This is a genomic window from Pantoea sp. RG18 (assembly GCF_025910075.1).
Taxonomy (GTDB): domain Bacteria; phylum Pseudomonadota; class Gammaproteobacteria; order Enterobacterales; family Enterobacteriaceae; genus Pantoea; species Pantoea agglomerans.
In genome coordinates this window covers 1-115,343 of the sequence record NZ_JAPCIL010000006.1, presented here as the reverse complement: position 1 = coordinate 115,343, position 115,343 = coordinate 1, and the positions used below count along the sequence as shown (strand labels likewise).

Genomic DNA, 115,343 nt, shown 5'->3' with positions numbered 1-115,343 from the left:
CTGACTGGTATCGGCTTGAGGCGGAGAAGGGCAAAGCTACCCTGGGCATCGACGCGGTGCGGCAGGTAACGGAAAAAATGTACCACTTTGGTCAGCAGGGCGGCGCGAAAGTGGTCTGGCTGCCGGATGCCGCGCAGCTTTCGGAAGCGGCGGCCAACGCCTTGCTGAAAACGCTGGAAGAGCCGCCAGCCAACAGCTGGTTCTTCCTCAGCAGCCGCGATCCCTCGCGCCTGCTGGCCACGCTGCGCAGCCGCTGCATGGCGCTGCATCTGACGCCGCCGGACGAAGGACAAAGCCTGCTCTGGCTGAAGAAGCACGCTGCGCACGACGAACAGATGCTGCTGGCGGCTCTGCGTCTGAGCGCAGGTGCACCTGGTGCGGCGCTGAGCCTGCTGGAGAACGGACCGTGGCAGGCCCGGCAGAAGCTCTGCGATGCGCTGTCCGCTGCGTTGCAGCAGGACATCCTGCAACTGCTGCCTGCGCTGAACGCCGACGACGCGGCAGCGCGTATCGGCTGGCTGCTCTCTTTGCTGCTGGATGCAATGAAGTGGCAGCAACATGCAGGTCAGTGGCTGAGTAATATCGATCGTCAGGATGTGGTGCAGTTGCTGGCCGGATACTTTTCAGCCAGCGCGCTCAACAGCAGCCTCCAGGAGTGGATGCGCTGTCGCGAGCAGCTACTGCATGTGGCATCGGTAAATCGCGAATTATTGCTGACCGATCAGCTTCTGAGCTGGGCGGACAAACAGAAGCCCGCGCAGGTGTGCTAAACCTATCTGAGAGTAATTATGTTTATTGTGGATTCCCATTGCCATCTTGATGGCCTGGACTATGAAAAAAACCATCGTGACCTGGATGATGTGATCGCCAAAGCGGCGGCGCGTGATGTGAAATTTATGCTGGCAATCGCCACTACGCTGCCGGGTTTTCATACCCTTAAAAGTCTGGTCGGCGAACGGAAAAATATAGCGCTCTCCTGCGGTGTGCATCCGCTGAATCAGGAAGAGGCCTATGATGTTGAGGAGTTTCGTCGGCTCTCTGCCGATCCTCAGGTGGTGGCCCTGGGTGAAACCGGGCTGGATTATCACTATCAGCCAGAAACGAAAGATCAGCAGCAGCGTTCGTTCCGGGAACATATCCGTACCGGTATTGCGCTGAACAAACCGATCATTGTTCACACCCGTGATGCCCGCGAAGATACACTGGCGATTCTGCGTGAAGAGCAGGTTGAACGTTGCGGCGGCGTGCTGCACTGCTTCACTGAGGATCAGCCCACCGCAGCAAAACTGCTGGATATGGGCTTCTACATCTCTTTTTCCGGCATCGTCACATTCCGCAATGCCGAGCAGTTACGTGAAGCCGCACGCTATGTGCCGCTGGATCGGATGCTGGTGGAAACGGATTCGCCTTATCTGGCCCCGGTGCCTTTCCGTGGTAAAGAGAATCAGCCCGCTTATACGCGCGATGTTGCCGAATATCTGGCTGTACTAAAAGGGGTGGATTTAGAAACGCTGGCAGCCACAACAACCCAAAACTTCTCAACGCTGTTTCATATCCCGGTGAGCCAGCTGGGCGCCTGATCAGCTATTATTTCAGTCTCTGTAATTAATCTGTAACCTGCGTATATGACCCTGTTTTTTCAGACAGGGTCAGCTTTTTATCGCCGATTACTGGTGCGGATCAGTAAGAAATTTCGTAAAGTGCGCCCTTGTGATTGTCGAAACGTGATACCCGTCAAAGTAACAAATCGGGAATTATTTTACCCTTCGTAATAAATCAAAAGGCGGTCACCGCCAGCCCGGCAAAGAATCCTCCCTCTTTGCCACGCGCACTGCGCAAATATGCACTCTTACTCAGGAGCTTCACGCTATGTTCAAAAATGCTTTTGCCAACCTTCAAAAGGTCGGTAAATCGCTGATGCTACCGGTATCGGTTCTGCCGATTGCCGGTATTTTGTTAGGGGTCGGTTCAGCCAATTTCAGCTGGTTACCTGCAGTGGTTTCGCATGTGATGGCAGAAGCGGGTGGATCGGTGTTCGCCAACATGCCGCTGATTTTCGCTATTGGTGTGGCGCTGGGCTTTACCAATAATGACGGCGTTTCGGCGCTGGCAGCGGTTGTTGCCTATGGCATCATGGTGAAAACCATGGCGGTGGTTGCCCCGCTGGTGCTGCATCTGCCTGCGGCGGAGATCGAGGCTAAACACCTCGCCGACACCGGGGTACTGGGCGGTATTATCGCCGGCTCTATTGCCGCGTACATGTTTAATCGCTTCTACCGCATCAAGCTGCCAGAATATCTGGGCTTCTTTGCCGGTAAGCGTTTTGTGCCGATTATTTCCGGTCTGGCAGCTATCATTCTCGGCGTACTGCTCTCCTTTATCTGGCCACCGATAGGTTCCGCGATTCAGGAGTTCTCACAGTGGGCTGCCTATCAAAACCCGGTTGTCGCCTTTGGTATTTATGGCGTAATTGAACGTGCGTTGGTGCCCTTTGGTCTGCATCACATCTGGAACGTTCCTTTCCAGATGCAGATCGGTGAATACACCAATGCGGCAGGTCAGGTGTTCCACGGTGATATCCCGCGCTATATGGCGGGTGACCCGACCGCAGGTAAACTCTCTGGCGGCTTCCTGTTCAAAATGTACGGTCTGCCAGCGGCAGCGATTGCTATCTGGCATTCAGCGAAGCCTGAAAATCGCGCCAAAGTGGGCGGTATCATGATCTCCGCCGCGCTGACCGCATTCCTGACCGGTATCACTGAACCGATTGAATTCTCATTCATGTTCGTGGCACCAATCCTGTATGTGATCCATGCGCTGCTGGCGGGTCTGGCATTCCCAATCTGTATCCTGCTTGGGATGCGTGATGGCACCAGCTTCTCTCACGGTCTGATCGACTTTATCGTGCTGAGCGGCAACAGCAGTAAAATCTGGCTGTTCCCGATTGTTGGTATCATCTATGGTCTGGTTTACTACACCATATTCCGTGTACTGATCGCGAAGCTGGATCTGAAAACACCTGGCCGTGAAGAGAGCAGCAGCAGCGAGCAATCTACCGCGACCGGTACCGAGATGGCGGGCAAACTGGTGGCGGCGTTTGGTGGTAAAGAGAACATCACCAACCTGGATGCCTGTATCACCCGTTTACGTGTCAGCGTCGCCGATGTGGCGAAAGTGGATCAGACTGAACTGAAAAACCTCGGCGCCCGTGGCGTGGTGGTTGCCGGTTCCGGTGTGCAGGCGATTTTCGGGACTAAATCCGATAACCTGAAAACCGATATGGATGATTACATCCGCAGCATGTAATGATTTACAGCGATGAAAAAGCCCCGCTAAGCGGGGCTTTTTTTTGGCCGGGATTCAGAGGTAAACGCGCAGATACTCTGTCAGGCAGAGCAGGGCCATCGCCTGGCCGTAGGGCATCGAGGTCAGAGGAACCGTGCGGTAGTAATCCAGATCCTTGCCCATTGCGGTTCCAAAGGAGACCTGTTTTAACTCGCCATCGTCATCAATATTGGCAATCACGCCGCGCAACGCTTTTTCTGCCACCTCGCGATACTCCGCGGGCAGATAACGCTTGCGAACCCCTTTCAGAATGCCATAGGCAAACCCGGCGGTGGCGGAGGCTTCCGGGTAGCTGTGCGGATCATCAAGCAGGGTGTGCCACAATCCGCTGCTGTGCTGACACTCCCTGAGTGCTTTAACCTGGGTCTCCAGCACCTGCTGCAGAAAACGGCGGGTAGCGTGATGCTCAGGCCAGTTCATCATCTCCAGGAAGTCGGGAATGACAATCGTCACCCAGCTGTTACCGCGCGCCCAGCGTGCATCAGCAAAGTTATGGCGACCGTCAAAGTTCCAGCCGTGGAACCATAAGCCGGTTTTGCGATCCATCAGAAACTGGGTGTGCAGCAGGAACTGATAACTCGCTTCTTCAATCCACTCATCGCGCTTCAGCAACTGGCCAATTTTCGCCAGCGCCATTACGCTCATCATCAGCGTATCGTCCCAGAGCTGCTGCGGGTTTTCGTTGTTATAGACAATGTGCTGCAGGCCGCCCTGTTCGGTACGCGGCATCTCATACATGACCCATTCTGCCCAGCGCTCCAGCACCGGCACCCAGGCCGGGTTCCCGGTCTCTTCGTAACGGTAGGCCAGCGTCAGAAAAGGACAAACGGTATTCACATTTTTGGTCGGCGTGCCTTCCGCCAGACGCTGCGTAAACCACTCATCAATAATGGCCAGCGTCTGCTGGTCACCGGTCTGCTGATAGTAGTGCAGCATGCCATACAGACCGATGCCGTGTGTCCATTCCCAACCCGCCCAGCCTTTGGTATCAATCACCCGGCCATCGTCCAGCCGTAATAAAAATTCGCCTGTCTCATCGGTGATGTTAACCAGATTCTGTGTCAGCTTTTGAATCAGCTGTACCAGTTCGCTGCGTGGCAACAGATGCTCGGGCTGGCACAATAATTTGCTGTGTTTAACGGGAAATACAGTCATGGTTTATTCCTGTCGTTTTAAGGTCGGGTTTAAAGAAGGGTTTAAAGTGGGATGTGCGGACAATTTTTCCGGCGCTGGCTTATTACGATTAAGGAAGCCAATGTTGTTGTTGCCCCAAAGATTTTCGTAAGGCATGCCAGCCAGCGTTTCTACAATTCCGCGTGCCTCCGGCGTGATGCTTTCCGGCACGATGCGGCCCGCGTCGCGCATCTTCAGCGTCTCCTGGCGCAGCACAGTGTGGGTCTGCAGATTAAGCTTAAAGCGCAGTGACACGATAAAGCCGCAGGCCAGCACGGCCACAGTGCCTATGCTGAGAATCGCCAGGATAGTGTGGCTGACGCCGGGTACCTGGGTCGCCTGTCCAGAGACAAAGCCGGAGAGCTGCAGCACGATACCGACCAGCATGACTGCGCCAGCCTGCGACGCTTTACGCGTCAGGGTCATGATGCCGGCAAAAATTCCTTCACGGCGCTGTCCGGTGATCACCTCATCCACATCGGCGATATAGGTATAGGTGTTCCACGGCACATAGTTGATGCCGCCACGTCCCAGGCCTGCCAGGGCAGAGATCACCAACAGCAGCGACATGTTGTCGTTCATTCCGGCATACCACAATCCAGCGTAGGAGAGCGCCGCCAGGCCAAACAGCACAGCCACCAGACGGTAGGCGGGCGCGGGTCCCATGCGGATGCAGAGCGGAATCATCGCCATCACGGCAATAAACTGCAGCACCGCCATGGTGCCCATCAGGCTGGAGGCGACCTGAGCGCTCTGCATCAGCACAAATACCACATACCAGGTAAAGACGGCGTTAAACACATCCTGGGCGATATAGCCGCCGAGGTACATGCCAAGGTGCTGGCGGAAGATGCGTATGCGTAAGGTTGAAGCCAGCTCGACATAGAGCCGCTTGAGATTCTGCATCAGCGTCAGCTGCTGCTTTTCCTGTTCTGCACGGCGTGACTCGGCGGAAAAGTCATTGGGGTGACGCTCCCAGGTAAAGCACCACACCAGCGTCAGCACCAGCGCGCAGATTACCGAAAACACCAGGCTGGCGTAGAAGAAGGAGAGAGGATTATCTTTGCCCAGCATACCCAGCAAAATACCGGGTAAAAAGGCAGCCAGAATGGCCGACAGCTGTGCCAGGCCGATGCGGGCACCGGAGAAGCGGGTTTTCTGTTTGAAATCGTCGGTCATTTCCGGCACCAGCGTTTCATACGGCACCAGGATCATGGTGTAGACGATATCAAACAGCAGATACGTGCAGAGATACCACCAGAAACTCATGTCGCTGAGCCACATCAGGCTATAACTGAATACAGAGGGTATGCCGAGCAGGATAAAAAATTTGCGGCGGCCAAAGCGTTTGCCCAGCCAGGTCGAACCGAAGTTATCGGTCAGAAAGCCCATCAGCGGACTGACTATCGCATCCAGCACGCGGGCAGCGGCAAAGATCAGCGTGGCCTGAATCGGGGTTAACCCACAAAAGGTGGTGTAAAAATAGAGCAACCAGGCGGCGGTCAGCGCCGTGGTGCCTGCTCCAAGAAAATCTCCGGAACCGTAGGCCAGATAGTGGCCAAGACCAATTTTACGTGAGCGCATGTCTGATGCTCCTTGATGTTTATGGCGGTTTATCCCTGGTGACGCCGGTCATCTCACCCGGACTGGTTAGCAAAGTAGAACTGACGGGTCGGCTAAACCTTCGCAATTTGGCAAGTGCTGGCGCTGAAGTGGCAGTCATACAAAGAAAAGGGTGGCGAAATTCTAATTTATAAAACAGCGTTTCATTTTCTGGTGTGGCAGGGGCGTTGTTAGCATTCTGAACAGCGTGCGGGTCACGGAGAGAGGGTGCTGCTGCAAAGGCAGGCGAACAATGCAAGAAAAGTGGTCCTGAGGTTGAAAGAAAACAAATTTCTCCCGCATACTGATTGATTAAGACTCAGGCTAAAGGAATTGCACCATGGCAGAAGAAACCATTTTTAGTAAAATTATCCGCCGCGAAATCCCCGCTGATGTGGTTTATCAGGATGAGCTGGTCACTGCCTTCCGCGACATTTCGCCCAAAGCGCCAACCCATATTTTAATCGTGCCAAATGTGCTGATCCCAACGGTCAACGAGGCGGAAGCGGCGCATGAGCATGCGCTGGGACGTATGTTTACTACCGCGGCGAAAATCGCCCGTCAGGAAGGTATCGATCAAAATGGTTATCGTCTGATTGTGAACTGCAATCAACATGGTGGTCAGGAGGTTTATCACATTCATATGCATCTGCTGGGCGGTGAACCGCTGGGACCGATGCTCTCTAACTGACCTGATAACGGAAGCGTGCTATGCGATCCTGGCTGACTGGCCTGCCGATCCTGCTCTGCCTGACGGCCTGCAGCAGTGAAAAACCGATGATCAATACGTCACAGTCGCTGGTGATGGAGTCCTCTGTGCTGTCGGCAGGGATCATTACCGATGAACCGACGCTGGATGAGAACGATGGACTGAAGCGTGCCACCAGCGTGCTCTATAATCAGCGCGAAACACCGGTTGTTGTGCACTATCGTTACTACTGGTATGACGACAAAGGGCTGGAAATCACCCCGCAGGAACCGGCGCAGACCGTTACCGTTCCGGCGCAGGGCAGCATTATCGCCACTTCGCAACTGGGTAACCTGACGGCCAGCAAGGTTCGTCTTTATCTCTATCTTTAAGGATTTTCTACGTGATACGCAGTGTTAATCGTACCGGAGCGCTCCTGATGGCGCTCATTCTGACCGGCTGTGTGGTGAAACAGCAGCAGCCTGCACCGGTTGAACCGACTCAGCCTGTGGAGCCGGTGCAGCCCGTTCCACAACCTGAACCGGTGCCGCAACCGCAGCCTGTGCCGCAGCCACCGAAACTGGTCACTATCAACTGGGATGCCAGCGTTCAGCCGCTGGTGGCGCAGATGTTACAGGCTGCCAGCGCCGAGCCGGGCAGCGTGTTGCTGGTGGATCGCGTTAAAAACAGCACCAACGGTGCGCTGCAAAGCGAGAAAGCGACGGCAGCTATCCAGAATGCGCTGAATAACAACGGCAAATTCACCCTGGTTTCTGCTGACCAACTGGCGCAGGCCAAGCAGACGCTGGGATTATCGCCGGATGACAGCCTGAACTCGCGCAGTAAAGCGATTGGCCTGGCGCGTAACGTTAACGCTCAGTATGTGCTCTACAGCAACGCGCGTGGCGATGTCAAAGCGCCGACGCTGCAAATGCAACTGATGCTGGTCCAGACAGGCGAGATCATCTGGTCCGGCAACGGCATTGCACAGAATTAATCCCGCTTTCCAGCGGATGATTCAGCAGGTCACCGGCGAACCAGAAAAGACATCCTTTATCCCGCTTGCCGGTCTGACCGGGCATAGCCAGAAGATTGTCAGCCCGCGCGGAACTTTTATCGCGCGGGCGGCACCGCAACCGGTTATTCCGTTTGTGGATCGGCAGCGCGAATTCCGTCTGTTACGCAAACTGCAAGCCAGCGGAGTGGCACCGCAGCCCGTGGCGGGCCATCGTCAGGGGATTATCCTGACCTGGTGCGCAGGCGAAGCGCTGGATGAACACCGTTTCAGCCAGCAGCGTCCACAGATCGTGGCACTGCTACAGCAGCTGCATCAGCAGCCGCTGACCGGCTATCGTCTGCAGTTGTTGCCGCTGTTATGGCGCTACTGGCAGCTCACTCCACAGCGGCATCACCGCTGGTTGCGGGCGCTCAGACGTCTGACGCAGCAGGGTGAACCTCACCCGCTGCGGCTGGCTCCGCTGCACATGGATCTGCATGCCGGAAATGTCATACAAGGTCCCGAAGGTCTGCGTCTGATCGACTGGGAGTATGCCGCCGATGGCGACGTGGCGCTGGAGCTGGCGGCTGTCTGTGCCAGCGATCCGCAGCACCAGGCCGACTGGCTGGCTGAGTATGCCGCGGCGATGCAGTTGCCGCTTACCGCGCTGGTGCAGCAGGTCAGACGCTGGCAGCCCTGGCTGCAGTTGCTGATGGCCAGCTGGTATCAGCTCCGTGCCAGTCAGCGTGATGACGACACATTACAACAGCTGGCTCGACAGAGCTGGGAACAGATTTAATCGCGTTACGCAGGTGCGTTTCGCTACAGGATTCATGATATGAGATCAGATTTACCCGGCCCCCTGATGCTTGACGTCGAGGGTTATGAACTGGATGGCGAAGAGCGCGACATCCTGCAGCATCCGCTGGTGGGCGGTTTAATTTTATTTGCCCGAAATTATCATGATCCCGCACAGCTGGCTGAGCTGGTGCGGCAGATCCGCGCCGCCTCTCACACCCGGCTGGTAGTGGCGGTGGATCAGGAGGGCGGTCGCGTGCAGCGTTTCCGTGACGGCTTCACCCAACTGCCTGCCATGCAATCTTTTGCTGCGTTGCACGACCTGGATACCGCCGGTGAACTGGCGCAACAGGCGGGATGGCAAATGGCGGCCGAGATGATCGCCATGGATATCGATATCAGCTTTGCGCCGGTACTCGATATTGGTCATATCAGCGCCGCGATTGGTGACCGTTCTTTCCATGCCGATCCGGCCATCGCCCTTGACGTCGCCCGCCGCTTTATTGCCGGGATGCACGAGGCGGGCATGAAGACTACGGGTAAACATTTTCCGGGTCACGGTGCGGTGAGTGCGGATTCGCATAAAGAGACCCCACGCGATCCGCGGGACGAAAAGACGCTGCGTGAGCATGACATGGCAATCTTCAGCAAGCTGATTACCGAAGAGGCACTGGACGCCATCATGCCGGCACACGTCATCTACTCCGAAGTTGATCCGCTGCCCGCCAGTGGTTCGCCATACTGGCTTAAAACCGTGCTGCGTGAGCAACTGGGCTTTGACGGTATTATTTTCTCAGACGATCTGTCGATGGAGGGCGCAGCGGTGATGGGCAGCTATCCTGAGCGGGCGCAGCAGTCCCTTTCCGCGGGCTGTGACATGATTCTGGTCTGCAATCAGCGTCAGGGTGCCATCAGTGTACTGGATAACCTGATCCCGGTCGGGTCAGAGCGGGTTACACAGCTGTATCATCAGGGCAGGTTTACCCGCGATGAACTGCGGGGAACGCATCGCTGGAAAAATAATGCTCAGCAACTGAGTGCGCTTCAGGAACGCTGGCTGGCTCATAAGGCGTCGTGGTAAGCAGTGACTGCCCGGCGCTATCACTACCTTGAGGATTATCATGATCATCTATCTGCACGGTTTTGATTCCAACAGTCCGGGCAATCACGAAAAAGTGCTGCAACTGCAATTTATCGATCCTGACGTCAGGTTGATCAGTTACAGCACCCGCCATCCCAAACATGACATGCAGTTTCTGCTAAAAGAGACCGATAAGATGCTGACGCTTTCTGACGACGACCGGCCGCTGATTTGCGGCGTCGGACTGGGCGGCTTCTGGTCAGAGCGCATTGGATTTCTGTGCGGCATCCGGCAGGTGATTTTTAATCCCAACCTCTCGCCGCAGGCGAACATGGAAGGGAAGATCGACCGGCCGGAGGAGTATCAGGATATCGCAACGAAGTGCGTCAGCGATTTTCGCGAGCATAATCGTGACCGCTGTCTGGCCATTCTCTCCCGTCACGATGAGGCGCTCGACAGCCAGCACATTGCTGACCAGCTGCATCCGTTTTATGAAATTGTCTGGGATGAGACGGAAGGGCACAAATTCAAAAATATATCCCCACATCTTAAGCGGATAAAAGCTTTTAAAACATTAGGTTAAGCAGCAAAGGCACCGCAAGGTGCCTGTTTTTATTACGTAATTATCTGAGTTTTATTTTCCCGCTTTGATGTATATCAATATTCTTATGTTCTCCTCTTCCCGCCATGCTATTCTCCCAGCAGATTGCGATTTTAACTTCGCCAACCCTATGTTTCTTAAGGTTTAATTTAACCTTTGGTTAACTTTTGGTTCACAATTTGAGGGGGTCTTTGTTGACTACGTCTGTTAAGAAAATTGTTATTGTCGGAGGGGGAGCGGGCGGCCTGGAAATGGCCACACAGCTGGGCCATAAACTGGGTCGTAAAAAGAAGGCCGAGATTATCCTGGTTGATCGTAACCACAGTCACTTGTGGAAGCCGCTGCTGCACGAAGTGGCGACCGGCTCAATGGACGAAGGCATTGATGCATTGAGCTATCTGGCTCATGCCCGCAATCACGGTTTTGAGTTCCAGCTGGGTTCACTCACCGATATCGATCGCACCCGAAAAGTGATCCGCCTGGCCGAAGTGCTGAATGCGCAGGGCGAAGTGCTGGTGCCACAGCGTGAAGTGGCCTACGACCAGCTGGTGATGGCGCTGGGCAGCACCTCGAATGATTTCGGTACGCCGGGCGTCAAAGATCACTGCATCTTCCTGGATAATCCGCATCAGGCGCGTCGTTTCCATAACGAAATGCTCAACCTGTTCCTGAAATTCTCCGCCAGCGAAGGCCGGGTCGAGAAAGTTAACATCGCCATCGTGGGCGGCGGGGCAACAGGCGTTGAGCTGTCAGCTGAATTGCATAACGCGGTGAAACAGCTGCACAGCTACGGCTTCAAAGGCCTGGGACGCGAAGCGCTGAATGTGACGCTGGTGGAAGCGGGTGAACGTATCCTGCCTGCACTGCCACCGCGCATCTCTGCTGCGGCACATCAGGAGCTGACCAAGCTGGGCGTGCGCGTGCTGACGCAGACCATGGTCACCAGCGCCGAGCGTAATGGCCTGAATACCAAAGGCGGTGAGTTTATCGAAGCCGATCTGATGGTCTGGGCGGCTGGGATTAAAGCACCTGACTTCCTGAAAGAGATTGGCGGACTGGAAACCAACCGCATCAATCAGCTGGTGGTCAAAGAGACGCTGCAAACCACGCTGGACGATGACATCTACGCGATTGGCGACTGCGCCTCCTGCGCCTTGCCGGGCGGCGGTTTTGTACCACCGCGCGCCCAGTCAGCGCATCAGATGGCCTCACGCGCCATGGACAACATTCTGGCGCAGCGTGACGGTAAACCGCTAAAAGCCTATGTCTATAAAGATCATGGCTCGCTGGTATCGCTCTCCCGCTTCAGTACGGTCGGCAGCCTGATGGGCAACCTGATGCGCGGCTCAATGATGGTGGAAGGGCGCATCGCGCGCTTTGTCTATATCTCGCTTTACCGTATGCACCAGATTGCGCTACACGGCTACTTCAAAACCGGCCTGATGATGCTGGTCGGCAGTATTAACCGGGTTATTCGTCCCCGGCTGAAGCTGCACTAAGCAACAGCAATAACGCTGGCTAATTAATGTTAAGCCTCCTCCTTTATGAGGGGGCTTTTTTTATGTCCTGGAGAAGCCCCTGAAACAGACGCTGGCGCAGGAGAGTGCGATATCGACTAAAGCAAAATGCATTCATAATTTTGACTAAAGTAAAATTTTATGAGCATGGCAGGGTAGTATGTTGGTGATGCCTGAAATGCGTACCATTAATAACAAGAGAGTAACCGTAAGAATATTTGCTATAGCCAGAAAACTTTTCAGGTAACGAGTTCGGCTACTTCAGTTCCGTCGTTAGCCCGGCTACAAAGCTGGTCTCTGAAGCGCTGAACGAATGGCTAATTCCTTGTTATTCATTGGCTAAAAATATCCGTCTCTGCGCCTTTAGCTAATCCCGGCGATTCGCCGGACTCAGCAATCCCTGAGTTACGGGTAATTACTGGTACTTTTTTAAATGGCCTGTCTCACTAACTTTTGTAAGTTTAGTGTAAGTTTTTCTATAATTTTTCTTGTGGTTTTTGATTCCAGCGGCATAATGTGCGCAGGAAAGCAGTAATATACATTTTGTTACAACTTAACCACACGGATCGGTTATGCAGCCCCAAAAAAATGGAGTTTTAACAACGCTGGCACCTCTGCTTTGCGCGCTGCTGATTAACACCCTGCCAGTTTGCACTGTGCAGGCGGCACCGGGTGATGAGCAATTACAGCATCAGCAGGAGCAACAAAAAGCGCGTCAGCAGCGGCTGATGCCACAGGTGCCTGATGTGCGTCTCTCAGAAACGGTTCCGGCACCTTCCCACCTGACGTTCCCGCAGGAAACACCCTGTTTTGTTATTCAGCAGGTCAGTCTGTCCGGACAGGAGGCGCTGCCGCACTGGGTGCCTCTGCAGCGTCTGGCCAGTCAGGCCAATGGTCGTTGTCTCGGCGTAAAAGGCATCAGCCAGTTAATGAGCACGCTGCAAAACCGGCTGATCAATCATGGCTGGGTCACTACGCGCGTGCTGGCTCCGCAGCAGGATCTGCGCCAGGGCGTGCTGCAACTTCTGATAGTGCCTGGCAAAATCCGCAGTGTGGAACTGTCACCCTCATCATCCCGCTATGTCAGCCTGTGGCCGACATTACCCGCCCATGCAGGCAATCTGCTGGATTTACGGGATATTGAACAGGGGCTGGAAAACCTGCAGCGTCTGCCGACAGTAGAGGCGCATATGGCGCTCCGTCCTGGCCTCAATCCGGGTGAAAGTGACATCGTGATTGAACGCACGCAGCGCCGTTTCTGGCGACTCGGCGCATGGCTGGATGATTCCGGCACCGAAAGTACCGGGCGCTATCAGAGCGGGATGATGCTGGCGCTGGATAACCCGACCTCCCTCAGCGATCTCTTCTACCTGACCGCCAGTCGCGACCTGGGATTTGCTGGCAGAAAAAGCAGCAAAAGCCTGTCGGGACATTACTCGGTGCCTGTCGGCTACTGGCTGTTTGGCCTTACCGCCAGCGACTACGACTACCATCAGACAGTCGCCGGTTACAGCCGCGATTTTCTCTACGCCGGAAAGAGTCGCTCGCTGGATGTGCAGGCCAGCCGGGTGATCTACCGCAATGCCGCCGCCAAAACCACCGTCAGCGCCGATGTGCTGGTTAAAGAGTCGCACAACTTCATCAACGACACCGAAATCAGCAGCCAGCAGCGCCGTACGAGTGCATGGCGACTCGGCCTGTCGCACCGGCACTACATCGGTCCGGCGACGCTGGACGCCGGTGTCAGCTATCAGCGTGGTACACGCTGGTTCGGTGCGCTGCCCGCCTGGGAGGAGTCATATCAGGACTCTACCTATGCCACCGCGCTCTCTAAAATCCTGACCTGGCAGGCGGGACTCACCACGCCGTTCGCGCTGGGGAATCAGCGCTTAAGTTACAACATCCAATATCGTCGCCAGATGAGCAACACCCCGCTGACACCGCAGGATGAGTTCGCGATTGGCAACCGCTGGACGGTGCGCGGTTTTGATGGTGAACGCACCCTCAGTGCCAGTCGCGGCTGGACCGTTCAGAACACGCTGGCCTGGCAGACGCCGCTGCCCACTCAGGAACTTTATCTGGGTGCCGACTATGGCGAGGTGGGCGGCAACAGCGCCTCCCAGGGTGGACCTCTGGGACGACATCTGGCGGGCGGCGTCATCGGATTGCGCGGCGCGATCACGCCCGCCAGTCTGAGCTACGACTTTTTTGCCGGGATTCCTCTGTCGAAACCGGACGGCTTCAAAACCGATCCTGTCACCTATGGTTTCAGCGTGAACTGGAACTACTAAACCTTTTATCGATATTGCTGACAATGGACTGTGCGCATTATGAATAAACTCTGCTATCGCCTTATCTTCAACCGGGTTCGCGGCATGTTAATGGTGGTGTCTGACATCACCCGTAGCGGCTATTCACGTGTTGCCCGAAGCCCGAAGCGCACCTCATATGCAGAGGCGAGGGTGCGGATCTCACCGCTCAGCTTTGCACTCTGGCTGGCAGCGGGCGTGGTCAGTCTGCCGGTGCAGGCCAACATTGTGGCAGACAACAGCGCGCCGGGCAGCCAGCAGCCTACCGTCATGGCCACCGCAAATGGTCTGCCGCAAATCAACATTCAGACGCCCAATAGCCAGGGTGTTTCCCGCAATCAGTACAGCCAGCTCGACGTTGACGCGCGCGGCGCAATCCTGAACAACAGCCATCAGAACACGGCTACTCAACTGGGTGGCATGGTGGCGGCTAACCCGTGGCTGTCAAAGCAGGAAGCCACGGTTATCCTCAACGAAGTCAACAGCCTTAATCCCAGCCAGCTTAACGGGTTTATCGAAGTAGCCGGTAAGCGGGCTGCGGTAGTTATTGCTAACCCGTCAGGCATTACCTGTAACGGTTGCGGATTTATCAACGCCAGCCGCAATACGCTGACTACCGGACAGGCGCTGATTGAAAATGGCCAGCTCAAAGGCTTCGATGTTAATGGCGGCCGAATCAATATCGAAGGTCAGGGACTGAATGACAGTGATGCTGACTACACCCAGATCATTGCGCAGTCGGTAGCGGTGAACGCTAAAGTTCATGCCCGCGAACTCAATGTGGTCACAGGCAGGAACCAGGTTGCGACCAAAGGTAACGTCACTACGGTGAAAGCGGATAATGGGACGACACGGCCTGAGTTTGCGCTCGACGTCGCAGCTATTGGCGGCATGTATGCCCATAAAATCACCCTGACCGGCACTGAAAAGGGCGTTGGCGTGCGTAATGCCGGTGAACTGGGTGCCAGCGCCGGTGAGCTGCATCTGACAGTGGATGGCAGACTGGAGAACAGCGGCACGCTGCAAAGTCAGGCCTCGCTGCAGATCGCCAGCACTGGCGACCAGGAGAATCGCGGCAACATCGTGTCACAGCAGGATGTCACGCTGGCCTCCAGCGGCACGCTGCGCAACAGCGGGCTGGTGAGCGCAGGCCGTAACGCGACACTCTCCGCCAGCACCATTGAGAGCACCGCTGAAAGTACGCTGGCGGCAGGCGTTGGCGGCAATGAGACGCTGAGCCAGCCCGGTAATTTGCTGCTGACCAGCCAGGGTGAGCTTAAGGCGCGGGGTAAAAACCTGGCGCACGACCAGATTCAGGCGCGGGGCAGCCGGGTCGATCTCGCCGGGAGCCAGACCTCAGCAGATGCCATCGCGCTGACCTCTACGCAGGCGGATATCAGCACCCAGGGCGCCACGGTGGCGGGCCGTACACTCGGGATTCAGGCTGCGACGGCACTTAACAATGATGACGGCAAACTGTCGGCGGGCAGCCTCGCTGTCGCGGCACAAAACATCAGTAACAATCGTGGCCTGCTGCGCCAGCAAAACCGCGAAGCCCTGACGATCTCCACGGGGTCGTTGCTCAACAATCAGGGCACGCTGAGCAATGAAGGCGATACCCGGCTGCAGGCGCAGCATATTGAAAACCGCAGCGGGCTCATCGCAGGTAACGGTGACTTACTGCAGCTGGATACGCCATGGCTGGATAATCAGGGCGGCACCGTGCAGCTGGCGGGTAATAACAGCGCGCTGAACCTTAATGCGACCCGGCTGGAGGGCAATCAGGGCAATCTGCTGTCAGCGGGTGCGTTAACGCTCAGCGGCGACAGGCTCGATCTCTCACAGGCACACACCCAGGCAGAGGCGCTGACGCTGACGGCGGGCACGCTGGATCACCGTCAGGGTCTGCTGTCGCAGCGTGGCGCTGGCGAGATGGCGATCGCGGTTTCGGGTGACACAGACAACCGCGATGGGCGGATTGAGAGCGGCGGTAATCTGCATTTTGCCTCAGGTAGCCTGGATAACAGCGGTGGCACGCTGCTGGCTGCGGGCAGCGGCGATCTGCAACTGGATGTTCAGGAGACCCTGACGAACGCGCAGGGTGCGCTGCAGGCCAGTCGCAATCTGCAACTCACCAGCGCAAGCCTGAATAATCAGCAGGGCCTGATTGCTTCAACTGGCGGTGACGCTACGCTGAAGACCCGCGAGGCTATTGATAACACCCAGGGTCGCATCGAAGCGGGTCAGCAGGTCACTTTGCGCAGTCAGGCGCTGGATAATCAGCGTGGAACCCTGCTTGGCCACGGCGTGACCATCGACACGCAGCAGGGTGAACTGAACAATACTGGAGGCAACCTGGTCGCCCGTACCGATCTCAGCATTTCCAGCGGGACAACGGACAATCACAGCGGTCTGATCCAGTCAGGTGGCGATCTGACACTTGATACCCACGGACAGGCGCTGATTAACCGTGACAGCGGTAAAGCAGGGATAATCAGCGGTGGCGCACTTGCCCTTAACAGTGGCGACCTGGATAACCAGAACGGCGTCATCGCCGCTGCCTCGGCGGCCAGCATCAGCAGCGGCCTGCTGACCAACATCGACGGCACACTGATGTCTGATGGGGCGCTGACGCTGAAGACCGGCGCGCTCGACAATCAGCGAGGCTTATTACAATCGGGTCAGGCGCTCTCACTGGATACGCACGGCGCGCAGCTGAACAACAGCGCCAGCGGCGATCGCGGCGGCATTGTGGCGCGCGGCGATCTGCAACTCTCAACCGGAAAGTTAGCGGGCGATCACGGCGTCATTCAGGGACAAAACCTGGTGATCGATACGCAGGGCCAGGCCGCTGATTTCAGGTCTGCTCTGCTCAGCGCCAGCGGCGAACTATTGCTGAGCAGTGGCGCGCTGGATAACAGCGGCGGGCGACTGCAGTCCGGCGGTGATATGCAGCTTAATACACACGGAGAGGCGCTGAATAATGCGGCATCAGGCGGCGTTATTGCGGGGGCTAATCTGCATATCAGCAGTGGTGATCTTGATAACAGCACGGGCTCGCTGGTCTCGGCGGGCGCTATGCGGCTCACCAGCGGTGGACTGAACAACGTCGATGGGATTATTAATGCCGATCATGGATTAACGCTGGAAAGCAGCAGCGTGGATAACCAGCGCGGCCTGCTTCAGTCGGGTGAGGCGCTGTCCGTCAACACCCGGGGCGGCGAACTGAATAACCGCGACAGTGGCGAACGCGGTGGCATTGTTGCAGGCGGCGATCTGCTGCTCTCCAGCGGCCAGATTGATGGCCGTAGCGGGGTGATGCTGGGACAGAATATTCGCATCGATACTCATCAGCAGACCTTCGACCACCAACAGGGTCAACTGGGTGCTAAAGGCATCCTGCAACTGGATAGCGGACTCCTCAACAACCGGGCAGGCAGGATTGAGTCGGGTGGCGATCTGCAACTGGACACCCACGGCAACAGCCTGATCAACCGTGACAGCGGAGCCGCAGGCGGCCTGTTCAGTGCGGGCATGCTGAAGCTCTACAGCGGCGCATTGGATAATCTGCGCGGCTTCATCACCGGTTATAGCGGCGCGCAGGTTGTGACGGGCGATATCAACAACCAGTCCGGCACGCTGACGGGTGGCAAAGGGCGGCTCGATCTCACCAGCGGGGAGCTGCAAAACCAGGGTGGCCTGTTACAGGCTGGCAGCGACATGACGCTGGACACCCAGGGGCACGCCCTGATCAATCGCGACAGTGGTGACCAGCGCGGTATCGTTGCCCTCAACAGTCTGGATCTGCGCAGCGGGGCAATTGATAACCAGACGGGTTTCATTGCCGCCGGACAGCAGGCATCACTCAGCGCCAGTGAACTGAACAACAGCCAGGGGCAGGTCGCAGGCAATGGCGGGCTGACTTTCAACGGTCAGGCGCTGAACAACAGTGACGGTAAACTGCAGTCGGCGGGGGGTATCACCCTCACCACGGCAGGTCAGACGCTGACTAACCAGCGCGGACTTATTGCCGGTGCCGGTAACCTCAATATTGAAAGTGGCGCGCTGGATAACCAGCAGGGACAGATCCAGGGTGGCACCGATCTGACGCTCAATGCGGGACAAAATGCGCTGCTTAATCAGGCGGGCAAACTCCTTTCGGCAGGCACGCTATCGCTGACGGCGGGTCAGTTGGTCAACAATGACGGCCTGGTGCAAAGCGTCGGCAACGGCACCCTGTCGCTGAGCCAGCAGCTGGATAACCGTAGCGGGATGATTCAGGGCGGCCAGCAGATGACGATCACCACGCCATCGCTGATCAACCGCGATACACGACAGAGCGGTAAAGGCATTGAAGCGGGCAGTTTAACCATCGAAACCGGCACGCTGGACAACAGCCAGGGCGCTCTGCGCGCAAAACAGAGGCTGGCGCTTACCGTGCAACAGGCACTGGATAACGTCAGCGGGCTGATCTCGTCAGCGGATACGCTGACTATTCAGGACTCAGCCCAGGGGCAGGCGCTCGCCATCAACAATCAGCAGGGCACGCTGATTGCTGATAAAGAGGCGCAGATCAACGCAGCTTCCCTGAGTGGCGACGGACAGGTGTTGTCGCAGGGGAATCTTGGCATCACGCTGGCAGGTGATTTCCATAACCTCTCAGAGGTCAAAGCTAACGGCACGCTGCGCCTGACGGCGGGCGGAAACGTGACCAACGATGGCACCCTCGCTGCTCAGCAGGCGCTATTCCTTACCGCGCAAAATATCAGTAATCAGGCAAATGGCGAGATCAGCGGCGGGCAGACCGAAATTACTGCAGCCGACACCCTGAACAATCGCGGTCTGATTGACGGCGGACTGACACACCTGGTTGCGGGCGTCCTGAATAACAACGGCACCGGCCGTATCTATGGCGATCACATTGCCATTGCGGCTACGCTGCTCAACAACCTCAGTGAAGCGGGCAAAGCAGCGGTGATTGCGGCGCGGCAGCGACTGGATATTGCGGCTGGCACGCTGAACAACCGCGACCATGCGCTGATCTACAGTGATGGCGATCTGCACATTGGCGGCCAGCTGGATGCGAATAATCAGGCCACCGGACAGGGGCAGCAGCTCAACAATGACGGGGCAACAATTGAGGCCGGGCAGGATGCCACGATCAGCATGGCGGAAATCAACAATACCAACCGCCACCTGACCACGCAGGTCGTTACGACCGAAGATAGCCAGCATCACGACGCGGTGCTAAAAGGCCACACCGATCGTTTTGACTGGGCCGACGTGGATACCAGCAAAAAAAACAAATATGGCGTGCACACGGCAAAAATGCCGGATGGCACCAGCGGCAGCGAGTTTTATGAGTATGACTACCGGCGGATAGTGAAAGAAACCCAGATTCAGGAGAGCGATCCGGGCAAGATTCTGTCGGGCGGTAACATGACCTTTAGCGCCGGCCGTCTTAACAACCACGACAGCCAGATTGTCGCGGGGGCTGTGCTGGGCGGTCAGATAGGCGAGCTGAATAATCAGGCGACAAAAGGAACACGCGTTACCACGGACGACGGGAAATCGGTTCGCTGGTACGCGAAAAAGAAGAAAAAGAAACTGGGTGGAACCAAAACGTCGCAGGGCAAAGATAAGAAAAACTACCGCCCGGCGCCCGTGACGGAAACCATCGATCTGCAGACGCTGAGCTGGCAGGCGAATGCAGCGCCGCAGGGAAATGGCTATCAGACCGGCAACCGCCAGCAGCAGGGCGTCACAGCGCAGGCTGACCGCATCGGCACACCTGCTCTCCAGCAGGCGGTTGCGGCGGTTGTGCTGAGTGCCACGGATAGCGGCAGTGCGTTACTGCCAGCCGGATTACGCTATGACAGTGCGCTGACGCTGGACAAGCTCGGCAGCCTCAAAGACCGGCCACTGCTGTTACCTGCGGGGCAACAATTCTCGCTGACACTGCCAGCAACGGTCGTCGATGGACAGACGATTACGCCGCTGATCCGCGCCGTCTCACCTGATATCCGGCTGCCGGATAACAGCCTGTACCAGCTGCAACCTGGCAGTGACAGCCATTACCTGGTCGAGACCGATCCGCGCTTTGTTAATCAGAAGCAGTGGCTCAGCAGCGACTATATGCAGAACGCGCTGACCACCGACAGCAGCCGGATCCTGAAGCGGCTGGGCGATGGTTATTACGAGCAGCGTCTGGTGCGCGATCAGATTATTCAGCTGACCGGCAACCGCTATATCAGCGGGTATGGCAGTGATGAAGATCAGTATCGCGGACTGATGAATAATGGGGTAGCCTTCGGCAAAGCCTACGACCTGGAACTCGGTGTGGCGCTGACCCCGGCGCAGATGGCGCTGCTCACCAGCGATATCGTCTGGCTGGTGAATCAGACCGTGACGCTGCCGGATGGCACACAGCAGACCGTGCTGGTACCGCAGGTTTATGCGAAGGTGAAAGAGGGTGACTTAACCGGCGACGGCGCGTTGATCGGGGGCGGTAGCGTGGCGTTGAATGCCCGCAACGACATCACTAATAGCGGGACCATTAAGGGCCGCGACGTGACGCAGCTGACGGCGCAGTCGCTGACCAACAGCGGCTACATCAGCGGCAACACGATCAATCTCACCGCCCGTCAGGATATCACTAACCTGGGCGGCGTCATCAGCGGTGATAAGCAGGTGTCGCTGCTGGCCGGACGGGATATTACCAGCCAGTCAACGCTGCGCGGCGACGGTACCGACCGCTGGATAGATCGTCCGGCCGGTATCTACGTGCAGGGCACCGACGGTGCGCTGACGCTGAGCGCGCTGAACAACATCACCATGGCCGCCAGCGATATCGGCAACGCCGGAGAGAAGAGCACCACGAAGATTCAGGCGGGCAATGACCTGACGCTCGGCACCCTCAGCACGCAGCACACTGAAAATGACAGCTGGAACAGCAGCAACTACCGTCGCCTGTCACAGCAGAGCGATGCCGGGTCACGCATCACCGCCGGCGGCGCGCTGCAGCTGAGTGCCGGACAGGATATCCGCGCTACGGCAGCGGACGTCACGGCGGGCGGGGCACTGACCGCCAGTGCCGGACGCGACATCGTGCTCAGCGCGGGCAACAGCCGCACCGATCTCACCGAACACAGCAGGCAGTCAAGCAAAGGGCTGCTGTCGGGCAGCAGTCTGGAGACCCACGACGAACTGCACAGCAGCGAGGCGCTCAGTACCACGCTGAGCGGCGACAGCGTCCGGCTTCAGGCGGGCCGCGACATTGCCGTGACCGGCAGCAACGTCGCCGGTACGCAGGATGTGGCGCTGACCGCGGGCCGCGATCTCAGCATCACGACCGCCACAGAAACGCGTGATGAAGTGCATCAGCGTGAGGAGAAAAAATCGGGCCTGATGGGCACTGGCGGCATCGGTTTCACCGTGGGTCAGGCGATGCAGAAGAGCAGCACCGACGCCAGCGGCGCACTCAGCCGCGGCAGCACGGTGGGGAGCAGCGACGGAAGCGTCACCCTCAGTGCCGGTAACCAGCTTAACGTGCACGGCAGCGACGTGATCGCCGGTAAAGATCTCTCCCTGAGCGGCAGCGACGTGACCCTCAGTGCGGCCGAAAACAGCCACACCGCACTGACGAAAACCGAGCAGAAGCAGAGCGGGCTGACGCTGGCGCTGTCCGGCACCGTGGGTGCGGCGCTGAACACGGCAGTGCAGACCGCCCGCACCGCCGATGAGAGCGGCGATGACCGGCTGAAGGCGTTGCAGGGCACCAAAGCGGCGCTGACGGCGGCCCAGGCCGCGCAGGCTTACCAGATGGACGGCGCGCAGACCGACGCGGCGAACGCCAGAAACACCGCCGCAGGCCTGAAGCCGGGCGACAAAGGTTATGAAGAAGGCTCCACCAACTCGATCGGCATCAGTCTTTCTTACGGCAGCCAGTCGTCGAAAAGCGAGACCCGCACCGAAAGCCGTGAAGCGCAGGGCAGTACGCTGGGTGCGGGCGGTAACCTGGCCATCACCGCCACCGGCGCACAGCCGGGCAGCGCGGGCGACATCCTCGTGCAGGGCAGCCAGCTTCAGGCGGGCGGCGACCTCGGGCTGACGGCGAAAAACGACATCAGCCTGCTTTCAGCGCAGAACAGCGAGCGCACCGACAGCACTAACAGCAGCAAGGGCGGCAGCCTGGGTATCGGCCTGACCGCCGGGTCGGGCGGCTACGGCATCAGCGTTTCAGCCAGCGTCAACGCGGGCAAAGGCCGCGAGAACGGCAACGGGCTGACCCATACCGAGACTACGCTCACGGCGGGCAACGGGCTAAGCCTGAACGCCGGGCGCGACACCACGCTGACCGGCGCACAGGTGCGCGGGGACAGCGTGAAGGTCGATACCGGCCGCAACCTGACGCTGACCTCAGAGCAGGACAGCGACCGCTACGACAGCAGGCAGCAGAACGCCAGCGCGGGCGGCAGCTTCACCTTCGGCTCGATGACCGGCTCCGCAAGCGTCAACCTCAGCCAGGACAAGATGCACAGCAACTGGCAGAGCGTGGCCGAGCAGACCGGCATCTTTGCCGGGAACGGCGGCTTTGACGTGACGGCGGGTGAGCACACCCAGCTGAACGGCGCGGTCATCAGTTCCACCGCGACCGCCGATAAGAACCGTCTTGACACCGGCACGCTGGGCTTCAGCAACATAGAGAACCACGCGGACTATAAAACCGAGCATCAGAGCGTGGGCATGAGCACCGGCGGCAGCATCGGCAGCCAGTTCGAAGGCAACATGGCGAACGGTCTGCTGGCGGGGCTGAACGGCAGCGGCAGCGCCTCGTCGGTGACGAAGGCGGCGGTGAGCGACGGCACCCTCATTATCCGGGATAAGGCGAAGCAGACGCAGGACGTGGCGGACCTGAGCCGCGACGCGGCGGGTGCGAATCCGGGGCTGGATAAAATCTTCGATAAGGAGAAAGAGCAGCGGCGGATGGAGACGGCGCAGCTGCTGGCGGAAATCGGCAGCCAGGCGGGCGACATTGCGCGGACGCAGGGCGAGATTGCGGCGACCAGAGCGGCCACGGAAAAGATGGAGAACATCTCGCCGGACCAGAAGAGGGACGCCGAAGCGCAGTGGCGCAAAGCGAACCCGGGTCAGGAGCCGACCGCGGCCGACATCACCGGACAGGTCTATCAGACGCTGTACAACCGGGAGATGCTGGCCGGCGGAATGGGAACCGGCGGTTCGGTGCAGCAGGGTATCAGCGCGGCGACGGCGGCGCTACAGGGCCTGGCGGGGGGCAACATTGCCCAGGCGGTGAGCGGGGCGGCCGCACCTTATCTGGCGGAGCAGATACACAAGCTGACGACCACGAAAGGCCCGGAGGGCAAAGAGGTGGTGAACGTTCAGGCAAACCTGATTGCGCACGCGGTGGTGGGCGCGGTGACGTCATACGCGTCGGGTAATCCTGCACTTGCGGGTGCTTCTGGCGCGGCGATGGGCGAGTACATCGCGCAGCAGATGTATCCGGGGGTCAAGCGCGAAGACCTGAGTGAGGAGCAGCGGCAGACCATCAGCGCGCTGGGGACGCTGGCGGCGGGCCTTGCGGGCGGCGTGGCCGGAGACAGCACGGGCGGTGCGGTGGCGGGCGCGCAGGCGGGTAAAAATGCGGTTGAGAATAATGCGCTGCATGCACCAGATGAAAAGAAGCGTCAGGATGCGAAGTGGTCGTTACCGTATCTGGAAGGAGAAAAGAAACAGCAGGCAGAACAGTTAATCAGTGACCTGGATGCGAAAGATAAGGCATTCGATGTAGCGTTAGACTCAGCCTGTAAAGGACTGTCTTCAGCAGCCTGCCAGGGTATGAGGCAGGAACTGGCGGCAATGGGTAAAAGTTATAGCGAACAGCTTGATGGTCAGTACATCGGCAATATGGGAAGTGTCTATAAGGAAGGTAAAGGCCAGGTCGATGCGCTGATATGGCAGTATGCTACGGCGGATGCGAAAGCAGAGCGTGACGCTAACGTCAACCGCATTGCTGAAAACTGGGGTGTGAGTAAAGAAACCGCGGACGGCCTTTATACCACAATGGCTGGTGTTCATACTGCTGCAGCGATTGGTGGTGCTCTGTGGGGATTGAAAGGTCCAGGCACCGTAACTGTTTATCGTGTAGAGGGAACACCAAATACACGTGTTATGATAGGAGACAACGGACAGGTTAGTATTACTGGCAATACAACGCTATATTTGAATTTTGGTGACAAAGCCAGGGCACTAGAGTTTTTCGAAAAACGTGGCTCTCAGAATATGGATGGTGCAGCGATAAAAACGTTTGAGGTACCCCACTCTGTTCTGGATGATTTAAGAAACACTGCTGTGAAAGAAAGCGTGGCTCGATTGCCAGAAAATAAAGGGAAGCCTGTTATTGCAGATCCAACTAAAGCTAAGGATCAATATGGTATAAGGCCAGAAAAGCTGGAAGAATTAAAAGACAAGATTATTCAGGGGACAGGAAGAAATGCAAGTAAGTGATGAAAGGTTGCGTCAAATATTACTGGAGAGAAATAGGTTGCAAAACCCACCTCAGTCTACAGAAAAAGCTACTGGAGTTGGAATCGCCCGTTTCATCGTGTCATGCAATGATGTGTCTAAAGTATTAGGTTTAGCAAAAAATGTAATGATTATTATAAATAATTATTCCTCGCAAAACTGGCCTTCTCTTGAAGAATGGTCAGGTCTTCTTCCATCCCAGTTTGTTGATGGCTTTCTGCCAGATCAGACTGAAGAAGAAAAAGAAAAGTGGAATGAAAGCTGGAGAAGGTTATCTTATGGGCAAAAGTTGATTGAAGCTTCCACCGATAATGAATGGACATTAGCATCATGGTTATCCTGGCTTGAGCCTGATGGGCGAGAGTGGTTTTGGTGGAATGCAGTGTTGTTTGACGCACCTTTAAGTAATAGCCACTTCATAATTGAGGTGACAACGCTTGACTTCTCTTTTATGTCTGGCGCTTTGAAGTGGTTATTTAAGGCCTGTGGAGCTTTAGATGTTATTTCAGAAGATGATTTATAACTTTTAATTTATGTCAAGATTGCGTTTTTTCATAAATAGTTTCTCATGATATACATTTACCTGTAATTTATTGATATTATTTAATCTCGTTGATGCAATAGATGAGAGTTTTTTAGAATTCCTCCGGGTGGCAAAGGTGCTCCCTGTTGCTGCCTTACAAAGACTTGTTACTTAGTTAACAGCGACTGCTACAACAGGAAGCCGCAGAACGCCAGCGCGGGCGGCAACTTCACCTTCGGCTTGATGACCGGGTCGGCGAACGTGAGCCTCAGTCAGGATAAAATGCACAGCAACTGGCAGAAAGTGGTCCAGCAGACCAGCATTTTTGCCAGAAAGGGCGACTTTGACGTAACGGCGGGCGGGGACACCCAACTCAACGGCGCGGTCATCAGTTCCACCGCCACCGCCGATAAAAACCGTTTCGACACCGGCACGCTGGGCTTCAGCAACATTGAGAATCACGCGGACTACAAACCGAGCACCAGAGCGTGGGCATGAGCACCGGCAGCAGCATTGGCAGTCAGATTGAGGGGGCACTCCTTTTGGGAAAATACAGGTGTTATCTTTCCAAATATTTTCATTGTATTCAGGAGAGGTTAAATAGAACTGTAACTTAGTCTTTTAATGGGTTGTGGATATACAGGTCAGTTAATAATCTGCGTTAATGGATTGTATAACGCAGTGTGGTTTTCTGGATGTATGTGCCGAAATGGTTTTCAGGGATTTTTGCTTTTTTATGGCAACTCGGTCTTGATACCTATAATTCTTTTTGGTCTAATAGTGCCATTAAGAATTGATTGATAACTAACCGCCAGGATGAATCCTGTGGTTAAATTCTTTACTTAACCTAAATTAAATGGCCGAAGTGCCATTTAATAAGGCTGGCGTTTAAGTTTCACATTGACTCAGGCCAGCCTGTTTTAAAAAATCCGGGTATGAATAGATGCTCTTCGACCGATCTGAACATCAGGCGCGGAGCGCTACATGAAATTCCTGTCCGATACAGACGGATTGATAAAAACTCTATCCTGTCCGTCGGGTATTGGTGATTCAGGGAGCGAAGTCCTGCATTAAGCGCAGGGAAATAATGTTAAATTATGAAAAGGAATTAATTACATGACCTCTAAAATGACAATGCTGGCATTACTGTGTGGCGGTCTGCTCGTGGGCAGCAATGCGCTGGCTGATAATCACACCGTCTCGGTTGGATATGCACAAAGCAAAGTTGAAGACTTTAAAAATATTCGTGGCGTCAACGTTCAGTATCGTTATGAATGGGAGTCTCCTCTCAGTGTGATTGGCTCATTCAGCTACATGAAAGGCGATGAAAGTTTTTCTGAGCGAGAAGATATTTATAGCGATGTTAGCGGATATGATGGAAAAACCAAAGTGAAATATTACTCACTGATGGCAGGTCCTGCATATCGCATCAATGACTACATCAGCTTCTATGGATTAATTGGTGTTGCCCATACCAAAGTGGATGAGAACGTGACTTTTCCCGGAGTCTACTCCGAAGAATATAGCGAAAATAAAACCTCTTTTGCCTATGGCGCTGGCGTTGTCGTGAATCCTATCAGCAATCTCTCTGTGAGTGTTGGCTATGAAGGTACTCGCGTAAAATATAACGAAGATGTTGCCATCAATGGTTTTAACATCGGCATCGGATACCGTTTCTGATTCAACGCTAAAAACCGCAACCCTGGTCATCTGGTCAGGGTTGTTTTTTTGCACTCTGGAAAGGACCGTTTTTTATAAAGGTCGAATCAGGCAGTTCTTCGATACATTTAAAATAGTACCTGATCCTGTCTGACCAAAGACGTCGATGTTCTGAATTAACCGGTTTGAATTTTGTTAAAACAAAGAAAAACAATTACAGCTTCAGGGGGCGAGAATGTTATGCATTAAATGTCAGGAAGCAGAAGAGAATAAAGAATCAGGATTTTGTGATAATTGTGAAAAAAAAGAAGAGGGCAGGATTAATGGCTTATTATATCTGCCAGCTTTAGGCTTGATTATTGGTTTTTTTACGGTGCTGTATAATGATTTTTGTATTGTTTCGTTGATTGCCAACACTTATCAGAAACAAGGTGTGGTTAATAGTTTTAGTATTTTATTATTAGCGCTGTCCATTATTAATGCTCCCGTAACAGTGCTGGCTTGCTGGTTCTTCTTTAGGAAGAAAGTAAAAACCAGATACGTGATGATAACGTACTATTTATACGGTCTTATCTTTGCGAGTTTTTGCACGCTTTATCCTGCTTTGGTTTTTCACGTAAACATTACGCAGCCTGCTATCAATATGCTGGCTCGGGCCTTAATCAGTTGTCTGATATGGGTACCATATTTTATTTTTTCCAGCAGGATTAATAAAGTCTTTGTGCATTAATACGGTCAATATTTTTTGTCACAAAATAAACGATGGGTAACGCAACACCCGCCTCGTTATAGTACCAATAAAATAACCAGTTCCAGTCTGTGTCAGTTAAATTAAGGATAATAAAGAATGGCTGCAAAAATTTTAATCACCGGATTGATAGCACTATTATTGAGCGGTTGCACGGCAGGTTTCAGACCTTCACTGGATGATTATAAAGGGCAGGATGCGGCCCGAATCCGGGTGGGTTCAGAGGGCAATACGGCACTTCAGTTCTATGAAAAACAGAGTTCAGGTTGCTATAAAAAAATGCTGGAACGCCGTATCACTTCTGGTTTCGCCATTCTGGGCATCCCCGTTACAGGTAATAAACGGATAGGTATGCCAGCGTCGTCTGAAAACAAGGGTGCTTTCATCAATGAATTTACCCTGAAGCCAGGACAAATGATTCGTGTCATTCACTACTGGACACAGGCTGGATACCATCAGAACACTCAAAAATCGGCCACTGTTGAATTTATTCCTCAGGCTAACCATGACTACGATATTGTAGTCAGAGGGTCCGAATATTCAGGCGATAGCGTTTCCATCAAAGACCTTACCCCCAATGGCACCATTGTGGGCTGGGGCGAGATAAAGGTATGCCCATCCGAGAGCATTTTTGATTAGTTTCCTTTTTCTTCATTCCTGAAGCCTGAGTGCTTCAGGAATGAATGTTCCCGATAACGGTACATAAAGACGATACTTTTGGGTGACGATGGAAAGGCCGTTGCCATAACGGGCAGTCAGGCTTTGCTTAAAGCATATAAAATTATATGCCTTTGATTTAATTGGTTTAATTTCCTTAGCGAAAAAGCATCATTAATAACGTTCCCCACCTCAGAACTCTCCTAAAAACTGGTCCTGATAGCAAAGTGACCAATTTCCTCCATTTATCTGATGTTGCATTTTCGGTCCATCTGTAAAACTTCATCTCAACAAACACGGCGCGTCGCGCACGCCGGTTATACCTCAGTTAACGAGGATGCTTTAGCAGCAGGATTGCGCGGTAACACTTTTCAGGAGGAACTTCCTGTGAATAAATCAATGTTAGCGGGTATCGGTATTGGTGTGGCAGCAGCACTGGGTGTCGCAGCCGTAGCAGGCATGAACGTGTTTGATCGCGGTCCTCAATATGCTCAGGTACTGTCTGCAACGCCAATCAAAGAGAGCATTAAACAGCCTCGTCAGGAGTGCCGTAATGTCACTCTGACTCACCGTCGGGCCGTGCAGGATGAAAACCGTCTTGCCGGGTCTGTATTAGGTGCAGTGGCAGGTGGAGTGCTGGGTCACCAGTTTGGTGGCGGTCGCGGCAGAGATGTGGCGACAGTAGCAGGTGCGGTAGCGGGGGGTTATGCCGGTAATCAGGTCCAGGGCGGACTGCAGGATCGGGATACCTACACCACAACCGAACAGCGCTGCAAAACAGTTTACGACAAACAAGAGAAAAAACTGGGATATGACGTGACCTATAAAATAGGCGATCAGCAGGGTAAAATCCGTATGGAAAATGACCCCGGCACGCGTATTCCACTGGATCGCAATGGTCAGCTGGTTCTCAACGGCGATCAGGCGTAATTGGGCAAAGCTTTGCCGCTCACGCGGCCACACAGCACAACGTAATACAGCAGTAATGAAAAAGGCGCATCTCAGGATGCGCCTTTTTTTGCGGCAAACTAACCGGCGCTTTACCGGTTAGCTCAGCAACGCACGGGCAGGGTTTTACGCCTGCCGTTGAGCCAGTTGCGAAACGAATCCCTGCACCCACTCAAGCCGCACCTTTCTTTCCGACAGCTCACGGGTAAACCGCAGTCGTGTCGGCCCGTCCAGCTTCCACTGCTGAGGCTCTTTCTGCAGCAGGCCTATCAGCCATGCCGGATCCACGTTGTTCTTCGGCGCAAAATCGAAATAACCACCTTTGTCGCTGGCTTCGATCTTACGCAGACCGACAGCGCGGGCTTTCAGCCGGATAATCGCCACATCCAGCAGGTTACGCGCCGGATCGGGCAGCAGGCCAAAGCGATCGATCATCTCAACCTTCAGCTCCTGCAACTCCTCTTCAGCCTCCGCGCTGGCGATGCGCTTATAGAGTGAAAGACGGGTACTGACATCCGGGATAAAGGTCTCGGGCAGCAGGGCGGGCATCCGCAGCTCCACCTCGGTCTGGTTGCTGGTGAGATCTTCCAGTGACGGCTCGCGACCCGCTTTCAGCGCCTCGACCGCATTCTCCAGCAGCTCCATATAAAGCGTGAAGCCCAGCGTCTCCATCTGTCCGCTCTGCTCATCACCCAGCAGTTCGCCGGCACCGCGAATCTCCAGGTCATGCGTTGCCAGGGCAAAACCGGCTCCCAGATCTTCCAGTGAAGCGATCGCCTCCAGCCGCTTATGCGCATCGGCGGTCATCGACTTCGGATGCGGCGTTAACAGCCAGGCATAAGCCTGATGATGCGAACGCCCGACGCGACCACGCAGCTGATGCAACTGCGCCAGGCCAAAGTGATCGGCTCGCTCAATGATGATGGTATTGGCGGTCGGAATGTCGATACCGGTTTCGATAATGGTGGTACAGACCAGTACGTTGAAACGCTGATGGTGGAAATCGTTCATCACCCGTTCCAGATCACGCTCACGCATCTGACCATGGCCAATCGCGACACGCGCTTCCGGCACCAGTTCGCTGAGACGCTGCGCCGCTTTCTCGATATTTTCAACGTCATTGTAGAGATAGTAGACCTGTCCGCCACGCAGAACCTCACGCAGGATTGCTTCGCGGATAACCAGATCGTCAAATTCACGGACAAAAGTTTTCACCGCTAAACGGCGGGCAGGCGGCGTGGCGATGATCGAGAGATCGCGCATGCCGCTCATGGCCATATTCAGGGTGCGAGGGATTGGCGTTGCGGTCAGAGTCAGAATGTCCACATCGGCGCGCATCGCCTTGATGCGCTCTTTGTGACGCACCCCGAAACGGTGCTCTTCATCGACAATCAGCAGACCGAGATCGTGCCATTTGAGATCGCTCATCAGCAGCTTATGGGTGCCGATTAAGATGTCGATCTTGCCATCGCTGGCCTGTTCCAGCACCTGCGTCTGCTCTTTGGCAGTACGGAAACGGGAAAGCATCTCAATGCGAACCGGCCAGTTGGCGAAGCGATCGCGGAAGTTGTCGTAATGCTGCTGTGCCAGCAGGGTGGTCGGCACCAGCACGGCCACCTGTTTATGGTTCTCAATCGCCAGAAACGCCGCGCGCATGGCTACTTCGGTTTTACCGAAACCAACGTCGCCGCACACCAGACGGTCCATCGCCAGCGGCTCGCACATATCACTCAGCACCGCGTTGATCGCCTGCGCCTGGTCCGGGGTGGTTTCAAACGGGAAGCTTTCGCAGAACAGCTGATACTGCTCGCGATTATGCTTAAAGGCAAAGCCGGTTTTGGCGGCGCGCTGAGCATAGATATCCAGCAGTTCAGCTGCCACATCACGCACTTTCTCAGCCGCTTTCTGCCGTGCACGTGACCAGGCATCGCTGCCCAGTTTGTGCAGTGGTGCATTATCGTCGGCACCGCCTGCGTAGCGGCTGATCAGGTGCAGCGATGAAACCGGCACATAAAGTTTGGCGTCGTTGGCGTAAGAGAGCATCAGATATTCCGCCTCAATGCCGCCGGCTTCCAGCGTGGTGAGGCCAATATAACGACCCACACCGTGTTCCAGATGCACCACCGGCTGGCCGGGATGCAGCTCCGCCAGGTTACGGATCAGAATGTCCGGATTGATAGTGCGACGGGTATCCTGACGGCGACGGCTGACGCGTTCGCCCAGCAAATCGCTTTCGCAAATCAGCGCCCGGTTGCCCTGGGTATCAATAAAACCGCGCTCGCTGGCGCCGATCATCAGTCGGAAACGCTCTTCGCCGGTCTCATCGAAGCGGTGCACCGGCTGAGGACGCAGTTTAATCCGGGCCAGCAGATCCTGCAGGCTCTCACGGCGGCCTTCACTTTCGACCGAGAAGACCACGGTGCCGCTGAAGGTTTCAATAAACTGACGCAGATGATCCAGCGGCGCTTTTGCCTGCGCCTGAACGGTCAGATCAGGCAGCGGAGTATAACCGAGGTTGGTATTCGCGGCTTTGGCGGGCAGCACCTCATTGGTCATCTGGATGCGCGGCCAGGCTTTCAGCTCTCCCATTAATGCATCCGGACGCAGCCACAGGGTGACCGGCTCCAGCAGTGGACGCATCGGATCAACGCGGCGATTTTCATAGCGCGCCTCGGCATCCTGCCAGAAGCGGCTGGCGCTGCCTTCAAGATCGCCGCAGTTCACAATCAGGGTATTGTCGGGCAGATAGCTGAACAGGCTGGGTAACGGCTGCTCAAAAAACAGCGGCTGCCAGTATTCGATGCCCGCTGGCAACGTGCCTTTGCTGACCTGCTGATAGACATGCTCCGACTCACGGCGCACATCAAACGTTTCACGCCAGCGGCTGCGGAACAGCTCAATGGCGGCTTTGTCGCTGGGAAACTCATGCGCAGGCAACAGGTTAATTTCGGGGACCGCTTCCAGCGTGCGCTGACTGTCGACGTCGAACAGGCGCAGGCTGTCGATCTCATCATCGAAAAAGTCGATGCGGTAGGGCTGATCGCTGCCCATCGGGAACAGATCGAGCAGGGCGCCGCGCGTGGCGTATTCACCGTGCTCCATCACCTGATCGACATGGCGATAACCGGCCTGCTCAAGCTGGTCGCGCAGCCGGTCGCGAGACAGTTTTTGTCCCTGCTTCATCACCAGCGCATGGCCGTGCAGGAAACTGTGCGGGCAGACGCGCTGCATCAGGGTGTTGACCGGCATGATCAGCATACCGCGCTGCATCACCGGCAGCTGGTAGAGGGTCGACAGGCGGGCGGAGATAATATCCTGATGCGGCGAAAAGCTGTCGTAGGGCAGCGTTTCCCAGTCGGCAAGGTGCGCCACCGGCAGATCGGTAAACTGGCGGATTTCATCCAGCAGACGCAGAGCGGTTTGGGTGTCGGGTGTAATCATTAACACCGGACCAGCATGTCGTTCGGTAATGCTGGCACACTCCACCGCGTGCGCCGCGCCTATGAGCTGGCCGAGCTGACGGTGATCGCCGGATTTAACGGGCAGGGTATAACGAGTCTGTTCGGGCATGGGATCTCGGGGTTGCTCCATTTTTCCAGGACGTAATCATTCCATATTATGTCAGGGGGATCACCTCTGCGGCACAATTTTCCTGCCGCGCCGCGCTGAACCAGGGGATCGGTCAGCCATTACCGGGCGTCAGCGGTAATCGTGCGGATAAAGAGAGGATAGACGGAGTCTGGCAAGGGATCAGAAAAAACCGCCGTCGCCATGCAGCGACGGGGTTAAGCGGGCATTTTATTTTATGGATTGCTGTGTGTAATGCATGCGTGGGCGGTCGATATTCGCCCAGGATAACTCCTGCTCAGGATGATAGCTGAGGTTACCGTCGTCCCACTTAACGTAGTAGCCGGCTGGTGCGTTTCCCTGCTCAAAGACGTTGATGATTTCGCCTCTGATCTCCCCGGATTTATGTTTAACGATGCTGCCTTTGGGAAATTTCAACATGGTCGCTACCTCATACTGCCCGGCAATAAATCACCCGTGATCATGGTACTGATTGTAGTCTACCCCCCTGGGCGCTGAATAATCAGCCAATAAGCGGCGGCTTTATCGGCTATTCCGCTGCTTTGGCGCGCAAAGTGACGCATCCGGATGCAACTTTGCTGCCGACTCAGAGGGTTAGAGGTTTCATAAAGCCAGCCGCTCCTTTATCATCCCACTACCTATTTTCAGGCAACGGCTTACTGGATTCCATGTATCAACCTGTCGCGCTATTTATCGGTCTGCGTTATATGCGCGGACGAGCATCGGATCGCTTCGGTCGCTTTGTCTCCTGGCTCTCAACGATTGGCATTACGCTCGGCGTGCTGGCGATGGTCACCGTGTTATCGGTGATGAACGGTTTTGAGCGTGAACTCGAAGGCAATATTCTTGGCCTGATGCCTCAGGCGCTGATCACCAGCGACAAAGGCAGTCTCAATCCACAACAGCAACCCGCCACTTCGCTGAATCTGCAGGGTGTCAGCCGTATTGCGCCGCTGACCACCGCCAATGTGGTGCTGCAAAGCCCGCACAGCGTCTCCGTTGGCGTGATGCTGGGCATTGAGCCGGCTGAAAAAGATCCGCTTACCCCTTTCCTGGTCAATACCCGGCAGAGCGTGCTGCAGGCCGGGCAGTATAATGTCATCCTTGGCGAACAGCTGGCATCCCAGCTTGGCGTAAAACGTGGCGATCAACTGCGTCTGATGGTGCCGTCGGTCAGCCAGTTCACCCCGATGGGACGCGTGCCAAGTCAGCGTCTGTTTACCGTAGCGGGCACCTATGCCGCTAACAGCGAAGTCGATGGTTATCAGATTCTGGTCAATCTTCAGGATGCGTCGCGCGTGATGCGCTATCCGGCCGGTAATATTACCGGCTGGCGACTGTGGCTGGATAAACCGCTGTCGGTCGACAGTCTGAGTCAGCAGACACTGCCTGCGGGCCTGGTCTGGAAAGACTGGCGTGAGCGCAAAGGCGATCTCTTCCAGGCGGTGCGTATGGAGAAGAACATGATGGGCCTGCTGCTGAGCCTGATCATCGCCGTGGCTGCCTTTAACATCATCACTTCGTTAGGCCTGCTGATCATGGAGAAGCAGGGCGAAGTTGCGATCCTGCAAACCCAGGGCCTGACGCGCCGGCAAATAGTGGCGGTGTTTATGGTGCAGGGTGCCAGCGCCGGTATTATCGGCACGCTGCTCGGCACGCTGCTCGGTGTCTTGCTGGCCAGCCAGCTCAACAACTTAATGCCGGTGATTGGCCTGTTCCTTGATGGTGCCGCATTGCCGGTTGATATTAATGTGTGGCAGGTGGTCACCATCGCCCTCAGCGCCATGATTGTGGCGCTGTTGTCTACGCTCTATCCTTCGTGGCGCGCTGCCGCCGTTCAACCTGCTGAGGCTTTACGTTATGAGTAACACTCCTTTGTTGCAGTGCCGCGACCTGTGCAAACGCTATCAGGAAGGCAGCGTGCAGACCGATGTGCTGCGCAATGTGGCTTTCAGCCTCCAGCCCGGTGAACTGACAGCGATTGTCGGCAGCTCCGGTTCCGGTAAAAGTACGCTGCTGCATCTGCTCGGCGGCCTGGATGCACCGACATCGGGCGACGTGGTGTTTGATGGCCAGTCACTGAATGCCATGTCCTCGTCGGCCAAAGCAGAGCTGCGTAACCGCGAGCTGGGCTTTATCTATCAGTTCCACCATCTGCTGCCGGACTTCAGCGCGCTGGAGAACGTGGCGATGCCGCTGCTGATTGGCAAAACGGCTAAAACGGAAGCACAGGATCGCGCCCGTGAGATGCTGGCCGCGGTCGGGCTGGACCATCGCGCCGCGCACCGGCCTTCAGAACTGTCAGGCGGCGAACGCCAGCGCGTGGCGATTGCCCGGGCGCTGGTTAACCGCCCACGGCTGGTGATGGCGGATGAGCCAACCGGTAACCTCGATGCACGCAACGCCGACGCCATTTTTGAATTACTGGGCGAACTGAACGTGCGTCAGGGCACCGCGTTTCTGGTGGTGACTCACGATCTGATGCTGGCAAAACGCATGACGCGTCAGATGGAGATGCGTGATGGTCAGTTAAGCGATCAGCTCACCATGGCAGGAGCGGTGTAATGGGTTCGTCGTTATCCCTGTTGCTGGGCCTGCGCTTTAGCCGTGGCCGCCGTCGTGGCGGCATGGTGTCGCTGATTTCGGTGATCTCCACCATCGGTATTGCGCTGGGCGTGGCGGTGCTGATTATCGGTCTGAGCGCCATGAATGGTTTTGAGCGTGAGCTGAACAACCGCATTCTGGCGGTGGTGCCGCACGGCGAGATCGAGGCGGTCAATCAGCCGTTCCAGCACTGGCAGTCGATGATTGCCCCGATTGAAAAGGTGCCCGGCATTGCGGCGGCGGCGCCTTATGTGAACTTCACCGGCCTGATTGAGAGCGGCGCCCGGCTGGAAGCGCTGCAGGTAAAGGGCGTTGATCCGGCACAGGAGCCGCGCCTCAGCTCCCTGCCACAGTTTGTGGCAGATAACGGCTGGTCCTCTTTTGCCGCCGGTAAGCAGCAGATCATTCTGGGCGGCGGCATTGCTAAATCGCTGAACGTGAAGCAGGGCGACTGGATCACCATCATGATCCCCAACAACGATGGTGATAACAAACTGCTTCAGCCTAAACGTATCCGGCTTCAGGTCAGCGGTATTCTGCAACTGAGCGGCATGCTCGATCACAGCCTGGCGCTGGTGCCTCTCGCCGATGCGCAGCACTATCTGGAGATGGGTGACAGCGTGTCCGGCATCGCCCTGAAGATGACCGACCCGTTCCAGGCGGTCAAACTGGTGCGGGATGCCGGTGAAGCGACCCGTTCCTACGTCTACATCAAGAGCTGGATTGGCACCTACGGCTATATGTACCGCGACATTCAGATGATCCGCGCCATCATGTATCTGGCGATGGTGCTGGTGATTGGCGTCGCCTGCTTTAACATTGTCTCAACGCTGGTGATGGCGGTGAAGGATAAGAGCAGTGACATTGCGGTGCTCCGTACCCTCGGTGCTAAAGACCGGCTGATCCGCGCCATCTTCATCTGGTACGGTTTGCTGGCAGGCCTGCTGGGCAGCGTCAGCGGCGTGATCGCGGGCGTGCTGGTGGCGCTGAATCTGACCTCACTGGTGCGCGGGCTGGAGTCGGTTACCGGTCATCATCTGCTGGCGGGTGATATCTACTTCATTGATTTCCTGCCGTCGGAACTGCACTGGATTGATGTGTTCTCAGTATTGATTACCGCGATTCTGCTGAGCCTGCTGGCGAGCTGGTATCCCGCCAGACGCGCCAGCCGCATTGACCCGGCTCGGGTATTAAGCGGTCAGTGAAAAAATGCGGCGCGAATCCTTTCGCGCCGCATCTGTTTAAGACCTTTGCTGTTGGGCGCGGCCCTCAGCAACCGTTACTATCGGGTGATGTTAACCCGGAATCTGTTTAGAGCGGCTCGCCGCAGCTGCTACGCCAGGAGATTTTATGCGTACACCACGTCGCCGCATACGACTTGCCCGCCTGAAGAAAACCCGGAGAAAAGTGCATCAGCGCTTTCGCCAGCGCATATTTGAGCGCGATCGTCAGGCCGAACTGGCCGCCCATCCTCAGCCGCATGTTGTCGTGCTGACCGGCGCAGGCATCTCAGCGGAGTCCGGCATCCGGACCTTCCGCGCCGCTGACGGCCTGTGGGAAGAGCACCACGTTGAAGATGTTGCGACGCCCGAAGGATTTCAGCGCGATCCCGCGCTGGTGCAGCGCTTCTACAATGCGCGCCGCCAGCAATTGCAGGAGGCAGAGATTCAGCCTAATGCGGCCCATCTGGCACTGGCGGAGCTGGAACAGGTATTAGGCGATAACTTTTTGCTGGTCACACAAAACATCGACAATCTGCATGAGCGTGCCGGAAACAGCCGGGTGCTGCATATGCACGGTGAACTGCTAAAAGTGCGCTGTGTCACCAGCGGTCAGGTCATTGAGTGGACCGGTGATATTACCCCGGACGATCGCTGCACCTGCTGCCAGTTCCCCTCGGCGCTGCGGCCGCACGTAGTGTGGTTTGGTGAGATGCCGCTGGGCATGGAGCAGATTTATCAGGCGCTGGAACAGGCCGATTACTTTATCGCTATCGGCACCTCAGGCCATGTCTATCCGGCCGCGGGTTTTGTCCATGAGGCCAAACTGCAGGGCGCGCATACTGTTGAGCTGAACCTGGAGCCAAGCCAGGTGGGCAACGAATTTGCCGAGCGACATTACGGCCTGGCGAGCGAAGTGGTGCCGGAGTTTGTGCATAAGCTGCTGCGCGCGCTTTATAAGTAAGCAGGGGCGGCTATGGCCGCCTCGCCGTTTCTTGCCCGTCATGCTGATTCCAGCCGCCCGGTATTTATCAGCATTGCGAGGTTTGCCGCAACAATCTCGTAATCAGCCGTTTTTTTCGGGCTTATTGCTTTCCCAAAGGTTATCGACAGCGCTAACCTGTCTGCGAATGATTTTACGCAACGTTGTAACCGGCTGGTCTGTTAATAATACCGGATGGCACTTTTAAAGGATGGGATATGGAACAGTTACTTGAGCGCTTTTTAAGTTATGTGGCCGTTGAGACCCAGGCTAAGCCGCAGGCGCGCCAGGTGCCCAGCAGTGAAGGGCAGTGGACGCTGGCGCGTCAGCTGCAGGAGGAGTTGCTGGCACTGGGTTTTGTCGATGTCTCCTTAAGCGATCACTGTTGCGTCATGGGCACGCTGCCCGCCAATGTTGACTGGCCGACGCCAGTCATCGGTTTCATCTCTCACATGGATACCTCGCCAGACTTTACGGCGAAACATGTTAATCCGCAGATCATTGAAAATTATCGCGGTGGGGACATTGCGCTGGGTAACGGCAACGAAATTCTCTCGCCGGTGATGTTCCCGGTGCTGCACAAGCTGATTGGGCATACGCTGATTACTACCGATGGCAAAACCCTGCTGGGCGCGGATGATAAAGCGGGTATCGCTGAGATCATGACGGCGATGGCGCAACTGGCTGCGAGCGATACGCCGCACGGTGCGATCCGCGTTGCCTTTACGCCCGATGAAGAGATTGGTCGCGGCACTTCTCACTTTGATGTGGAAGGCTTTGCCGCTGACTGGGCCTACACCATTGATGGCAGTGATCTGGGTGAGTTCGAATATGAGAACTTCAACGCTGCTTCGGCCACCGTCAAAATCATCGGTAACAACGTGCACCCTGGCTCCGCCAAAGGGGTGATGGTCAATGCGCTGGATCTGGCAAACCAGTTTCATGCCGCGGTCCCGGCCAGCGAAAAACCGCAGTATACTGACGGCTATCAGGGCTTCTATCATCTGCATCAGATCAAAGGCAGCGTTGAACACGCCGAGATGCTCTATATCATTCGTGACTTCGAAACGGAGAGTTTTGAACAGCGTAAACAGACGCTGCTGCAGATTGCCGCAGAGATCAACAAAACCCTGCACCCGGACTGTTCGGTCACCGTCGAGATCACCAACAGCTATCGCAACATGCGTGAAAAGGTTGAGCCGTTCCCGCACATCATCGAACTGGCTTTACAGGCGATGCGTGACTGCGGCATTGAGCCGGTAGTGAAACCGATTCGCGGCGGTACGGATGGATCGGCGCTGTCCTGGAAAGGGCTGCCTTGCCCGAACATCTTTACCGGTGGCTATAACTATCACGGCAAGCATGAGTTTGCTTCGCTGAATATCATGGCGAAATCGGTGGAAGTGATTGTGCGGCTGTCAGAGCTGGCGGCGCAGAAGAAGAATTAGACCCGCAGGCACAAAAAAGGCTCTCTGCCACGGCGGCAAGAGAGCCTGATTCAGTATCAGCTCAGATTATTCGTCGCCGAAGTACCAGTATCCGGCATTGACCAGGTCGGCGATCTGCGCCAGTACCGACGGGTCATCCAGCGCATCGCCCAGATCGTCCAGTGTGATGCGATAGTGGCGCGCCAATACCGCCATCACCTCGGGATGTGAACACTCAACCCGCTCACCGTTGACATAGACCGCATCGCCAATCGTCAGGACACGCAGGCCACCTAACCGGCTCAGGGTATCGCCCTGTTGCAGCGCATCATAAATTTCATCAGGCTGGTAAGGCGGTTCCGGTGGCGCGACATCGAGTTCGTGACGTGACTGGGAAATGAATTCGCCAAACCACTGAGCGAACTGCTCCGGCTGATTGACCACATCCAGCATCAACTGACGTACGCCTTCGATCTCCTGCGGCAGAATCTGCGACGGGCAATCACGTGCAGGCACATCCGGATCGCTGAAGCGCAGGCTGCCCAGCTCATTAGCCAGCGCGTAATCCGCAAAGCCGCTGATTAGCTCGCGTCCGCTGGGGGCACGGAAACCCACGGAGTAGTTCAGGGCGTTTTCCAGCGAGTAACCTTCATGCGGGAACCCCGGCGGAATATAGAGAATATCACCCGGCTCCATCTCTTCATCGATGATGGCGTCGAATGGCTCAACCTGCAGCAGATCCGGATGCGGGCAGTGCTGCTTCAGCGGCACCTTTTCACCGACGCGCCAGCGACGGCGACCGGCCCCCTGAATAATAAAGACATCATACTGATCAAAATGGGGACCGACGCCGCCGCCAGGGACGGCAAACGACACCATCAGGTCATCAACACGCCAGTCAGGCAGGAAACGGAAAGGGCGCATCAGTGCGGCAGAGGCTTCATGCCAGTGATTGACCGCCTGTACCAGCAGCGACCAGTTGTTTTCACCCAGATGATCATAGCTCTCGAACGGGCCGTGGCTGACCTGCCATTTGCCATCCTGATGGCTGACCAGGCGGCTATCCACCTCGTTTTCCATCGCCAGACCGGCCAGTTCATCCGGTGAAAGAGGATCGACAAAGTTTTTAAAACCACGCTTCAGCACTACCGGGCGTTTCTGCCAGTAACGCTGAATAAAATCGGGCCAGTTAATATCGAGCTGATAGTCCATAAAAGGGTTCCGCTTAGGGCTGTAAATGCCAGCAAGTATAACAGCCCTGAGGGTTTTCTACTCGCGGCGATGTTCGACTTCCTGGCGCTGAAAGACCACTTCCATGCGTGTTCCGCCGAGTGCGCTACTGGAGGCGATGACGTTGCCCTCATATTGCTCAAGAATATCACGCACCACCGCCAGACCCAGTCCCTGACCGGGACGCAGGGTATCGGCGCGCTGACCCCGGACAAACACTAAATCGCGCTTGCTCTCGGGAATGCCCGGACCATCATCGTCAATATAGAGATGGAGTGCATTTTCGCTCTGAAATGCGCTGATTTCGATAAATTCCAGGCAATACTTGCAGGCGTTATCGAGCACGTTGCCGAGTACTTCCATAAAGTCATTCTGGTCGCCAACAAAGGTCAGCTCCGGTGAGATATCCAGCGAAATCGCCACACCTTTACGCTGATAGACTTTATTCAGGGCCGAGCAGAGCTTGTCGAGCAGACCGGAAACGGAATGCAGATCGCGCTGCAGCGGATTGTGATCGGCCTGCATACTGGCGCGATGAAGATAATAACCGACCTGCTGCGAGATACGACTAATCTGCTCCAGCATCACCGGCTCAGCCTGTTCCACCGTCAGTTCCTTGCCGTTGCGCAGCGAGCGCAGGGTGCTCTGCAACACGGCCAGCGGCGTTTTCAGGCTGTGGGTCAGGTCTGAAAGCGTGGTGCGATAGCGGGTATAGCGTTGCCGCTCATTGGTCAGCAGCAGATTGAGGTTACGCACCAGACTGCGCAGTTCCTGCGGCGGATTATCCGCCAGATTTTCGCGCTGACTGGTCTCCAGTTCGCGCACCTGCTGCGTCAGCGCGCCAATCGGCCGCAGACTCCAGTGCGCCGCCAGCCACAGCAACGGAATGATCAGTATCAGGTTGGCCGCCAGCACATAGCTGAACCACGACCAGACCACATCAGAATGCTGCAACTCCTGCGGGATAGAGTCGACCACCACAATGGTGAGCGCGGGCAGATTCGTGGTGGCATCGTAACGGTTAACGGCGACCGAATGGGTAAAGGTATCGTTGCTGTCATTGTCCCAGTCGTTGAGTCGTTGCTGAGCATTCAGGTTATTGCCCATCGCCACCATGCTGGTACGGTTACTGGTATCAATCTCGTAGAAGTCAGGCTTCAGCAGCCATTCACGGCGGATCTTCTTGCGGATCTCCGGCACGTCGCGTTGCTGCCACAACAGCTTGCCGTGCTCATCGTAAATAAACACCAGCGTCGGGAAGTTGAGCGTCATCCGTTCCGGCTGGGCGATGGTGAGTTTGTTGTCATGCCATTGCGCCAGCGTAAAGAACAGGTTGCTCTCGCCGCGCATCACGCGGTAGGTGTTTTTATCGAAACTGACCACATAGCCAATCACCGCCACCATGCCATAGGAGAGTGAGAGGAAGAGGACGATCGCTGCGGAGGCCAGCAGAAAGCGGGCGCGCAGCGAAATAGGGCGATAACGATTAAACCAGGACATGGTCAGAGATCAAAGCGGTAGCCCTGGCCACGCACGGTGGCGATCACGTCAGTAGGATGCAACGCCAGAATTTTTTTGCGCAGACGGCCCATAAGAACGTCGATGGTGTGGCTTTCACGCAGTTCAGCGTCAGGATAGAGCTGCAGCATCAGCGAGTCTTTGCTCACCACTTTGCCCGCGTTACGGATCAGTGTTTCAACAATGGTGTATTCAAAGGCCGTAAGCTTCACCGGCTGTTCATTGACCGTCAGTTCACGGCGGGAGAGATCAACCTGAAACGGGGCCATATCGATGATTTGCGAGGCATGTCCGCTGTTACGACGCATCAGCGCCTGCAGGCGTGCCGCGACTTCTTCAATGTGAAACGGTTTGGTGACGTAGTCATCCGCGCCGGCTTCCAGCGCCTCAACTTTGGCCTGCCAGCCTTCACGGGCGGTCAGCACCAGAATCGGCTGGCGCACAGCATCGCTGCGCCAGCGGCGAATCAGAGACATACCATCTTCATCCGGCAGGCCGAGATCCACCAGCGCGATATCTGGCAGATGTTCCCGAAGAAAATAGTCAGCTTCTTTGGCGTCTTCGGCGGCATCGACCTGATGGCCCATGTCACGTAACTGGACGGCGAGATGATGGCGCAGCAGGGCATTGTCTTCAACAACCAGAACACGCATAGAAATTCCTTACACTCTGTTTGAGTCAACCTGCAGAAAGTATACGCGAAATGTATTAAACAAGATGTTAACGCAGACCGGACTGGGCCGGTCTGCGGCGGGCATTATTTCAGATCGTCAACCATCTGGATAGCGCGGCCAATATAGTTTGCAGGCGTCATCTGCTTCAGACGGACTTTTTCCTCTTCCGGCAGTGCCAGGCTGTCGATAAAGGCCTGCATGCCGGCGGCATCGACGCGTTTACCGCGCGTCAGCTCCTTCAGCTTCTCATAAGGCTTCTCAATGCCGTAACGGCGCATTACCGTCTGGATCGGTTCTGCCAGCACTTCCCAGTTGTGATCCAGTTCATCCAGCAGACGATCGCGGTTCACTTCCAGTTTCGAGATGCCTTTCAGCGTCGCCTGATAGGCGATCAGCGCATAACCGACGCCCACACCGAGGTTACGCAGCACGGTGGAGTCGGTCAGATCGCGCTGCCAGCGTGAGACCGGCAGTTTGCTGGCCAGATGCTGCATTACCGCGTTCGCCAGGCCCAGATTGCCTTCGGAGTTTTCGAAGTCAATTGGGTTCACTTTGTGCGGCATGGTCGACGAGCCAATCTCGCCCGCAATGGTCTTCTGTTTGAAATGGTTCAGCGCCACATAACCCCAGATATCGCGATCGAAATCGATCAGGATGGTGTTAAAGCGGGCGATGCAGTCGAACATTTCGGCAATATAGTCGTGCGGCTCAATCTGGGTGGTGTAAGGGTTCCAGGTGATCCCCAGCGAGGTGACGAAGTTCTCGCTCAGCGCATGCCAGTCCACTTCGGGATAGGCGGCAATGTGGGCGTTGTAATTCCCTACAGCGCCGTTGATTTTGCCCAGCACCTCAATCTGTTTCAGCTGACGTAACTGACGCTCCAGACGGTAAGCGACGTTCGCCATCTCTTTACCCATCGTCGACGGTGTAGCCGGCTGGCCGTGGGTGCGGGAGAGCAGCGGAATGTCACGATATTCGCTGGCAAGATCCTTCACAGCAGTAATCAGCTGCTGCCAGTAAGGCAGGATCACGTCACGACGGGCTGTTTCCAGCATCAGGGCGTGCGACAGGTTGTTGATATCTTCAGAAGTACAGGCGAAGTGGATAAATTCAGAAACAGCATGCAGGGCAGGGACGTCGGCAACTTTCTCTTTCAGGAAATACTCAACCGCTTTGACGTCGTGGTTGGTGGTGCGCTCAATGGTTTTGATGCGCGCGGCATCTTCTTCGGAAAAACCAGCGACAATCGCATCAAGGAAAGCGTTTGCGTCGGCATCAAATGCAGGAACTTCCTTGATCTCTGCGGTCGCGGCCAGTTTTTGTAACCAGCGAACTTCAACCTCAACGCGGAATTTCAGCAAACCGAATTCGCTGAAAATCGCACGCAGCGGGCTGACTTTATCGCCGTAACGACCATCGACAGGTGAGACGGCGGTCAGAGAGGATAATTCCATCAGTGCAACTCCTGAATCATTTAGCAGTGTTTTGCCGCACCGACTTAGTAAGTCAGTGGCAGCCGGGATAAGAGGGTTTTCGCTTCACGCAGCAAACGCTGACGCGAGAACATCAGTTGCAGTCGGCCACCACCGACCTGCTGCCACAATACGGCAGCACGGATACCGGCTAACAGGGTGGCGCGCACTTTACTCTGTACCTGCGTATTTTGCAGTACCGCAGGCGAACCGGTGACCTGAATACGCGGGCCAAGCGGGCTGATCACATCCACATAGATGGCAGCCATCGCGCTGAGAATGGTGTCTGACTCCAGTTCATAATGCGCCAGCTGGCGATCCAGCTGAGTGATGCGCTGGGCCAGCGTCGCCATGGCTGTTTTACTGGCGCTGAGCTTGCGCTCCAGCACCATCATGCTCAGGGTGTAACGCGTCAGCTCTGCACCTGCACCCTGACGACTGCTGCTGTTCAGCACCGCCATCAGGGTTTCAAGTCCGAGGCGCAGGTTGGCTTCATTGTTGCCAAACACCGCCAGCGTTGAGCCAGGATTGAGGTCCAGTACGCTGCGCAGCGATACGGTCAGCGCCTCCGGCTGGCAGTGACCCTGCTGAGCCAGCTGCTGCACCAGATGGGCCGACTGACAGATGCCCGCCAGCGCCAGCGTAATTTCCTGATAATTTTTCGCCACGGTTACTCCTGTTTACGCGTCATCAATGCGGGCTGAGCCCGCTTACTCCGCCACTAACGGCAGACGCTGTTCGATAATACCGCCACCGAGGCAGACCTCGCCAAGGTAAAACACCGCAGACTGACCCGGCGTCACCGCTGCAACCGGCTCGTCGAAACGCACCTCAATCCGATCGTCGCCGTGTGGGATAATCTCACAGGGAATATCGGTCTGACGATAGCGGGTTTTCACGGTGCAGCGAAGCGGGGCGGTAATCGGCTGGCGATCAACCCAGTGCAGCTGCTGCGCAATCAGGCCGACGGACATCAGACGCGGATGATCGCCGCCCTGGGCGACAATCAGGCGGTTACGCGCCACATCTTTGTCGACCACATACCAGGGATCATCTTTGCTCTCTTTCAGGCCGCCAATACCCAGGCCTTTACGCTGTCCCAGAGTATGGTACATCAGCCCCTGATGTTCACCGACGATCTGGCCTTCGGTGGTTTCTATTTCGCCAGGCTGAGCCGGGAGATAGCGCGCCAGGAAGTCGCGGAATTTGCGCTCACCGATAAAGCAGATGCCGGTCGAGTCTTTCTTCTTCGCGGTGATAAGGTCGAGCTGTTCGGCAATGCGGCGCACTTCCGGTTTTTCCAGCTCGCCAACCGGGAACAGACTTTGGGCGATCTGCTGGTGGCTCAGGGTATAGAGGAAGTAGCTCTGATCTTTGTTGCCATCCAGACCGCGTAGCAGCTGGCTCTGGCCAGCCACGTCCTGACGACGCACGTAGTGACCGGTGGCGATAAAATCTGCGCCGAGATCCTCAGCCGCGAACTCCAGGAACGCTTTGAATTTGATCTCTTTGTTGCAGAGGATATCGGGGTTGGGCGTGCGGCCCGCTTTGTACTCTTCGAGGAAATGCTCAAAGACGTTATCCCAATATTCAGCGGCAAAGTTAACTTTGTGCAGCTTCATACCCAGCTTGTCGCACACCGCTTGCGCATCCGCCAGATCGTCCGCGGCGGTACAATACTCCTCGCCATCGTCCTCCTCCCAGTTCTTCATGAACAGGCCTTCAACCTGGTAACCCTGCTGTTGCAGTAACCAGGCGGAAACGGAAGAATCGACGCCGCCGGACATACCGACGATCACTTTTTTCTGGCTGTTGTCAGACATGACACGCTCGCATTACGATAAAAAAACAGGCGGCGCATTCTATCATGCAGAAGGCAGGCGCGCACCCTCGTGAAACGGCCACCGGAACGGGCTGACCAGATGTAGCGGGTAGCGCGTGCCCTGTTGCCACAGGCGTACGCTTTCCGCGACCAGCGGCGAACGCAGGTTAGAGGCAGTGAGAATCTGCGCTGGCGGCAACCACCAGCAGCAATCGATGTCGCTGTCCTGCGGCTGGGTTGGCGCTTTTTCCGCCAGATCCACGCCAAACAGAAAACGCACAAAAGGCGTACTGTCGGGTGCGATCCACTGGTTTATCGCGATGAAATAGTGCATCGGCGTGGCGATGCCGGTCTCTTCATAGAGTTCGCGCTCTGCGGCTTCCAGCAGAGTTTCATCCGCTTCAAGATGCCCGGCGGGCTGGTTCCAGGTGGGGCGACCGTTGATCGTCTCTTCCACCACCAGTAATTCACCTTCTGCCTGAACCAGACAGGCGACAGTAACATGAGGTTTAAACATCACTTCTCCGCAATTGTTAACCTGAGGTTATAAAAACCCGGTTTTCAGAGAGCACTTTCGCTGAGTTCACGCCACGCGCCCGGAGCCAGATCGTCGAGCGAATAACTCCCCATCGCGTACCGAATCAATCGCAATGTGGGAAAGCCAATGTGGGCGGTCATCCGGCGAACCTGTCGATTTCGGCCTTCATACAGCGTGATTTTCAGCCACTGCGTCGGGATGTTTTTACGTTCGCGTATAGGTGGCTGACGTGGCCAGAGCCACTCAGGTTCAGCCACTGTTTCTACCCCCGCGGGCAGCGTCAACCCATCTTTCAGATTAACCCCATCCCGCAAAGGCTGCAGATCCGTCTCCTGTGGCTCGCCTTCCACCTGCACATAATAGATCTTACCTGTGCGTTTGCCGGGCTGAGTCAGCGCAGCCTGCAGCGCGCCGTCGTTGGTCAGCACCATCAATCCTTCGCTGTCGCGATCGAGGCGACCTGCGGCATAAACCTCTGCGACGCTGACAAAATCCTTCAGGGTACGTCGGCCCGCTTCATCGGTGAACTGCGGTAACACGTCGAACGGTTTGTTAAACAGAATCACGCGGCGCGGAGCCGCAGGGCGGGCAGGGGAACGCCGCGCATCACGCGTCGGGCGGCTGAATCGTTTATCCTGGTGAATTCGTTGAGAAGTTTTTCGCATGGGCTTTGCAGTCAGAAACATTCGGCGCATTATAACGTGAAATTGCGGTGATTGGCGTGGCGGAAATATTCAAGTAGTATTGACGCGCATCTTACAAATCATTAACAAACGCCCAGGAGAGGTTAATGGAAAGCAAAGTAGTTGTTCCGGCGGAAGGTCAGAAAATCACCCTGAATCAGGGCAAGCTCACAGTGCCAAACAATCCGGTCATTCCTTACATTGAGGGTGACGGTATCGGTGTTGATGTTTCCCCGGTCATGCTGAAAGTCGTCGATGCGGCGGTGAAGAAAGCCTACAACGGCGAGCGTAAGATCTCCTGGATGGAGATTTACACCGGTGAGAAGTCAGTTGAACTCTACGGCCAGGATGTCTGGCTGCCACAGGAAACTCTCGACTTAATCAAAGAATATCGCGTGGCTATTAAAGGCCCACTGACCACCCCGGTCGGCGGCGGTATTCGTTCACTGAACGTGGCCCTGCGTCAGGAGCTTGACCTCTACGTCTGCCTGCGTCCGGTACGTTACTACAAAGGCACGCCAAGCCCGGTTAAACGTCCTGAAGAGACCGACATGGTGATCTTCCGTGAAAACTCCGAAGATATCTATGCCGGTATCGAGTGGAAAGCGGGCTCTGCCGAAGCGGACAAAGTGATCAAGTTCCTGCGCGAAGAGATGGGCGTGAAGAAAATTCGCTTCCCTGAGCAGTGCGGTATCGGCGTTAAGCCATGTTCAGAAGCGGGCACCAAACGTCTGGTGCGCGCGGCAGTGGAATACACCATCACTAACGATCGTGATTCACTGACCCTGGTCCACAAAGGCAACATCATGAAGTTCACCGAAGGCTCTTTCAAAGACTGGGGATACCAGTTAGTGAAAGAAGAGTTCGGCGGCGAACTGATCGACGGCGGCCCGTGGATGAAGTTCAAAAACCCGAACACCGGCAAAGAGATCATCGTTAAAGATGTGATTGCTGATGCGTTCCTGCAACAGATCCTGCTGCGTCCGGCTGAGTATGACGTTATCGCCTGTATGAACCTGAACGGTGACTACATCTCTGACGCTCTGGCAGCGCAGGTTGGCGGTATTGGTATCGCACCAGGCGCCAACATCGGTGACGAGTGTGCGCTGTTCGAAGCGACCCACGGTACAGCACCTAAGTATGCAGGTCAGGATAAAGTGAACCCAGGTTCAATTATTCTGTCCGCAGAAATGATGCTGCGTCACATGGAGTGGTTCGAAGCGGCTGACCTGATTGTTAAAGGTGTTGAAGGCGCTATCGCTAACAAGACCGTGACTTACGATTTCGAACGCCTGATGGATGGCGCTAAACTGCTGAAATGTTCAGAGTTTGGTGACGCGATCATCGAAAATATGTAATCCGCATTACATAACATATAGCCAACACGGATGTAAAAATCGTGTTGGCTTTTTACTTCCCGCTTTCTTTCCCCAAAACTCTTCATAAAATCACCTTCACGCAGCAACCACAATCCAGGCTTTGCCGCGATCATCGTTATAGCGATTACTCATCTAAGCGCTTATTGCTCTCGCACCGTACTGTTTAAGACATTTTCTCAGTGAGAGTGCTGCTAAATCATTTCCCGCTGCATGGCATTTTACTCTCTCTGCAAATTGAATTGTCTGATGCCACGGTAAAAGAGTGAGTGAACGCATATCTGTCATCAACCCTGTCACACCTGATTTGTTAAACGACCCTCTGTTAATCTCTTTCAGTATCAGTTAAGCGCCCGGCATTAAATGTGTCGGGCCACGTTATTTGATCCTTACAGCTGATTCATTTTTGTAACCTGTACCACAAAAAAATAGAGTTACGCATGATCCGGTTGCCCCAGACGTGTACGCTTCTGCCGATACAGAGGGAGAGCATTATGGATGATGAAGCGGTAAGTGATGCTATTGCGGCATGTCGCCTGCTATTTGGACAGGCGGTGATGGAAATCGTGGCTGAAAATAAGCCTGTGACTGGTGAAGCCATTTCTGAAAAAATTCATCAAATGTTTACCGGAATCAACCCGGAACCCGTGATGACGCTGGCTATCAGCCTGCTGACAACCCGCGCCGACTGACCGATCCCGGTCATCAAGCCAAAGACCTCAGGCCGCCATGGGCGGCCTTTTCCTTTCTATACGCTGGCCCGGCAGGGCCGACGCCGTAAAATAATAATCCGGTTAATAATTCAGGCCTGTCTCTGGCCTGTCGTGCTGGCCTCATATTTTAACAATATCCAACTATGGAACCAATCTGACACTGCGCTGACTAATTTGCTGACTATACCGTTACGTTACCGTTTTCAGAACGTTAACCGGGCGAGTCTTACTTTTATTCAGCCAGAACGGCGTAGCCTTTGCGCAGAGGATGTCAGACATGCGGGTTTTAATTATTTGTCGGGATAATATTGGCGACACCTTACTGACCACGCCGCTGATCAGTGCGCTGGCGCAGTCGGGGCAGCATCAGGTCGACGTGCTGACTAACAATTACGCTGCGCCAGTGTTGCAGCATAATCCCGATATCCGGCAGCTCTTCTATTACACTAAACTGCATCACCGTGAGGCAGGGCAGGGACGACTGGCCTGTCTCTTACAGCGACTGAAGCTGATGCTGACGCTGAAAAAACAGCGTTACGATGTGGTGATTCTGGCAAAAAGCCGCTGGGATCAGCATGGCCTGAAGTGGGTTAAAACAGTGCGTCCCGCCAGAGTGATTGCCCTGGGCCATCCCCATCCGCTGATTACCGATCTGCTGCCGCCACCCAGCCAGTCGCCGTGTCATATCAGTGAAACCCTGTTTAGCCTGGGGCGACCTTTCAATCTCAGCGCCACAGCGCCAGGCAAACTGACGCTGCTGCCGGATGCGGCAATCGCGGCCAGCCTGCGTGACAGCTGTGCGATTGATCCCGCTGTTCCGGTCTATGCATTGCAAATCAGCGCCCGCAAGCCGAGCCAGCAGTGGGAAGCCGCGCGGTTTGCCGGGCTGGCTGAAAAAATCGCGGCGCGTCATCCCTGCCAGATAATGCTGCTCTGGTCACCCGGCAGCCGTGATAATCCGCGTCATCCGGGAGATGATGAAAAAGCGCGTGAAATTATGGCGCTCTGCCCGCATCTGCCGATCAAGGCGGTGGCAACCACCAGCCTGCCGCAGTTAATTGCAGCAATGTCGTTGTGTCAGGGGCTGGTGAGCAGTGATGGCGGGGCAATGCACATTGGCGCGGCGCTGGGATTGCCGGTCGTCGCGCTGTTTGGCGACAGCGATCCGGCATGCTGGCACCCATGGCAGGTTAACTATCAGGTGCTGCAACCGGCGTCACGTGAGGTCAATGCGCTGAGCAGCAGCGAGGTCTATGACGCGTTCGCCCATACCATTACTCAGTAATCCTCTTCAGGCCAGCGTCCCAGTCTGGCCGCTTCACACAGCATGGCGACCGTCAGTGGACGGTAAGGCTGTGCTGTGCCCGCAGTAAACCAGTTTGCCACTGCAAAGCGCCGTCGGCGCGGCTCCGGAAAATAGCGGGCGTCATCATACTGTTCTGAACAGACGCCGAAAGTGATAAAAAAATCACTCATCAGAATGGCAAAATCCACCTCACTCAGCGGTAACTGCTGGATATGAAACCCCGTCCGATCCACTTTCCGGAACCAGCCCAGTGCGGTTGGCTGATTGTGGTGCTCAATCAGCGCAATGATGGATTGAGAAAGGTCGTTCATTACCCCACCAGCTTCGCCACGGCCTGCCCGACCTCATCGGCCTTGATCGTTGCCATCGGATGCTGTGAGGCGGTTTTATCCGGACGGTGGATAATGATGTGGCGATCGCTGTCCTGGCAGGGACCGGTATAGCGCGGATTGGCGGTGGAGAACAGGCTGACCGTTGGCGTCTGTGCGGCCACGGCGATGTGCAGTGGACCGGTGTCCCCGGTAACCAGCACATCCAGCGTGCGAATCAGGCTAATCAGGCCGCTGAGATTCGTTTTACCCGCCATCGGGGTCACACGCTGACGGTAGTGCAGGGGCAGGCTTTCAATAAATTCCTGCTCAAGAGGCTGCTCAGCGGCGGTGCCGGTAACGATAATTTCCGTGTCAGGCCAGCGTTCAAGCAAGGCTGTCGCCAGCTGGCTGAAGGAGGCCAGTGGCCAGCGGCGAATATCTTTTGATGCCCCTAACTGAAAACCGATACGGCGATGGTCAGCCTTTGCAGTCGGACTGTTGTTCAGTGCCGGAAGGTGCATCCGGGTCTGCTCTGTCTCTGCGCCCAGGACTTCAATCAGTTTCAGCTTACGCTTGATGGTATGGTCATCGAAATAGCCTGAATAGTGATCGAGATATTTATTTAGCAGAGGCGATTCGCGGCCGTAATGATCGCGCACAATCACCTTACTGCCGGTCAGTACCGAGCTCATAATATCGTAGGGGAAATGGGCGTGTAATATTACTGACAGGTCAGGTTTCTGGCGGCGCAGTTTGAAAAAAAGTGGCAGGAAATTCGCCAGTTTGTTATCCCAGATATAGATCTGATCAAACCAGTTATAACGGCTGACGAGATCCTTATTTTTCTTGCTGGAAACCAGAATAAATTTGCTGGTGGGAAAGCGATTTTTCAGGCTCCAGATAGCCGGCGTATTCATCAGAAAATCGCCCAGTGCCGTGGTGGAGTATATCACCACTGTTTGTGGGGCCAGGTCGTGCAAGGCCTGTGGTTTTGTTCTGCTGGAAAATCGAGAATAGAGCGTTAAAAGTCGGTCTATCAGATAAATCTTTTTTTTCTTCACGTCTGAATTCTCTTGAATTTACCAATGTTATTAACAGGGAAATATTATGGAGTGTTAGAGATTAACGCTACAGAGAAAGTTCATTATGACAGGATGTTTTTTTCAGTCATTGAGTTTTTGTTTGAGATACGCTCGCTTTGTGGTTTAAATAAAAATGAACTTTAATTTTTTGTTATTTGGAAGGTGTTTTATGTGCACTTTTATTAATGAATGATTGCGGCTTGTAATTCTATGGAAAACTAATAGCAGGTTAATTATTAGCGGAATTATTCTATGACTTCTATCTATTAAAAAACATGCGATAAAACAAACCCCGGCACGTGTGCCGGGGCAGGGTATTACGACTGTGGCTGACCCACCGGGCCTGAACCCAGCGTACCGCCCGGTGACGACTGACCGCTTGGTGCATGAGGGCGGCCATCATCTTTAATTGCGTCGCTCTTCTGCGAGCAGCCCGCCAGAGAGGTTAAGGTCGCTGCAACCAGCAGCAGGGCAGGAATTGTTTTCATAAGGTCACCTTGATGTTGTCAGAAAGAGACGAAACCAGACTAAGCATAGATACTTACCGCATTCTGGCCTGAAAAGGCTTATCTTTCAGATGTTTCTCAGCCGGCGGAGAGAGTCCAGGCAAAAAAAACGGAAGCCAGTGGCTCCCGTTCTGTTGACGTTCAGCGCGATTACTTGCGGCCCAGCAGGAAGCCGATAAATACGCCAACGCCTGCAGCAACGGCCAGACCTGCAACAGGATTGGATTGAACCTGATCCTTGATACAGTCAGCAGCATCGCGGGCAGCATAGCTTGCCTGATTGGTGTAACGGCGTGCTGCGCCTTTAGCCTGATGCTCAGATGAACCGGTTGCTGCACCCCATTGTTCCTGAACTGCGCCAGCGGCTTCTTTTACTTTATCTTCGATTTTTCCTGACATTTATTGCTCCTTGGTTTTGAGTGAGACCCTCAAAGCGTAGCAAAGATAGTGAATTCTGCTCCTCCAGCGGAGGAAATGGGCTAAAAAATCATTTCTGGCTGTTAATGGCGCTGCGTTTGCGGGTAAGGGATTTACTGTCTAGCCTTTGGAAAGAGAGGCGCACTCAGGCGCTGCCACAGCCATAGCCAAAGCTACAGCCGGAGGATAAGCAATGAAACGTGATGCACTGAATGATGACGACTATGATGAAGTCTGCCGGGTCATTGGCGATGCGGTCATTGTGCTGTCGGAGCGCGGCCATGACACCCGCCGTGGCGAAATCTACGACCTGCTTAAACGTATACGTCAGCAGCGCGCGCACAGTGAACGGGATGAGCAGCGGATGCTGGATCATGCTATCCGGCTGATTAAGCCAGAGGTTTAGCATAGTGCGGAAACGCTGCGCTACTGCAGCAGCACGCCCTGAATCAGACTGGCCTCAACAATCGTAACCTCATTAATTTTCAGCGCCTGCATATAACCTTCAACCAGTAAGAGATTGCTGACATCAGTGGCCCGGTAGTCGCCCGGGAGTTCACTGTCGCCTTTCCAGACCTGCTGCTGCGACAGCTGACTTAATGTCGTCAGGCTGTAACGATGGGGTTTGCCCGGTAACTGATTGCGGATTGAAAAACCATGGACGCCGCCGATGCCAATGACCCGACGGCTCGCCAGATCCTGTTTAATCTGCGGACTGACCTCATTAGCGGCATAAAATTGCACAAAGCGCAGCACCGACTGCCGCCAGGAGCCAATCGGATTAGGGGAGTTGGCCTCCGGGCTGTTCTTCAGCACCGTCAGAATAAAGTTTTTCAGCGTCACCGAGGCCAGTTTGCCCTGATAGATATCTGCAACCGGCTGACCCGCCTGCTGTCGCCAGGCAGTCATCTGCATCGATCCCCCACCAATATCCCAGACCAGCAGCTGCTCATCACGGATCGCCGGATCGTTAAGCGCGGCTTTAGCGGAGAGGAAACCGAGTTTCGCTTCCTGCTGCTGCGAGATGATGCTGATTTGCGCACCGGTCTGGCGCTGCAACTGATCGATGACCGCCTGACCGTTGCTGGCGTTGCGGAACACCGCCGTGGCAACGCCGCTGATCCGCTGTGGATGAAAGCGCTGTGCCTGCGTTAAAAGCTGCTGCAGGGCAGCGGCACCTTCATGAGTCATCGCCGGGCCGAGCTGATTATCTGTTGAATGCGCTAAGGCCTCGTTCCAGGCCACGGCGCGCTGATCCTGATACAGCATCTTTTCGATGCGCAGCTGGCAGACATTGACACGGGCTACCGCAATTTTGGTGGTGCCGGAACCGATATCCAGACCGGCGCGAATTTGCTGGCAACGATCGGCCTGGACAGCAGCGGCAAAAAACAGTGAGCAGAACAGCGTGACAGCAGACAGCGCAGCAGAACGCATAGCGACTCCGGGTGCAATGAGGATCAGAGTGAACGGGCGGCGACGCAGGCCGGATAGACGCTCACCAGGAAGTGACGCAGATGATCAAAACACCATTCGGCGTCATCCGCCTGCGGGCAATAGAACTGAATAGTGATCTTTTCATAATCGCGCTGACGCTGGCGCAGCGGCGACCAGCTCCAGTCGAGTACCGAGCGGGCATAATTGACCAGCGTCTCGGCGGGCATCTGATGTTGCTGCTCCTGCCCGGTCAGGTAGCGATAAAAGTTCGCTTCCAGCTGCAGCGCCTCCTCAAAGCCGTGTTGCGGCAGGTCGGGACGAAAAGCCACATCGATAAAGCCACAGACCGCATCTGCCTGCTGCTGCCAGTCGCAGGCCAGGGTCATAAACAGCCCCTCCTGCAGATTGATCTCCTCGACCAGCCGCCGCAGATTCACTGAATGGTTCAGCACCGCGATCTCCTCAAGGCGACCGGTTTCCAGCGTCAGATCAAAGCCACAGGGATTCACGGAGCCATCCGCATTGCGGGTGGCGGGGAAGGGGAAGTCGATATAACCGTTGTTATCCAGACGCTTTTCCATCGGGGAGACCTGCTGCTTGACGTTTCCTGACAATAAACCATCTGGCAGCAGGATTCATCCCTTATGGACAGGTCCAGGTGATTTGGGTGTCCTGGTAAGGGTTGATCAGGCGGAACTGCTTATCTGACAGGCGCTGCGCGTAATAGCCCTCAGGCGTGACGGCGGAGGGAACATATTTAAAGCGATCCAGCGACTGCAGCGGGCCACTCTTAACGCTGACCTTATCCCGGGTCACGGTGAAGCTATTAACCAGATCAAAAATCACGCCCTGGGTATGCCCCATCGACTGACCATAAATTGTCGAGACCTCACCCGGACATTCCACCCCTTTCGGGCCAGATGAACATCCAGTCACCATCGCGATGAGGATAAAAATGCTGAGACGCATCATGATTTTCTACCTGCTTCAATCCCTGGGAGTTTCGTGGCGCAGAGTCTATCCTGCTGCGTCACTGATTACTTAATCATAGCAGTTTACGCTGCGCTTCCTGTTTGTGATTTGTTTAATCGTTAAGCAACAGGAATGTAAAAGGGTGACTTTGCTTATCAATAAACGTTATTCTTGGCTCCTTTGCGCACCACTTAGGCAAACTCAGGGATAAATGATGAACGAAGAAGAAGCAAGTCTAATGATTATTCGCCATGCGATTGACCAGTTAGAAGCCGATAAGAAGCAACAGGTGATCGCTTGTTCAGCGGATATACGTGCAGCAATGCAGGCTTATGATAGCGAGAATGCCGGGCTGGCACTGATGTTAGTGGCCGCCGAGGTAGCAGCCGAATAATCATATCCGGTCAGTGTGGCAGCCTGTTACGCTGGCCGGATTACTTTATTTTTTCTCAACTTTCAGATTTCTTCGCACGCCGATTCTATCTTTCAATGGTCTTGCTGCGGGTTGCCCCGCGTCCCTTCTCCGTCCTGTGATGTGTTAAGCTAAAAAACCTCAATAAAATCAGCGGAGAAACAGCATGAAGGCAGCATTAATTGCCCTGGGCCTGCTGGCCTGTCACATCGCACCCGCCTGGAGCGAGACGGAATTTCAGCTTAACTGTCCCGGCCGGACAACCATGACCGTTTCGCGTGCCGAATATGGGTTAACCACGTTAATGTGGCCGCCGGGGCATTTCCAGATTGCTGCCGGTCAGCAGCGTACCCGTTTAGAGGCGGGTGATAAGGTGGCGATTACCCGCTTTCGCAATGGCGATCAGCTGATTGTGAACCAGCGCAGCCAGGCGACCTTTTTTGTCTACCGCGACAGCGATAAACTGCTGCCCTGCAGCCGCAGCGAAAAACGCGATGTTGATGCGTTGAGCCTGGAGCGCTACGACGATCGTCAGCACTCCGACACTTAACCCACGGAGCCACTATGCAACCCGAGATTACCGACAAGGTCACGACGCAGGATCTGGATGAAGTCAGGCTGGGTCTGACTGCGTTCAACAGCAAATATATTAATATTGATGAGATCAGATCGATCGGCGTGTTTATTCGTGATGACCAGGGCAGAAAGCTGGCCGGACTGACCGGATCAACCGCCGGAAACTGGCTGCGGATTGATATGCTGTGGGTGAGTGAGGCGCTACGCGGGCAGGGGGCGGGCAGTAAGCTGATGCAGGCGGCAGAGCAGGAGGCGCGGGATCGCGGCTGCCGCTTTGCCCAGGTGGATACCGCCAGTTTTCAGGCGCGACCATTTTATGAAAAGCTCGGCTATACGCTGCGCTTTAGCCTGGATAACTATCCGCGGCATCATCAGCGCCACTATCTGACGAAAGCCCTGTAATCAGAATAATGGTTGCTGACGCAAATCCAGCGGATGCTGTTCTGCTTCATCAATCGCGGCCAGCCAGCTCTGCAGCGTAACTTTTTTCCAGGAGAGATGCCCGCGCGTGGTACTCATCAGCACCACGTCGGGACGCAGGGAGCGGTAAAATTCCAGCGTCTGGCTCAGCTCAGCCGGATTACTGTCCGGCACCAGCACCGTGATCCAGCGGTCATGCGAACGTGTCACGGTATCGCCAACAAACAGATAGGTCAGCCCCAGCGGCGAGGTGTAGAGATAGCTGCAACTGCCCGGTGTGTGTCCTGGCGTTGGCAGCAGATGGAAATCCCCGAAGTGCGTCTCCTGCTGCGAAAAGGTGTCATCAGGCTCAGCAAAACGGCTGATGGGGCCCAGCGATCGGCTATGGCAGTAAAGTGCGCTGCTGAAGCGCTGCTGGATCAGTGCCGCACCGGGCGCGGATTCATGCCAGTGGGTGAGGTAGTGGCGGATCACGCCGCCGGTATCGGCCATGACTTCATGATCGAGCGGATTTTCTACGCGGCCAATCAACAGATTGCCGCGCGGGTGACGCAGCATAAAGCCATGCATCATCAGGTCATTAACGGCATCTTCCACCGGAAATTCCGGGGTTGAGATCCACAAATCGTCATACAACGGCTTCAATGTCGATCTCCTGAAACAAACGCTATTCCCGCAGGACGGGATGCCCGGTCGCCTGCAAACGGGCGTGGCCCTGGCTGACCGCTAATCGTGCGCTGGCACCCAAAGGCAGTGTTACGGTGTCAGCGGCATGACCAAAATCTAATCCACAAATCAGCGGCAGGCCGGTGGTGTCACGCAGTCGCTGCCAGACGGTGCTGAAGTCAAACCCGTTGTCATATTCCGTCAGGGCTGTACTGGTGAAGCTGCCGGTAACGATCGCCCGCTGTCGCGCCAGAATACCGCTCTGCTGCAGCTGAATCAGCATGCGTTCAATGCGGAACGGATGCTCATTCACATCCTCAATCACCAGAATGCCGTTCTCAAACTGCGGCATCCACGGCGTGCCAATCAGTGAGCAGATCATCGCCAGATTCCCGCCCCACAGCGTACCCTGCCACTCGCCCTCATCAGGCGTTTCGCTTTGCCATGTCACCTCTACTGTAGGTGAAGTCAGTGCCTGCCAGAAGTGGTGAAGGGTAAATTCAGATAAGGTCGCGGCGCCGAAGTTACCGGCCAGCATCGGTGCGCTGAAGGTAATCAGGCCGACCTGCGCCAGCAGTGCCAGCTGAATCGCGGTGAAGTCGCTGTGGCCGCACAGCGCGAGCGGCTGATTCAGCAGACGGCGTTGCAGGCCGATGTAGTCGATGGACTCCAGTAACCGGCTGGCACCATAACCGCCACGCACCGCCAGCACCACATCGGGCAGCGTGCTGAGACTGGCAAGCTGGTTGATATCCGCCAGGCGCTCCGCGTCCGTACCGGCGAAGCGCTGAAAACGGCGGGTGATCACCTGCTCGTTCTCTACCTGATGGCCGGCCGCACGCAGTCGTGCAATGCCCTGCAGCGCCGCAGGCTGATTGTGACAGTAACCGGAGGGGGAGATAAGACGAACTGAACGTGAAATCATCATACTTTCCTGCTGTTAGCGCCTGACTGACGGCGATGATGGCGAAAAGCGCCGCTGAAGTCACGGTACGCGCCGCATTTTCATGCATTTAGGATAAACGGTAATTTTGCTCTCAGGCTGCCTGGGTATGATAGCATTCGCCACAACAGCTACGAGATGAAAAATTGCTGAAAATCCGACACCTTATACTCTCAGCGTTACTCCTGACCGGCTGTGCCAGCGAGCCACCGCACCATGCCGTTAAGCAGCGCAACACGCCATTAACTCAGGCACCGCCGTCCAGCGTCAATGGCACCTGGGCGATGTTTACCGAAGATGCCGCCAGTCATTATGGCGTTGATGAGAAGTTGATCAGCGCCATTATCAGTGTCGAGTCGGGTGGAAATCCGGGGGTGGTGAGCCGTTCAAATGCGGTGGGGCTGATGCAGATTAAAGCTTCGACCGCCGGGCGCGAAGTCTATCGCACGCTGGGCCGTCGTGGTCAGCCGTCGAATGCCGAGTTGCGCGATCCGGCCAAAAATATTGATATCGGCACCGCCTATATCCGCATTCTGCAGAACTCCGCGCTGTCGGGCATCCGCGATCCGCTGACCCTGCGCTATGCCACCATCGTCTCTTATGCCAACGGTGCAGGGGCGTTACTGCGGACTTTCTCCAGCGATCGCGATCGGGCCATTGCGATGATCAATGCCATGTCACCGGATGAGTTCTATCAGCATGTGCAGAACAAGCATCCGGCGGCGCAGGCCCCGCGCTATCTGTGGAAAGTCACCACGGCTTACCGCACTATCTGACCGGTTGTGATGAATCCTGCGGCGTGAGCAGCAGCCGCGCCGTGGGATAGTCGATGATCAGCACCTTGATGTAGCCGCCCAGCAGCGCACCGCGAATCGCCTGCGCTTTTTCTCTTCCGCCTGCCAGCCCGACCACCTGTGGACACTGTTTCACCTGCGCCAGCTCCATACCAATCACCGGATCTTCTTCTGCTTTCAGCACCGGCTGTCCGCAGGCGTCGAAATAGTGCAGACAGATATCGCCTACCGCGCCGCGCGCCGCCAGCGTTTGCAGCATCCTGCCATCGTAGTAGTTGCCCGAATTACGTAACAGCGCCGACGGCTCCAGATCGCCAATGCCGACAATCGCCAGGTCGACCTGCTCAAATTTACTCAGCACCTCGGCGACCTCTGCGTTGGCAGAGAGCCGCTGGCGATCGCTGACCGAATGCTCAATCGACTGCGACGGCAGCAGCCAGGCGGGGCAGTTCAGCAGCGCCGCCAGATTTTGCGTCAGAATCGTCGCCTGCACATTGCCGTTAGCCCCGACGCCACCCAGCAGCTGGATCACCCCTTTGCAGGCGCTGTTGAGCGGATGCAGCGCATCCACCATCGCCCGGATCGTGCCGCTCCATGACGAAATACCAATCAGCTCATCGTTTCGCAGTCGGGTCTCCAGATAGTGAGCGGCCGCCGATCCAATCGCCTGCTTAATCTGCAGCGGCGATGCCTGGTCCGGCACATCCACCACAATCGCCTGCGGCAGGTTATAGGTCTGCTCAATGGCCTTTTCCAGCTCAGGGTAGACGTTGGCTGGTGGCACCACGCTGATCTTGACCACACCTTCTTTCACGCTGCGATTAAGAATGCGTGAGACAAACGACTGCGATAAGGTCAGCGACTGCGCAATCTCTGACTGCTTCAACCCTTCGACATAGTAAAGGGTGGCAATTTTCACCATCAATCGCTGTTCATCCTGTTTTGCCATCGGTTTTTCCCTCTCTGATTCTGCCCGGTATTGTTAACCAGGATGATCAAAATCACAACGCAGGCTAATTTGTGATCGTTTTCGCTTTTTGACGATCGCGCATTGGACGGCACGTCAGCGCGGGCGCATAGTCATTATGCATATAAAATCGCGTGTGAATATATATTCAAACGGAGAAAAATAATGACTCGTCCTCTGATCAAACTGACCCTGCTCGCATCGATGCTCGCCTTTTCAGCGACCGCGCTGGCGGCAGAGCAAGGCCTGCTGGCGATTATCACCCCATCCCATGACAACCCGTTCTTTAAAGCCGAGGCGGAAGGGGCCTTAGCGAAAGCCAAAGAGCTGGGTTACGCCACGCTGGTGGCGTCGCACGATGATGACGTAAACAAGCAAAACCAGCTGATTGAGACCGCGATTGCGCGCAAAGCCAAAGCGATCATTCTTGATAACGCTGGTGCCGACGCCACCGTCGGACCGGTGCAGAAAGCCAAAGATGCCGGGATCCCGACCTTTCTGATTGACCGGGAGATCAACAAAACCGGCATCGCGGTGGCGCAGATCGTCTCTAACAACTATCAGGGGGCGCAGCTGGGCGCGGAGAAATTTGCGAAATTGCTGGGCGGCAAAGGGGACTATGTTGAACTGCTGGGCAAAGAGTCTGACACCAACGCGGGCGTGCGGTCGCAGGGCTATCACGATGTGCTGGATGACTACAGCGACATGAAAATGGTGGCTCAGCAGAGCGCCAACTGGAGCCAGACCGAAGCCTTCAGCCGCATGGAAACCCTGCTGCAGAAACACCCCAACATCGTGGGCGTCATCTCCGGTAACGACACCATGGCGCTGGGTGCCGAAGCCGCGCTGAAAGCCGCCGGGAAAACATCGGTGATCGTGGTGGGCTTTGATGGCAGCGACTACACCCGCGATTCGATCCTCAACAAAGGCAATATTAAAGCGACGGTACTGCAGCCGGGCTGGGATCAGGCGCAGATGGCGGTCACGCAGGCGGATTACTACCTGAAGAACGGCAAAGCGCAGAAACAGGAGAAGCAGCTGATGGACTGCGTGCTGATTGACGACAGCAACGCCGCTAAGTTGAAAAACTTCAACCTGGCGAAATAACCATGAAACGGATGCTGGCGGTATTGACCGGTATGGCGCTACTCAGCGCCTGCACCGTGGTGGATCTGGATGCGGACGGTAAGCCGATCCTGCCGAAGGATCCGCACGCGAAACCCAGCTATACCACCCAGACACCGCAGCAGATTGCGGAAGAGACCTGGCAGCCGCGCGTGATGACCACCGCGAACAGCCATGCGCTGAGCTGGGCCGACATGGAGGCGAAAAGTCAGACGGTCAAACCCGGCGGGCGCGAAAGCGTCTTCGTGCGAGCCGGGGGGACAGCCAGCGCCTTTGATGAGAGTAACCCGCGTGAACGCACGCTGACGCTGATGATTAACGGCAAGCCGGTGGCGGTCAGTGTCGGGCCGGTACTGCGCAGTAACGCTATCCGGGATGCCGCCGGATTCCGTTTCGAAGAGTTTACTAATCAGGTGCAGTACGCCCAGCTGACCCGGGCGCTGAACCGTCACGCGGTGAAGCAACTGCCACCGCTGGATGCCAGCTGGGTCAACCAGCCGGTGCAGGCGCTGCTGGCCGTAACCATCGGGCAGAACAGCGTTGAAGATGTGGTAGCGGTTGAGCTGAAGCGGGGGACGCCCTGATGGACGATGAGATCATTCTGCGGGCCGAACAGATATCGATGCTGTTTCCCGGCACGCTGGCGCTGGATCGCGTCGATTATCGGGTCTGGCGCGGCAAAGTTAACGTCATCATCGGTGAGAATGGGGCGGGAAAATCGACCCTGATGAAAATTCTGGCCGGGGTACAGCAACCCACGGCCGGTTCGCTGTTCCTGAATGGCGAGCCGCTGACGCTGAGCAGCACCCGCGACGCCGCCCGGCACGGCATCGGCATGGTGCACCAGGAGCTGAATCTGTTTGAGAACCTTACGGTGGCTGAAAACCTGTTTCTGGGCCGGGAGATCCAGCGCGGCCTGGCCCCGATCAACGAGGCGGAGCAGGCTCGCCGCACCGCCGCGCTGATGGCGCGCCTGGATCAGCCGATTTCACCCCATGAGCGGGTCGGTAATCTCAAGGTGGGTCAGCAGCAGCTGGTCGAGATTGCCAAAGCGCTGGCGGAAGATGCGGACATCCTGATCCTCGACGAGCCGACCTCGGCGCTGAGCAAAACCGAAGTGGAGATCCTGTTCCGGGTGATTCGCGACCTGACGCAGCAGGGCGTTACCGTGATTTACATCTCCCACCGGCTGGAAGAGCTGATGGCAATTGGCGACGTGATCACCATTCTGCGCGACGGGCGCTTTCAGGCCGAAGCGCCGGTCAGCAGCATCGATGTGCCGTGGATCGTGCGTGAGATGCTGGGCAGTGAACCGGTCACCACCTTCCTGCCGGAAGCGCGTGAGTTTGGCGCGCCGGTGCTGGAGGCGCAGCACATTACCTGCGTCAGCCCCAATGGCAATACCCTGGTGGATGACGTCAGTTTTCAGGTGCGGGCCGGGGAAATTGTCGGGATTTACGGGCTGATGGGCGCAGGCCGCACCGAGCTGTTTGAGTGTCTGCTTGGCAGTCAGCGCCACTATCTGGGCAAGCTGTGGCTCGACAGCAAACCGCTGCCGACCCGTCTGCCCACCGCTGACCGTATCCGCATGGGCATGAGTCTGGTGCCGGAAGATCGCAAACGCGCCGGGATTTTCCCGGTGTCATCGGTCGCCAGTAATCTCACCATCGCCAGCCTGTGGCGGCGTCTGTCGCATCGCTTTGCCATTGCCCATCAGGCGGAGCAGCAGGCGGTAAGCCAGACGGTGGGCAACCTGGCGATCAAAATCTCCTCGCCGGACGTGGCCATTAGCGCGCTGAGTGGTGGCAACCAGCAGAAAGTGGTGATTGGCCGCGCGCTGCTGACCAATCCGCGTCTGCTGCTGCTGGATGAGCCGAGTCGCGGCATTGATGTCGGTGCAAAAGCAGAGGTATTTCGCATGATGGTGGCGCTGTCGCAGCAGGGCATTGCAGTACTGTTCTCCACCTCGGACCTGAAAGAGATTATGGCGGTAGCCGATCGCATCCTGGTGATGTCGGGCGGCAAACTTACGGCTGATCTTCCCCGCGACCAGGCGGAAGAGGCAGCGCTGGTGAAAGCAAGTGCGCAGGGGTTCTGAGCATGAAAAGCAATGACAGCGTCGCGCTGACCACACTTCCGGCTAAGGCGTTCAGTTCACGTGAAAGCATTCTGCTGCTGCTTCTGAAGCTGCGCACTTTTATTGCGCTGATTCTGATCGTCGGCTTCTTCGCCATCACCGTGCCGGACTTTCTCGCCACCGGCAGCCTGGTGATCATGGTGAAACATATCGCCATCAACGCCTTTCTGGCGCTGGGCATCACCTTTGTCATTATCACGGCGGGAATTGACCTGTCGATTGGGGCGACGCTGGGACTGTGCGGCATGATCGCCGGCTGGCTGATTACCAAAGGCATTGTGCTGCCGATGTTTGGCATCGCTATTTTTCCCAGCGTCTGGGTGATTGTGCCGGTGGTGCTGCTGATCGGCGCGCTGATTGGCGCGGGCAACGGCTGGATCATTACCCGCTACAACGTGGCCCCCTTTATCTGCACCCTCGGCACCATGTACATCCTGCGCGGCGCGGCGATGCTTACCTCCGGTGGCGAGACCTTTCCCGGTCTGCAGGGGAATCCGCTACTGGGCAATACCGGTTTCGATCGGATTGGTGCCGGAACCTTTCTCGGGCTGCCTTACGCCATCTGGATGATGGTGGTGCTGGCGCTGGTGATCGCCTACATCGCCCGTCGCCTGCCGTTTGGCCGTCAGGTCTATGCCATCGGAGACAATGAACGTGCCGCTGAACTGTCGGGTGTGAAAACCCGGCAGGTAAAAATTCTGGTCTACACCCTGTCAGGATTCTGCGCGGCGATTGCTGGCATCGTGGTCTCATCGCAACTGGTCGCCAGCCATCCGGCTAACGGCACCGCGTTTGAGATGAATGCCATTGCCGCCGTGGTGCTGGGTGGCACGTCGCTGGCGGGCGGACGCGGCACCATCCTCGGCACGCTGATTGGTGCGTTCGTCATCGGCTTTCTGGCGGATGGCCTGATCATGATGGGTGTCAGTGAATTCTGGCAGATGGTGATCAAAGGCATCGTGATTATCATCGCGGTGATCATCGACCAGACCCAGAGCCGGATGCAGCAGAAGGCGGCCGTGGTGGCTCAGAAAGCGTTAATCGAGGAGGGGACACCGGCAAAACCCTGACGGGGAAGTGCGTGAAACCTGACAGGAGGTGCCGCTGAGTGATTCATGGCAGCGGACGGCCTGCCCGGTTTAATGGGCAGAGTAGTGAACAAAGGGCAGTTTAGTTTATTAGCCCCTTTTTTCAGGCACAAAATTTTTTAACCGACGTGAATATATATTCATAACCGATTTAAAATTCAGAGGTAGTGTATGAATCCTTTCAATCTTCCGGTCGATGACCTTGAGCGCCGGGCGCGGGCAATCCGCCGCCGCATCATCCAGCTTAACGCGGGCAGCCCGGCAGGCGGTCATACCGGCGCTGACCTGTCACAGGTAGAGATCCTCACCGCGCTCTACTTCCGCATTCTGAACTGCGCCCCGGATCGTACAGACGACGATCAGCGTGACATCTATATCCAGTCCAAAGGGCATGCGGTGGGGGGCTATTACTGCGTGCTGGCGGAAGCGGGCTACTTCCCGACCGACTGGCTGGCAACCTATCAGCATGCCGACTCGCATCTGCCCGGCCATCCGGTACGGCAGAAAACGCCGGGCGTTGAGCTGAACACCGGCGCGCTGGGTCACGGCCTGCCGGTGGCGGTGGGCATCGCTATCGCGGCGAAAAAAGATAACAGCCCGCGCCGCATCTTTGTGGTGACCGGCGATGGTGAGCTAGCTGAAGGCAGCAACTGGGAGGCGGCGCTGGTGGCGGCGCATTACGGCCTCGACAACCTGATCATCATCAATGACAAAAACAAGCTGCAACTGGCGGGCGCGACCCGCGACATCATGAACACCGATCCGCTGCCGGAAAAATGGCGCGCCTTCGGGCTGGAGGTCACCGAATGCAACGGCAATGATATGGCGGCGGTGGTCGACACCATTGAAAACCTGCCGAAGAACGGCAAACCGCAGGTGATTGTGGCGCATACCGAGAAGGGATTTGGCGTCTCCTTTATCCAGAGCAAGGCGGAATGGCATCACCGGGTGCCGAAAGGCGAAGAGATCGCACTGGCACTGGAGGAACTGAAAGATGAGTAATGCACAACATTTAGCAAGCGTCATGGTCACGGCCTTTATCGACGCAGTGAATCGCGGTGTGGATCTGGTGCCGGTAGTAGCCGACTCCACGTCGACGGCCAAAATCGCCCCCTTTATCAAGGCGTTTCCCGACCGGCTGATTAACGTCGGCATCGCTGAGCAGACGCTGGTGGGCACGGCGGCCGGTCTGGCGCTGGGCGGCAAGGTCGCAGTGACCTGTAATGCTGCGCCGTTTCTGGTGTCACGCGCCAATGAGCAGGTAAAAGTCGACGTCTGCTACAACAACACCAACGTCAAACTGTTCGGGCTGAATGCCGGGACCAGCTATGGCCCGTTAGCCAGTACCCATCACAGCATTGATGACATTGCGGTGATGCGCGGTTTCGGCAACATCGAGATCTATGCGCCTTCCTGTCCGCTGGAGTGCCGTCAGATCATCGATTACGCCCTTGAGCATGTCGGGCCGGTCTATATCCGTCTGGATGGCAAAGATCTGCCGCAGCTGCACGCGGAAAGCTACCAGTTCAGGCCGGGCGCGATCGACCTGCTGCGTGAAGGCAGCGACATCGCACTGGTGGCGATGGGCTCAACGGTTCACGAGGTGGTTCACGCTGCTGAGCAACTGGCTGAGCAGGGCATTTCAGCCGGTGTGATCGCGGTTCCATCGATTCGACCTTGTGATACCCAACAGCTGCGCAACCTGTTAAATCACTACCCAGCGGTGATTACCGTAGAAGAGCATAACGTTAATGGCGGTGTCGGCAGCCTGGTGGCCGAAGTGCTGGCGGAAGGCGGCTGCGGCATCCCGCTGTTGCGGCTCGGCATTGCTGATGGGGAATATGCAATTGCCGGCGATCGCGCCTCTACCCGCGCCCATCATGGCATTGATGCCAGTAGCGTGGTGAACAGTGCAGCGCGCATCTGCGCAGGAGCATAAACATGGTGGGACCCCTGATTCTGGCGATCGACGAAGGCACTACCAATGCTAAAGCGATTGCGGTTGATCGCGATGGCCGCGTGGTGGCACGCGGCAGCCAGAGCTTAACCCTGCAACACCCGCAGCCGGGACTGGCTGAGCAGGACCCTGTGGCGATCTGGCAGGCGGTAAAAGAGGCCATTACCCATTGCCTGGCAGCCTGTGGTGGCGCGCCTGTCGCGGCAGTGGCGATCAGTAATCAGCGCGAGTCGGTACTGATCTGGCAGCGGCGTGACGGCAAGCCGCTGACGCCGCTGGTGAGCTGGCAGGATCGACGATCCGAGTCACTCTGTCGCGACCTGCGTCAGGCGGGCAAAGCACCTCGCATCACCGGTTTGACCGGCCTGGCCGTTGACCCGATGTTTCCGGCCGCCAAGCTGACCGGGATGCTGGCCGCCATTCCCGACGGCGCGGCGCGGGCGGCGGCGGGTGAGCTCTGTATCGGCACGGTCGACAGCTGGCTAAGCTGGCAGCTCAGCGCGGGCGAGGTATTTATTACCGATCATGCTAACGCCTCCCGTACTCAACTCTACAGCCTGCATCTTAATGACTGGGACGACGAGCTGCTGACGTTGTTTCAGCTGCCGCGCGCCGCGCTGCCGCGCATCACCGCCTCAGCCAGTGAACAGGGCGTGGTCGCGGTGAGTGATATTCCCGGCTTAGCGCCAGGCACGCCGATTCTGGCGCGCATCGGCGACTCTCATGCCGCCTTACAGGCGCAGCGGCGCGGCGAGTCTGAAGTGGTGAAAGCCACCTACGGCACCGGATCTTCACTGATGATGTCCATGGCGACGCCGCTGCTGACGGAAAATGGCCTCAGCACCACCGTAGCCTGGCACGACGGCACGCTGCGTTATGCCTTTGAAGGCAACATTACCCACACCGGTTCCGGTGCCGCCTGGCTGGGCAGAATGCTCGGCGTGCAGGAGCCGCGCGAGCTCACCGCGATGGCGCAGCGCTGCGACGATAATCAGGGCATCTATTTTGTCCCGGCGCTCTCTGGCCTGGGCGCGCCCTGGTGGGATCTGCAGGCGCGCGGCATGGTGTGCGGATTGACGGATGCCGCCACACCCGCCGTGCTGGCGCGGGTGGCGCTGGAGTCGATCGTCTGGCAAATCGCCGACGTCTTTTTTGCCATGGAGCAGGCCAGCGGCCAGCAGCTTCCGGCGCTCTGTGTGGATGGCAGCGCCACCGAAAATAGCTGGCTGATGCAGTTACAGGCGGATGTGTTACAGCGGCCGTTGCAGCGGGTGCCTACCGCCGAGGTCTCCGCGCTGGGCGCGGCACTGCTGGCAGGCAAAGTGCTGGGATGGTGGCAGCAGGGCAGTGATATGCAGGCGCTGCAGGGCGGCAGCGTCATCATGCCGCGTGAAGAGCACGCGCAGCGTATGCAGGAAAACTATAAAGGCTGGATTGACGCCGTTGCACGCTGTCGTTATCAGCCACATTAATCCTTATCCGGAGCAGAGCCATGTCAACACTTCCTCAGCAGTTAACCTTCGGCGTCATTATTGGCAACCGGGGTTTTTTTCCCAGCTATCTGGTGGGCGAGGCGCGCCAGCAGGCGGTCGCGCTGTTTGAAAAGATGAACATTAATACGGTGATGCTGGATGAGAACCAGACCAACCTGGGCGGCGTCGAGACGCGTCAGGAGGCGAAAACCTGTGCCGCGCTGTTTCGTCAGCACCGCGAAGCGATTCACGGCATTGTGGTGCTGCTGCCTAACTTTGGTGATGAAAAAGCCATCGCGGAAGCGCTGCGTCTCGCCGGGCTGAATGTGCCGGTGCTGGTGCAGGCCGAAGAGGACAATCTGGATAAAATGGGACTGGCGACCCGCCGCGACAGCTTCTGCGGCAAAATTTCACTCTGCAACAACCTGCGGCAATATGGCATCCCGTTTACGCTGACCCGTCAGCACGTCTGCGCCCTGAGCGGCGACGTGTTTATGCAGGATCTGCAGCGGTTCAGCCAGCTCTGTCGGGTGGTGAATGCTATGCGGCGGGTACGCGTCGGGGCGATTGGTGCCCGGCCCGCCGGATTCAACACCGTGCGCTACAGCGAAAAGCTGCTGGAGAAGATGGGCATCGCGGTGGAGACCCTGGATTTATCGGAGATCTTTACCCGCACCAACCGGCTGCGCGATGACGATATCCGCGTGGCAGAGAAGCGTGAAATCCTGGAGGCCAACGCTGATGCGCGCGGTATTCCGGGTGAAAAACTGGTGACTATGGCCAAACTGTTTGTGGTGATCAGCGAGTGGATCAGCGACAACGATATCGATACCACCGCCATTCAGTGCTGGACGTCGTTGCAGGAGAATCTGGGCATTAACGTCTGCTCAATCATGAGTGTGATGTCGGGCCAGCTGATGCCCAGCGCCTGCGAAGTGGATGTGATGGGGGCGCTGTCGATGTATGCGCTCGCCAGTTGCTCGCTGAACCCCGCCTCGCTGGCAGACTGGAACAACAACTTTGGCGACGAGCGGGACAAATGTGTGCTGTTTCACTGCGGTAATTTCGCCAGCGCCAGCCTGGAGTCAGCGACCATGGGCACGGCGGATATCATCGGCACCACCGTGGGCAAAGAGAACACCTGTGGCGCAGTGCATGGCCGCATGAAGCAGGGCGATCTGACCTATTTCCGCCTCTCTACCGACGACTTCAGCGGCGAAATCAAAGCCTATGTGGGAGAGGGAATGTCGGTCACCGATCCGCTGGACACGGTAGGTTGCCGTGCGGTGATCCAGGTGCCGCAGCTGGAGACACTGCTGGCGTGGATCTGCCGTAACGGCTTTGAGCATCATGTGGCGATGAACCATTCTGCCACGGCTGGTGTGCTGCAGGAAGCGTTCAGTGAGTATCTCGGCGTGAGCTGCTACCGGCATCAGTAAGCGGTAAGGCGGAACGGCTGAATGCAAGGGATGAAGCAGCCGGTGCGGTCACGATTCCGCCCGCACCGGCTTGTATGCGCGCCACGCCTGAAAAGAAAGGCGGGCACTGGTTTAGCGCGCCATTCTGCGCACCTCGTCATCATCATTCTGTACCGCAACCAGATCCACCGGTGGCAGATTGCCGCCGCTGAACTCCACCTGACGAATCGGGAAGGCGAAGCGGATATTTCGCTCTTCCAGTGCTGCCATCAGTTGCAGGTTAATCTCCTGCTGTATATCCATGTACTTATTGTAATCCGCATCCAGCACAAAATAGACCACTTCGAAGGTCAGTTTTGAATCCTCAAAGGCCAGGAAGTGGGCGCGGTCAAAACGGGTGGTCTCAACGCCCTGGATAATCTCTTTCACCAGCGGGCTGATCTCCCGGACCTGCTCTGACGGCGTGGCATAGCTGATACCAAACTTAAAGACGATGCGGCGCTGCTGCATGCGCTTATAGTTGTGGATCGTCTGCTGCAACAGAATGGTATTTGAGCAGACAATCTGCTCGCCACTCAGGCTGCGCAGTCGGGTGGTTTTCAGGCCGATATGCTCAATGGAACCGGCAATGTCACCAAAGACAATAAAATCGCCATGCTCAAACGGCTTATCAAAGCCTATTGCCAGCGAAGCAAACACATCGCTCAGTACGGTCTGAATCGCCAGCGCAATCGCAATACCTCCGACTCCCAGGCTGGCGACCAGTGCGGTAATGTTGATGCCCATGTTCGACAGAATGGCCAGGAACATCATGATCCAGACCACCACCCGCAGCAGAATCCCGAGGATCACCGTAGTGACCGGGTTGCGCACGTGCAGCGGGTCACGCAGCAGACTTTTCAGCCATAGCCGGATGCCACAGTCGAGCCACAGAGCGAGCTGCACAATCAGCGCCAGGAACCAGCCGTGCGCGATGGTTACACTCCACGACGCGGGCAGATCGACAAACTTCAGGGCAATCAGCAGCGAAAAGATCAGCAGCAGGGTCTGGCTGGTACTGCGCAATATCTCCACCAGAATCGCAGTGGCGCGAACATGACGATGTTCGCTGTAAAGGGCAATCCGGTTGGAGATAAAGCGAATCAGAGTACGTAATATCCAGTAAATCACCAGCGTGGACACCACCACGATGGCGCTGTTTAGCCAGAGTTCCTGATTAAAAAAGAGGGAGTGAAAACGACGTGAAGAGAGCCAGTTTTCCATTGGGGAGGGTCTCCTTGCTGGGTTCCGGTTTAAAAGAAAACAAGCAAGAAGCATAGCCTGGATGCGGCCCACCTGTGTGGCGCATCCGTAAAGCGGTTACTGGAATCGGGTCGATTTATCGCGCGCCAGGCGCTCAAGGGCAAAAATAATCTGCTGAAGCTGCCGCTCCTGCGCCGGGTTCAGCGTGGCAAAACGAAAGCTCAGTCGCGGTGTGATGCGGGTTTCATTTTTGCCGGTCACCACGCTGCGCTCGCCAATGCTCAGCAGCTTTACCGGCACGTCAAAATGGCCATACTCGCCCAGCTCGACCCGGAACGGGTTGAAACTGTCACCGTCCTGCAACCCGTCCGGCAGCGCTTCATCGACCAGCACGCCGATACCGCCCAGCGACAGATCCTGCAGACGCAGGCGCGTTTTCCTGCCATCGGGCCACACGGTATAGCACCAGAACTGCGGCTCCAGCGGAGCGCAGACCCGGAAAAACTCACGTCGCTGGATCTGCCACAGCAGGTCTGGCAGCGGCGCGCTGAAAGCGGGTAACCCTTCAAACTCCACGATTTCCAGCGCGGCGAGGCTGAATTCCACCTTAGCGCCGTAGGTTTCCGCAGTGATACTGAGATCGTCGCTGGTCAGGGCATAATCGTTATCCAGATTATTACTGCCGAGGTCAAACAGCATGCGATCTTCATCGGCAGCCAGCATCCGGCTGATAAACTGCCCACGCGGAAAGCGCACCAGTAATGGCGTCTGCAATCGCAGCAGATCTTTCATAACGCCAAGAACCGCCAGCGTGCCACGTTTTAGATATTGTTCCTGGTCGGCTTCTTTCACGTCCTGCTCCACAAGGGGGGTTACTTTATTGATGCGGTTTTTTTGCCTCGTCTCGGTTATCGGCGCGGCAAAAAAAAGCTTTAGCATGCTATTCATCAATAATAACTGTGAGCAGGCAGGCATTTTTTGAAAAGCTGGTTATACTTATCGCGGTAAACCGCTTGATTAATCAGGCGTTCACGATTTAATCAAAAAAGGAAGGAGCAACAGATGGGTATTATTTCCTGGGTCGTCTTTGGCTTAATCGCGGGTATTCTGGCGAAGTGGATTATGCCGGGTAAAGACGGTGGCGGTTTCATTCTGACTATCGTTCTGGGTATTATCGGTGCAGTAGTGGGTGGCTGGATCAGTACGCTGTTTGGCTTCGGCCGCGTCGATGGGTTTAACTTCGGAAGTTTCGTGGTCGCTGTTATCGGTGCCATCGTGGTGCTGTTCATCTACCGCAAAGTACGCAGTTGACCGTAAAGGTTTAAACGAAAAAGGGGACGAAGCGATTCGTCCCCTTTTTTTATCTCTTATTTTGCTATCAGAAGTCGTAACCGACTGTCGCCATCACGCTGCGTTCTGCGCCCCAGTAGCAGAAGCCCGTACCGTAACAGCCCGCTACATAGGTGCGGTCGGTCAGATTATTGGCGTTGACCTGCACCCAGGCACCTTTCAGGCTGCTGTTCCAGACGCCGAGATCGGCCCGCACTGACGCATCAAACAGCGTCACCGACGGCACACGGGTGGTGTTTTCATTGTCCGCCCACTGTTTGCCGATGTAACGCACGCCCGCACCCGCACTCAGACCGTAATCAAACTGATAGTGACCCCAGAGTGCAGCCATGCTGTTGGGTGTGACATATGGCGTATGTCCGTCGTTGCCATCCACCGACTCTTTAAAGCGCAGATGATTCAGCGTATAGCTCGCCACGGTGCTCAGACGCGGGGTTAACTGATTACGCGCTTCCAGCTCAATGCCCTGTGAATGCACTTTGCCCGAAGGGGTAAAGAACGGCGTCGGTGCTTCCCGGTTCGCCACATCTTTCTGCGTCAGGTCATAGACCGCAACGCTATAGAGATCGCGGGTGCCGACCGGCTGATATTTCACCCCGGCTTCATACTGCTCCGCGGTGGTGGGCTTCAGCAGGTTATTGTTGGAATCGGTGAGCGCGGTCGGGGTAATTGCCTGGCTCCAGCTCACATAAGGCGAGATGCCGTTGTCGAAGGCATAGAGCAGCGCAGCGCGGCCGCTGATGTGATCATCCTGACGACGCTCATTGCCGCTGTTATTGGCGACGATGCGGTCATAACGACCGGAGAGATCCAGATGCCAGCGATCCAGCTTCATCTCATCCTGCAGATAGAGGCCGGTCTGATAGTAGCGACGGGTTTTATCTGCCCAGGTGTAATCCGGCATGTCGCCTACCTGCTCGCCGGTCAGGGCATTGAGCTGACTGGCTGAACCGCCCGCCGCGTTGATCTCATTTTTGTAACGATGATACTCGGCACCCAGGGTGACGCGGTGCTCCAGTTCACCGGTGTCGAACTCCGCCTGTAAGCGGTTATCGGTGGACCAGGCAGAGAGCGACGAGCGCTCACCGGAGTAAGAACGGTTCAGCAGGTCGGGATTATTTTCATCCCAGCCAACCTGATAGACCTGATCGAGATCGACATTCGAGTGGCTGTAGCTGCCGGTCGAGTAAAATGACCAGACGTCGTTGAAGCGATGGGCGAAATCGAAGCTGTAGATCTGCTCGCGACGCTTGAACTGATCGAGATCGCTGTTGCCCTCATAAAAGCCGTTGCTCAGCTTGTAGCCGTTGTGTTCGGTGAGGCTGCCGTCACCCGGTACCGAACCGTGATAACCGCCCGACGGATCCTTCTGCAGATAGGCTTTCAGGATTAGATGTGTATCTTCGTCCGGCTGCCACATCAGCTGCGGCATCAGTGCATATTTCTCTTCGCGGGTGTGATCGTACTGGGTATCGCTGTTGCGGGTCACGCCGGTCAGGCGAAACGCCCACTGATCGTTGATGGCATTGGTATAGTCAAACATCGTGCCGGTGGTGGCGTTGCTGCCCGCCTGCAACTGGATGTGACCCTCTTCGCTGAACTGAGGACGCTTGGTGACCATGTTCACCAGTCCGCCCGGCACCGTCTGACCATAGAGCGCAGAAGAGGGGCCTTTGATCACGTCGATGCGCTCAAGGAAGGCGTTATCGACCTGCAATACATTGTAACTGCCACCGTCGCTCATCAGTCGCATGCCGTCGAGGAAGGTATTATCGGTATCGCCGCCATGGAAGCCGCGTAGCGAAATAGTGTCGTAACGCGTCGCGGCACCCCCAAAGTTGGTGAAGACGCCGGAACTATAGCCCAGCGCCTGATTCAGGGTCAGCGCGCCCTGATCCTGCATCTGCTGACGGGTGACCACGGAAATCGATTGCGGCGTGGTGATGAGCGGACGATCGCTTTTGGTTGCGCCCTGGCTGGTCGTCGCCAGATAGCCCTGGGTCGGCGAGGTCGAATCTTCCTGCGGTTGCGCGGTTACCACCATATCGGCAGCATAACTCAGAGCAGGCGCGGTCAGCGCCAGGGTGCATAGGGGAACATAACCTTTCAGCGACAATGACAGTTTCATCAAAATTCCTTTCTTGGCAAAGGTTCAGGCAGGTGAATAAAAGCTTTGATAGGCAATCTCATTATCATAATGAGAATTATTACCTTTTGTAAATTGGCTGCAATTTTGCCTGTTGATGAAAGAAGGTCAAGTAAAATTCGCGGAAATGAAGTGGGGATACCCCCGGCAAGGCCAGAGGTATCCAGAGTGGATTAAGGTTGTGAGGCAGACGCCTGCGGAATATCGTGGGCGCTGTTACAGGTTTTATCTTTCGGGCAGTACTTATCCAGCAGTTTCAGCGTGACGCCGTTGGTCCAGCCGAAGCCATCCTGCAGCGGATATTCACCGCCACCGCCGCCGCCGAGATTTTTGCCATCAACGACATATTTCTCCACCAGCTTATGCTCACGGTCATAGGTGTTCTGAACGTTTTGCAGGAAGCGTAATCCCACCTCTTTCGCCAGTTTTGGCTGGTTGTAGTGCTCCAGACCTTCCACAGCAACCCACTGCAGCGGTGCCCAGCCATTGGGTGCATCCCACTGCTGACCGTTGTTCACGGTGGTGGTCACCAGACCACCAGGTTTCAGCAGCTGTTTTTCTACCGCGCTGGCGGTGCTTTCAGCCTGCTTATCGCTGGCGACCTGCAGATAGAGCGGGAACAGCGCGGCAGCAGTCAGCTGAGGATGGACCTGCTTTTTCTGCCAGTCATAATCGGCGTACCAGTTCTGTTTGCTGTCCCACAGATAGCGGTTGATCGCCGCCTGGCGCTTCTCCGCGCGATCGGCAAACTGCTTCGCCAGATCGCTCTGCTTGTTCATCTGATAGCCTTTCGACAGGGTCTGCTCCAGATGGAACAGCAGGCTGTTGAGGTCAACCGGGGCCAGCTGCGTGGTACGAATTGTCGACAGGTTATGCGCGTCGGTAAACCAGCGCGAACTGAAATCCCAGCCCGACGCCGCACCGGAACGCAGCTCACGGTAGAGTTCGGCTTTATTCCTCTGCGGCGCTTTCTGGGCGGTGGCAATGTCATCCATCCAGGATTCTGTACGTGGCACGTCGCGCGCATCCCAGTAGCGGTTGAGCAGGCTGCCGTCCGCCAGCTTAATCACGCGCTTGCTGGCTGCGCCCGCCGCGACTTTATCGCTGTCTGCCATCCAGTAGTCATACTCTTTCTGCAGCTGCGGCAGATAACGGGTATAGGCTTTGCCGTTATCGTGCGTCGCCAGCAGATCGACCATCAGGCTGAAGAACGGCGGCTGTGACCGGCTCAGATAGTAGCTGCGGTTGCCGTTGGGAATGTGGCCATAGCGGTCGAGCAGCGAGGCGAAGTTATCCACCATATCCTGCACTTTATCCCAGTGCCCGCTCTCGGCCAGCCCCAGCATGGTGAAGTAGCTGTCCCAGTAATAGACTTCGCGGAAGCGCCCGCCTGGCACCACATAGGGTTTGGGCAACGGCAGCAGCGAGTCATACTGACCGGCGCTGCTGGTGGTGCGCGTCAGCACCGGCCACAGGCCATCAATGTGGTCACGCAGGTTTTGTCCGGCTGGCGGCACATATTTGTCACCGGCCGCGGGCAGGGTAAAGTTGGCATCCACAAAACGCTTAAGATCGAAATTGCGCTGTTTCTTCTGCATCTGCCAGTCGGCAAGAATTGAGGCGGGATCGAATTTCGGCACCGCATCCGCAAAGGTCTTTTGATCGGGATAGAACTTCGCCTGTTGCACGGCATTAAACAGCGGTCCTAAACGAACGTCAGGCGGCTGCGGCTGATTATTCAGCATGCGACTGTTGTCGTCGGCCTGGGCAGTGAAGGCGGGTACGCTCAGCAGCAACGTGAGCAGAAAGGGCGCATAACGCTGACGCCGTGGAGCGGCGTTTACCTCAATTTTTGTCATCGGTTTTTCTCCTTGTCCGAAACGCGGCCGCGCGTAACGCATTGACCACAGGACCAACTTTAGACCTTATCTGACCACTTCACCCTGAAGCGAGCCGGAAATGTGAAGCCACGGGAATTATTTTTATGGAAAAAACCGCTTTATTACGCTGGTTTTTTCTTGCTCTCACCACGCTTTTCCCTGACGCTGAAAGAAAAAAAGGAGAGCAGGATGGAGATCATCTGGTATCACCCGTCGCAGTCTGCAGCGGCCTGGATTAACGGTTTACAACAGCGTCTGCCCCAGGCGCGGGTGCGTGCCTGGCAGCCAGGCGATAAGGGTCCGGCTGATTACGCGCTGGTCCGTTCGCCCCCCACAGAAATGCTGCAGGGACGCGCCACCCTGCGCGGCGTCTTTGCGCTGGGGGCAGGCGTGGACGAGATTCTGAAACAGCTGCAGCAGAACCCTGAGATGCTGCCCGACAGCGTGCCACTGTACCGGCTGGAAGATACCGGCATGGCGCGGCAGATGCAGGAGTATGCGGTTCACAACGTACTGAGCTGGTTCCGCCGTTTTGACGACTACCGTCTCCAGCAGCAGCAACAGTGCTGGCAGCCACTGCCCGCTTACACGCGTGAAAACTTTACTATCGGCATCCTGGGGGCGGGCGTGCTGGGCCAGAGTGTGGCGGAAAGCCTTAAACCCTGGGGATTCCCGTTACGCGTCTGGAGCCGCTCGCCCAAAGCGATCGATGGCGTGACCAGCTTTGCCGGTCGCGATGCATTGCCTGCCTTTCTGCAGGAGACGCGGGTGGTGATCAACCTGCTGCCGAGCACGCAAGAAACCATTAATCTTATCGACCACCACTTTTTACAGCAGCTGCCGCACGGCGCTTTCTTCCTCAACATCGCGCGTGGCGCGCAGGTGGTGGAAGAAGATCTGCTGGCCGCGCTCAATAGCGGGCAGCTGAAAGCGGCGGCGCTGGATGTCTTTCAGGTTGAACCGCTGCCCGAAGCGCATCCGCTCTGGTCACATCCGCGCGTCACGATCACGCCCCATAATGCGGCGGTAACCTTGATCGACGAAGCTATCGGCTACATCGCTCGCGCCATCACCCAGGACCAGGCAGGCGAGCCGCCGCAGGGCAGGGTGGATCGTCAGCGCGGCTATTAATGAACCGGCCCCGTCAGGGGCAATCAGCAGGAGAAGAGGATGTATCCGGTAGATCTGCATATGCACACCATCGCCAGCACGCATGCTTACAGCACGCTGCACGACTACGTGACTCAGGCGAAGCAAACCGGCATGAAACTGTTTGCTATTACCGATCACGGCCCCGACATGGCCGACGCGCCGCACTACTGGCACTTCATTAATATGCGCGTCTGGCCGCGCGTGATCGATGGCGTGGGTATTCTGCGCGGTATCGAAGCCAATATTAAAAATCAGCAGGGCGAAATCGACTGTTCCGGCCCGATGCTCGATGCGCTGGATTTGATCGTCGCCGGTTTTCACGAGCCGGTTTATGCGCCGCGCGACCGGAAACATCACACGGATGCGATGATCGCTGCGATGGCGGGCGGGCTGGTCCATATCATCAGTCATCCAGGCAACCCGAAATTCCCGGTCGATATCCCGGCTATCGCCGAGGCAGCCGCGTACTACGATGTGGCGCTGGAGCTGAACAACTCCTCCTTTACCCATTCGCGTCCGGGCAGTGAACCGAACTGCCGGGCTATCGCCGCCGCCGTGCGCGATGCCGGTGGACGGCTGGCATTTGGCTCCGATTCCCACACCGCGTTTACGCTGGGTCACTTCGATCACTGCCTGCGCATCGCCCGCGAGGTGGATTTTCCTGAGGATCGGGTGTTAAATGTCACGCCGCGTCGCCTGCTCGACTTTCTGGAGCTGCGCAGCGGCAAACATATTGCTGAACTGGCTGACTTTTAGCGCCATGCCAGGTAAGCAACACGCTCACCATGATGAAAATCCCCGCTTTTATCTGCGGGGATATAATGACTGAGGCGAGTATTTTACCGTAACGTGTTCTCTTATCAGCCCGGAAAGGGCGTGTGGCAAGACCTGAAGCTTAAAGCTGAGAGAGCACTTAATAACTGAAAAATGGTCTCAATCGTTCGGGTTAGCAATGTCAACGGGGCGGTTCGTCCGGGCGGGTAATGGCGTAAACTTTAAGTTCTACTCTGCTCTTTATTGATCGCGTTAGATTAAAGCGTAGAATTACCACGCCTGGTAACGCGCTTTACTAATTTAATAGTTAACCATGCTAATAGCAAAGCTGAAATTATTATTGCTATGAATAATGCATTCGCTGTTGAAGGGAAAATTTGAAATGGATTTACGATTTCACCGAGCTTCATGTAAGCATCTTCCGAAAGGGTTCTGAAGATGATTTCCGGGATCACTATAAGATAAAATAGAGTAAATACGGTGTATAAAGCCAGCCACTTGATCCTTTTCATAAGCCATTCTCTTTGCATACCTTTCACTTCAGTATACAATCGTTGCATAAGGAATTCTACACAAAGGGATGAGTATGAGCATGTCTTATCTTAAGATTAAACTTCAGGCAGAGCGAACCATTGCGCTTAACTTTGAGAAGGCACTTGCTGAGTTACATCAAACAATGCTTGATACAGGAAGGGGGATTGTGTCTGGCGCTCAACGTGCAAGCGGCTATGGTTCATGCTTTTTTGATGACTACAAGGATGTTTGTAATCAACTTAAGCAGGAAGATTTGCGATACCTGAAGCAACTCAGAATGCTGTTTACCCGGCAGGACGTGGTTTTAGAGATGGTAGAAATATACTTCAGAAAAAAACTGAGCCGTATTGGTGATACAGGCATCCAGAACATACAGAGACTGTTAGCTGAAAAAGCGTCTGATTATGCTTCTGGTAAATTCTCTAAACTTGCTATAGCACAGTTAATCGCGCTCGTTATTACACAATCCCGGGATTTCAAACAGTCACATATTAATGTAATTAATGCTACAAGTTCGTATGCCGTAACCGCTTTTAAATTTTATGGTAAGTTTGAGATTGCCACAAAAGCAGCAAGAAAATTACGCTTCGATGATGCGGAGTATTACTTCGACTTATATAATGCTAATTTAGAAATGTTCTATTATTTGATTGAGCCGGAAATGTCTAAAATAATCTATTTGAAAAATTCAGGTTCCACTAGCGAAGAGCAGATTTTAAATCTACTAAACAAGATTTTAATAAAATGAAGGCGATCCTTCGCTGGCTATATGCCTGGGTAAGTCAATCCTTCTTTGGACTTATACCACCAGCGGCCGGTCTGGTCGGGGCCATTTTTTTTGTAAGCGTTTTTCCTACATATGGTCTGCTGTTCGCTTTTCTATGGATCCTTTTAATTATTTATTTTTGTGGAAAATATTTTCGCTATTACTAGTGGAGGTAAGCCCCCGTAGGAAAAGTGCTTTTTATTTTATTCTATTTTTTTATGAAAATTTACGAGTTTGATTAGCCTGTTATTGCATATCTTCATTCCGCCTGGCTAATAGTTCATCAGAATCAGAAGTTGCTGGATGATGTATTCTGAAGTTTTCTATGCAAAATTAACCAGTTGCTTTAAGATTTTTTCTGAAGTATGAACTCACTTTCTGGCTGAGATAGCCAGGTGTAAGGGTGGATTACTCAGAGTCCCGGTCATCGCCGTTGTTAAGACCGCCGATGCCGGTGGACGGCTGGCATTTGGCTCCGATTCCCATACGGCGTTTACGCTCGGAAATTTTGAACATTGCCTGCGCATCGCCCGCGAGGTGGATTTTCCTGAGGATCGGGTGTTAAATGTCACGCCGCGTCGCCTGCTCGACTTTCTGGAGCAGCGCAGCGGCAAACATATTGCTGAACTGGCTGACTTTTAATTTACTTGCCTCAAGGAAATCTGACTCATGAATGAGTTTTCCATTCTGTGCCGCGTGATCGGCTCACTGTTTAATCGTCAGCCGCAGGATCCGCTGCTGGTACCGCTGTTTACGCTGCTGCGTGAAGGCAAACTGCAGTCGCAGTGGCCGCTGGAGCAGGATGAGCTGCTGACCCGTCTGCAACAGAACAGCGATCCCCAGGCGCTGGCCGCCGATTACAACGCGCTGTTTGTTGGCAGCGATTGCAACGTGCCGCCGTACGCCTCACAGTGGCCGCAAGGCAAAACGGAGCCAGAAGTGCGTGCATTCCTGACCTCACGCGGAATGCCGCTGAGCGATGCGCCTGCTGATCATTTTGGTGTGCTGATGCTGGCTGCGTCATGGCTGGAAGATCAGTCAGCGGAAGATGAGAGCGCGGCGCAGATGGCGCTGTTTGAAGAGTATCTGCTGCCGTGGTGCGGTGCTTTCCTGGGTAAAGTGGAAGCGCACGCGACCACGGCCTTTTATCGTACTCTTGCCATGCTGAGCCGCGAAGCGATCCAGGCGATGTACAACGAGCTGCTGGATAGCAGCGAAGAGACGCCTGACGCCTGATTCACCACGTCGCCGGGTGCGTACCCGGCGCACAGTGCTGAATCATCTTTCTCAATGGGTTCTGGGGGGGATTCTCTGGATACGGCGTGCTTTTTTTCGGGCACCTGAACCCTCTCAATCGGCTTACAGGATTAACTGCCCGGGTCGGCAGCCATACAGTTTTGCGAGACGTTCACGCGTCTTTTTCTGCGGCTTACTTTCAATACGCTCCAGTTGAGAGATCGCACTTTGCGTGGTCCCCAACTGCTGAGCCACATCATGCTGGCTAAGCCCCCGCCAGATGCGCCAGGCCGCCTGGAGACTCACTTCCTGCTCAATCATGATCCCTGCAACGTCGTGCGGGATCGTCTCATCGTCGTGCTCGTCAGCCTCCACAGGAATAGTCTCCCATTCGCCATCGCTGGCCGAGAGCAGCCTTTCATATTCCGCCACCGGCAAGACCACAAACTGGGGTTTGCCTGCTTCATCATAGATGTACTGTTTTGACATAGTTTATCCGGGTAATTGTGTGTCGCAGCAGAGGTCGTGAGTGCGTAAGGCTATGCCGGAACTGCATAGTATTGAGTAAGTGACCGGAGTTCATGAATTATGGCGAATGATAAGGTTATTATCTAATGCTATCAAATGAGTTTTCTAATCATCTAATGATGCCAGTAAGCGAGGGGAAATGGTGATGCGGGTTTAGACAGACGCGCTAACAGCTTACATCCACGCCGTGATGCTCATCCCTGAGACATAAAATGTTCCGGTTCGGATTAAACAGACGCGAGCCGCATCCGCTTCACCACGTCGCCGGGTGCGTACCCGGCGCACAGCCTGGCGTCGAACAGAGCTGTGGGGTGCCGGGCAGCCAGACGGCCGCTTGCAGCCTCACTCCAAACCCCCACGGCGTTAATTCGTAACAGGGCAGGTTATCCTTAACCTGCGGCGCAATGCCGGAGCCTGTGCGCTGATCGGTGGGATGCTGCTGCAACAGCCACGCGGTGCGCGCCAGCGACAGCCGGACCTGGCTGCCGTGGCCCTCAGTAATGCGTCGCCGTAATCCCTCCAGCACCGCCGCCGCCAGCAGATAGCCGCTGGCATGATCCAGCGCCTGCACCGGCAGCGGGACCGGTTTATCGCTCTGCTGCCACTGCATGCCTCTTTCAGCAATGCCGCACCCCATCTGCACCAGACTGTCAAAACCCCGGCGATTGCGCCACGGACCCTGCCAGCCCCAGGCATTCAGGCCGGCATCAACCAGACCGGGTGAGAGTGACTGAAGGGTCTCCGCGTCAAACCCGAGCCGTTCCAGCGCATCTGCCCGATAGCCATGCACCAGCACGTCCGCTTCACGCAGCAGGTGGATAAACTGCTCGCGATCGGCGGTCTGAGTCAGATCCAGCACCGCTCGTCGCTTGCCGCAGCTCATCTCTTCATCCAGCGTCGGCTCCTGCCAGCCGGGCGGATCGATGCGCAGCACGCTGGCTCCCAGGCTGGCAAGAAAACGGGTAGCGACCGGCCCGGCAATAATCCGCGTCAGATCCAGTACTTTGATGCCCAGTAAAGGACGAGCTTCGGCCAGCGGCCACGCCGGCGCCGCTGCCTGTTGTGTGGTCTGCCAGCTAAATAGCGGTTCGCGCTGCACGGCCTGGCCCTGCGGATGCTGCTGCCAGGCGGCGGCACTGCGCATCTCTGCGGCACAGCCACCCGCATCAATAACGGCCTGCTCCAGTTCGCTGGCCTGCCACTGTTGCACCTGCTGCGCCAGTGCTGCGCGATCGGCGTGCGCGCCCAGCACCCGCTCCATCGCCAGCCGGTGATGTGCGGCGTTGGTGTGCAGACGGATCCAGCCATCCTGACTGCGATAGTCACCGGCAAACGCATCCCACATCGCGGGTGCCGCGCGATTCAGCGGATGGAAGCTCTGCTGAAACCAGCGTGACGCCAGCCGGACGTTAACGGTGACGGGCGGAGAGAGTTCAGGGCGGGATGTGGCGATAAGCGCAGCAGCAGCCTGCGTTGCCAGACCGATACTGGTGGCCGCCAGTTCACTGACGGCAAAGGCAGAAGAGAAGGTGGCGCGATCAACGAAGGCGGGGAGAGGCCAGGCGGCGTCGCGACCTCGCAATCCCTGCTGCATCTGCTGCCAGAGAGAGGCGGCAAGCGGTGAGTCCATGTTGTGCTTCCTGAGAGAAGTGATTTCTCAAGCATAGCACGCGGGATTAACGCCGCCGCAGGCGCGGGAAGCGGGCATGCATCCGCAGGCTACGCAGGTTGATTACGGCAATAGCGGTACCAAGGATTACCAGCGACGCACCGATAATCTTGAAGCTGTTAAGGCTGTCGCCCAGCACCACAATCCCCATCAGCACGGATAATACCGGCGTCAGCAGTGAGTAGGGCATGATCAGGTTGACGTTATATTTCTTCAGCAGCATATACCACAGTGTATAGGCGACAATTGACGAGGCGATAGCGCTGTAAAGAATGGCAAACCAGCCGTGCCAGCCCGCATTTTGCAGGGCGTAGAGCTGATGTGATTCCATCAACAGACTGGATGCGCCGACGACAGGAATGGCCAGAAACGCAATCCAGCCGGTCATGGTCAGCGGTTTAATCGGCGGTGACTTTTTCACAATCAGGTTGCTGACAGCCCAGCCGGTGGCGCTGCACAACAACAGACAAAGCACCCACCACGACGGAATCGTCGGGCTGCCGGAGAGCACGACAACGCCGCTCAGCGAGATCATAATGCCCATCAGCTGCACCAGCTTCAGCTTCTCTTTCAGCACCACCATCGCCAGCAGCATGGCAATGGGTGTACCCAACTGAACCACAATTGCGCCGGTGCCGGCATCGGTATAGCGCAGGCCGACAAACAGCAGCGAAAAGTGCATAAAACCGAACGTGAAAGCCAGCAGCAACAGCCAGGGTAGCTGCTGACGGTTAATCCGGCAAAACGGTACCAGTACGATGGCGACGACCACAAAGCGCATAAACGTCAGGAAAAGTGGCGGAAGCTCCAGCAGGCCCCATTTCACCGCAACGTTGTTGAAGGCCCAGATTGAAACCACCATCAGAATCAGAAAAAAATGCCGCACAGCCACGATAATATCCTTTCGATGTTTTTTTGCTTAGCCCGCTAATGATGGCACGAACTGCGGCATTGCAGCCAATCGCAGGGAGAAATTTTCTGCGATTGCGGCGCAGCCTGATGAGACTTTCGGGCGCGTTGCTGGCAGACTGATTTGAAACGACTTCTTAAAGGAACTGATTCGGTATGACCTACACGTCCGCCTTACCCCTTGCGTTAATTCAGCTTGAAGTCCCACCCGCAAACGTCGTCTCAGAGATTGGTGAACAGCCGCGCTGGTTCATCGACGCGTTAAACCTGCAACCCGATGAATACCTGATTGTACGGCCCCATCTGGGCGAGGCGCTACCCGCTTTCGACCAGATTTCCGGGGCGATCCTCAGCGGTTCCTGGGCGATGGTCACCGATCACGCTGACTGGAGCGAACGCAGCGCCGTATGGATTCGCGCAGCCATGGATAACGGCTTGCCGTTGCTGGGGGTCTGCTACGGTCACCAGCTGATGGCCTATGCGCTGGGTGGCGAGGTGGCGGACAATCCCAATGGATGGGAACGCGGGCTGTTACCAATCAACTGTATGCCGGAGGCGCAGCGCGATCCGCTACTGAAGAAATTGCCACAGGACTTCAGCGTCTGGCTGTCACATCGCCAGTCGGTGATCAGCGCGCCACAACAGGCGCAGGTGCTGGCCGCCTCTGCGCGCGATGGCTGTCAGATTGTCCGTTATTCGCCGCAGGCGCTATCGGTGCAGTTTCATCCTGAATTTTCACGGCACATCATGAACGTTTGTATGCCCAAAGGCTGTGCAGAAGATGGGGCAAACGAGATGGAGGGGAAAGACTGGGCGCGTGAGTTGCTGGTGGCGTTCTGGCAACAAACGCGCCCTGCAATGGCGCAAGCTCAGGGTGCGTAGTGACGCGTGCAGCGATAGACCCAGGCGGGTGGCACGTTTTTCATCACCCGCTGGCGCTCCCAGGTGAAGTAGCGCGACAGGTCTGGCTGAGTCAGCGAGGTATACTGGAACTGTACAAAGACGCCGTTGGGCCCGAGCGCGTTATACACCGCACGCAGAATCGCCTCACGCAATTCAGTGGGTAATGAGAGCAGCGGCAGGCCTGAGAAGATCACGTCATATTCTCCGCTCAGGTACTCTGCTGAACAGGTGCGCACCGTCATGCGCGGATCGTTCAGCGCATTAAGCTTATCGGCCAGCGTGCTGCTGATCTCAAAGGCATCCAGCGTGGCATCGGGTGACATCTGCGCCAGTATCTGCCGCGTCAGTACACCGTCGCCCGCGCCGAGTTCGGCGATACGTAACTTTTCAGGCCATTCCACCGACGCAATCATGGTGCGGCACAGCGCCTCTGACGAGGGCGTAATGCTGCCCATCTTGCGCGGGTTGCGGATAAACTGATGCACGAAATTGGCTTTAGCGCGCATCAGGGTAAAAGCTGAAGCCAGCATGCTCATCTCCAGAATGAATTCATCCTCACGTTGACCCCTTTGTGCCGCACAAGTTTCTCTCTGACCAGCCTTTTGGGTAAAAGTCGGAATTATCTAAAGACGAAGCGTAAACACCCATTCCTTCGGGGCGGTCACAGTTTCCGGTTAACAGAACTGACAGGCTCTTGATGATGCTTCATGTTAATAATAAGTTTCATCATTGTTACATCAGTCACCTGTCAGGAGAATGATCATGCGTTATGCCGCCCCCGGAGAACAGGGTTCTCTGATTACCCTACAAAAGAATTATGGCAACTTCATTAATGGTGAATTCGTCGCGCCGGTGAACGGCAACTACTTCACCAATACCTCCCCGGTGAACGGCTCTGCGGCCGGTGAGTTTCCGCGCTCAGACGTTGCCGATGTTGATAACGCTGTGGCTGCTGCGGCAGCGGCGGCGGAAGCCTGGGGCAAGACCTCGCCGCAACAACGCTCGCTGCTGTTACTGAAAATCGCCGATCGGCTGGAACAGCATCTGGAGACGATGGCGGTCTATGAAACCTGGGATAACGGTAAACCGGTACGCGAAACCCTGGCGGCCGATATGCCGCTGGCCGTCGATCACTTCCGTTACTTTGCCGGTTGTGTCCGGGCGCAGGAGGGCAGTGCCGCCGAGATTGATGAGTTCACCGCCGCCTATCATTTCCATGAGCCGCTGGGCGTGGTAGCGCAGATCATTCCATGGAACTTTCCGCTATTAATGGCGGCGTGGAAACTGGCTCCGGCACTGGGCGCGGGTAACTGTGTGGTGCTGAAACCGGCTGAGCAGACCCCGCTGTCGATCACCGTTTTTGTCGATCTGATTAAAGATCTGCTGCCGCCGGGTGTGCTGAACGTGGTGCATGGGTTCGGCAAAGAGGCGGGTGAAGCGCTCGCCTCCCATTCCGGCATCGCCAAGGTAGCCTTCACCGGCTCTACCGCAACCGGCGGTCATATTCTGGAGCTGGCAGCAAAAAGCCTGATCCCCTCGACCGTTGAGCTGGGCGGTAAATCACCTAACATCTTCTTTGAAGATATCATGCAGGCGGAGGAGAGCTTTATAGAGAAAGCCGCCGAAGGCGTGGTGCTGGGCTTCCTGAATCAGGGCGAAGTCTGTACCTGTCCGTCGCGTGCGCTGGTACAGGAGTCGATCTACGAACCCTTTATGGCAGCGGTGATGAAGCGGGTAAAAACCATCAAACGTGGTGATCCGCTGGATACCGAAACCATGGTGGGCGCGCAGGCGTCGCAGCAGCAGTTTGATAAAATTCTCTCTTATCTTGAGGTTGCCCGACAGGAGGGCGCGGAAGTGCTGGTGGGCGGTGGCGTAGAGAAGCTGGATGACTCACTTAACAGCGGCTACTACATTCAGCCGACACTGCTGAAAGGCAACAACAGCATGCGCGTTTTCCAGGAGGAGATCTTTGGCCCGGTCATTGGTATCACCACCTTTAAAGATGAGGCGGAAGCAATCAGTATCGCCAACGACTCCATCTATGGGTTAGGTGCTGGCGTCTGGACCCGCGATATCAACCGTGCTTACCGTGTGGGCAGGGCGATTAAAGCCGGGCGCGTCTGGACCAACTGTTATCACCTCTATCCGGCGCACGCCGCCTTTGGCGGTTATAAGAAGTCGGGTATCGGGCGTGAGACTCACAAAATGATGCTGGATCACTATCAGCAGACTAAAAACCTGCTGGTCAGCTACAGTATCGAGCCGCTGGGCTTCTTCTAGTTCTGGCCCGCAACCTGCCAGGATAACCCTGCACTCTTCCCTCAGAACCACGCTACGGCGTGGTTTTTTTGCTCCACATAGCCAGGCATGCTGAGAAGCATCAGAAGCGTGGCGATAGCTGCAATGCCGATAAAGAACAATTAATCAGTCCTTTCTTAAAGCGACGCCGGGCCGTTTTGCGCTTCGCTTACCTCGCTTCACGACCACCTCATCCTCAGCCCTTTCTGAACCGTCCCATATTGAATCAACTTGCTGATTTGTAAGCATTATCTCACTGTTTTTTACGCTAAAAACTGCCACGTATTACGGTCACCTCGCCGTTAACCTTCATTATGGCCTGGTGAAACAGCGCCATTTTTTACATGAGTTTTTTTAATGCTGACTACAGGGGGATCTGGTTTCTGTGTAAGAATACTTCATAGTTGCTCATCTTGTTAAGAATAATCCTAAGCGAGTGATTAAAAGTAACACATATTTGCACTAAGTAAATTACTTAAACTTTACTTAAGTAAAATCTTATGAAAGTGGCCCGTTGAAATTTTGTCAATCTTCTGTAAACTCGCAGCTTATGTTTACAAAGGAATTGTGATTTTATACCTACGGGCAGGATATACCTGGCTCGTGCGGTAGCTATGAGCTTATACACATCTTGTAACTTACTGAATGTGATCGTAAAAACAGGAAAATCAGTCTATGCGCTGCGCTTTTTTCTTTTGTCAGCGAATAGCGTCACAAGTGTAAATCTGAGTCAATATGTCCGTTTTTCGGCCAGGGATGGCATAAGTAAAGCTTGGGTTTTGCCTGCCTCATCCAATCTGACGGAAAAAAATAGATCATGTTTCTGATCATTTATCGCCAGCTCAGATTTCTCCCTGCGCCCGTCCCGGTCGCCAGAGTTGCTTTTTAATAGTTAACGTTAGTTGATCTGTTAACGTGCCACGCCATGGCACTTTAACGCTATTTGCTTAAGGTTTTTCTTTTAGGCTGGCACTAAGTGGCGCTCTCTCAGCACCACATCCCCGATTTTCATTACTGACAACCGGCCTCTGGCCACTCTCCAGGATATGAATGGAACACAACATGAAAAAAATGGTGAAGCTCCGTATTGCGTTAGGCCTGATGTTTGTTTTTTCTGTCGCGGGTTGTAAAACGCCGCCAAAAATGACGGATGACACGCTGGTCACCAGCACCGTGGATGGCGTGGTGATCAGTCACCGTTATGCGGTTAAACCGCCTGCGCAGTTCAGCCCGGTCAATGAAACCTACCGTGCGCTCTATCCCGCTTCGGTGATGAGCCATCCGAGTTTTGGCGGCAAGGTGGTGGAGACGCTGAAAACCGGCGAAAGCTACACCGTGATTGGTCAGGTAGAGAACAACTGGCTGGCGCTGGGTGAACCCGCTCAGGCGTCAGCAGAACCTGAGCCGGGTAAAGCCAGCAGTGCCGTTAAAGAGTCAGCACCCTCCGCAGCGCCGCAGGCAACCGTTCAGCTGACCGGCTATGTGCCGTTTCGCGCCGTGGTGAAAAGCGAGCTTTACGATCAGACGATCAAGGCTGACCAGCCGAAGCGCCGGGTGCGCAGCAGCAAGAAGAAAACCTGTGTTGCGGTAAACGGTGACAGCACCGCCTGCCAGAACAGCACTAACGGAACCTGGATTATTAACTAATCGCACTAAGCAGGGAGGGCGGGATGATGACAACAACGCAATGGCGTGGGGCGCTGATAGTGCTGCTGACGTGGCTGATGACCGCGTGCAGCAGCACTCCACAGCCTGTTGCCTGGTACAACCTGGACGTTCAGGCGCAAAACCAGGTTAACGGCGGTGCGCCGCTGAAAATCCGGGTGGTATTACTGACCTCCGATGCGGAATTTATGTCGGCTGACTTCTACTCCCTGCAAAACCAGTCCGCTAGCGCGCTGGGAAATGCGCAACTCAATACGCAACAGTTCTTCCTGACTTCCACTCAGCCCCATAAAACGCTGCGGATTAAGAGTCTGCCCGAGGCGCGCTTCATCGGCATCATGGCGGAATATCAGGCGCTGGATGGCAAGGTCTGGCGACTGTCGCTGCCGGTTCCCGAAGGCGAATCACCCTCATTCTGGGCGTTCTGGAAGCGTGACGATGGTGAGCTGAATGCGCGCATCGTGGCGGGGATTAACGGCCTTCGCGTGGAAAAACAGTGATGTCTATGAACAGAGCCGAAAAGGTGGTCTGGACCGAGGGGATGTTTCTGCGTCCTCACCATTTCCAGCAGTCAGAAAATTATCTTCTCAGCACCCTGCGTGAGTGGGGCCAGTCGCAGCGCGCCTATACCTGGGGTTTTTACGATCTGGAGTTCGATGAAGCGCTGCTGCGCCAGGGGAAACTGGCGCTGAGCGCCGCCAGCGGTTGTCTGCCTGACGGCACGTTTTTTGCCTTCAGCCAGCCACAGCACGGTCCGGCCCCGCTTGATCTGCCTGCCTCCGTTGACCGCAGCAAAGTTGTGCTGGCCATTCCGGCACGCCGCAATGGCCGCGAAGCGGTGGCCTTTCAGGAGTCGCAGGATTCTCTGGCGCGCTATCTCGCCTGGGAAGCGGAAGTGGAAGATGACAATGCCCAGGCCGTGGGCAGCGCCACGGTGCAGTTCGGCAAACTGCGTCTGCGGCTGATGCTGGAACAGGATCTGACCGCCGAGTGGACCGCCATGGGCGTGGCTCAGGTGATTGAAAAACGCAGCGACAACCACATCCGGCTCGACAGCGACTACATCCCGCCGATGCTGACGCTTAACAGCAGCCGTCCGCTGCAAAACATGTTCAACGATCTGCACGGGCTGATCCAGCAACGCAGCCAGCAGCTGAGTCAGCGCGCGCCGGGCACCGGTCGTTTTAACAGCGCGGATATGGTCGATTTTATGCTGCTGGCGCTGCTCAATCGTCAGCTTGGCCTGCACACTCATCTGCAACATCTGCCGCTGCTGCATCCTGAAACGCTCTACAGCCACTGGCTGCAACTGGCGGCGGAGCTCAGTACCTGGACGCCAGCCCGCGCGCCCGATGGCCTGCCGCTCTATGATCATGACGATCTGCACAGCTGTTTTAGCCGGCTGTCACTGCTGCTGCGTCAGGGGCTATCCCAGGTGATGGAAGAGAGCGCGATTCAGCTGCCGCTGATTCAGCGCTCGCACGGTCTTAACGTCGCGACCGTGCCGGAGAGCAGTATGGTGCATGAGTTTGGCTTTGTGCTGGCGGTGAAAGCCAGCGTGCCAGCCGACACCCTCAAAACCCACTTCCCGGCGCAGATGAAAGTCGCCCCGGTCAGCAAAATCCGCGATCTGGTGCAGTTGCAATTGCCCGGTCTGGCACTTCGGGCCATGCCCGGCGCGCCGCCGCAGATCCCGTGGCATGCCGGATACAGCTATTTCGAACTGGATAAGAACAGCGAGCTATGGAAAGAGATGGAGCGCTCGGGCGCTTTTGCGCTGCATCTTGCCGGTGAGTTTCCAGGTCTGAACATGGAGTTCTGGGCCATTCGTAGTCAGTCAGAATCATAAACTGAGCACGCAGCATGATGCAGGAACAACAAAAATCACACAGCGATCTTGCGCCGGAGGCCAGTCATCAGAATGTGCTGGTCGCGGCGGCCAACCCCCTGATTAACGCCATTCCTCAGATCCGTCACTCGGTATCACATGAAGACCCGGCGCAGCTGCGTCAGCAGCTGATCGATCAGATTCGGCGCTTCGAGCTGAGCTGCCAGCAGTCAGGCCTGGGCTATGAAGTGATCATCGGCGCACGATACTGTCTCTGTACCGCGCTGGATGAGGCGGCGGCGCTGACGCCGTGGGGCAGCCGCGGCGTCTGGACCAGCAATGGTCTGCTGGTCACCTTTCACAATGAAACCTGGGGCGGCGAAAAGTTTTTCCAGCTGCTGGCTAAGCTGTCGCAGAACCCCAGGCGCCACATTCTGATGCTGGAGTTGATCTACTTCTGCCTGCTGCTGGGGTTCGAAGGACGCTACCGGGTGCTGGACAACGGTCGCTCGCAGCTGGAGACCATCAAACAGCGCCTGCTGCAGATGATCAAAAGCGTGCGTGGCAATTATGCAGCGGCGCTGTCTCCGCATCCCACCGATCAGCCGGTCCTGCGCAAATTGTGGCGGCCAATGATCCCGCTGTGGGCCTGTGCGGCGGTGGCGGGGCTGGCGGCCTGTCTGTTCTACATCGTGCTCAACTGGCGTCTCGGCGATTACACCTCGCCGGTACTGGCCCGTATCTATCAGACGGCGCTGCCGGAAGTGAAGATCGGCAACCCTGCGCCACCACCGCCCGCCACGCTGAACCTGCGCGCTTTCCTGAAACCGGAAATTGATGCCGGGCTGGTAGCGGTGCGTGACGAAGCGGACCGCAGCGTGGTGACGCTGAAAGGGGACGGACTATTTGCCTCGGCGGCCACCGAGGTGCGCGGACGTTACACCGACGTAATCCAGCGCATCGCTGCCGCCATGAACAATGTCAGCGGCCAGATTCAGGTGATTGGCTACAGCGATAACGTGCCGATCCGCAGTGCCCGCTTCGCCTCCAACTTTGAGCTTTCGCTGGCGCGTGCCCGGTCAGTACAGACCCTGTTGCAACAGCAGCTGGCGCAGCCGTCACGGGTGAAAGCGGAAGGGCGCGGTGAAAGCAATCCGCTGGTGCCTAATAACAGCGCAGAAAATCGCGCACGTAACCGTCGTGTTGAAATTACCCTGCTGGTGGCGCCGGATGCGACGCATGCCGAACTCAACGGCCTGGCGAGAGGGAACTGATCCATGCTGAATATTCTGTTTGCGGTGCTGACCAGCCGCCTCGCGTGGGGCTTTGTCGGCATTACCGCGCTCTCTTTTATCATCTGGGTAATTGGCCCGGTGTTCTCAATCGTCGATTCGCGCCCGCTTGAGCCGGAGCAGAACCGCATTATCAGTATCGCGCTGCTCTATCTGGTATGGGGCTTAGGCCAGGCGATTCCGCGGCTCTATAACATCTGGCTCAATCGCAAGCTGATGTCGAGCCTTGAAACCGGCAAAAGCGATGCGCCGGAAGCCGATCGTCAGCGCCTGACCAGTGAAGAGCAGGTGCTGGCAGGGCGTTTCTCCGAAGCCACTGACATGCTGAAAAAGGCGCACTTCCAGCGCCACAGCAGCAAGGGCACGCCGTTCTGGGCACAGCGCTTTGGCCGTCAGTATCTCTATCAGCTGCCGTGGTACATGATCATTGGCGCGCCCGGTGCCGGTAAAACTACCGCGCTGGTCAACTCGGGCCTGCAGTTTCCGCTGGCAGATAAATTCGGCAAGTCGGCGCTACGCGGCATTGGCGGCACCCGCAACTGCGACTGGTGGTTCACCAATGACGCGGTGCTGCTCGATACCGCCGGGCGCTACAGTACCCAGGAGAGTCAGCAGGAGCGTGATGCCAGCGAATGGCATCATTTTCTCGACCTGCTGCGTAAATATCGCGGACGTCAGCCGATCAACGGCGTCATCGTCACGCTGAGCGTTTCCGACCTGCTGTCGCAGTCGCCCGAGGCGCTGCGTAATCAGGCGTTGGCACTGCGTCAGCGGCTGATGGAGTTGCACGATCGCCTTGGCATCCGTTTCCCGGTCTATGTGCTGGTCACCAAAGCGGATCTGCTCAAAGGCTTCCGCAGCTACTTTGCCTCGCTGGATAAAGCGCAGCGTGAACAAATCTGGGGATTCACCTTTCCCTGGGCGAAAGCGTCCGCCGCCGATTTCGAACTTAACAACCAGTTCCAGCAGGAGTATTCCCTGCTGCAACAGCGTCTGGATGCCGGGCTGGCCGATCGGCTGCTGACGGAAAGCGACGCGCAGGCGCGGGCAGAGAGCTATCTCTTCCCGCAGGAGTTTGCGGCGCTGCGGCCGTTGCTGGCAGACGCGCTGGATACGCTGTTTGCCCGCTCCGATTTTGAAACCCAGTTCGCGCCGCGCGGTATCTACTTTGCCAGCGGCACCCAGGAGGGACTGCCGTTTGACCGGGTGATGGGCGAGCTGAACCGCGCACTGAATCTGCCGGGGCAGCAGGCTGGCGAGTCAGGAAGCTGGGATAAGGTCGATAAAGAGTCGCCTATCCCGCAGAACAAAGGGCAGAGCTTCTTCCTGAAAGGGGTGCTGGAAAATGTGATTTTCCAGGAGTCTGGTCTGGCGGGCAGCAACCGCTGGTGGGAGCTGCGCAACCGCGCCGGGCTCTGGTCGGGTTATCTGGCGCTGCTGCTGATATTGCTGGTGGCCGGGGCGCTGTGGCTCACCAGCTACAGTAAAAACAAAGCCTATCTGCAGGAGATGGCCGCTAAAGCGCCGCAGGTTGAACAACTGGGCGATCAGCTTCAGCAGCAGGTCAATGGCGATCTCTTTGCGCTGGTGCCTTATCTCAACACCCTGTTGCACCTGCCGGAGAGCGCCGACTTCTCACTGGAAGCACCGCCGCTGACGCGCCGCATGGGGCTTTATCGCGGCACCGAGGTCAGCGATGCCACCCGTGCGCTCTACGACAAGGCACTGAAACAGCTGCTGTTGCCGCAGGTGGCGCAGAACATCACCCGCTGGCTGCGTAATGACAACGGCAGTGATGCTGACTACAGCTACGAAGCGCTGAAGGCGTATCAGATGCTCTATCAGCCAAAGCACTACGATGGCAAATTCCTGCAGGCGTGGCTGATGCTCAACCTGTCACGCGAACTGCCGCAGAACGTTACCCAGCAGCAGGTGAAACAGCTGGCGTGGCACCTGCAACAGTTGCTGGAGACGCAGATTCACTCGTCGCCGTATGCGAAGGATGAAGCGCTGGTAAAGCGCGAGCAGGCGCTGATTAATCAGATGCCGCTGTCACAGCGCGTCTATGGACGGCTGAAGCGCCTGCTGCAACGCGATGACAGCCTGCAGCCGGTGACGCTGGCGGCGCTGGGTGGTCCCCAGAGCGAGCTGGTGTTTTCCCGCAAAAGCGGTAAATCGGTCAATGACGGTGTGGCGGGTCTCTATACGCCGGATGGCTACTGGCAGCACGTGGATAAGCAGATTGCCCCGGTGACCCAGGCGTTGTATCAGGACGATCTCTGGGTGCTGGGCGGCGCGGCGGCGCAGCAGAAAAGTGAGCAGACGGATCTTGCGGTGCGCCAGCTCTACGTGCAGGACTATATCCGGCAGTGGGAGCAGTTTCTCAGTGACATTCAGCTCAACAGCAGCGCCGATCTCTCTCAACGCATCAACACCGCCCGTTTGCTGTCGGGCAACCATTCGCCGCTGCGCCAGCTGGTGATCAACCTCGGTGGTCTGCTGACGCTGAACCGGGCGCAGCCGGATGAGAAAACCGCGCAGGCAGCAAAGCCGTCGGATAACAGCGCCACCCGCACCCTTGAAGCGCTGTTTACCTCGCCCGAGGCCAGTGCCGCGCGCGGAAAGGCCGCCACCCAGGCATCACCGGAGCAGGCCGTCGCGCTTCACTTTGCGCCGGTTCTGGAGCTGGCCCAGCCGCTGCAGCAGGGCAGCAAGGTGCTGGCGGTGGATGACTTCCTGCATCAGATTGACGATCTCTATCGCTACCTCACCGCCGTGCAGGATGCGGCGAACAGCGGGATGCCGCCCCCGGCCAGCGATGCCATCAGTCGTCTGCAGGCCAGTGCCGGCCGTCTGCCGGGTTCATTGCAGAACATGGTTTCCAGCATGGCGGTGGGTGCCAGCAGCGACGCACAGCGCCGCGATATGGATAACGTCCGCAAACGCATCACCATGGAAGTGGGCAGTTTCTGCCGCCAGGCGATCGCGGGTCGCTATCCGCTGGTTCGCTCTGCGCGCAGTGAGGTCACACCAGACGATCTGGCGCGGATGTTCGCACCCGGCAGCGGCATGATGGACAGCTTCTTCCGCGACAACCTGGCCAGCAAAGTCGACACCACCAACGCGGCGTGGCGCTTTACGCCGGGCATTGACGGTAAAACCCTGCCGGGGGGCGAAGCCCTGCTGCGGCCCTTCCAGCAGGCGCAGTCAATCCGCGATGCCTTCTTTGCCAACGGTGCGACCACGCCCGGCTTCCGCGTCACGCTGCGCACGGTAAAAATGGATAACGACATCCTTAACCTGACGCTGGATGTGGATGGGCAGATCTTACGCTACAGCCACGGACCGCAGGCGGTACAGATGGTCAGCTGGCCCGGCCCCGGCGGCACCAGCCAGGTGCGGATGCAGCTGGGTCTGACCAACGGCACCACCTCCACGCTGGTCACCAGCGGTCCCTGGGCGCTCAATCGCTTCTTTGACCGCGCCCGGCTGACAGCGGCAGGCGGCCTGACCCGCGAAGCGAGTTTCAGCGTGGACGGTCATCAGGTCACGCTGTCGTTCACCCCTGGCAGCATTCGTAACCCGTTCCAGCTTCCCGGCTTTAGCTGCCCCTGAAACAGGACCCGACAATGACTCATTACGCTGCACCCTGCTGGTACGGCAAAGTGCCCAGCGCGGGTGACTTTGTGAAGCGCCGCTTCCCGGACGTGCTCTATCGCCAATGGTCCAGCTGGTTTCAGGTGGGCCTGCATCACTGGCAGAGCAGTCAGGAGAGTGATAACGCCCCGTCGCGGCCGTTCCTCAACGCGCCGGTCTGGAATTTTGTGGTGCCGCCGATGCTGGGCAGCCAGCTGATTCAGATGGGCTGCCTGATTGCCGCGCGTGACAGCGTGGGCCGTAACTACCCGCTCTGCGCACTGCGCCACTTCACGCCCGCCGAGTGGTCGCCAGCTCTGCTGGCGCGCTCCGGCGAGTGGTATCAGCAGGTGGGCAATACGCTGCTGCGGGTGGTGCAGGGCGGCGGGTCACCGGAGCAGCTGGATCAGGCGCTGATCAGCATTCCTCAGCCGCAGCCGCCGCAGGAGTCGGACGAGACGTCAGACATTCTCAACGTCATCGGGCATGGCGATACCCCTTCGACACTGAACTGGACACTGCCGGGCGAGAACTTCGACCCGCAGTTCTACACCAGTTTCTGGTGGACCAATCAAAGCGACGGTTTCCCGCTTTATACCCAGGTCCACAGCGGTAATTTTACCGCCCAGCTCTTTTCATTGCTGTTTGATCCGGCCGGTGGGGCAAAGCCGGGACGAAACGGACTTTATCCCCCGATGTTTGAATCCTGAGGCGACACGCATGACGATGAATACAGAGGCTCTGCTGGCTCCGGTGAGCGAGGACAATCCCGGCGGCGATAACCTGGAGTACCACGCTGATTTTCAGGCGATGGAGCAGGCCAGCGCCGGTAAAGCGGAGCAGCAGTTTGGCAATACCATCATTCCGGCAGAACCGGCCGACTGGAACAGAGTTGAGAAGCTGGCGATAGCGCTGCTGGCGCGCAGCAAAGATTTGCGGGTAATGCTGGCGCTGACCCACGCCTGGACCGAACTGAAAGGGCTGCCGGGCTATGCCCAGGGCCTGAAGCTGATTGAACAGGCGTTGTTGCTCTACTGGGAGCCGCTGTGGCCCCGGCTGGAGGAGTTCGGCGAGCAGGATCCCTTCTACCGCATTAATGCGCTGGCGTTGCTGGGTGACAAAACTGATCTGAGCGGCGCGGTGCGTCAGTGCTGGCTGCTGCGCTATCCCTCTGACGGCATCACGCTGCGCGATGCGGCCGCCCTGTGCGACGGCAGTAAAACCGAAGTCGCGGACTATCCTGGCGGCCTGCCGCGTCTGATCGACGAACTGGCGCGCGGCGACCAGCCGGGTATTGAGGCGGTGCTGCAGATTCATGAGCGGCTGCAGACCATCTGCGAAACCGTGACCGAACGACTGGGCGAAGCCGCGGTGCCGGAACTCACACAACTGCGCAGACAGATTGCGTTGATCGCTGAACGTTGCCAGGCCACCGATCTGAATGCGCTGATCCCCACAGCCGCCGTGGAACAGCCCGCAGAAACCACGGCATCGCCTGCACCGGCCAGCCCGCGCGCTGCCGCTGACTGGCGCACCGTGCAGATCAGTTCCCGCGCCGACGCGCAGCTGATGCTGGAGAAAGTGAAGCTCTACTTCACCCAGCATGAGCCGAGTCATCCGGCCCCGCTGATGATCGACCGTGTACAGCGCTTAATCGAGCGCGACTTTCTGGAGATCATCCGCGAACTGGCACCTGACGGCGTACATCAGCTGGAAACCATTTTCGGACGTCGCGATTAAGCAGGCGTGACGCACACACACTCAGCGGGACCTGCGCGCCTGCTGTGACACTTTATCCGCGCATCATGTATGGAGAAAACCATGGCAACAAGCAAATCCAGTGGGCAGAAGTTCATTGCCCGCAATCGCGCGCCTCGCGTTCAGATTGAATATGACGTGGAAATTTATGGCGCGGAACGCAAAATCCAGCTCCCGTTTGTAATGGGCGTGCTGGCGGATCTGGTGGGTAAACCGCTGGAGCCACAGCCAGGCATTGATGACCGTAAATTCATGGAAATCGACATCGACAACTTCGATGAGCGCATGAAAGCACTGAAGCCGCGCGCCGCGTTCCAGGTAGACAATACCCTGAATGGCGAAGGCAAGCTGAACATCGATCTGACCTTTGACAGCATGGATGACTTTTCGCCGGACGCGGTGGCCCGCAACGTTGAGTCGCTGAGCAAGCTGCTGGAAGCGCGAACCCAGCTGGCGAACCTGCTGACCTATATGGATGGCAAAAACGGCGCGGAAGAGCTGATTGGTAAGGTGCTGCAGGATCCTACGCTGCTGCAGGCCCTGACCCATCTGCCAAAGCAGGATGAGGCCACTGAAGGTAAGGAGCCGCAGGCATGACGCAGACTTCACAACAACCGCAGTCGCAGGGCGCAGCCAGTTTCAGTCAGGATGAGTTCAGCGCGCTGCTGAATAAAGAGTTCCGGCCAAAAAGCGATCAGGCACGTGCTGCGGTCGAAAGCGCGGTGAAAACCCTGGCGCAGCAGGCGCTGGAGAACACCGTTACCGTCTCCAGCGATGCCTATCGCACCATTCAGGCGCTGATCGCGGAGATCGACGAAAAGCTGTCGCAGCAGGTGAACCAGATTATTCACCATCCGGAGTTTCAGTCGCTGGAGAGCGCCTGGCGCGGCCTGAGCTATCTGGTGAACAACACTGAAACTGACGAGATGCTCAAAATCCGCTTTATGAGCATCTCCAAGCAGGAGCTGGGTCGTACTCTGAAGCGTTACAAGGGTGCCGGCTGGGATCAGAGCCCGCTGTTCAAGAAGATTTATGAGCAGGAGTATGGTCAGTTCGGCGGCGAGCCATTTGGCTGCCTGGTCGGCGACTACTACTTCGACCACAGCCCGCAGGATGTTGAGCTGCTGGGTGAGATGGCGCGTATCGGCTCAGCCGCGCACTGTCCGTTTATCACCGGCACCGCGCCCGAAGTGATGCAGATGGAGTCCTGGCAGGAGCTGGCGAATCCGCGCGATCTGACCAAAATCTTCCAGAACACTGAATATGCTGCCTGGCGCAGCTTGCGTGAGTCGGAAGATGCACGCTATCTGGGTCTGGTGATGCCGCGCTTCCTGGCGCGTCTGCCTTACGGCATCCGTACCAACCCGGTCGACAGCTTTGACTTTGAAGAGCAGACCGATGGTTCCGATCATGGCAACTATACGTGGAGCAATGCGGCTTACGCGATGGCCGCCAACATCAACCGCTCCTTCAAAGAGTATGGCTGGTGCACCGCAATACGCGGCGTGGAGTCGGGTGGGGCAGTGGAAAATCTGCCGTGCCACACCTTCCCGAGCGACGACGGCGGCGTGGATATGAAGTGCCCGACCGAAATCGCCATCAGCGATCGTCGTGAAGCCGAACTGGCGAAAAATGGTTTTATGCCGCTGGTACATCGCAAAAACTCTGACTTCGCTGCCTTTATTGGTGCGCAGTCACTGCAGAAGCCGATGGAGTATCACGACGCTGATGCTACCGCCAATGCCCGTCTGGCCGCGCGTCTTCCTTACCTGTTCGCCTGCTGCCGTTTTGCGCACTACCTGAAGTGCATCGTGCGGGACAAGATCGGCTCTTTCCGGGAGCGTGATGAAATGGAACGCTGGCTGAACGACTGGGTGATGAACTATGTCGATGGCGATCCGGCTAACTCCTCGCAGGAGACCAAGTCACGCAAGCCGCTGGCGGCTGCCGAGGTGAATGTGGAAGAGCAGGAGGATAATCCTGGCTATTACTCCGCGAAATTCTTCCTGCGTCCGCACTACCAGCTGGAAGGTCTGACGGTTTCTCTGCGTCTGGTCTCTAAGCTGCCGTCGCTGAAAAATGACAATGCGTAAGGGCTGAAAGGGAGGCGTGATGCCGGGAATGACCTGGCATCACGTATCCGCTGAGTCACAGAGTTAACAGGAGCAAAGGTTTTTGCGCCTGATGACTGGCAGAAAGGTTGCTGAGATAAATGTCAGGGAGGATGACAGGGTGCTTAAAAAATCAGCTTTGCACTTGCTGCATTATCTGCTGGTTTTTATTTCTTCTCTTATTTTAATCACCTGTGCAGGTTATTACCTTTTCTTCTGTGACTGGAATGTCACGATGATGGGGAAAATAATTAACGGCTTTGTGATTACTATTTCAGTTACTGCATCGTTCGGTTTTTACTGGGCGGCTGAAAAAATAAGAGAAATTTATTGAGTGTTTCTCTTCTTCTCTGTCTTCTTAACCCCTGATCAAAGTCCCGATTTTCGTCATGAGAGTTTGATAGATAAATTGCCCGGCCCGGTGCCCGGCAACGCAATATCTGAAATATGGTTTATGACGATATTTCAGAAGCAAGGCAAAGGTAAAATATGGACTGTTTTATTCAGCCCCATGCTTTTCTTTTTGCCATATCCTTGCTTTTTTTGAAAGCAATAATCTCAACCAATAAAGAGTGAAAGATAATGGCTATTGATATGTTTATGAAGGTTGACGGAGTCACCGGCGAGTCTAAAGACTCTAACCACTCTGGCTGGACTGATATCACCTCTTTCTCATGGGGTGCTTCTCAGCCGGGTAATATGTCTGTTGGCGGCGGCGGCGGCGCCGGTAAGGTTAACTTCAACGACCTGCACGTCAATGCACTGATCGACAAATCCACCACGGCGTTGCTGAAGAACTGCGCAAGCGGTAAACACCTCGCTAAAGTTGAACTCTCAATCTGTAAAGCGGGTGGCTCTCAGGTTGAGTATGCACGCATTACCCTGGAAGACGTTCTGGTGACCGCTGTGAATTACAATGGCTCCGACAACGGCGACACCCTGGGAATGACCTACTCCTTCCAGGCTTCTAAAGTGAAGCAGCAGTACTGGGAGCAGAGTTCTTCCGGCGGCAAAGGCGCAGAGAGCAGCGCCGGCTGGGACATCAAAGGCAACAAAGAAGCGTAATGTTTTATAGCCGCCTCCCCTTCGGGGGAGGCTTTAAAAGGAGTTCTGCTATGGCACATTTGAGACCTCAGTTTTCGGCCGCCTGGAATCGCTTCTCTGAAGTCAATGTTGGAGTAGAGAAGGTGGGGGAAATACTGGGTGGAAAAGTAGAGGCGAATATCACCGCCGGAATTTTCGAGAATGCCTGCCCAATAAGAATGAGCTATGTTCTTAATTACACTGGTGTTCCTGTTCCCGCAAACAGCCGTTATGCGACCGTAACGGGTAAAGACAAAAAGCGTTATATGTTTCGCGTCAACGATATGATGGACTTTTTAGTCGGTGCGTTTGGTCAGCCAGACCTGACTGTGACCTCACCAAAACCCGGCTCATTTAACGGTAAACAGGGGATTATTGTGTTTCAGGGGAGTGGCTGGAGCAATGCCCGTGGGCACGTGACACTCTGGAACGGCAATATCTGCTCTGATACCTGTCACTTCCTGGGTGGCGCAGAAAATGGTAGTTTTGTTCCTGATGTTGCCTCCTTGTGGATACTGAAATGAAAAAATTCCTGATGTTATTTGCTCTGACTTTATCTCCTGCGGCGCTGGCGATAACGCCACCGGCGCCAGACTCCTTTAAGCAACCGGAGATTTTCAGCAACTGGCTTCTGAACCGTTGTGCAGGAAAAGCTGCGACTGACAAGGCTTTCACCGATGATGCATTTAAAAGCGCGTCAGCCTGGTTAGAGGTAAGTCATCTCCCTGTTGAAGCATTCAGTGATGGTGATAAGTTAATCAATGCGTATCTGAAGATGAACCTGACTGGCTCGGTCACAGGAAACTTCAATATGATGAAATGCACGTTGCTTTCCCAAAGTCAGGATGCCGAGGCGCTCTACAATAAGTATAAGAAATAGCGTTTATTTTTAGGGGAATTAAAAGTTGATGCAGCGCTAAACATCAGCAGCGAATTTTCAAAAGAGAATATGTTTAGTTAAATGAAGCCGATAATTAAACCTGAAGTTGATCAGTATAATGTAAATTACTCTTATACGGAACTTGCCACATGATGAAGAAAGTAAGTCATTTGATTATGATAGTGCTTTTAGTTTCACCTTCATTTGTTTTGGCGAAGTCAGTTTCACACTTTGAAGGAAAAATATTCAAAGCGGATATTGAATATGGTTGTGATGAAGGTAACGTCACCTGTGATGATGTTTCGCTTAAGTCAACCAGAGTAAAAGACAATTCATCGATATTTCTTAAAGGTGAAACCATAAATTCAAATTGTCCTGACGTCTGCGACTTCCGGGGTTATCGCTTTACTAACGGCCAGTATGATTATTCGTTTTATCCAAGCCAGAAGGGCAGCGGCCTCTGGGATTATATTGTAACCTTTAAAAGTAAAGTTATTGCTCGGGATCTTGGGGTGATTAAATAACATCGTTTATAAAAAACCCGGCATATTGAGTCTGCACTTGTTCTCAGGCATAGGTGTGTTATTACAGGTGAGATTTTCAATGAGAAATTATTTTTCTTTGTTGCTGTGTGTAACAACTTTTTATGTTTCCCCCGTCTATGCAATCAGTGATTGTTCAAACGGAAATAATGACCAGGAAGTTTATACCTGCACCCAGAAAAACAGGAACGAAACTGAGCTTGATTTAAACAAAGAATATAAGCTGGCTAAGACCAGAGTTGAAACGCTTTTTAAAGGTGACAACAAAGAGTTAAGCCAGTATATGGATGCGTTGACTGAAGCTCAACGAGCCTGGCTGAAGTATAGAGAGAATGATTGTAAACTGGCTTCTTATGCTGCAGATAAGGGAAGTGATTTAAGTAACGCTAATATTAATATGTGTACTTCTGAACTTAACGAGCAAAGAATTAAAAAACTTAAGTTAATTCCTTATCATTGATGGTACAGACTGCTGAGAAAAATATGAAGAGACTGCATAAATTGGCTTTAATCACTGTGTCTCTTGGCATCAGCGCTTCAGCGCTCGCTGAAGATACCTGTGCAAAACAGCCTTCAGACGGTGCGCTATTTCAGTGTACTGTTCAGCAGAAGAAGCTGGCGGAAGATGACCTCAACAAAGAATACCAGACGGCTAAAAAACGCATTGTACAGATGTACGGCACACAGAAAAAACTGGCTGATGACTATGTCGGCACGCTGGTGGATACCCAGCGTAACTGGCTGAAGTATCGTGATGGTCAGTGCAAGCTGGAAGCTTTTGCCGCTGAAGAAGGCAGCAATGCGAATGCGGTTGCCACCAACCTCTGTGTTATCCGCATCGACAAAGAACGCACTGCTATTCTGAAGCAACTGCCTTACTGATTATGTCGTCGTGCTCAGGGTTTACAGGCTGGGCACGATATTCTCTATGAATTTCACTCTCTGCATTACGCTGTAATCCCGTTTTTTCAATGCCGGTAAATAATTCTGTATAAATGATATTTCAGCAGAGTGGCTTCTGGTGGCTGTAATGCAATCATCTTTGCAACTATTTTAATGTTTACCCTGTATGTTAATTAAAGATAAGCCGTTAACGCAGCTTCATTTTCTTAAATAAATATAATTTTTATCTGTTTAAATAATTGAATTAATCCAGTAGCAGAGTATTTAAAGAGACAACTCCCAAAATTAAATCCCCCCGCTTTCTATACCCCGCGCCTTTCCCCGAGAGGTGCGCGGTATAGATGCCGAACCGCTAACCGCAGGAATCCGTTATGCGCTTTACGATAATAACGACTAAACCCGGCCAACAGCCGCCGCAGACTCATTGTGATTTCTTTCCGCCCGGCGGCACCATTGGTCGTGGTGTGGATAATAATCTGGTGCTGCCGGATGACGATCGCACACTCTCCCGCCTGCAGGCGATTGTGCACATCACGGCAAATGGCGAATGTCGCCTGACCAACCGTGGCAATGTGACGCGCGTGTTACTCAACGATATTCCGCTGGAACGCGGACGTCAGGTTGAGCTGCAGGATGGAGACATACTGGGCATCGATGATTACCAATTGCTGGTCAGCGATCTCAACAGTGCGCAGCAGCCGCAGAGTGAAAGGGCTGTTCCGCGTCCTGAGCCGGTGCAGCCCGTAGCACCCGCTCGCGAACCGGCAGCGGAAAAAGCCAGCACCACCGCCGCCATTCCCAGCGAAATCTGGGACAGCCTGGCGAAAGAGTTTTCGATTTCGGACGATCTCTCCAAACGCAAAGCTGCGCCAGAGATGCCTGAGGCCCATCCGCTGACTGCGCCCGCTCGTCCTGACCGAAATCCGGAAGATCCGCTGGCTCAGCTGATTAACGATGCGCCGCTGGATTATGGGCAGCAGCCAAAAAATAGCAGCCTGTTTGATGAAGGCGATGCGCTGTTCGGGCAGCAGAGTATTTTTGACGACCGGACGCCAAGCACGCTGTCTGCTCAGCAAAACACGGCGCCACCGCAGGCTGAAACGCCTGCCGCTGAACTTGATCCGCTGAGCCTGTTTGACGGCGAGAGCAGCACGGATGTGCGCAACCATGATGATCCGCTGGGTCTGATGATGGGCAACGCGGTGCCGCTGGCGCAGCCGGAGCTGACGACGCCGAAACCGGCCACGTTGCATGTGTCACCTCAACCGGTGGCAAAAAATGAGCCGATGGCCGCACATCCATCGGAGCAGGCTCCCGCCAGCCTGACCGACATGGATCATTCACCGCTGTTCAGCTTCGACGAATCACAGCATGAGACTCACAGCCAGCCTCACCCTGAGGCACAGCAGCAGACACCGCTGATTGACGAGGAACTGCCCGGCCAGTCTGACGCGGTAAATCCACAGATCGATTACGGCGGAATTACGCTGCCCACGCCGCAGGCGGTACAGCGTACGCCATCCCCGACGCCGAAAGGGCGGTTGCGCATCGATCCCGTAGCTTCCGGTCGCCACCATGCCGCCGCTGCGCACCCGACGACACCCAGCGAAAGCAGCGGTGATGCTCTCAAGGGCGAACTACTGGATGCGTTGCTGGAGGGAATGGGTCTGCGCGACCTGCAGCCGACGCCGCAATTTGACCGTGAGCAGATGCTGCAATTCGGGCAGATGCTGAGCATGTTTTCGCAGGGCACGGTGGCGCTGCTCTCATCGCGTTCGATCCTCAAGCGCGGTGTGAAGGCTGACATGACGGTGATCCTCGACGACGCCAACAACCCGTTCAAGCTACTGCCTTCGGGCAAAACCGTCTTAATGCAGATGTTTGGCAGCCGGATGCCGGGCTTTATGCCGCCGCGTCAGGCTGTGCGTGATGCGCTGATCGATCTGCAGGCGCACCAGCTGGGCATGATCGCCGGTATCCGCGCCATAATCGCCTCAATGCTGCAATCCTTTAATCCGGAGCAGCTGGAGGAGGAAGCGCGTCAGGCGGGATCGGTGTCACGTATCGGCCTGCCGGGCAGCCGTAAAGCGGCGCTCTGGGAGCATTTTGTTGAGCGCTACGGCGAGACGGCGGGCGAGATCGAAGACGATTTCCACACCCTGTTCGGCGAAGCGTTCCTGCACGCCTATGACCTGGAAGTTAATCAGTACAAAGACTCACAAACCCACACGGATGACGCATGAATATCACTATTGCCTCGACGTCGAATCAGGGCGATCGCGCCAGTAACCAGGATCAGATCGGTGATGTCATCGGTAAGCGCTCGGCCTGCTTTGTGGTCTGCGACGGTGTGGCCGGGTTTCCCGGCGGGGACATCGCGGCATCGATTGCCCGCAGCAGCCTGCTGCAGGCGTTTGATGGCGATGCGCATCTCAATGCGCAGTCGATTCGTAACTACGTCAATCAGGCGAATCACGCCATCCGCCAGCAGCAGAAAGCCAGCAGCGAACACAGCCGGATGGGCACTACGCTGGTCAGTCTGTTCATTGACCGCGACTACCATCTGGCCTGCTGGGCCCATGCAGGCGACAGCCGCCTCTATCTGTTCCGTCGCGGCTATCTCTATCTCGTGACCACCGACCACAGCCTGGTGCAGCAGATGAAAGATGCCGGACATCGCACCGAAGGCATCAACAGCAATCTGCTCTATTTTGCGCTGGGGATGGGCGATGAGCAGCGCGACGCCAGCTACAGCGAGGTGGTCGGGATTGAAGATGGCGACGCCTTTTTACTCTGCACCGATGGTTTCTGGCACGGCGTGACGCTGGAACAGATGCAGCAGTCGCTGCACATGGTGAATACGCCGGAAGAGTGGCTGACGCTGATGCAGCAAATCATCAGGAACGATCAGCCGGATCAGGGGCAGCAGGATAATTTCAGCGCGCTGGCCGTCTGGATTGGATCACCTCAGGATACCACCTTGCTGCACTCGCTCTCTGAAGCGGCGCAGTTCTTCCCTCTGCGAGATTGAGAACGCCAACATGAAATATGGATTACTGGGTCTGGCTGCGCTGCTGCTCAGCACGCACGCTTATGCTGAAAACTATCGCATCGTACAGTCCCCGGCACAGAAACTGGATGTCTGGATTGATGACGTAAAAAACAATCAGCTGTCGAGCTGGTGTAACAGCACCATTAACCTGCGCATCGTCACGCTGGGCGAAAAAAACGCCGCGGTGCTGAAAGATTTTCTGCCCCGCGTTGCCGGACTGATGGCGTCGCAGTGTAAACCGCTGCAACAGTTGCACTGGCAACTGACCGATGCGCAGGGGAATGAAATTGCTACTGGCAGCGCCGCCCGTGCGCAGCAGTGGAAAACCGTGGTGACGCCGCCCGCGACTCAACCGGTCCAGCCGACGGCTACAGCGGTCCCCGCAGACGCACTACGCAACGCCGCTCAGGCCGACACGTCACCGTGGCTGCAATTCAGTCTGCTGGACGGCTGCCATTTCCGCACCTGGTGGCAGCACCCGGCACAGGGCAGTGCGCTGTTTGTTCCGGCAAAGCAGGGGCTGATCTGTGGTTCGGATGGCTGGCTAAGCGGACACAGCCGCCTGACGCAACAGGGTAACGGCACACCTGCGGCAGTCGGCGTGACCTTCCTGCAGGGTTTTCCGGTGATGGGGCTGAGCAATCAGTCGCCCACAGCCGAACTGCACATCACCACGGTCAACAGTGAACGCATGGTGCTGAGCAATGAAAAATCCCCGGATAGCTGGCTGATTCTGCCGTTCAGCAACCGCTTTAACGGCTGGCAGGCAACGCGTCAGGTGGTGGTGCAGATGCCCGCCAGCGAAGCGGCCGACCAGAGTGCACTGCAGGCACGTCTGCAGGAAGTGCGTAAAGTCTGGTCGCCGTGGATCAGCGGCGATGCCGCGCTGAGCGTGCAGCTGGTGGAAAAACTCCATCCTGAACTGAAAGATCCCGCCGCTGCGGTCTACCGCACCCTTAACTGACGCAAAAGGAGTTTGCATGGAATCCTTACAACACCGTCTGGCCAGCGCCACCCTCGGCGAGATGCTCGCTGACGTGACCCGCCAGATTCAGGCAAATCCGGCGAATGCTGACCTGCGGGCCGCCTTTGTGCAGCTGCTCTGTCTTTCCGGCAACTGGGCGCGCGCGCAGACGCAGCTGCAATCCTGGCTGGCGTTAAGCCCGCAGGCGCAACCGACAGTTAATCTGCTGCAACAGGCGATCGCCGGTGAATTACAGCGTGACGCGGTGCTGCGTGGCGAGGCCGACCCGGTGCTGCCGGGCAGCGCCTGGCACTGGTGCGACACGCTGCTGGCCGCCTTGCAGGCCGAAACGGCGGGTGATGTCGCGCGCGGCAGCACGCTGCGGGCTGAAGCGCTTGAGCTCGCGGCGGCCAATCCCGGCACCGCGACGCAGCAGGATCAGGCCACCGCATTCAACTGGCTGATGGATGGCGACAGCCGTTTCGGGCCAGTGTGTGAAGTTATCAGTCAGGGCCGTTATTACTGGATCCCGTTTGCCGCCATTCGTGAGATGCAGTTTCAGGCACCTGCCAGCGTCACCGATCTGGTGTGGCGTCACACGCGTGTGCAGCTGGTTGATGGCAGCGAGCAGGTGTGCCAGATCCCGGCGCGCTATCCGTTGCTGGCGGCATCTGACGAACGTTTTCTGCGCGCCAGCGTCACCGAATGGCAGCCACTGGGCGACGATCCGGACCAGTTCATCGGTCAGGGGCAAAAAATGTGGCTCAGCGACAGCGCGGAATTTTCGCTGCTGAGCCTGCAGCAGGTCGCGTTTGACAGCGTTGAGTCCGCCGATGAGCCATGATTCAGGCGCGCACAATGACGGCTATGCCCAGCTGCATGGCGGCTTTCGCGCGCGCAAAAAGCGCGATGCGTTAACCGCCCGCGACAAGCTGCAATCCTCGCTGCTGGATCGCCTGACCGACAACGCGCCGGATAAACAGCAGGAAGCGGACAACAGCATGCTGATCACTCACAGTACGCTGCGCCGCCACGTACTGCGCGATCTGCAGTGGCTGTTCAACACCATCAACAATGAAGCGCAGCAGGATCTCAGCGGCTTTGACCAGGTGCAGCGCTCTGTCTGGAACTTCGGTGTGGCACCGCTGGCCGGGCAGAACGTCTCCGATATCGAATGGCAGGATATGCAGCGCAAAATGACCAACGCCATTCTGCACTTCGAGCCGCGCATCCTGCCGCAGGGTTTACAGGTGCGCTGCGTCAGCGATCTCGGCTCGCTCAGCCTGCACAACGTGCTGTCGATTGAGATCAAAGGGCGGCTCTGGTGCGTGCCTTATCCGCTGGCGTTTCTGTTCCGCACTCAGGTTGATCTGGAGAGCGGCCATTTCGAACTACAGGATGCAGGGTAATCATGGACAGCAATCTGCTCGACTATTACAACCGTGAACTGGCCTACCTGCGTGAGATGGGGGCCGAGTTCGCTGCGCGCTACCCTAAAGTGGCAGGACGTCTTGGCATGCGCGGCATTGACGTGGCGGACCCCTATGTCGAGCGGCTGATGGAAGGTTTTGCCTTCCTGACGTCGCGCGTGCAGCTGAAGATGGATGCGGAGTTTCCGCGTTTCTCGCAGCGTCTGCTGGAGATGATTGCGCCATCCTATCTCTCGCCAACGCCGTCAATGGCGATCGCTCAGCTGACGCCGGACAGCCGCAAAGGCGACATCACGCAGGGCTTTCGCGTGCCGCGCGGCACCATGATGGAGAGCCAGAACCTGAAAAAAACCGGCGTGACCTGCAGCTACACCACCGCGCACGATGTGGTACTGCATCCGCTGCGCATCAGTGAAGCCAGTCTCGGCGGCGTGCCCGGCGATCTGCCCTCTGGCGAGCTGAAACTCGGCGGTCTGGGCGCGGTCAGTGCGCTGCGTATCCGCATCAGCTGCGAAGGGATCTCCTCGCTCAGTCAGCTCAGCGTGGACGATCTGATGCTGTTTCTCAGCGGCCCGGATATCCAGGCACTGAAACTGCTGGAGCTGCTGATGCAGCACCGGGTGGGCATCGTGCTGCAGTCGGTTGAGAAGCGGCCACAGCGTCAGGTGCTGACAGACGACGCGTTACAGCAGCAGGGCTTTGCGCCGGAGCAGGCGCTGCTGCCGGACGATCTGCGCAACTTCGACGGCTATCGTCTGTTGCAGGAGTATTTCGCCTTTCCGGCGCGCTTCCAGTTTATCAGTCTGAGCCAGTTGGCCCCGTTTCTGCGCCGCTGCGACAACGCCATGGCGTTCGACATCATCATTCTGCTCGATAAAGCGGACAGCGCGCTGGAAAGCGTGGTCGATCAGAGCCATCTGGCGCTGCACTGCACGCCTGTCATCAATCTGTTTCCGAAAACCGCCGAGCGCCTGAAGGTCAGCGACAGCCAGCATGAATATCATCTGGTGGTAGATAACATCCGTCCGCTGGATTATGAGGTGCACTCGGTGCAGCGGCTGTTCGCTACGGTAGAGGGCAAGCGGGAAGAGCAGGTTTTCCGTCCGTTCTGGAGCACCTTCAGCGGTGACCAGGGCGATTACGGTGCCTATTTTTCACTGCGCCGCGAACAGCGTACGCTGTCCGAGCAGGCGCAGCGCTACGGCACGCGCACCGGTTACATCGGCTCAGAAGTCTTTCTGTCGCTGGTGGATGAGCATCACGCGCCGTGGCACGACGAGGTGCGCTATCTCTCCGCGGACGTGATGTGTACCAGCCGCGATCTGCCGCTGATGCTGCAGCAGGATCAGGGCAACTTCGTGATGCCGGACTCCATTCCGGTATCGGAGCTGAAGCTGTGCAAAGGCCCGACGCCTCCGCGTCCGGCGCTGGCCGAGGGACTTTCCGCGTGGCGGCTGATCAGCCATCTGCAGATGAACTACCTCAGCCTGATGGACAGCAGCGACGGAGAAGGTGCGGCGGCGCTGCGTCAGTTGCTGAGCCTCTACGCCAACCTGGCGGAGGCGCCGGTCGCACGTCAGATTGACGGCATCCGCCACTGTACGCTCAGCGCGGTCAACCGCCGCGTGCCGGAACCGGGTCCGGTGGTGTTTGCGCGCGGCGTCAGCATCACACTGGAAGTGGATGAGCAGGCGTTTTCGGGGGCCAGCCCGTGGCTGTTCGGCAGCGTGCTGGAGCGGGTCTGTGGCCGCCTTGTGGCGCTCAACAGTTTCACGGAGTTCACCCTGAACAGCCAGCAGCGCGGAGAAGTGGGCTACTGGCCGCCGCGCATGGGCCGGAAAGCGCTGATATGAGTGGCGAAAAGGTGATTTCGCTGCCCCGGCTCACCCGTCTGCCGGATGATTTCTGGCAGCGGGTGATGGCCGCGCCGTGGCGCTACGATCTGTTCCAGCTGCTGCGGCGGCTGGATGCGCAGGGCGGTCAGCGCTATCCGCTGGGCCGTGCGCCGCTGCCGAAGTTCGAATCGGTGCGCATCGGTCAGACACCGTCACTGGCGTTTGCGCCCGCCACCGTCGCCAGCGCCACGCCGCGTGACGAAGCGGGACGTCATGAGCTCTCCATCTACAGCTTCGGGCTGTTTGGCCCCAACGGCCCGTTGCCGACCCATCTGACCGAATATGTGCATGAACGTATCGTGCATCATCAGGATCACAGCCTGTCGGCGTTTGCTGACCTGTTTCACCATCGCGCTACGCTGCTTTTTTATCGTGCCTGGGCCGATGCGCAGCCGACCGTGTCGCTGGATCGCCCCGACGACAGTCGCTTTCTGAACTATCTCGCCTGCCTGGCGGGTATCGGTTTACCGGCCCAGCAGCAGGCCAGCTCGCTCAGCCTCCATGCCCGGCTGATGCTGGTGGGCCATCTCAGCCGCCACGGCCACGATGCCGAAGGGCTGGTGCGCATTCTGCGCCACTACTTTGGCGTGCCGGTCAGGCTGACGCAGAACCTGCCGCACTGGCTGACGCTGGACAGCCGCGATCAGGCCCGACTGGGCGCGGGACGCCATATGCCCCGGCTGGGTGCCTCCGCTTTTCTCGGTGTGGCGGTACGCGACGTGCAGCACCGTTTTCGTCTGCACCTGGGACCGCTCAGCGCCGCGCAGTATGCCCGTTTTCTGCCGGATGCCCCCGGCGCGCGTGAAGTACGCGACTGGGTGCGTCACTACCTCGGCATCGAAATGCAGTGGGATCTCAGCCTGATCCTGGCCGCAGACGAGGTGCAGGGTGTGGCGCTGGGTGGCACTGCCCGACTCGGCTATACCAGCTGGCTGGGGCATGCACCGCAGCCACAAGATCGTGAAGATTTTATGTTTGAGGTTGAGGCTGCTTCGCGCTAGCCCAGCCGCTTTTCCTGTTACACAGCCTGCGTCTTTCATTGAAGAGAGCCCCCTATGTCAGAAATCAGCCGTGCCGTGCTATTCGGCAAACTGGATACGCTGTTATTTACCTCGCTGGAAAGCGCCACCGCCTTTTGCAAACTGCGCGGCAATCCCTATGTCGAACTGGTGCACTGGCTGCATCAGCTGATGCAGCAGCAGGATGGCGACTTACAGCAGGTCATCACACATTTTTCACTGGATGAAAAGGCCCTGACTCAGGATATCGTTGCCGCGCTGGATCGCCTGCCACGCGGTGCCAGTGCGGTCTCCGACCTCTCCGAGCATATCGACAGCGCCGTTGAACGGGCGTGGGTTTACGCCTCGCTGAAATATGGCGCGACCCGCATTCGCGGCGGCCATCTGTTGATCGGCATGCTGAAAACCTTCAACCTGGCCAGCGTGCTGAAAGGCATCTCCGGTCAGTTCAGCCGCGTCAACGCCGATGCGCTGCTGGCGGAATTCGACACGCTGCTCAGCAACAGCAAGGAAGCGCAGCAGGCGCTGAGCGCACCGGCGGATGCTGGCGGCGCACCGCCCGCCGCCAGTGGCAGTACGCTGGCACAATATGCGCAGGACCTGACGGCGCGCGCCCGTGAAGGCCGCATTGATCCGGTAACCGGACGTGACGACGAAATCCGCCAGATGGTCGATATCCTGATGCGTCGCCGCCAGAACAACCCGCTGCTGACCGGCGAAGCGGGCGTCGGGAAAACCGCGGTGGTCGAAGGCCTTGCGTTGCGTATCGCGGCGGGCGATGTGCCTGCGCCGCTGCGCGATGTGCAGCTCTGGCTGCTGGACATCGGCATGCTGCAGGCGGGTGCCGGCATGAAAGGGGAGTTTGAAGCACGACTGCAGGCGCTGATCAATGAGGTGCAGTCCAGCCCGACGCCGATTGTGCTGTTTGTTGATGAGATCCACACCCTGGTCGGGGCAGGCGGTCAGCAGGGCACCGGTGATGCCGCCAACCTGCTTAAACCGGCGCTGGCACGTGGACAGCTGCGAACCATCGGCGCGACCACCTGGGCGGAATACAAAAAGTACATTGAGAAAGATCCGGCGCTGACCCGTCGCTTCCAGACCGTGCAGGTGCAGGAGCCGGATGAAGCCAAAGCGATTCTGATGCTGCGCAGCACCGTCAGCGCCCTGGAGAAACATCATCGGGTGCTGTTGCTGGATGATGCGGTCAGTGCGGCGGTGAAACTGTCGCATCGCTACATTCCGGCGCGCCAGCTGCCTGACAAAGCGGTGGCGCTGCTGGATACCGCCTGCGCCCGCGTGGCGGTCAGCCAGGGTGCGCAGCCCGCGGCGCTGGAAGATTGTCTTCACCGTCTGGCGGCGCTGGAGATTGAAGCGGAGATCATTGAACGTGAAATCCGGGTGGGCCTGGGCGACGCCACCCGCCAGCAGGCGATTGCAGCGCAGCGCACTGCGCTGGAAGCCGAGCGGGATGCGCTGCAACAGCGCTGGCTGCAGGAGCGCGAACTGGTCGAGACGCTGATTGCGTTGCGCGCCCGCTGTGTGACAGAAGAGGATGCGGCGCTGCGTGCACAGCGTGATGCGACGCAGCAGCAGCTTACTGCGCTGCAGGGCGACACGCCGCTGCTGTTTGCCGCCGTCGATGCAGGCGTGGTGGCTGCCGTGGTCTCTGACTGGACCGGCATTCCGCTGGGCAGAATGGTGAAGAATGAGATCGACGCGGTGCTGAATCTGGCCGATACCCTGAACCAGCGGGTCATCGGCCAGCGTCACGGTCTGGATCTGATCGCCAGACGGGTACGCACCTCGCGCGCGCGCCTTGATAATCCCAACAAGCCGGTCGGCGTGTTTATGCTGTGCGGGCCTTCCGGTGTCGGTAAAACCGAGACCGCGCTGGCGCTGGCCGAGTCGCTGTACGGCGGCGAGCAGAACATCATCACCATCAACATGAGTGAGTTTCAGGAGGCGCACACCGTCTCGACGCTGAAAGGGGCACCGCCGGGCTACGTCGGCTACGGCGAAGGCGGCGTGCTGACCGAAGCCGTTCGCCGTCGCCCCTACAGTGTGGTGCTGCTGGATGAGATTGAGAAAGCCCATCCGGATGTGCATGAACTCTTCTTCCAGGTGTTTGATAAAGGCTGGATGGAGGATGGCGAAGGCCGGCACATCGATTTTCGCAACACCATCATCATTCTGACTTCCAATGTCGGCACGCAGTTAATCAGCGCGATGTGTGCCGATCCTGAACTGATGCCCGATCCCGATGCTCTGAGCACCGCGCTGCGTAAGCCGCTGCTGGAGGTGTTCCCGCCTGCGCTGTTGGGCCGTCTGCTGGTGGTGCCGTATTACCCGCTCAGCGACGCGATGCTGGCGGAGATTGTGCGGCTGCAGCTGGCGCGCATTGTGCGTCGTCTGGACGATAACCACGGCATTGAAGCGCAGATCGACGAGTCGGTGGTGAGCCAGATCGTGCAGCGCTGCACCGAGGTAGAGTCGGGCGGTCGCATGGTGGATGCCATCCTCACCAACACGCTGTTGCCACAGATGAGCCAGATCCTGCTGAGCGCCCAAGCCCGTGATGAACGCTATCGCCGCGTCGATGTGCGTTGTGAGCAGGGTGAATTTGTCTGCCAGTTCGCGGTTTAAAGCCTGGCTATCAGAGAGTAATTGAATATGTCGGAACATGATCAACCCCTGAATGTCCCCAACGCCCTGCCGCTGGGTTACCGCTTCAATGAGTTTGAAATCAAAGAGGTCATCGGCGGTGGCGGCTTTGGCATCGTCTATCGCGCCTGGGATCACCAGCTTGAGCGTGATATCGCGATCAAAGAGTTTATGCCCGCCTCACTGGCAGTGCGCAGCGATGACCTGAATCTGGTGCTGCGCAGCGAACGGTTCAGCAAAACCTTTCACGCCGGACTAAACAGCTTTATTCAGGAGGCGCGTCTGCTGGCGCGCTTTAATCATCCGAACCTGCTGCACGTGCTGCGTTTCTGGGTGCAGAACGATACCGCCTATATGGGCACGGTGTTCTACAGCGGCACCACACTCTCGAACTTCAGCGAACGAAATCCGCAGTCGGTAAATGAGGCCTGGATCCGTCGCATGTTGCCACCGCTGCTGGGGGCGATCAAAACCATCCATGAAGCGGGTTATCTGCATCGCGATATCTCGCTGGATAACGTCCAGATCCAGAGCAGCGGGGAGCCGATCCTGCTGGACTTCGGGTCGGCGCGTAAAACCATCGGCAATCTGTCGGATGAGAGCGAGACGATGCTGCGTCCCGGCTATGCGCCGATTGAGCAGTACAGCGACAACGATGAGAGTGAGCAGGGCGCGTGGACCGATATTTACGCGCTGGGCGCGGTGCTGCATACCCTGATCACCGGTGCGCCACCGCCGGTCAGCGTGGTGCGCAGCATCGAAGATAACTATCAGCCGCTGGTGCAGCGTCGTCTGGCAGGCTACTCGTCTGCGCTGCTGAGCGCCGTCGATCGCGCGCTGGCGCTGAAACCGGAAGATCGTCCGCAGAGCATTGATGATTTTGCTGTACTGATGGCGCTGCCGGAACGTGAACCGGAACCGCTGCTCAGCGCAAAAATCAGCGGACCGGGCACCATGCTGGTGCCGATTGAAGAAGAAGAGGAGGTGATCAAACCCGCCTCGCCGCTGAAAACGCTGCTGGGACACCGCTTTGCACTGCCGGGCCTGGTTGCCGCTGGCGTGCTGGTCGGCCTGGGCGCCGGTCTGCTGATGTCACGCGGTAACGAACAGACATCGCCGGCTGAGACCACGCAGAACGACGCGCCTGCCGTCACCGTCGCGCCGGTTAACCAGCCGGTTGCCGCGCCACCGACCCAGGCTGAGGCCCCGCCGGATACCGTTGCCAGCGCACCGGCTCAGACTTCTGAGCCGGTGCAGACCGCCGCACGTGAACCCGATCCACAACCGGCACCACCGCCCGCTCCGGTCGCCCAGGTCTATATCCGTCTGCAGCAGGGTGAACGCGTTCAGGTGAACGGTCAGCCGCAGGCGCTGGTGCCGGCGGTGAATGGCTTCGCCACGCTGCAGCTGGCGCCGGGCAACTACACCTTTGCCATCAGCGGCCAGAGTGGCACCCGCGAACAAACGCTGAACATCAGTGAAGAAGGTGTCTGGTTGCTCGATCCACACAGTTAATAGTCAGGGATTACTTATGTTCTCACGCATTACTGCACAGCTGCCGGCGGACGGCCTGCTGTTCCATACGCTTAAGGGGACCGAGACGCTGTCCCGTCCGTTTGTGCTCACCGCTGAACTGCTGGCCACCGACGCGCGCATCGACCGCCACGCCCTGCTGGGGAAGCCGGTGACGTTTACGCTGCCGACCGATGGCCTTATGAACGCGCTGAGCCCGCGCTACCTTAACGGCAAAATCACCCGGGTGGCGGTGCGCAGCCAGGAGCTGAGCGGCACCCGCTACGCGGTCTATGAGCTGACGGTCGAGCCGGACCTGTGGCCGATGAAGCGCGACCGCAACCTGCGCATCTTCCAGAGCCAGACGGTGCCGCAGATTGTGCAGACGCTGCTGAAGGAGTACGGGGTCAATGTGGAAACGCGCCTGGCGGGCAGCTACCGGGTGTGGGAGTACTGCGTGCAGTATCAGGAGAGCAGCCTGGACTTTATCAGCCGCCTGATGGAGCTGGAGGGGATTTACTACTTCTTCCGCCACGAGGCGGACAAACACACGCTGGTGCTGTGTGACGCGCCGGACCAGCATCAGGCGTTTCCGGGCTATGAGACCATTGCCTATCACGTCACCCCGTCGGGCGGCGTGGTCACTGAGGAGGGTATCAGCCAGTGGTCACTGAG

At 56.5% G+C, this 115,343-nt stretch carries 101 protein-coding genes and 2 pseudogenes (1 of these 103 running past the window's edge); 73 read left to right on the top strand and 30 right to left on the bottom strand.

The window, feature by feature from the left end; all coding sequences use genetic code 11:
* The 3 genes from holB to ptsG all read left to right on the top strand — a co-directional run.
* On the top strand, positions 1-770 hold the 3' portion of the coding sequence (holB, locus tag OK409_RS07175) for a DNA polymerase III subunit delta' (RefSeq protein WP_264366928.1). Its footprint begins 220 nt before the window's first position; only the last 770 of its 990 coding nucleotides appear in the window; the start codon falls outside the window, past its left edge; the stop codon is at positions 768-770.
* A gap of 18 nt (positions 771-788) precedes the next feature.
* Complete coding sequence (locus OK409_RS07170; protein WP_264366927.1) at positions 789-1,580, top strand: metal-dependent hydrolase; 792 nt, start codon at positions 789-791, stop codon at positions 1,578-1,580.
* 289 nt (positions 1,581-1,869) lie between these two features.
* The gene (gene ptsG, locus OK409_RS07165; protein ID WP_010669858.1) at positions 1,870-3,306 is read left to right on the top strand and encodes a PTS glucose transporter subunit IIBC; all 1,437 of its coding nucleotides are present in this window, start codon (positions 1,870-1,872) and stop codon (positions 3,304-3,306) included.
* A 54-nt stretch (positions 3,307-3,360) separates the two neighbouring features.
* On the opposite strand, the gene OK409_RS07160 is transcribed toward ptsG, so the two are convergent.
* Together OK409_RS07160 and OK409_RS07155 are read right to left on the bottom strand one after the other, a co-directional pair.
* Complete coding sequence (locus OK409_RS07160; RefSeq protein ID WP_022625863.1) at positions 3,361-4,500, bottom strand: glycoside hydrolase family 105 protein; 1,140 nt, start codon at positions 4,498-4,500, stop codon at positions 3,361-3,363.
* 3 nt (positions 4,501-4,503) lie between these two features.
* Positions 4,504-6,102 (bottom strand): MFS transporter, encoded by a 1,599-nt coding sequence (locus OK409_RS07155; RefSeq protein ID WP_264366926.1) that lies wholly within the window; start codon positions 6,100-6,102, stop codon positions 4,504-4,506.
* A 358-nt stretch (positions 6,103-6,460) separates the two neighbouring features.
* On the opposite strand from OK409_RS07155, the gene hinT reads away from it, so the two are divergent.
* The 15 genes and pseudogenes from hinT to OK409_RS07080 all read left to right on the top strand — a co-directional run bounded on the left by hinT (position 6,461) and on the right by OK409_RS07080 (position 29,173).
* Positions 6,461-6,811: a purine nucleoside phosphoramidase gene (hinT, locus tag OK409_RS07150; RefSeq protein ID WP_009090851.1), complete on the top strand. Its 351-nt coding sequence runs from the start codon at positions 6,461-6,463 to the stop codon at positions 6,809-6,811.
* 20 nt (positions 6,812-6,831) lie between these two features.
* Positions 6,832-7,200: a YcfL family protein gene (locus OK409_RS07145; RefSeq protein ID WP_010246307.1), complete on the top strand. Its 369-nt coding sequence runs from the start codon at positions 6,832-6,834 to the stop codon at positions 7,198-7,200.
* A gap of 11 nt (positions 7,201-7,211) precedes the next feature.
* A complete protein-coding gene (gene lpoB / locus OK409_RS07140; protein WP_022625861.1) occupies positions 7,212-7,805 on the top strand; it encodes a penicillin-binding protein activator LpoB in 594 nt (197 codons plus the stop codon).
* Positions 7,806-7,821: 16 nt separating this feature from the next.
* On the top strand, positions 7,822-8,604 hold the full coding sequence (gene thiK / locus OK409_RS07135) for a thiamine kinase (protein WP_264353260.1): 783 nt from the start codon (positions 7,822-7,824) through the stop codon (positions 8,602-8,604).
* Positions 8,605-8,643: 39 nt separating this feature from the next.
* Positions 8,644-9,684, top strand: a complete 1,041-nt coding sequence (nagZ, locus tag OK409_RS07130) for a beta-N-acetylhexosaminidase (RefSeq protein ID WP_179256983.1) — start codon at positions 8,644-8,646, stop codon at positions 9,682-9,684.
* Between the two features lie 40 nt (positions 9,685-9,724).
* Positions 9,725-10,267 carry an alpha/beta hydrolase YcfP gene (gene ycfP / locus OK409_RS07125; protein ID WP_033779408.1) on the top strand — a complete coding sequence of 181 codons (543 nt, stop codon included), beginning with the start codon at positions 9,725-9,727 and terminating at the stop codon, positions 10,265-10,267.
* Between the two features lie 212 nt (positions 10,268-10,479).
* Complete coding sequence (locus OK409_RS07120) at positions 10,480-11,784, top strand: NAD(P)/FAD-dependent oxidoreductase (protein WP_010246297.1); 1,305 nt, start codon at positions 10,480-10,482, stop codon at positions 11,782-11,784.
* 590 nt (positions 11,785-12,374) lie between these two features.
* Entirely contained in the window at positions 12,375-14,093 is a 1,719-nt protein-coding gene (locus OK409_RS07115; protein ID WP_264366925.1) for a ShlB/FhaC/HecB family hemolysin secretion/activation protein, read from the top strand.
* A gap of 39 nt (positions 14,094-14,132) precedes the next feature.
* Positions 14,133-24,638, top strand: a complete 10,506-nt coding sequence (locus OK409_RS07110) for a hemagglutinin repeat-containing protein (RefSeq protein ID WP_264366924.1) — start codon at positions 14,133-14,135, stop codon at positions 24,636-24,638.
* Complete coding sequence (locus OK409_RS07105; RefSeq protein ID WP_031594688.1) at positions 24,625-25,179, top strand: hypothetical protein; 555 nt, start codon at positions 24,625-24,627, stop codon at positions 25,177-25,179. The genes OK409_RS07110 and OK409_RS07105 overlap by 14 nt, the downstream gene beginning before the upstream one ends.
* 177 nt (positions 25,180-25,356) lie before the next feature.
* Positions 25,357-25,712, top strand: a pseudogene (locus OK409_RS07100) (hemagglutinin repeat-containing protein); the annotation flags it as partial.
* 583 nt (positions 25,713-26,295) lie between these two features.
* Positions 26,296-26,859, top strand: coding sequence for an Ail/Lom family outer membrane beta-barrel protein (locus OK409_RS07095; RefSeq protein WP_022625856.1), 564 nt, complete (start codon positions 26,296-26,298; stop codon positions 26,857-26,859).
* Between the two features lie 214 nt (positions 26,860-27,073).
* Positions 27,074-27,568 carry a DUF2569 domain-containing protein gene (locus OK409_RS07090; RefSeq protein ID WP_264366922.1) on the top strand — a complete coding sequence of 165 codons (495 nt, stop codon included), beginning with the start codon at positions 27,074-27,076 and terminating at the stop codon, positions 27,566-27,568.
* A 117-nt stretch (positions 27,569-27,685) separates the two neighbouring features.
* Positions 27,686-28,225: a hypothetical protein gene (locus tag OK409_RS07085; RefSeq protein ID WP_052270915.1), complete on the top strand. Its 540-nt coding sequence runs from the start codon at positions 27,686-27,688 to the stop codon at positions 28,223-28,225.
* Between the two features lie 405 nt (positions 28,226-28,630).
* Complete coding sequence (locus tag OK409_RS07080; RefSeq protein ID WP_003849847.1) at positions 28,631-29,173, top strand: glycine zipper 2TM domain-containing protein; 543 nt, start codon at positions 28,631-28,633, stop codon at positions 29,171-29,173.
* 144 nt (positions 29,174-29,317) lie between these two features.
* Here the strand turns inward: OK409_RS07080 and mfd are convergent, their stop codons facing one another.
* Positions 29,318-32,761, bottom strand: coding sequence for a transcription-repair coupling factor (gene mfd / locus OK409_RS07075; RefSeq protein ID WP_061901565.1), 3,444 nt, complete (start codon positions 32,759-32,761; stop codon positions 29,318-29,320).
* 228 nt (positions 32,762-32,989) lie between these two features.
* Positions 32,990-33,199 carry a hypothetical protein gene (locus OK409_RS07070; protein WP_003849845.1) on the bottom strand — a complete coding sequence of 70 codons (210 nt, stop codon included), beginning with the start codon at positions 33,197-33,199 and terminating at the stop codon, positions 32,990-32,992.
* A 248-nt stretch (positions 33,200-33,447) separates the two neighbouring features.
* Between OK409_RS07070 and lolC the strand changes: the two genes are divergently transcribed.
* The 5 genes from lolC to pepT all read left to right on the top strand — a co-directional run bounded on the left by lolC (position 33,448) and on the right by pepT (position 39,033).
* Positions 33,448-34,647, top strand: coding sequence for a lipoprotein-releasing ABC transporter permease subunit LolC (lolC, locus tag OK409_RS07065; RefSeq protein WP_010246284.1), 1,200 nt, complete (start codon positions 33,448-33,450; stop codon positions 34,645-34,647).
* Entirely contained in the window at positions 34,640-35,344 is a 705-nt protein-coding gene (lolD, locus tag OK409_RS07060; protein ID WP_010246282.1) for a lipoprotein-releasing ABC transporter ATP-binding protein LolD, read from the top strand. Before lolC ends, lolD begins: the two co-directional genes overlap by 8 nt.
* Positions 35,344-36,588, top strand: coding sequence for a lipoprotein-releasing ABC transporter permease subunit LolE (gene lolE, locus OK409_RS07055; protein ID WP_264366921.1), 1,245 nt, complete (start codon positions 35,344-35,346; stop codon positions 36,586-36,588). The genes lolD and lolE overlap by 1 nt, the downstream gene beginning before the upstream one ends.
* 145 nt (positions 36,589-36,733) lie before the next feature.
* Positions 36,734-37,567 (top strand): Sir2 family NAD+-dependent deacetylase, encoded by an 834-nt coding sequence (cobB, locus tag OK409_RS07050; protein WP_010246278.1) that lies wholly within the window; start codon positions 36,734-36,736, stop codon positions 37,565-37,567.
* 236 nt (positions 37,568-37,803) lie between these two features.
* Positions 37,804-39,033, top strand: coding sequence for a peptidase T (gene pepT, locus OK409_RS07045; RefSeq protein WP_060679950.1), 1,230 nt, complete (start codon positions 37,804-37,806; stop codon positions 39,031-39,033).
* Positions 39,034-39,099: 66 nt separating this feature from the next.
* On the opposite strand, the gene OK409_RS07040 is transcribed toward pepT, so the two are convergent.
* From OK409_RS07040 to rluE, 8 genes are all read right to left on the bottom strand, one after another.
* A complete protein-coding gene (locus OK409_RS07040) occupies positions 39,100-40,224 on the bottom strand; it encodes a cupin domain-containing protein (RefSeq protein ID WP_129062871.1) in 1,125 nt (374 codons plus the stop codon).
* A gap of 57 nt (positions 40,225-40,281) precedes the next feature.
* A complete protein-coding gene (gene phoQ, locus OK409_RS07035; protein ID WP_010669868.1) occupies positions 40,282-41,742 on the bottom strand; it encodes a two-component system sensor histidine kinase PhoQ in 1,461 nt (486 codons plus the stop codon).
* 2 nt (positions 41,743-41,744) lie between these two features.
* Complete coding sequence (gene phoP / locus OK409_RS07030) at positions 41,745-42,413, bottom strand: two-component system response regulator PhoP (protein ID WP_010246270.1); 669 nt, start codon at positions 42,411-42,413, stop codon at positions 41,745-41,747.
* Between the two features lie 104 nt (positions 42,414-42,517).
* On the bottom strand, positions 42,518-43,888 hold the full coding sequence (purB, locus tag OK409_RS07025) for an adenylosuccinate lyase (RefSeq protein WP_010246268.1): 1,371 nt from the start codon (positions 43,886-43,888) through the stop codon (positions 42,518-42,520).
* Positions 43,889-43,932: 44 nt separating this feature from the next.
* On the bottom strand, positions 43,933-44,574 hold the full coding sequence (gene hflD / locus OK409_RS07020) for a high frequency lysogenization protein HflD (RefSeq protein WP_010246266.1): 642 nt from the start codon (positions 44,572-44,574) through the stop codon (positions 43,933-43,935).
* A gap of 42 nt (positions 44,575-44,616) precedes the next feature.
* Positions 44,617-45,729, bottom strand: coding sequence for a tRNA 2-thiouridine(34) synthase MnmA (gene mnmA / locus OK409_RS07015; protein ID WP_010669869.1), 1,113 nt, complete (start codon positions 45,727-45,729; stop codon positions 44,617-44,619).
* Between the two features lie 42 nt (positions 45,730-45,771).
* Positions 45,772-46,245 (bottom strand): NUDIX domain-containing protein, encoded by a 474-nt coding sequence (locus tag OK409_RS07010; protein WP_010246262.1) that lies wholly within the window; start codon positions 46,243-46,245, stop codon positions 45,772-45,774.
* A gap of 44 nt (positions 46,246-46,289) precedes the next feature.
* Positions 46,290-46,952 (bottom strand): 23S rRNA pseudouridine(2457) synthase RluE, encoded by a 663-nt coding sequence (rluE, locus tag OK409_RS07005; RefSeq protein ID WP_060679956.1) that lies wholly within the window; start codon positions 46,950-46,952, stop codon positions 46,290-46,292.
* Between the two features lie 104 nt (positions 46,953-47,056).
* Between rluE and icd the strand changes: the two genes are divergently transcribed.
* From icd to OK409_RS06990, 3 genes are all read left to right on the top strand, one after another.
* Positions 47,057-48,307 (top strand): NADP-dependent isocitrate dehydrogenase, encoded by a 1,251-nt coding sequence (icd, locus tag OK409_RS07000; protein ID WP_010246256.1) that lies wholly within the window; start codon positions 47,057-47,059, stop codon positions 48,305-48,307.
* 512 nt (positions 48,308-48,819) lie between these two features.
* The gene (locus OK409_RS06995; RefSeq protein WP_010246253.1) at positions 48,820-49,017 is read left to right on the top strand and encodes a hypothetical protein; all 198 of its coding nucleotides are present in this window, start codon (positions 48,820-48,822) and stop codon (positions 49,015-49,017) included.
* Positions 49,018-49,315: 298 nt separating this feature from the next.
* On the top strand, positions 49,316-50,323 hold the full coding sequence (locus OK409_RS06990) for a glycosyltransferase family 9 protein (protein WP_033766957.1): 1,008 nt from the start codon (positions 49,316-49,318) through the stop codon (positions 50,321-50,323).
* Here the strand turns inward: OK409_RS06990 and OK409_RS06985 are convergent.
* The 4 genes from OK409_RS06985 to OK409_RS06970 form a co-directional block, all read right to left on the bottom strand.
* Entirely contained in the window at positions 50,317-50,655 is a 339-nt protein-coding gene (locus OK409_RS06985) for a DUF1493 family protein (protein WP_201500364.1), read from the bottom strand. The genes OK409_RS06990 and OK409_RS06985 overlap by 7 nt on opposite strands.
* Complete coding sequence (locus OK409_RS06980; protein WP_062757434.1) at positions 50,655-51,716, bottom strand: glycosyltransferase family 9 protein; 1,062 nt, start codon at positions 51,714-51,716, stop codon at positions 50,655-50,657. Before OK409_RS06980 ends, OK409_RS06985 begins: the two co-directional genes overlap by 1 nt.
* 338 nt (positions 51,717-52,054) lie before the next feature.
* Positions 52,055-52,225, bottom strand: coding sequence for a hypothetical protein (locus OK409_RS06975; protein ID WP_010246238.1), 171 nt, complete (start codon positions 52,223-52,225; stop codon positions 52,055-52,057).
* A gap of 168 nt (positions 52,226-52,393) precedes the next feature.
* Positions 52,394-52,642, bottom strand: a complete 249-nt coding sequence (locus tag OK409_RS06970; RefSeq protein WP_010246235.1) for a DUF883 family protein — start codon at positions 52,640-52,642, stop codon at positions 52,394-52,396.
* Between the two features lie 211 nt (positions 52,643-52,853).
* Here OK409_RS06970 and OK409_RS06965 point away from each other — a divergent pair, with 211 nt between their 5' ends.
* Positions 52,854-53,066, top strand: a complete 213-nt coding sequence (locus OK409_RS06965) for a DUF2767 family protein (protein WP_010246232.1) — start codon at positions 52,854-52,856, stop codon at positions 53,064-53,066.
* Positions 53,067-53,086: 20 nt separating this feature from the next.
* Here OK409_RS06965 and OK409_RS06960 read toward each other — a convergent pair whose 3' ends face one another.
* The 3 genes from OK409_RS06960 to OK409_RS06950 form a co-directional block, all read right to left on the bottom strand.
* Complete coding sequence (locus OK409_RS06960; protein ID WP_264366920.1) at positions 53,087-54,097, bottom strand: Ppx/GppA phosphatase family protein; 1,011 nt, start codon at positions 54,095-54,097, stop codon at positions 53,087-53,089.
* A gap of 23 nt (positions 54,098-54,120) precedes the next feature.
* A complete protein-coding gene (locus OK409_RS06955) occupies positions 54,121-54,678 on the bottom strand; it encodes a hypothetical protein (protein ID WP_022625839.1) in 558 nt (185 codons plus the stop codon).
* A gap of 61 nt (positions 54,679-54,739) precedes the next feature.
* Positions 54,740-55,069, bottom strand: a complete 330-nt coding sequence (locus OK409_RS06950; protein ID WP_010246223.1) for a hypothetical protein — start codon at positions 55,067-55,069, stop codon at positions 54,740-54,742.
* Between the two features lie 214 nt (positions 55,070-55,283).
* On the opposite strand from OK409_RS06950, the gene OK409_RS06945 reads away from it, so the two are divergent.
* The 3 genes from OK409_RS06945 (at position 55,284) to OK409_RS06935 (ending at position 56,459) form a co-directional block, all read left to right on the top strand.
* Positions 55,284-55,463, top strand: a complete 180-nt coding sequence (locus OK409_RS06945) for a hypothetical protein (RefSeq protein ID WP_010246220.1) — start codon at positions 55,284-55,286, stop codon at positions 55,461-55,463.
* A 184-nt stretch (positions 55,464-55,647) separates the two neighbouring features.
* Complete coding sequence (locus OK409_RS06940; protein WP_010246217.1) at positions 55,648-56,031, top strand: hypothetical protein; 384 nt, start codon at positions 55,648-55,650, stop codon at positions 56,029-56,031.
* Positions 56,032-56,045: 14 nt separating this feature from the next.
* On the top strand, positions 56,046-56,459 hold the full coding sequence (locus OK409_RS06935; protein ID WP_010669877.1) for a GNAT family N-acetyltransferase: 414 nt from the start codon (positions 56,046-56,048) through the stop codon (positions 56,457-56,459).
* On the opposite strand, the gene OK409_RS06930 is transcribed toward OK409_RS06935, so the two are convergent.
* Both OK409_RS06930 and ldcA read right to left on the bottom strand, forming a co-directional pair.
* Positions 56,460-57,122 carry an MBL fold metallo-hydrolase gene (locus OK409_RS06930; RefSeq protein WP_010246210.1) on the bottom strand — a complete coding sequence of 221 codons (663 nt, stop codon included), beginning with the start codon at positions 57,120-57,122 and terminating at the stop codon, positions 56,460-56,462.
* A 22-nt stretch (positions 57,123-57,144) separates the two neighbouring features.
* The gene (gene ldcA / locus OK409_RS06925) at positions 57,145-58,068 is read right to left on the bottom strand and encodes a muramoyltetrapeptide carboxypeptidase (RefSeq protein WP_010669878.1); all 924 of its coding nucleotides are present in this window, start codon (positions 58,066-58,068) and stop codon (positions 57,145-57,147) included.
* A 164-nt stretch (positions 58,069-58,232) separates the two neighbouring features.
* On the opposite strand from ldcA, the gene emtA reads away from it, so the two are divergent.
* Positions 58,233-58,862: a membrane-bound lytic murein transglycosylase EmtA gene (gene emtA, locus OK409_RS06920; RefSeq protein WP_010246204.1), complete on the top strand. Its 630-nt coding sequence runs from the start codon at positions 58,233-58,235 to the stop codon at positions 58,860-58,862.
* Here the strand turns inward: emtA and OK409_RS06915 are convergent.
* Positions 58,855-59,829 carry a sugar-binding transcriptional regulator gene (locus OK409_RS06915; protein WP_033779397.1) on the bottom strand — a complete coding sequence of 325 codons (975 nt, stop codon included), beginning with the start codon at positions 59,827-59,829 and terminating at the stop codon, positions 58,855-58,857. The genes emtA and OK409_RS06915 overlap by 8 nt on opposite strands.
* 183 nt (positions 59,830-60,012) lie before the next feature.
* Between OK409_RS06915 and OK409_RS06910 the strand changes: the two genes are divergently transcribed.
* From OK409_RS06910 to OK409_RS06875, 8 genes are all read left to right on the top strand, one after another.
* On the top strand, positions 60,013-60,954 hold the full coding sequence (locus tag OK409_RS06910; protein ID WP_010246199.1) for a D-ribose ABC transporter substrate-binding protein: 942 nt from the start codon (positions 60,013-60,015) through the stop codon (positions 60,952-60,954).
* A gap of 2 nt (positions 60,955-60,956) precedes the next feature.
* The gene (locus OK409_RS06905; protein ID WP_033771476.1) at positions 60,957-61,556 is read left to right on the top strand and encodes a DUF2291 family protein; all 600 of its coding nucleotides are present in this window, start codon (positions 60,957-60,959) and stop codon (positions 61,554-61,556) included.
* On the top strand, positions 61,556-63,070 hold the full coding sequence (locus OK409_RS06900) for a sugar ABC transporter ATP-binding protein (RefSeq protein ID WP_022625834.1): 1,515 nt from the start codon (positions 61,556-61,558) through the stop codon (positions 63,068-63,070). Before OK409_RS06905 ends, OK409_RS06900 begins: the two co-directional genes overlap by 1 nt.
* 2 nt (positions 63,071-63,072) lie before the next feature.
* Positions 63,073-64,179 (top strand): ABC transporter permease, encoded by a 1,107-nt coding sequence (locus tag OK409_RS06895; RefSeq protein ID WP_010246189.1) that lies wholly within the window; start codon positions 63,073-63,075, stop codon positions 64,177-64,179.
* Between the two features lie 189 nt (positions 64,180-64,368).
* Complete coding sequence (locus tag OK409_RS06890) at positions 64,369-65,199, top strand: transketolase (RefSeq protein ID WP_010246187.1); 831 nt, start codon at positions 64,369-64,371, stop codon at positions 65,197-65,199.
* Complete coding sequence (locus OK409_RS06885; protein WP_010246183.1) at positions 65,192-66,136, top strand: transketolase family protein; 945 nt, start codon at positions 65,192-65,194, stop codon at positions 66,134-66,136. Before OK409_RS06890 ends, OK409_RS06885 begins: the two co-directional genes overlap by 8 nt.
* Before the next feature lie 2 nt (positions 66,137-66,138).
* A complete protein-coding gene (locus tag OK409_RS06880; RefSeq protein ID WP_158131790.1) occupies positions 66,139-67,626 on the top strand; it encodes an FGGY family carbohydrate kinase in 1,488 nt (495 codons plus the stop codon).
* Between the two features lie 20 nt (positions 67,627-67,646).
* The gene (locus tag OK409_RS06875; RefSeq protein ID WP_061901553.1) at positions 67,647-69,065 is read left to right on the top strand and encodes an L-fucose/L-arabinose isomerase family protein; all 1,419 of its coding nucleotides are present in this window, start codon (positions 67,647-67,649) and stop codon (positions 69,063-69,065) included.
* A 111-nt stretch (positions 69,066-69,176) separates the two neighbouring features.
* On the opposite strand, the gene OK409_RS06870 is transcribed toward OK409_RS06875, so the two are convergent.
* A complete protein-coding gene (locus OK409_RS06870) occupies positions 69,177-70,307 on the bottom strand; it encodes a mechanosensitive ion channel family protein (RefSeq protein ID WP_031592912.1) in 1,131 nt (376 codons plus the stop codon).
* Between the two features lie 96 nt (positions 70,308-70,403).
* Positions 70,404-71,138, bottom strand: a complete 735-nt coding sequence (locus OK409_RS06865) for a flagellar brake protein (protein WP_264366919.1) — start codon at positions 71,136-71,138, stop codon at positions 70,404-70,406.
* A 210-nt stretch (positions 71,139-71,348) separates the two neighbouring features.
* On the opposite strand from OK409_RS06865, the gene OK409_RS06860 reads away from it, so the two are divergent.
* On the top strand, positions 71,349-71,597 hold the full coding sequence (locus OK409_RS06860) for a GlsB/YeaQ/YmgE family stress response membrane protein (RefSeq protein ID WP_010246168.1): 249 nt from the start codon (positions 71,349-71,351) through the stop codon (positions 71,595-71,597).
* 67 nt (positions 71,598-71,664) lie between these two features.
* Here OK409_RS06860 and OK409_RS06855 read toward each other — a convergent pair whose 3' ends face one another.
* Complete coding sequence (locus tag OK409_RS06855; protein ID WP_089414305.1) at positions 71,665-73,764, bottom strand: TonB-dependent siderophore receptor; 2,100 nt, start codon at positions 73,762-73,764, stop codon at positions 71,665-71,667.
* A gap of 191 nt (positions 73,765-73,955) precedes the next feature.
* Positions 73,956-75,641: an alpha,alpha-trehalase TreA gene (gene treA / locus OK409_RS06850; protein ID WP_010669886.1), complete on the bottom strand. Its 1,686-nt coding sequence runs from the start codon at positions 75,639-75,641 to the stop codon at positions 73,956-73,958.
* 210 nt (positions 75,642-75,851) lie between these two features.
* On the opposite strand from treA, the gene ghrA reads away from it, so the two are divergent.
* From ghrA to OK409_RS06825, 5 genes and pseudogenes are all read left to right on the top strand, one after another.
* On the top strand, positions 75,852-76,793 hold the full coding sequence (gene ghrA, locus OK409_RS06845) for a glyoxylate/hydroxypyruvate reductase GhrA (RefSeq protein ID WP_264366918.1): 942 nt from the start codon (positions 75,852-75,854) through the stop codon (positions 76,791-76,793).
* Positions 76,794-76,832: 39 nt separating this feature from the next.
* Positions 76,833-77,570 carry a phosphatase gene (locus OK409_RS06840; RefSeq protein WP_264366917.1) on the top strand — a complete coding sequence of 246 codons (738 nt, stop codon included), beginning with the start codon at positions 76,833-76,835 and terminating at the stop codon, positions 77,568-77,570.
* 604 nt (positions 77,571-78,174) lie between these two features.
* Complete coding sequence (locus tag OK409_RS06835) at positions 78,175-78,870, top strand: hypothetical protein (protein WP_064691199.1); 696 nt, start codon at positions 78,175-78,177, stop codon at positions 78,868-78,870.
* A 465-nt stretch (positions 78,871-79,335) separates the two neighbouring features.
* Positions 79,336-79,530: pseudogene (locus OK409_RS06830) on the top strand (phosphatase); the annotation flags it as partial.
* A 27-nt stretch (positions 79,531-79,557) separates the two neighbouring features.
* Entirely contained in the window at positions 79,558-80,124 is a 567-nt protein-coding gene (locus OK409_RS06825; RefSeq protein WP_245116678.1) for a molecular chaperone, read from the top strand.
* Positions 80,125-80,247: 123 nt separating this feature from the next.
* On the opposite strand, the gene OK409_RS06820 is transcribed toward OK409_RS06825, so the two are convergent.
* The 3 genes from OK409_RS06820 to OK409_RS06810 all read right to left on the bottom strand — a co-directional run bounded on the left by OK409_RS06820 (position 80,248) and on the right by OK409_RS06810 (position 83,213).
* Positions 80,248-80,613 carry a helix-turn-helix domain-containing protein gene (locus OK409_RS06820; RefSeq protein WP_010246157.1) on the bottom strand — a complete coding sequence of 122 codons (366 nt, stop codon included), beginning with the start codon at positions 80,611-80,613 and terminating at the stop codon, positions 80,248-80,250.
* A 292-nt stretch (positions 80,614-80,905) separates the two neighbouring features.
* Entirely contained in the window at positions 80,906-82,282 is a 1,377-nt protein-coding gene (locus OK409_RS06815; protein WP_264366916.1) for a CoA transferase, read from the bottom strand.
* A gap of 46 nt (positions 82,283-82,328) precedes the next feature.
* On the bottom strand, positions 82,329-83,213 hold the full coding sequence (locus OK409_RS06810) for a DMT family transporter (RefSeq protein WP_010669895.1): 885 nt from the start codon (positions 83,211-83,213) through the stop codon (positions 82,329-82,331).
* Positions 83,214-83,386: 173 nt separating this feature from the next.
* On the opposite strand from OK409_RS06810, the gene OK409_RS06805 reads away from it, so the two are divergent.
* On the top strand, positions 83,387-84,112 hold the full coding sequence (locus OK409_RS06805; RefSeq protein ID WP_256849355.1) for a glutamine amidotransferase: 726 nt from the start codon (positions 83,387-83,389) through the stop codon (positions 84,110-84,112).
* Here OK409_RS06805 and OK409_RS06800 read toward each other — a convergent pair.
* Positions 84,100-84,663: a class I SAM-dependent methyltransferase gene (locus tag OK409_RS06800; RefSeq protein WP_022625824.1), complete on the bottom strand. Its 564-nt coding sequence runs from the start codon at positions 84,661-84,663 to the stop codon at positions 84,100-84,102. The genes OK409_RS06805 and OK409_RS06800 overlap by 13 nt on opposite strands.
* 232 nt (positions 84,664-84,895) lie before the next feature.
* Between OK409_RS06800 and OK409_RS06795 the strand changes: the two genes are divergently transcribed.
* The 27 genes from OK409_RS06795 to OK409_RS06665 form a co-directional block, all read left to right on the top strand.
* Positions 84,896-86,416, top strand: a complete 1,521-nt coding sequence (locus tag OK409_RS06795) for an aldehyde dehydrogenase family protein (RefSeq protein WP_010669897.1) — start codon at positions 84,896-84,898, stop codon at positions 86,414-86,416.
* A 1,068-nt stretch (positions 86,417-87,484) separates the two neighbouring features.
* Positions 87,485-88,081 carry a hypothetical protein gene (locus tag OK409_RS06790; RefSeq protein ID WP_010669898.1) on the top strand — a complete coding sequence of 199 codons (597 nt, stop codon included), beginning with the start codon at positions 87,485-87,487 and terminating at the stop codon, positions 88,079-88,081.
* A 23-nt stretch (positions 88,082-88,104) separates the two neighbouring features.
* Positions 88,105-88,599 carry a type VI secretion system lipoprotein TssJ gene (tssJ, locus tag OK409_RS06785; RefSeq protein WP_033786065.1) on the top strand — a complete coding sequence of 165 codons (495 nt, stop codon included), beginning with the start codon at positions 88,105-88,107 and terminating at the stop codon, positions 88,597-88,599.
* Positions 88,600-88,604: 5 nt separating this feature from the next.
* Entirely contained in the window at positions 88,605-89,948 is a 1,344-nt protein-coding gene (tssK, locus tag OK409_RS06780) for a type VI secretion system baseplate subunit TssK (RefSeq protein ID WP_010246132.1), read from the top strand.
* 14 nt (positions 89,949-89,962) lie between these two features.
* A complete protein-coding gene (locus OK409_RS06775; protein WP_010246128.1) occupies positions 89,963-91,201 on the top strand; it encodes a DotU family type VI secretion system protein in 1,239 nt (412 codons plus the stop codon).
* 3 nt (positions 91,202-91,204) lie between these two features.
* Positions 91,205-94,834, top strand: a complete 3,630-nt coding sequence (gene tssM, locus OK409_RS06770; protein WP_264366915.1) for a type VI secretion system membrane subunit TssM — start codon at positions 91,205-91,207, stop codon at positions 94,832-94,834.
* A gap of 14 nt (positions 94,835-94,848) precedes the next feature.
* Positions 94,849-95,565 carry a type VI secretion system-associated protein TagF gene (tagF, locus tag OK409_RS06765; protein WP_010246121.1) on the top strand — a complete coding sequence of 239 codons (717 nt, stop codon included), beginning with the start codon at positions 94,849-94,851 and terminating at the stop codon, positions 95,563-95,565.
* A 16-nt stretch (positions 95,566-95,581) separates the two neighbouring features.
* On the top strand, positions 95,582-96,595 hold the full coding sequence (gene tssA / locus OK409_RS06760) for a type VI secretion system protein TssA (protein ID WP_010246117.1): 1,014 nt from the start codon (positions 95,582-95,584) through the stop codon (positions 96,593-96,595).
* An 81-nt stretch (positions 96,596-96,676) separates the two neighbouring features.
* On the top strand, positions 96,677-97,210 hold the full coding sequence (gene tssB / locus OK409_RS06755) for a type VI secretion system contractile sheath small subunit (RefSeq protein ID WP_022625819.1): 534 nt from the start codon (positions 96,677-96,679) through the stop codon (positions 97,208-97,210).
* Positions 97,207-98,706: a type VI secretion system contractile sheath large subunit gene (gene tssC / locus OK409_RS06750; RefSeq protein ID WP_010246111.1), complete on the top strand. Its 1,500-nt coding sequence runs from the start codon at positions 97,207-97,209 to the stop codon at positions 98,704-98,706. The genes tssB and tssC overlap by 4 nt, the downstream gene beginning before the upstream one ends.
* Before the next feature lie 82 nt (positions 98,707-98,788).
* Complete coding sequence (locus OK409_RS06745; RefSeq protein ID WP_233267943.1) at positions 98,789-99,058, top strand: hypothetical protein; 270 nt, start codon at positions 98,789-98,791, stop codon at positions 99,056-99,058.
* 248 nt (positions 99,059-99,306) lie between these two features.
* On the top strand, positions 99,307-99,789 hold the full coding sequence (locus OK409_RS06740; protein ID WP_031592956.1) for an Hcp family type VI secretion system effector: 483 nt from the start codon (positions 99,307-99,309) through the stop codon (positions 99,787-99,789).
* 50 nt (positions 99,790-99,839) lie between these two features.
* Positions 99,840-100,331, top strand: coding sequence for a type VI secretion system amidase effector protein Tae4 (locus tag OK409_RS06735; RefSeq protein WP_031592957.1), 492 nt, complete (start codon positions 99,840-99,842; stop codon positions 100,329-100,331).
* Positions 100,328-100,687, top strand: a complete 360-nt coding sequence (locus tag OK409_RS06730) for a T6SS amidase immunity protein Tai4 family protein (RefSeq protein ID WP_031292998.1) — start codon at positions 100,328-100,330, stop codon at positions 100,685-100,687. Before OK409_RS06735 ends, OK409_RS06730 begins: the two co-directional genes overlap by 4 nt.
* A gap of 149 nt (positions 100,688-100,836) precedes the next feature.
* Complete coding sequence (locus OK409_RS06725) at positions 100,837-101,211, top strand: hypothetical protein (RefSeq protein ID WP_187499947.1); 375 nt, start codon at positions 100,837-100,839, stop codon at positions 101,209-101,211.
* Positions 101,212-101,290: 79 nt separating this feature from the next.
* Positions 101,291-101,689: a lysozyme inhibitor LprI family protein gene (locus tag OK409_RS06720; RefSeq protein ID WP_264366914.1), complete on the top strand. Its 399-nt coding sequence runs from the start codon at positions 101,291-101,293 to the stop codon at positions 101,687-101,689.
* A 41-nt stretch (positions 101,690-101,730) separates the two neighbouring features.
* Positions 101,731-102,111: a lysozyme inhibitor LprI family protein gene (locus OK409_RS06715; protein WP_259393623.1), complete on the top strand. Its 381-nt coding sequence runs from the start codon at positions 101,731-101,733 to the stop codon at positions 102,109-102,111.
* A 392-nt stretch (positions 102,112-102,503) separates the two neighbouring features.
* Positions 102,504-104,375, top strand: a complete 1,872-nt coding sequence (gene tagH / locus OK409_RS06710; RefSeq protein ID WP_264366913.1) for a type VI secretion system-associated FHA domain protein TagH — start codon at positions 102,504-102,506, stop codon at positions 104,373-104,375.
* Positions 104,372-105,163, top strand: coding sequence for a PP2C family protein-serine/threonine phosphatase (locus OK409_RS06705; RefSeq protein ID WP_033779365.1), 792 nt, complete (start codon positions 104,372-104,374; stop codon positions 105,161-105,163). Before tagH ends, OK409_RS06705 begins: the two co-directional genes overlap by 4 nt.
* 10 nt (positions 105,164-105,173) lie before the next feature.
* Complete coding sequence (locus tag OK409_RS06700) at positions 105,174-106,148, top strand: hypothetical protein (RefSeq protein WP_264366912.1); 975 nt, start codon at positions 105,174-105,176, stop codon at positions 106,146-106,148.
* Between the two features lie 16 nt (positions 106,149-106,164).
* A complete protein-coding gene (locus tag OK409_RS06695) occupies positions 106,165-106,992 on the top strand; it encodes a type VI secretion system accessory protein TagJ (RefSeq protein WP_264366911.1) in 828 nt (275 codons plus the stop codon).
* On the top strand, positions 106,982-107,557 hold the full coding sequence (tssE, locus tag OK409_RS06690) for a type VI secretion system baseplate subunit TssE (protein WP_010669907.1): 576 nt from the start codon (positions 106,982-106,984) through the stop codon (positions 107,555-107,557). Before OK409_RS06695 ends, tssE begins: the two co-directional genes overlap by 11 nt.
* A gap of 2 nt (positions 107,558-107,559) precedes the next feature.
* On the top strand, positions 107,560-109,431 hold the full coding sequence (gene tssF, locus OK409_RS06685; RefSeq protein WP_264366910.1) for a type VI secretion system baseplate subunit TssF: 1,872 nt from the start codon (positions 107,560-107,562) through the stop codon (positions 109,429-109,431).
* Positions 109,428-110,474 carry a type VI secretion system baseplate subunit TssG gene (gene tssG / locus OK409_RS06680; RefSeq protein WP_064691207.1) on the top strand — a complete coding sequence of 349 codons (1,047 nt, stop codon included), beginning with the start codon at positions 109,428-109,430 and terminating at the stop codon, positions 110,472-110,474. The genes tssF and tssG overlap by 4 nt, the downstream gene beginning before the upstream one ends.
* Before the next feature lie 54 nt (positions 110,475-110,528).
* A complete protein-coding gene (tssH, locus tag OK409_RS06675) occupies positions 110,529-113,138 on the top strand; it encodes a type VI secretion system ATPase TssH (protein ID WP_264366909.1) in 2,610 nt (869 codons plus the stop codon).
* Positions 113,139-113,165: 27 nt separating this feature from the next.
* Positions 113,166-114,671 carry a serine/threonine protein kinase gene (locus OK409_RS06670; RefSeq protein ID WP_264366908.1) on the top strand — a complete coding sequence of 502 codons (1,506 nt, stop codon included), beginning with the start codon at positions 113,166-113,168 and terminating at the stop codon, positions 114,669-114,671.
* 16 nt (positions 114,672-114,687) lie between these two features.
* The coding region (locus tag OK409_RS06665; RefSeq protein WP_264366907.1) for a type VI secretion system Vgr family protein at positions 114,688-115,343 on the top strand (656 nt) is incomplete at its 3' end.

Bases quoted from the DNA above. Each gene is read 5' to 3' on its own strand.
- OK409_RS06885 (WP_010246183.1), top strand. From the start codon at position 65,192: ATGAGTAATGCACAACATTTAGCAAGCGTCATGGTCACGGCCTTTATC.
- OK409_RS06940 (WP_010246217.1), top strand. From the start codon at position 55,648: ATGAAGGCAGCATTAATTGCCCTGGGCCTGCTGGCCTGTCACATCGCA.
- OK409_RS06705 (WP_033779365.1), top strand. From the start codon at position 104,372: ATGAATATCACTATTGCCTCGACGTCGAATCAGGGCGATCGCGCCAGT.
- tagH (WP_264366913.1), top strand. From the start codon at position 102,504: ATGCGCTTTACGATAATAACGACTAAACCCGGCCAACAGCCGCCGCAG.
- OK409_RS06890 (WP_010246187.1), top strand. From the start codon at position 64,369: ATGAATCCTTTCAATCTTCCGGTCGATGACCTTGAGCGCCGGGCGCGG.
- tssG (WP_064691207.1), top strand. From the start codon at position 109,428: ATGAGTGGCGAAAAGGTGATTTCGCTGCCCCGGCTCACCCGTCTGCCG.
- OK409_RS07105 (WP_031594688.1), top strand. From the start codon at position 24,625: ATGCAAGTAAGTGATGAAAGGTTGCGTCAAATATTACTGGAGAGAAAT.
- cobB (WP_010246278.1), top strand. From the start codon at position 36,734: ATGCGTACACCACGTCGCCGCATACGACTTGCCCGCCTGAAGAAAACC.
- OK409_RS06735 (WP_031592957.1), top strand. From the start codon at position 99,840: ATGGCACATTTGAGACCTCAGTTTTCGGCCGCCTGGAATCGCTTCTCT.
- OK409_RS07095 (WP_022625856.1), top strand. From the start codon at position 26,296: ATGACCTCTAAAATGACAATGCTGGCATTACTGTGTGGCGGTCTGCTC.
- icd (WP_010246256.1), top strand. From the start codon at position 47,057: ATGGAAAGCAAAGTAGTTGTTCCGGCGGAAGGTCAGAAAATCACCCTG.
- treA (WP_010669886.1), bottom strand. From the start codon at position 75,641: ATGACAAAAATTGAGGTAAACGCCGCTCCACGGCGTCAGCGTTATGCG.
- OK409_RS06945 (WP_010246220.1), top strand. From the start codon at position 55,284: ATGAACGAAGAAGAAGCAAGTCTAATGATTATTCGCCATGCGATTGAC.
- phoQ (WP_010669868.1), bottom strand. From the start codon at position 41,742: ATGTCCTGGTTTAATCGTTATCGCCCTATTTCGCTGCGCGCCCGCTTT.
- rluE (WP_060679956.1), bottom strand. From the start codon at position 46,952: ATGTTTCTGACTGCAAAGCCCATGCGAAAAACTTCTCAACGAATTCAC.
- thiK (WP_264353260.1), top strand. From the start codon at position 7,822: ATGATTCAGCAGGTCACCGGCGAACCAGAAAAGACATCCTTTATCCCG.
- ghrA (WP_264366918.1), top strand. From the start codon at position 75,852: ATGGAGATCATCTGGTATCACCCGTCGCAGTCTGCAGCGGCCTGGATT.
- OK409_RS07010 (WP_010246262.1), bottom strand. From the start codon at position 46,245: ATGTTTAAACCTCATGTTACTGTCGCCTGTCTGGTTCAGGCAGAAGGT.
- lolD (WP_010246282.1), top strand. From the start codon at position 34,640: ATGAGTAACACTCCTTTGTTGCAGTGCCGCGACCTGTGCAAACGCTAT.
- OK409_RS06730 (WP_031292998.1), top strand. From the start codon at position 100,328: ATGAAAAAATTCCTGATGTTATTTGCTCTGACTTTATCTCCTGCGGCG.
- mnmA (WP_010669869.1), bottom strand. From the start codon at position 45,729: ATGTCTGACAACAGCCAGAAAAAAGTGATCGTCGGTATGTCCGGCGGC.
- OK409_RS06815 (WP_264366916.1), bottom strand. From the start codon at position 82,282: ATGGACTCACCGCTTGCCGCCTCTCTCTGGCAGCAGATGCAGCAGGGA.
- pepT (WP_060679950.1), top strand. From the start codon at position 37,804: ATGGAACAGTTACTTGAGCGCTTTTTAAGTTATGTGGCCGTTGAGACC.
- OK409_RS06820 (WP_010246157.1), bottom strand. From the start codon at position 80,613: ATGTCAAAACAGTACATCTATGATGAAGCAGGCAAACCCCAGTTTGTG.
- OK409_RS06985 (WP_201500364.1), bottom strand. From the start codon at position 50,655: ATGAACGACCTTTCTCAATCCATCATTGCGCTGATTGAGCACCACAAT.
- tssH (WP_264366909.1), top strand. From the start codon at position 110,529: ATGTCAGAAATCAGCCGTGCCGTGCTATTCGGCAAACTGGATACGCTG.
- lolE (WP_264366921.1), top strand. From the start codon at position 35,344: ATGGGTTCGTCGTTATCCCTGTTGCTGGGCCTGCGCTTTAGCCGTGGC.
- tagF (WP_010246121.1), top strand. From the start codon at position 94,849: ATGACTCATTACGCTGCACCCTGCTGGTACGGCAAAGTGCCCAGCGCG.
- OK409_RS06805 (WP_256849355.1), top strand. From the start codon at position 83,387: ATGACCTACACGTCCGCCTTACCCCTTGCGTTAATTCAGCTTGAAGTC.
- OK409_RS06950 (WP_010246223.1), bottom strand. From the start codon at position 55,069: ATGATGCGTCTCAGCATTTTTATCCTCATCGCGATGGTGACTGGATGT.
- OK409_RS07160 (WP_022625863.1), bottom strand. From the start codon at position 4,500: ATGACTGTATTTCCCGTTAAACACAGCAAATTATTGTGCCAGCCCGAG.
- OK409_RS06970 (WP_010246235.1), bottom strand. From the start codon at position 52,642: ATGTCAGGAAAAATCGAAGATAAAGTAAAAGAAGCCGCTGGCGCAGTT.
- ycfP (WP_033779408.1), top strand. From the start codon at position 9,725: ATGATCATCTATCTGCACGGTTTTGATTCCAACAGTCCGGGCAATCAC.
- OK409_RS07155 (WP_264366926.1), bottom strand. From the start codon at position 6,102: ATGCGCTCACGTAAAATTGGTCTTGGCCACTATCTGGCCTACGGTTCC.
- OK409_RS07110 (WP_264366924.1), top strand. From the start codon at position 14,133: ATGAATAAACTCTGCTATCGCCTTATCTTCAACCGGGTTCGCGGCATG.
- tssK (WP_010246132.1), top strand. From the start codon at position 88,605: ATGAACAGAGCCGAAAAGGTGGTCTGGACCGAGGGGATGTTTCTGCGT.
- purB (WP_010246268.1), bottom strand. From the start codon at position 43,888: ATGGAATTATCCTCTCTGACCGCCGTCTCACCTGTCGATGGTCGTTAC.
- OK409_RS06990 (WP_033766957.1), top strand. From the start codon at position 49,316: ATGCGGGTTTTAATTATTTGTCGGGATAATATTGGCGACACCTTACTG.
- OK409_RS06700 (WP_264366912.1), top strand. From the start codon at position 105,174: ATGAAATATGGATTACTGGGTCTGGCTGCGCTGCTGCTCAGCACGCAC.
- OK409_RS06860 (WP_010246168.1), top strand. From the start codon at position 71,349: ATGGGTATTATTTCCTGGGTCGTCTTTGGCTTAATCGCGGGTATTCTG.
- tssC (WP_010246111.1), top strand. From the start codon at position 97,207: ATGACGCAGACTTCACAACAACCGCAGTCGCAGGGCGCAGCCAGTTTC.
- OK409_RS06900 (WP_022625834.1), top strand. From the start codon at position 61,556: ATGGACGATGAGATCATTCTGCGGGCCGAACAGATATCGATGCTGTTT.
- mfd (WP_061901565.1), bottom strand. From the start codon at position 32,761: ATGCCCGAACAGACTCGTTATACCCTGCCCGTTAAATCCGGCGATCAC.
- OK409_RS06695 (WP_264366911.1), top strand. From the start codon at position 106,165: ATGGAATCCTTACAACACCGTCTGGCCAGCGCCACCCTCGGCGAGATG.
- OK409_RS06720 (WP_264366914.1), top strand. From the start codon at position 101,291: ATGAGAAATTATTTTTCTTTGTTGCTGTGTGTAACAACTTTTTATGTT.
- phoP (WP_010246270.1), bottom strand. From the start codon at position 42,413: ATGCGTGTTCTGGTTGTTGAAGACAATGCCCTGCTGCGCCATCATCTC.
- OK409_RS06775 (WP_010246128.1), top strand. From the start codon at position 89,963: ATGATGCAGGAACAACAAAAATCACACAGCGATCTTGCGCCGGAGGCC.
- OK409_RS07170 (WP_264366927.1), top strand. From the start codon at position 789: ATGTTTATTGTGGATTCCCATTGCCATCTTGATGGCCTGGACTATGAA.
- OK409_RS06795 (WP_010669897.1), top strand. From the start codon at position 84,896: ATGCGTTATGCCGCCCCCGGAGAACAGGGTTCTCTGATTACCCTACAA.
- OK409_RS07090 (WP_264366922.1), top strand. From the start codon at position 27,074: ATGTTATGCATTAAATGTCAGGAAGCAGAAGAGAATAAAGAATCAGGA.
- tssB (WP_022625819.1), top strand. From the start codon at position 96,677: ATGGCAACAAGCAAATCCAGTGGGCAGAAGTTCATTGCCCGCAATCGC.
- OK409_RS06740 (WP_031592956.1), top strand. From the start codon at position 99,307: ATGGCTATTGATATGTTTATGAAGGTTGACGGAGTCACCGGCGAGTCT.
- tssJ (WP_033786065.1), top strand. From the start codon at position 88,105: ATGATGACAACAACGCAATGGCGTGGGGCGCTGATAGTGCTGCTGACG.
- OK409_RS06895 (WP_010246189.1), top strand. From the start codon at position 63,073: ATGAAAAGCAATGACAGCGTCGCGCTGACCACACTTCCGGCTAAGGCG.
- OK409_RS06910 (WP_010246199.1), top strand. From the start codon at position 60,013: ATGACTCGTCCTCTGATCAAACTGACCCTGCTCGCATCGATGCTCGCC.
- tssM (WP_264366915.1), top strand. From the start codon at position 91,205: ATGCTGAATATTCTGTTTGCGGTGCTGACCAGCCGCCTCGCGTGGGGC.
- OK409_RS06905 (WP_033771476.1), top strand. From the start codon at position 60,957: ATGAAACGGATGCTGGCGGTATTGACCGGTATGGCGCTACTCAGCGCC.
- OK409_RS06965 (WP_010246232.1), top strand. From the start codon at position 52,854: ATGAAACGTGATGCACTGAATGATGACGACTATGATGAAGTCTGCCGG.
- OK409_RS06935 (WP_010669877.1), top strand. From the start codon at position 56,046: ATGCAACCCGAGATTACCGACAAGGTCACGACGCAGGATCTGGATGAA.
- tssF (WP_264366910.1), top strand. From the start codon at position 107,560: ATGGACAGCAATCTGCTCGACTATTACAACCGTGAACTGGCCTACCTG.
- hinT (WP_009090851.1), top strand. From the start codon at position 6,461: ATGGCAGAAGAAACCATTTTTAGTAAAATTATCCGCCGCGAAATCCCC.
- OK409_RS06975 (WP_010246238.1), bottom strand. From the start codon at position 52,225: ATGAAAACAATTCCTGCCCTGCTGCTGGTTGCAGCGACCTTAACCTCT.
- OK409_RS06880 (WP_158131790.1), top strand. From the start codon at position 66,139: ATGGTGGGACCCCTGATTCTGGCGATCGACGAAGGCACTACCAATGCT.
- ldcA (WP_010669878.1), bottom strand. From the start codon at position 58,068: ATGATTTCACGTTCAGTTCGTCTTATCTCCCCCTCCGGTTACTGTCAC.
- lolC (WP_010246284.1), top strand. From the start codon at position 33,448: ATGTATCAACCTGTCGCGCTATTTATCGGTCTGCGTTATATGCGCGGA.
- OK409_RS07115 (WP_264366925.1), top strand. From the start codon at position 12,375: ATGCAGCCCCAAAAAAATGGAGTTTTAACAACGCTGGCACCTCTGCTT.
- OK409_RS06835 (WP_064691199.1), top strand. From the start codon at position 78,175: ATGAGCATGTCTTATCTTAAGATTAAACTTCAGGCAGAGCGAACCATT.
- OK409_RS07085 (WP_052270915.1), top strand. From the start codon at position 27,686: ATGGCTGCAAAAATTTTAATCACCGGATTGATAGCACTATTATTGAGC.
- tssA (WP_010246117.1), top strand. From the start codon at position 95,582: ATGAATACAGAGGCTCTGCTGGCTCCGGTGAGCGAGGACAATCCCGGC.
- OK409_RS06870 (WP_031592912.1), bottom strand. From the start codon at position 70,307: ATGGAAAACTGGCTCTCTTCACGTCGTTTTCACTCCCTCTTTTTTAAT.
- OK409_RS06995 (WP_010246253.1), top strand. From the start codon at position 48,820: ATGGATGATGAAGCGGTAAGTGATGCTATTGCGGCATGTCGCCTGCTA.
- OK409_RS06855 (WP_089414305.1), bottom strand. From the start codon at position 73,764: ATGAAACTGTCATTGTCGCTGAAAGGTTATGTTCCCCTATGCACCCTG.
- OK409_RS06725 (WP_187499947.1), top strand. From the start codon at position 100,837: ATGATGAAGAAAGTAAGTCATTTGATTATGATAGTGCTTTTAGTTTCA.
- OK409_RS06790 (WP_010669898.1), top strand. From the start codon at position 87,485: ATGGAACACAACATGAAAAAAATGGTGAAGCTCCGTATTGCGTTAGGC.
- OK409_RS07040 (WP_129062871.1), bottom strand. From the start codon at position 40,224: ATGGACTATCAGCTCGATATTAACTGGCCCGATTTTATTCAGCGTTAC.
- OK409_RS06825 (WP_245116678.1), top strand. From the start codon at position 79,558: ATGAATGAGTTTTCCATTCTGTGCCGCGTGATCGGCTCACTGTTTAAT.
- OK409_RS06915 (WP_033779397.1), bottom strand. From the start codon at position 59,829: ATGGCAAAACAGGATGAACAGCGATTGATGGTGAAAATTGCCACCCTT.
- OK409_RS06955 (WP_022625839.1), bottom strand. From the start codon at position 54,678: ATGGAAAAGCGTCTGGATAACAACGGTTATATCGACTTCCCCTTCCCC.
- tssE (WP_010669907.1), top strand. From the start codon at position 106,982: ATGAGCCATGATTCAGGCGCGCACAATGACGGCTATGCCCAGCTGCAT.
- ptsG (WP_010669858.1), top strand. From the start codon at position 1,870: ATGTTCAAAAATGCTTTTGCCAACCTTCAAAAGGTCGGTAAATCGCTG.
- OK409_RS06960 (WP_264366920.1), bottom strand. From the start codon at position 54,097: ATGCGTTCTGCTGCGCTGTCTGCTGTCACGCTGTTCTGCTCACTGTTT.
- OK409_RS06800 (WP_022625824.1), bottom strand. From the start codon at position 84,663: ATGCTGGCTTCAGCTTTTACCCTGATGCGCGCTAAAGCCAATTTCGTG.
- OK409_RS06840 (WP_264366917.1), top strand. From the start codon at position 76,833: ATGTATCCGGTAGATCTGCATATGCACACCATCGCCAGCACGCATGCT.
- OK409_RS07070 (WP_003849845.1), bottom strand. From the start codon at position 33,199: ATGTTGAAATTTCCCAAAGGCAGCATCGTTAAACATAAATCCGGGGAG.
- OK409_RS06875 (WP_061901553.1), top strand. From the start codon at position 67,647: ATGTCAACACTTCCTCAGCAGTTAACCTTCGGCGTCATTATTGGCAAC.
- OK409_RS06670 (WP_264366908.1), top strand. From the start codon at position 113,166: ATGTCGGAACATGATCAACCCCTGAATGTCCCCAACGCCCTGCCGCTG.
- OK409_RS07145 (WP_010246307.1), top strand. From the start codon at position 6,832: ATGCGATCCTGGCTGACTGGCCTGCCGATCCTGCTCTGCCTGACGGCC.
- nagZ (WP_179256983.1), top strand. From the start codon at position 8,644: ATGAGATCAGATTTACCCGGCCCCCTGATGCTTGACGTCGAGGGTTAT.